This window comes from Streptomyces sp. NPDC048416 (genome assembly GCF_043200435.1).
Lineage (GTDB): Bacteria > Actinomycetota > Actinomycetes > Streptomycetales > Streptomycetaceae > Streptomyces.
The window spans coordinates 87,241-201,998 of the sequence record NZ_JBICXU010000003.1; the positions used below are offsets into that span (position 1 = coordinate 87,241).

Here is a 114,758-nt window from a genome sequence, read left to right on the forward strand (position 1 = left end):
CCCGGGCCCCCCCCCCCCCCCCCCCCCCCCCCCCGGGGGGGGGGGGGCCCCCCCCCCGGGGGGGGGGGGGGGGGGGGGGGCGCGCCCCCCCCCCCCCCCACCCCACCGCCTTCAACTACCTCAGCCGTCCCCCGTCGCCCATCACTCTCGACTACCGCAGCGGTCCCACTCCGCCCCCGCCGCCACTACCCCAGCCGTTCCGGCCCGGTCCCGGCTCGCTCAGGAACCCGCCGCACGTGCCAGCTCCAGCGCATACTGCGGCCACCAGCGTCCCGCGCTGGGTCCGCCACGGCAGGATCCGTCCGATTCGCCCGGGCGCTTGATCCACAGGTAGGCGTCGATCAACGCGTCCCCTGTCGCCGTCGTGGGCGGGGTGCCGAGTGCCCGGCCGGGCGGGTTGCACCAGGAATCGGTGCCGGAGTACGGGCCGTTGCCGTTGCGGCTGGTGTCGACGACGAAGTGCTTGCCGCCGAGCGCGTCGGAGAGCCGGTGGCCGTACTCGGCGCTGGACGCGTTCGTCTGGAACGCGGAGACGTTCAGGGCGAACCCGTCCGCCTTGGCCACCCCGGCCTGGCGCAGCGGCCCTTCAAGGCGCGACTGGTCAGTGATCCAACCGGAGTGCCCGGCGTCCAGGTACACCTTGGTCGCAGGCCCCTGCTTGAACCGCTCCACGGCGTACGCGAGAAGAGTCAGCCGTTCGTCCGAGGGGGCCGACTCGCACCCGCTCACCAGGTGCGCGATCGCATCCGGCTCGACGATCACGACGGCCGGCCGCTCGCCGATGCCCCGCGCGTACGCGTCGACCCACAGCCGGTAGGCGTCCGCGTCGGCCGCGCCGCCCTGCGAGAGGCCACCGCAGTCGCGGTGGGGAATGTTGTACGCGACGAGAACCGGGATCCGTCCAGCGAGCGCGGCGGCGCCGGTGAGGTCGCGCACCGTCAGTTCCACACCATCGGGCCGCGGCCAGTCCGCCTGGGGCCGCAGCGAGATCCGCTCCACCAGCTCGACGTCCGCGGCCCGGCCGGCCCGGCGCCACTCCGCCGCCTGCGTCGCCGCCTGCCCCACCGGGTTCACCCAGAAGGGCCCGGGGTACGGCTCGCCCGGCGTGAGCACCGGCGCGGGCATGGACGTGGGTGTGGGTGTGGGTGCCGGAAGGGACTGCGGCAGCGCACAAGCGAGGGAGAGCGTGGCGGCGAGTGCCGCGAGCCAGTAGCGGACACGGGAGCGTGATCTGCCGGGCATGGGACTCCAAAGATGCCGAACCGAACCCACCCCGGACGACGAACCGACCCCGCCCCATGGGGAGATCTTGGCATCCCGTACGGGCTCGACGCCCCGCATCCGGGGCCGTACGGGGGAACGTCCGCGGGCAGGAGGGGGGCTCGGGCAGCCACGCTCCGTGGCTCGGGCCCCGCACATCGCGGCGCGCCGTCGCATCCGCGCCTCAGGGACCTCGCGCGGTCGATAGCGTGCCGAGTCGGCGGCCAGTCGGCGGCCAGTCGCCGTGGGTCGGCGCGGATCAGCCTGCATCAGCCCGAAAGGCCCCGGCCTGGATCAGTCCGATACGGCCCGGCCCAGATCGGCCCGGAAGGCCCCGGCCTGGATCAGTCCGAAAGGCCCCGGCACGGCTCGGCTCCAAAGGCCCCGGCCCGGATCAGCGACTCAGCGGCCGGCCGCGCGCACGTGGCGCACGTGAAGGTGGCCGTCCTTGGGGTAGGGCGGTATGGGGGGCAGGACGCGGTCGAAGCGGAAGCCGCTCTTCTCCGCGACGCGACACGAGGCGAGGTTGTCCACCTGGTGGAACAGGACGAGGCGGCGCAGCCCCTCAGCCGCGAAGATGTCGAACGCCCAAGTTGAGAGCGCTTCCACGGCACGCGGGGCAACACCACGCCCCCGCGCGTGCGGCATCGTCCAGTAGCCGACCTCACCCGCCTCGCGGCTGGGGTGCTCGTGCCACTTGAGTACGACGTTTCCCAGCAACTCGCCCTCGCCGCCCCCGGGTTGCACCTCACACACCGCGAACCCGAGCCGGATCCCACGCTCCCGGTCCTGCCGCTGGAGCTCGATCCACGACAGGGCGTCTTCGTAGGTCTCGATGGAACGGGTCGTCCACAGGGACATGCCGGGGCCGCGGTACGCCTCGATCACCCCTTCGGCGTCGTCCGGGTGCCACGGCCGCAGCACGAGGCCGCCCGCCATGGAAGTCGCCTCGACCCGCAGCGTCTCCGTCATCGACATCCCCCTTGAAACCGCTGCCGGCTCCACAGCCCGCCGCATCGACCCCAAGAGTACGCAGAGAGTGCGTGAACCCCCTGGGTGCCTACCTGCCCCAACTCGCCTCATTCCAGCGCATATTGGGGTCGCCGGGTCAGTCCTCAAGGAGCCGCGCCACGGCCCGCTCGGTCCACAGTCCCGCCGTTCCGGGGCAGTCGGCCAAGTAGGCGGCAACCGTGTCCCGCGACCATGCGCCCGCCTCCAGCAATCCACGAGCCAGATGCCGCAGGTAGGCCGCCGACGGCGCGGTCCAGGTGACCTCGGCCATGCGCCACGGCGCGGTGAACGTGAGCACGGGCAGGCCGTCGAGCCGCCCCGCACAGATGAGAGTTTCGTACCGGCCCCGGCCCAGGACGGACCTGCCCGTACGCAGAGCCTCGCCGAGGTCGAGGTCCACTCCGGGATCGCGGTACATCTCCTGAGCCACGATGTCAGCGAACTGGCCGGCCGAGACCAGGTGGGCGCGGGCCAGCAAGCGGCCGTCGGCCCCCGGGTCGTAGAACGCCCGGCCGCCGCGCCACACGGGGGACCGGGTCGCGAAATAGAGCGCTCCCAGGAGTTCGACGGGTACGGATGCGGCGGGAAGCCTACGGTCCCGGCACCCCGGGTAACTCCGGGCCGCACCCGGTGGCCGGCCGCCCTCGATGTAGTGGGCCAGCCGGTCGAGATGCATGTTGGACCCGTACGAGGCGTACCAGACCTTCGCATCCGGGGCGCTTGCGCCACCCAGCTCCCTCGCCCCCGCCGATGCGCCCGGCGCGACCGCTCCACCGGCTCCCGTCGGCACCTGTGTCCCGTACGGCACGAACGGACCGTTCGGGCCACTCGCGTCGCCCCTCCCGCCCCCATCGTTCAGGCGGCCCGGCCGGTCGCCGGGCACGTCGTCGCCCACCCTGCCCCCTTCCATGGCGTCCTCCTCCGCGCATTACCCCACCGGTAATCGACCCCTCGGCCGCACCCCGGCAGAGTTACGGACACCGGGACCCGAGCGGCGCACTCCGATCGGGTCCCGGGTCCCTGACCAGGGAGGACGCGTGTCATGAACGTACGGCAACGCGTGCGCCGACACGCACACCCGACACGTGCGCCGACACGCACACCCGACACGCACGCCGACACACACGTACCCAACGCGTGGCCGCACCACCTGCGGCAACGCCTGCCGCACCACACAGCCACACAGTCACACACTCCACGGAGGTAGTCCCCATGTCCGAGAACCGCTACGAGACCGCTGTCGCCCGCTACTTCGACGCCTGGAACGCCGCTACGGCCGAGGAGATCGCCACAGCCGTCGCTGCCGCGTGGAGCGAGGACGGTACCTACACCGACCCGCTCGCCGACGTCCGGGGGCACGACGGCGTCGCCGCTGTGATCGCCGCGGCGCACGCCCAGTTCCCCGGGTTCGAGTTCCGGGCGCTCGGCCCGGTCGACGGGAACCACCACATCGCGCGCTTCGGATGGGAGCTGGTGGCAACCATCGACGGCTCGGCTCCGGTCGCCGGGTTCGACGTGATCACGCTCGCCGAAGACGGCCGCATCCGCTCCGTCGCGGGGTTCCTCGACCGCGTACCGCCTACGGCATGAGCGACTGAAGGTACTTCGCCGTCTCCGGATCGGCCGGCAGGAACGTCTCGATGGCGAGCTCGGAGACGGTGACGTCCATCGGCGTGTTGAACGTGGCGATGGTGGAGATGAAGGACAGGACCGTGCCGGCGTGTTCGATGCGCAGCGGCAGCGCGAACGGGAACGCCTGATGCGCCTGCGTGTCACCGGGTGGTGTCTCCCCGCCGTCCGGCACGGGGTGTGCGGCGACCTCCTCGTACAGTGCGCGCAACGTGTCGCTGCGCAGCAGGGCGATCTGGCGCTGCATCTGCTCAAGGAGGTGGCCGCGCCACTGCGGGAGGTTGCGGATGCGCGGGGCGAGGCCCTCGGGGTGCAGGGTCAGCCGCATCGCGTTCACCGGCGGGGCCAGCAGATGCGGGGCCACGCCTTCGAGGAGCATCGCGATGCCGCGGTTCGCGGCGAGCACCGTGTACGTCGCGTCCACCATCAGTGCGGGGAAGGGCTCGTACGCCTGGAGCAGGCGCTCCATGCCCTCGCGCAGGGAGCTCATCGACGGGTCGTCCAGCGGAGTCTGTGCGTAGTGCGGGGCGTAACCGGCCGCCAGGAGCAGCGCGTTGCGCTCGCGGACCGGCACGTCCAGGTGCTCGGCGAGGCGCAGGATCATCTCCTCGCTCGGGCGGGACCTGCCGGTCTCGATGAAGCTGATGTGGCGCGCCGAGGAGTCGGCGCGCAGCGCGAGCTCCAGCTGGCTGATGCGACGCTGCATGCGCCAGCCGCGCAGCATGGGCCCTACTCCCGTTTCCAGGGCGGCAGTTGTCATACCTCAGACACTAACCCGGCCCTGTGACAGCACCTCCGGCCGCGCCGCCGGGTGCTCGGTGCGCCGGCGCAGGCGCCGGACCACCCAGCCCGCCAGGACGGCGCAGGCCGCGACGCCGTACGCCGTCTTCGCCATGGGGAAGTCCCCGAGCGCCTTGGCCACCACATAGGTGCATGTGCCCGCCGCGGCGACCGTGAGCCATTCCCACCGCCCGTCCAGCGCCACCAGCGCCACCAGAAGCAGCGCGTACCAGGAGTACCCGGGTGTGAGGAGCAGAAAGGCCCAGCCGAGCAGCAACACGGCGCCGGACCACGGGCGTTCGGCCTTCGCGCGTCGCAGGACGTACGCCGTCACCGCGAGCAGTGCCGCGAGCGCGACGGGCAGCGCCCAGCTGTCGGGCAGCACCAGGCGCAGCAGGGCGAACCGGCCCTGCCCGGACGGGTCGTCGTATCCCTCCTCCTCGGTGTATCCGCCGAGGTAGCCGAACACGGAGGAGTGGGAGGCGAGGACGTACGGGAGGTAGGAGAGCGCGATCAGGCCGGCTGTCGACAGGAGCACGGTGACCGGCCGACGTCGCAGCACGGCGGGCAGCACCACGGCGGGCAGCATCTTGACCGCGACGCCCGCGCCGATCAGCATCCCGCCCGCCGCGGCGCGCAGCCGGCCGGCCCCCGGCCCGCGGGCGGCCGACAGCGCGCCGAGCCCCGCCACCGTCAACAGGACGGCCAGAACGTCGATATGGGCGTTGTTGACCGCCTCGGCGGGTACCGCGGGGCACCACGCCCACCAGGCGGCGCCCGCCTCCTGGCCCGGCTTGCCGTCCGCACCCCGCCGCCGCAGGATGCGTACCAGAACGAGCGTGGTGCCCACCGCGAACAGCGCACCGCCGATCTGCAGCGGCTTGAGGCGCACGCCGGAGGGTGAGATCTGTTCTACGAGGAGGTAGTACGCCTCCGCGACCGGCGGGTAAATGGTGTGCACAGAGGGCCTGTTGAGGCGGGTGCAGCCGTCGTCGACCCGGGCCCGCTCCGGGCCCGCGCACTGGGAGGGGGTCGTCGGGAAGAGCCAGGGGTCACGCAGACGGGCCAGCTCGTGGTCGGCCGGCGCGTAGTCGTACGGGGAGATCCCGGCCGCCTGCACCCGTCCGTCCCAGGCGTAACGGTAGGCGTCGGTGCTGGTGCGCGGGGGAGCGAGCAGGCCGGTCGCGGCGACGGCGACCGCGCCCGCGACGATCAGCGCGGCACGATGGCGCGCCGGTACCTTGCGGACCGAATGGGCGGCGAGCGCGAACAGCGCCCAGGACGCCGCGTACCACCAGGAAAGCCCGACCGGGTCGGTACGGAAGCCGTCCCTCTGGATCGTGAGGGCGAGCGCGGTGGTGAGCGCGGCGAGCAGGACGGCGGTGCATACGGTACGTCGATGGGTCACCCCGCGAGCCTCGCAGCTCGGGGCCCTCACGAGGCGCAAGCCACCCCTGCCGTCCGTGAACCGTAAGGTTCACCCGGAGGTGCGGAGCCGGCCTGCGCCGCGCCGGTGCGTTACTGCCAACCGCCGTAGGGAACGGTCAGGAGTTCCAGCCAGTGGCCCGAGGGATCGGGGAAATACACGCCCCGGCCGCCGTCATTGTCATTGATCTCATTGGGGCGCTTGCGATGCGGATCCGCGAAGAAGGGCAGCTTCAGTTCGGTGATCCGCTTGAATGCCGCGTCGAACACTTCCTCGGAGACGAGGAATGCGTAATGCTGTGGCGCGATCTCGATGCCGTCGGGCACGGTCGCGAAGTCGAGAGTGACGCCGTTGCTGGTCGAAACAGGGATGAAAGGACCCCATTCGGTCCCGACCTCAAGGCCGAGCATATCTGCGAGGAATTCGGCGGAAACCCGGTTGTCGCGGGATCCGATGATGGTGTGATTCAACTGCACTGACACGGTGGAATGCCTCCGTCGGGCATGTCGCAGACACCTCCATGCCCCACCCGGACGGTGACCGGCACGCGATGCTGCCATAAGATCCTAACCGCGGTCCGGTGTCCTGTCAGGGGATCGATTCGCGCCATCGCATTCCCCCCGGGAAGGATGGAGCCCCCGCGGCACGCAGCCCATTCGTGCTCCCCTCCCGGCGTGCGTTCGTGAACCGTAAGGTGTCGAAGAGCCTCGAACGGGGGTCGGCCGGGGTGGGATGGATCCATGAAGCCACGACTTCCCGCAGTGCGGCTGCCCGTCTTCAAGGGCAGACTGCACGACGCACGAACGGCGACCTCGATCGGCCGCTGGCTGGGTGTCGCGATCGCGGTGTGCTTCGGCACCGGACTGATCAGTCACTACCTTCAGCACCAGCCCGGATGGCTGCTGGACGTGCTGCCCAGCAGGCCCATCTGGGGGTACCGGCTCAGCCAAGGGCTGCACGTGGCTTCGGGTATCGCCGCGATTCCGCTCCTGCTCGCCAAGTTGTGGACGGTGTACCCGAAACTGTTCGGATGGCCGCCTGTGCGTTCCGTGCGCCACGCCCTGGAGCGCCTTTCGGTCGCCGTTCTCGTCGCAGGCGCGGTCTTCGAACTGTTCACCGGGCTCCTGAACACGGTGCAGTGGTACCTCTGGCCGTTCTCCTTCGTGCCGGTGCACTTCGCCGTGGCGTGGCTGCTCGCCGGCGCGCTGATGCTGCACGTGGCCGTCAAGTACCCCGAGATCAGCAGGCATTGGCGCAGCACATCCCCGGGCACACGGGCGCTCCCGGCGGCCGACGGACCGGACCGGCGCTCCCTGCTGACCGGCGTGGCGGTCGCCGCGGGCGCCGTGACCCTGACCACCGTCGGCCAGGCCTTCACGCCGCTGAAGTTCTTCGACGTCCTCGCGCCGCGCCACCCCGACTACGGGGCCGAGGGGCTTCCGGTCAACCGGAGCGCGGTGGCGGCCGGAACCACCCAAGTCGACGGAGCCGCCTACCGGTTGACGGTCACGGGCCCACGCCCGTACATCCTCACCCTCGCCGAACTGTCCGCGCTCACCCAGCACGAATCCGTCCTGCCCATCGCCTGCGTCGAGGGCTGGAGCAAGACCGCCCACTGGACGGGCGTGCGCATGACCGACCTGCTGCGTCGCGCGGGCGCCCCGCCCAACGCGCGGGTGCGGGTGGTGTCGCTTGAGCGGTACGGGGCCTATCGGGTGATGGAGATGGGCCGCGACTACGCCCACGACCCGTTGACCCTGCTCGCCCTGAAGCTCAACGGCCAGACCCTGACCGCCGACCACGGCTACCCCGCCCGCATCATCGCTCCCAACCGCCCCGGCGTGCTCCAGACCAAGTGGGTCACCCGCCTGGAGGTGATGTGATGCGTGGTGAGGTGATGCGTGGTGCTGTGCTGCGTACCGTGCTTGGCGCGTCCGGACTCGTCCTGATGGCGGCGGGCGGAAAGCTCGTCTGGGACCAGGCCACCCACTGGGACGTGCTGGTCTGGCTCGCCGGAGCCGCCGTCCTGCACGACGGGATCGTCGCGCCGCTGGTCCTCGCGGTGGGACTGCTGACCGGCGGCCTGAAGAACCGCGGCCTGCTGCGCGGCGCCCTGCTGACGGCGGGCTGCCTCACACTGATCGCGCTCCCCGTGCTGCTCCGGCCCCTCCCGACGGCCAACCCTTCGGTGCTGCCCCTTGACTACGTACGGGGCCTGCTGATCTCCCTCGCGGTGCTGCTCGCGCTCACGCTGCTGCTGGGCGCGGTACGTCGAGTCCGGGGGAGGCGGCGCGCCCAGGACGTGGGCGCCGTGGAGCGCTGAGGCGGGGCGGCACCCAGGATGTGGGCGCCGCGGAGCGCTGAGGCGGGGCGGCACCCAGGATGTGGGCGCCGCGGAGCGCCGATGCGGTCGGAGTGGCGCGATGCCGAGGGGGCCGAGGCGAGCCGGATGCGCGGCCCCCGCCCCCTCGCTCAATCCGTGTCGCTCTGTGCCACTCCCATCGGCTCCGCCGCCTCCCACACGCTCTGGAACGCCAGCCGAAGACAGGCCGCGAGCGCCGGATGCTCGATGTACAGGGCGGTCGTGGAACCGGTCCCCGCGACCGGGTCCGGCATGTCGCACAGCACCAATGAGGCGTCCGCGATGACCAGTTTGAGCGGCAGGCGCTGAGTGAAACGGGCTTCCTCGCCGGCCTCCGCGAAGCGGCGCACGTTCTCAAGGACCTCCTCGTCCGCCAGCGCGTCACGCGTGTACACCGCCCGCACCGTGCCCTTGGCACGTCGAAGACGTCGCGTCGCCTTGATTCCCGACGTGTTGGCGGCCGGGGCCACGAACGGGGGCATGCAGAACGTGAGCAGCTCGGAGTCGGCCTGCTCCTGGATGTCCGCGAAACGCTCGGTGATCCGGCGCTGATCGCGCAGCACTTCGATGTAGTCGAGCGGATCGGTGTGGGCGCGGCCGTCCGTCCACAGGGGCAGCAAGAGCGACGTCAGACCCGTGGACACCTTCTCCAGGCGTTCCAGGGACTCTCTTTGACGGTTCATCAGGCGCGTCAGTGCGAGCTCCGGGGCGACCGCGGTGAACGTCGCGACGCGCCCCCGGTGGGCGACGGCCAGCTGGGAGCGCACCAGTCCGTCGAGTACGTCGTAGATGCGCTGCCGCGGCACCTCCGCCTCGCGCGCGACCTGCGCCGCGGTGTAGGAGTCGCGGCGGACGAGGGCGAGATAGACCCGGGCCTCGTACCGCGAGAGGCCCAGCTCGACGAGGTCACCGACCGACCCCTCATCCGGCTCCATGCGCATCCCCGTCCGACTCCATGTACGTCCTCCTCGGCTCGATGCCCGCCACCGTATCCATCAACCGCGGCTCTGAGCAGTCCTGTGATCCGCGGGGAATCCGTGCGCGCACATCCGGGCGGGGCGGACGCTGATCCATCCCCTTTCGAGGACAAGGCTTTGCCTGCGGCTTGCCTCAGCCTGTTGTCGCCCCCGGCAACCGTCGCTACCTTCGTCCCTGCCACCACGTGAGCGGGTGGCAGTTTTCGCGAGACGCACCTGTCATGCACTGATCAAGTAATGCCGCTTCCACTGATCACGCGCATGTACACGTACTGCCGGTCGCACAGCGAACGCACTGCGCGTACCGCCGAACGAGCCGTACACGTCCGCCGACCGCATCACACGCGCGGCCGGCATCCGCAGCACAGCCCACACGCGCAGCGCGTGATCCACCCACACACACCGCAGAACGCGCCGTCGGTCACCGCTCACAGCACAGCCGATCCGCCGGGCACACGTAACGCCGAACGCGCCGGATCCGCCCCGCCGCACGCCCGTGACCCCGTACCTCCGCGTGCCTCGTTCCGGCGAACCGACCCCCCATGGAGGGCAGTTCCTTGTACTTGAAGAGACCCTTCGGCCTCCCCGCGCTCACCGGGCGCGCCGCCACCGCCGCTCTCTCCGCGGCGGCCCTGGTCACCGGCGGACTCATCGCCGTCGCCCCGGCGGTCGCCGCCGCCACCCAGAGCTCCGCAGGCCAGACCGCCAACACCCAGCGGCTGTGTGCCAAGCCCGCCAAGGCCGGCATGATGTCCTGCCTGGCGCTGGCCCGCACCGATGTGCAGCACCACCTCGGCATATCCCCGAACGCCCTGCCCTCCGGCTACGGCCCCTCCGACCTCCAGAGCGCCTACGCCCTGCCGTCGAACGCCGGCGCGGGCACGACCGTGGCGATCGTGGACGCGCAGGACGACCCCAGCGCGGAGTCGGACCTGGCCACCTACCGCTCGCAGTACGGACTGCCCTCCTGCACCACCGCCAACGGCTGCTTCAAGAAGGCCGACCAGAACGGCGGCACCAACTACCCGACTGCCGACTCGGGTTGGGCCGGCGAGATCTCCCTCGACGTCGACATGGTCAGCGCCGTCTGCCCGCAGTGCCACATCCTGCTCGTCGAGGCCAACTCCGCCAGCATGGAAGACCTCGGCGCGTCCGTGAACCGCGCGGTCGCCATGGGCGCCAAGTACGTCTCCAACAGCTACGGCGGCGACGAGGACTCCACCGACCCGAGCTCCGACGCCTCCTACTTCAACCACCCCGGCGTCGCCATCACCGTCTCCTCCGGTGACAGCGGCTACGGCGTCGAGTACCCCGCCGCCTCCCAGTACGTCACCTCGGTCGGCGGCACCTCGCTCAGCCGCGCCAGCAACACCCGCGGCTGGTCCGAGTCGGTCTGGGGCTCCAGCTCCGGCGGCGAGGGCGCGGGCTCGGGCTGCTCGGCGTACGACCCGAAGCCGTCCTGGCAGAAGGACACCGGCTGCGCCAAGCGCACCGTCGCCGACGTCTCCGCGGTCGCCGACCCGGCCACCGGCCTTGCCGTGTACGACAGTTACCAGGCCAGCGGCTGGAACGTGTACGGCGGCACCAGCGCCTCCTCGCCGATCATCGCCGGCGTCTACGCGCTCGCCGGCACTCCCGCCGCGGGCACCGTCCCGGCGTCCTACCCGTACGCCCACACCTCTGCCCTCAATGACGTCACCTCCGGCGCCAACGGCAGTTGCAGCCCGGCCTACCTGTGCAAGGCGGCCGCGGGTTACGACGGCCCGACCGGCCTCGGCACCCCGAACGGCACCGCGGCCTTCACCAACGGCACCAGCACCGGCAACTCCGTCTCGGTGACCAACCCCGGCAACCAGTCGACGCAGGTCAACACCGCGGCCTCGCTCCAGATCCACGCCACGGACTCCGACACCAGCCAGTCGTTGAGCTACAGCGCCACCGGTCTCCCGGCGGGCCTGTCCATCAACGCCTCGACCGGCCTGATCTCCGGCACCCCGACCAGCGCCGGCAGCTACAACGTGACGGTCACGGCCAAGGACTCCACCAACGCCACCGGCTCGACGTCCTTCACCTGGACCGTGACCACCAGCGGCGGCGGTGGCTGCACCGCGGCCCAGCTGCTCGGCAACCCGGGCTTCGAGACGGGAAGCGCGACCCCCTGGTCGGCGACCTCGGGCGTGATCGACAACTCCAGTGGTGAGGCGGCCCACTCCGGCTCCTGGAAGGCCTGGCTCGACGGCTACGGCAGCAGCCACACCGACTCGCTCTCCCAGTCGGTGACCATCCCGGCCGGCTGCCACGCCACCCTCACCTACTACCTGCACATCGACACCAAGGAGACGTCGGCCTCCACCGCCTACGACAAGCTGACGGTGACGGCCGGCTCGACCACCCTGGCCAGTTACTCCAACCTCAACAAGAACACGGGCTTCGCCCAGAAGTCCTTCGACCTCTCCTCGTTCGCGGGTACGACGGTCACCCTCAAGTTCAACGGTGTGGAGGACAGCAGCCTGGCCACGTCGTTCGTCATCGACGACACCGCGGTCAACGTGAGCTGATCCCAACGCGCGAAGGGCGGGGCGGGGCCGGTCCCCACCCCGCCCTTTCGTCCCCTTCGCCCGCATGCGACTTGACGCGTGGGGCTGGAGGCACACGGCAGGACACATACGGCAGGACGCATACGGCAGGACGCATACGGCTGGACGCATCCCCCCCGGGGCGCGTCCAGCCGTATGTGCGACGAAGGCCTCGCTCACACCGTCACATGACCGTGCTGGGGGCCCTCAGTCCTGCCGAAGGGCCACGAAGGCGCGGCCCGCCGCCGTCCAGCGCCCGGCCGGGCGCCAGCCGAGAGGGCGGGCGCAGGCCAGTAGCGCGTTCGTGCCGAGCCGGGCCCAGGGGAAGTCGCCACCGGCCGCGCCGCATGCGTCGGTGACCCGGACCCGCATCCGTTCGTCGATCTCGTACGGGGCCGCCTCGGCCAGCAACAGGCCCCCCGGCGCGACGAGTTGGGCCACCCGGGAGAGCAGCGCCGCTGGGTCGCCGCCGATGCCCACGTTCCCGTCGACGAGCAGCGCGGTGTCCCAGCGGCCCTCGCCCGGCAACTGGTCGAAGACCGAACGGCACAGCGCGCTGCCACCCCAGTCCCGGGTGTGGCGGACCGCTTCGGCGCTCACATCCACCCCGAGCGCGGCGATTCCGTCAGCGGCGAGCGCGGCCACCAGCCGGCCGGGCCCGCAGCCGATGTCCAGGACCGCGCCCCGACAGCGCCGCAGCACGGTACGGTCCGCGACGTCCGGCTCCGCGCACCAGCGTTCGACCTCCAGAGGCAACAGCCAGCCGTCGGGTCTGCGCAGGAACAGCGGACCGCGGCCCGAGCGGAGCGCATCGGTGTAGGGGTCGGCGTGCCAGGCAGCGGCCGGAACGGTGGCCGAGAGCGCTCTCACCATGCGCGCGCCCCGGTCGACGACTGTCCGGTCGACGGCTGTCCGGCTGTCGGCTGTCCGGCCGTTGGCTGCCGCGCCGTCGACTGCCCGGCTACGGGGGGTCGCGCTGCGGGGGGTCGTGCTGCCGGGGGCCGGGCTGCCGAGGGGCCGGTTGTGCGGGGCCCGACGGCCGGGGGCCTGACGGCAGGGGGTCCGACGGTCGGGGGTCCGACCAGGACGGGTTCGCTCGTCGTCGGGGATGTGGGCGACAGGGCCACGGTCGCGACCGGGCCGGCCGTCAGGGACCGGGCGAAACGGCCGTGCGGAGCCTCGGCGGCGACGAGCCGGGCGTCCCGCGCGGTGTCCACGTCCCGCAACCGTGCCAGCTCGTGCACCGTGAGCCCCGCGTCATGCAGCCGCTGCCGCTGGACGCGTCCGGTCTCGGACACCGACATCGGCACGCCGAGCAGCAACGACGGGTCGGGCTCCGTCAGGCCCAGTGCCCAGAAACCGCCATCCTCAGCCGGGCCGAACCACGCGTCGCCCGGCCCGGACCCGGACAGGGCGGGCGCGAGCAACGCGGGGGTGACCTGCGGGGTGTCCATGCCGATGAGCAGCGTGGGGCCCGTGCAGCCGGCGAACGCGGCCGCGATCCGCTCGTCCAGGCCACCTGCACACTGCGCCACCACCTCGATGCCCGGTGGAAGCCACGGGCCCGGCTCGCCGTCGAGCACCAGAACCCTTCTGCGTACGGGAGTGGCGAGGACCGCGTCGAGGGTGTCGGCGAGGGACGCCTCGGCGATCCGGGCCGCCTCCTGCGGGGTGTACGGCGGGGTGAGCCGCGTCTTGACCCGGCCGGCCACGGGCGCCTTGGCCAGGACGAGCAGCGTCGTGCCCGAGGCCTGAGAGCGCTCTGCACGGCTCATCGCACGACCGCCGTGGCAGGCGCTACGACCGATGGTTCGGCCAGGACCTGACGCATGTCATGCACGGCCTGCCAAGTGCCTCGCCAGGTGCCGGTGACCTTCGACTTCCCGGTGCGCGGCCGGTAGTCCACCTCGTACTCGGCCACCTTCCACCCCGCGTCGGCGGCACGCACCACCATCTGGAGGGGGTAGCCGCTGCGCCGGTCGGTGAGAGCGAGTTCGAGCAGTGCCTCGCGGCGCGCGGCCCGCAACGGACCCAGGTCGTGCAGGCGCAACCCGGTGCGTCGCCGCAGCATTCCGGCGAGTGCCAGATTTCCGGCGCGCGCGTGCAGTGGCCAGGCGCCGCGCCCTCGCGGCCTGCGCCGGCCGAGCACCAGGTCGGCGGCGCCGGACGCCACGTCCCGTACGTAGCGGACGAGCTCGGACGGGTCGAGCGAGGCGTCGCAGTCGCAGAAGCAGACGAATTCGGCCTCGGCGGCGAGCAGCCCGGCGTGGCAGGCGGCGCCGAAGCCCCGGCGGGACTCGTGCACCACGGTCGCGCCGAGAGCGCGTGCGATGTCGGGTGAACCGTCCGACGAGCCGTTGTCGACCACGACGGCCCGCCAGCCGTCCGGGATCCTGGCCAGCACCCAAGGCAGCGCCTCGGCTTCGTCGAGACAGGGCAGCACGACGTCCACGGTCACCGCGCGCGGTACGGCGGGGGATGCGGAAGGGGTTTCAGTCACGCACTCACCGTACGAATCCAAACCGGACAAAACGGATTTCGGGTTCTTACGAAACGCGGACATCCCCCACCTGGGGCCCACCTGGCGCAGACGGACGCCCCCGGGCGGTGCGACGCTGGGTGCCATGCACAGCACCGAGAGCCGCATCCTGGTCGTCGACGACGATCCGACCGTCGCCGAGGTCGTCACCGGCTACCTGGAACGCGCCGGCCACGCCGTCGACCTCGCGGCGGACGGCCCCGCCGCCCTGCGGGCGGCCGCACGCCGCCGTCCCGACCTGGTGGTCCTCGACCTGATGCTGCCCGGCATGGACGGCCTTGAGGTGTGCCGCCGCCTGCGCGCCGACGCCCCCGTGCCCGTGATCATGCTGACCGCGCGCGGTGACGAGGACGACCGCATCCTGGGTCTGGAAATAGGCGCCGACGACTATGTGACCAAGCCCTTCAGCCCGCGCGAACTGGTACTCCGTGTCGAATCGGTACTGCGCAGGGCCCGCACCGCCACCACCCGCCCGGGCCCGCGCCTGTCGCGCTCCGGTATCGCACTTGACCCCGCCGCGCGTACCGCGACCAAGGACGGAAGCGAACTCGCTCTGACGCTGCGGGAGTTCGATCTCCTCGCCTACCTGTTGGCCCGTCCCGGCGAGGCGATCACCCGTGAGCGGCTGATGCACGAGGTGTGGGGCTGGGAGTTCGGGGACCTGTCCACCGTCACCGTTCACGTACGCCGCCTGCGCGGGAAAATCGAGACCGACCCGGCGAAGCCCGCGCTCATCCGCACAGTGTGGGGCGTCGGCTACCGCTTCGAAGCCGAACCGGACGCCATCGTCACGGACACCGAGCCGGACACGGCCCTCGGGCGGCCCGAACAGGAGCGGTTCGGACAGGCGGAGCCCGCCGCACCGCCGGGGCGCGTCTCCGGGGCGGGGCTCCTGGCGCCAGCCCCGCGTGAGAGCGCTCCCAGGGCCGACACCGGGAACCCGGCCGGGCAAGGCGGCATCGGGCAACGCGGCACCGGGGAAGGTGTCACAGGGGAAGGTGTCACAGGGCGGCGCGACATCGGCCAAGGCGCCGCCGGGCACCGCGTCACAGGCCAGTGCGACATCGGCCAAGGCGCCGCCGTCGCGCAAGGTGTCACAGGCCGGCGCGGCGCCGGGTCGGAGGACGGTGACGTTGTCACCGTCAGCCGGGAGAGCGTTCTCGCCAAGGGCGCCGACAGTGAATGACGTACTGCTCATCGCCCTGTACGCCTTCCTCGGTGCGGCGCTCGCGGGACTCGGCGGGGCGCTGGCCCTGCGCCTCCTGCGCCACCGCTCGCTCACCGCGTCGGTGACCGTCGTCTCCGCCGTCGCGGTCCTCGCGATGCTGGCCGGCACGCTCGCCGTCGCCTGGGCGATGCTCCTGAACTCCCACGACCTGACGGTGGTGACCGTGGTCGTGGCGATGGCCGCGGTCGCGTCCCTGGCCACCGCGCTTCTGCTCGGCCGCAGAGTCGTCGCGAGCAGCCGACGCCTCGCCTTGGCCACCCGCTCGTTCGGCGACGGCGGCAGTTTCGACGCCCCGGCAGGCCCCGCCACTGCCGAACTCGCCGCGCTGAGCCGGGAGTTGGCGGCGACCAGCGCCAAGCTGACCGAGTCGAGGGAGCGGGAGAGGGCGCTGGAAACCTCGCGGCGTGAACTCGTCGCGTGGATCTCCCACGATCTGCGCACCCCGCTGGCCGGCCTCCGAGCGATGGCCGAAGCGCTGGAAGACGGCATGGCCAAGGACCCGGACCGCTACTTCCGCCAGATCAGAACCGAGGTCGAACGCCTCAACTCCATGGTCGGCGACCTCTTCGAACTCTCCCGGATCCACGCGGGAGCGCTCTCACTGAACCCCGCCCGCATGTCCGTCCACGACCTGATCGGCGACGCCCTGGCCGGCGCAGACCCGTTGGCCCGTGAACACGGCGTACGTCTGGTCGGCAAGCGTGTCGATGCGGTGCCGGTGGAGGTGGACGGCAAGGAGATGACCAGGGTGCTCGCCAACCTCCTGGTCAACGCCATCCGGCACACCCCGGCCGACGGCACCGTCGCGGTGGCCGCCGAGGATCGCGACGGCGCGGTCACGCTCTCCGTCACCGACGGCTGCGGAGGCATCCGCGACGACGACCTGCCCCGAGTCTTCGACACCGGCTGGCGAGGCACCGAAGCGCGCACCCCGCCCGGCGGCGCGGGCCTCGGCCTCGCGATCGTGCGCGGCATCGTGGAAGCCCACTCCGGCCGCGCCGAAGTACGCAACGTTGCCGGAGGCTGCCGCTTCGAACTGACCCTTCCCACGGCGAGCGCCACGAGCTGACCCCAACGCATCAGGCTCTGGCGCGGCCGCCCCGACGACGCTTCCTCCCGACGACGCTTCCTCCCGGCGACGCTTCCTCCCGGTGGGGGCCGCCCGTGCGTGTTGCCGCCGGGGCCATGCCTGCGGCTGCCTGCGGCTGGTGACGGCACAGCAGGCACATGGCGAAGCGGCTGTCGCGGGGTGGCACGGGAGGCCCTGGGTGAGACCGCTCTGTCGGGAGCCCCGGCCCCAGCCGGGGGTTAACCCCACCCCCAGGACGCCGGAGCGCTCCAGTGCACAGACCTCTGTGCACAGACGAGTGTGTACGCATGGCAGAAACCCCCCGCGCCACCGAGATCGCGGAGCTGGCTGCGCTCAAGGCGCTGGCGCAGCCGCGACGCCAGCAGATCCTCCAGCAACTCGCCCTGCGCGGCCCCGCCACCGCCGCCATCCTGGCCCGGAGCCTCGGCCTGAACACCGGCGCCACCAGCTATCACCTTCGTGAACTCGCGCGGTACGGATTCGTCGAAGACGCCGAAGGGGAGAGCCCCCGGCGGGAGCGTTGGTGGCGAGCCGTCCCGGGCGACCGGCGGTTCCCGCCGCGCAGCAGGCAGTCTCCCGAGATGCGGCTCGTCATGGACGAGCTCAACCACCACGCCTATGCGGCCGACGTCGAACTCTTCGAACGCCTTCAACGCAACTCCACCGACGACGACTTCGCATACTCGCGCAGCGAGATCACTCTCACCGAGGCCGAACTCAGCGCGTTCTTCGAGGAGTACATCGCACTCCTCAACCGCTACAAGCGCGCCCCGGACCAAACACCACCGGGCGCCCGCACCGTGCACACGCGACTGATGGCCTTCCCGGCCCCATCGAACCCCGAGGACGCGTCATGATGCTGCGTTACGCCCTGCAGAGCATCCGGCACCGGAAGGCTGGATTTCTGGGCGCCCTCATCGCCCTGATGTGCGCGGCGGCCCTGATCACCGCCTGCGGAACCCTTCTGGAAACCGGCCTGCGAGGCAGGATCGTCACCGAGCGCTACGCCGCCGCGCCACTCATCGTCTCTGCGGACCAGAACGTGCACCAGACCACGGTCGAGAAGAAGAAGGGCAAGACCAAGGTCAAGCACAAGGAGAAACCGATGCCCGAGCGGGCATGGCTGCCCGAGAGCACCCTGAGGACCGTCCGAGCCGTGCCCGGTGTCAAAGCGGCTGTACCCGAACTCACGTTTATGGCCCGGCCGTTGACACGAGGCGACACATCGGGCGCCTCCTACGGGCACAGCTGGGGCTCCGCGGCCCTCACCCCCTTCGAGCTCACCCAGGGGCACGCCCCTGTCGCGGACACCGACCTCGTCATCGACCAAGGGCTCGCGACGCGCGCACACCTCAGGCCCGGCGACCGGTTGAGCGTGCAGTCGACCCAGTCACCGCAGCCCTACACCATCACGGGTATCGCCGTGCCACCCGCCGGCCTGCTTCGACAGCAGACCTCCCTCTTCTTCTCCACCGCCGAGGCGACCCGACTCGCGGCCCGGCCGGGCCAGATCACCACCATCGGGGTCACCCCCACCACCGGTACCAGCGAGGTGCAGTTGGCCGCAGCGATCCGCAAGGCACTGTCCGGCGGCACGGCCCAGTTGGCCACGGGGAATGCCCGTGGCCCCGTCGAGTTCCTGGACGCGGCCGGCGCCAGGACCAAACTGGTTTCCCTGGGTGGCGCCATCGGCGGGATTGCCCTGCTCGTTGCCCTTCTCGTCGTCGCCGGCACCTTCGCCCTGTCCATTCAGCAGCGCCACCGCGAGCTCGCCCTGTTGCGCGCGATCGCCGCCACGCCGCGGCAGATACGTCGGCTGATCGGCCGCGAGGCGCTGCTCGTGGGCGCCGTCGCCGGCCTGCTGGGCTCGCTCGCCGGACTGCCGCTGGGCGCATGGCTGCACGGCAGGTTCGTCGAGATGGGTGCCGCCCCCGCCACGCTCGAACGCGCTGTCAGTGTCTTCCTGATGGCCGCAGCCGTCGCGGCGACTCTCCTCGCGGCCTGGGGGGCAGCCCGTATCTCCGCCCGCCGCATCTCGCGCATCCGGCCCTCCGAAGCCATGGCCGCGGCATCGGTGGAGCGCCATCCGGCCCGGAGCCGGATTTTCGTGGGTCTGGTGGTCCTTGCCGCGGGCGCCCTACTCATCGCGACGCTGAGCACACTGCACACAGAGGCCGCCTCAACCCCCGTCACCTTCCTGGCCGTTGTCGTCCTTTCGGTCGCAGTCGCGCTGCTCGGTCCGATCGTGGTCCGGGCCGCGGCGGCGCTGCTCTCGGGGCCGCTCGGCATCGCGGGGCCCGGTGGTCGGCTCGCGACCGCCAATCTGCGTGGCAACGCGGCGCGTATGGCCGCGGCAGTCACCCCGCTCGCCCTGCTCATCGGTATGACCTGCACCGTTCTCTGCATCCAGCCCACCGTCCGCGATGCCGCCCGCGCCCAGAGCCACGACGGCATGCGTGCCGACTGGGTGCTGTCCGCCCACGGCCCGGGCGTGCCGGCCGAAGCCGCACGCAGAGTCCGGACAACTCCAGGTGTCGCCGCCGTCACCGAGATCGTCCACAGCACGGTGCGCGTCGGCCTCGACCAGTACACAGCCCAGGGCGTCACTCCGACCGGTCTGGCTCGCACGTGGAACCCGGGTGTCACGGGCGGCGCCATCGAACGCTTCAGCGCCGACAATGCGACAGAAGCCCGCTCCGTCGCGGTCAGTCAACTCGCTGCGGATCAGCTGAACCTCCATCCCGGCAGTCGAATCCGCCTCTCTCTGGGTGACGGCACCCCGGTTACGCTCACCGTTGCCGCCATATATGCCCGTGGGCTCGGCTTCGGTGATGTGACCCTCCCGTACGACCTTCTGGCACGCCACATGGACAACCCCCTCGCGTCTGCCGCCGTCGTTGCTCTGGACGCGTCAGCCCCGTCCGTTACGCACAGTGAACTGATCGCTGCAGTCCGGGAGTTCCCCAGTATCTCCGTACTCACCCGTTCGAGTGCCGAGGGGATTCAGGCTGACAAGCAGGAAACCAACGGAGAGGTGAACTACCTGGCGATGGGACTGGTCCTGGCTTTCACGGCGATTGCCGTCGTCAACACGCTGGCGATGTCCGTATCCGGGCGCGTCCACGAGTTCGCGATGCTGCGGCTGAATGGCGCGACCCGCCGACAGGTCCTGAGCATGCTCCGGATCGAGGCCTTGGCTGTCCTGCTGATCGCGGTGGTGCTCGGCTCGGGGACATCGCTCGCCGTCCTCGTCGCGTTCAGCCGCGGAATGACGGGCAGCGCCGCGCCCACCGTCGTGCCGCTCGCCTACGCCACGGTGACAGGGGTCGCCGCGCTGCTGGCATGTGTCGCCACCGCCCTGCCCGGACGCGTTGCGCTCAGGACCCGCCCCGTGGAGGCGGCCGCCTCCCAGCAGTAGCCCGGTCCTAGGGCTCTGCGGTGGCGAACTCCGCCATTCCCTCGTCGAAACCGACCGCCGGCTTCCAGCCCAGCTCGTTCCTCAACCGCGCCGAGTCCGCAGTGATGTGGCGTACGTCGCCGAGCCGGTACTCGCCCGTCACCACCGGCTCGGGGCCGCCGTGCGCTGCCGCCAGCGCATGCGCCATCTCGCCCACGGTGTGGGGCGTGCCGCTACCGGTGTTGTACGGGGTGAGCGTCCCGGGCTGTCGGCTTGAGAGCGCTTCCAGCGCCGCTACGTTCGCCTCCGCCACATCGCGTACGTGCACGAAGTCGCGACGCTGACCGCCGTCCTCGAAGACCCGTGGCGCCTCGCCGCGCGCCAACGCCGAGCGGAAGAACGAAGCGACCCCCGCATACGGCGTGTCCCGGGGCATACCGGGGCCGTACACGTTGTGGTAGCGCAGCGACACCGCTCGCCCTCCGGTCGCCCGGGCCCAGGCGGCGGCCAGGTGCTCCTGCGCCAGCTTGGTCGTGGCATACACATTGCGCGGGTCGACCGGCGCGTCCTCCGCCACCAGACCCGGACTCAACTCCGCTTCGCAGCACGGGCATTGGGGCTCGAAGCGTCCCTCGCTCAGCCACTCGACCGGCCGAGGACCGGGGCGTACGACACCGTGGTCGCCGCACTCGTAACGCCCCTCCCCGTAGACCACCATCGACCCAGCGAGCACCAGTTCCGGTACGCCCACCTCGGCCATCGCGGTCAGGAGCACCGCGGTGCCGAGATCGTTGTGGCTGACGTACTCCGGAGCGTCGCCGAAACCGGTGCCGAGGCCGACCATCGCCGCCTGGTGGCACACCGCGTCCATCCCGCGCAACGCCCCGGCGACGATCTCGGGGTCGCGAACGTCGTCCCGTGGCCGGATCGCCCGGTCCAGGACGAACGGCTCATGGCCGTGCGCGGCGAGCGCTGTGACAATCTGCGAGCCGATGAAGCCCGCGCCTCCCGTGACAAGTACACGCATACGGGAGACGCTACGGATGCGGAGCCTCCGCGTCACTGTTCCACTCCGTCATGTCACCACCCCGTAAGGAGTATTCGGACATGCCCCTTGAGCCGCTGTCACAAAAGGACGTCGAGGACCGGTTGCGCGAGTTGCCGGGCTGGTCACTGTCGGACAACCACGACCGGATCTCCCGCAGCTACCGCCTTGCCGGACACTTCGCCGCGACCGCCATGGTCGTGCACGTCGCCCAGATCCAGGAGGAGCTGAACCACCACAGCGACCTGACCCTCGGCTACAACACGGTCGCCCTGTCGGTGAACACCCACGACGCCGGCGGCGCGCTCACCGAGCTGGACTTCCGACTCGCCCACCGGGTGGAGGAAATCGCCCTCGGCCACGGCGCGGAATGATCGCGCTCTCACGGCGGCTTCCTTCCTGAAACGAGTGGGCAAACTTGCCCGTCGTGCCGTCCGTCGTGCGGTCCGTCGCGCAGCCCGTCGGTTTACGCCGTGCCGTGGCGTGCCTTGCCTTGCATTGCCTTGCTGTGCTGTTCTGCGCCACCTTCGCTTCGTGGGGGCCGACGTTCGGTTCGCCGGTGTGCTGCTGTGTACGCACACGGCGTCTCGCGGCCCGGCCCGGAATCGTTCACCGAACTCGGAACCGGGCTTTTTGCGGAAGCGGCAAAACTAGTCCCGCTTGTGGGAACAGCTGGGTGAGTCTGGCGGCATGAAGCGCTCTCAAGACCAGCAGTACGACGATTCCGAACACGGTGATCACGCCGACGCCGACGCCGACGCCACGACGCAGCGGCAGCACGCGTCACCGTCGCGCTCGGGGCGCACTCCGCAAGCGGTCGGCGACTCACCTGACGCGCACGTCGGCCATGCCGACCACGCTAGCCGCGCCGGCCACGCCGACGAGGCCGGCCACAGGGGTCGTCCCGGGCAGCCTCCCCGGGACACGCCCCCGCCCGCACCCACGCACCCGCACCCGCCCACGCGCCATGACGCGTCGCCGCACGGGCAGGATGGGCACGACCATGGGCACGACCATGGCCATGGCTCCGCCGACTCCGACTGGGATCGCATCGCCCCCTTCCTCGAAGGCGAGGCGGAGGCTCTTCGGCCCATCTATGAACAGGCCGCAGCGCGTGTGGCCGAGTTGCGGCCGGTCGCCGGGATCCGGCGCATCCTGGACATCGGCAGCGGACCCGGTGTGGTGACCTGTTTGCTGGCCGAGATGTTCCCGGCGGCGGAGGTCGTGGCCGTCGACTCGGCACCCGCACTTCTTCAGCGGACCCGCGAGCGCGCGGAACGCCTGGGTCTGGCCGGGCGCGTCCGCGTTGTGCAGGCCGAAATGCCGCGCCAGATCGGCCAGTTGGGCCAGGCGGATCTGATCTGGATGGGTAACTCGCTGCACCACATCGGCGACCAGGGTGCGGCGATGAAAGCGCTCTCAGGGCTGCTACGCCCGGAAGGTGCGCTCCTTCTTGTAGAGGGAGGTCTTCCCAGTCGGCATCTGCCACGCGACTTCGGCATCGGCGTACCGGGGCTTGAAGCACGGATGGAGATCGCCAAGGAGGGGGGCTTCGCGGACATGCGTGCCGGGTTGCCGGACACGAAGGCCGAAGTCGAGGACTGGGCAACGCTGTTCGTCGCCGCGGGGCTTGTCCCGGCAGGTACGCGTTCCTACTTGGCCGATCACCCGGCCCCGCTCGGACCGGCCGTACGTGACCTGGTGATCGCGGGGTTCGCCCGCCACCGGGGGCCGCTGGCGAGCCGGTTGTGTCCGCAGGACCTGGCCACACTCGATCGACTGCTCGACCCGACCGATCCTCAGGGGCTCGCGAACCGTCCCGACGTATTTCTGCTGGCAGCCAAGTCGGTGCACATCGGCCTGGCGAAGTCCTAGCAGGACCTTTCAGGCCCGGATGCGCTGGGAGAGATCGTCGTTGCCGACCACGCGGAACACGCCGCCGCCGAGCGAGGGGCCGACGAGCCCCGCGAGGCGGTCCATCCGGCGCTGTTCGGAAGCGGCGATCCGCTCCATCCATACCGGTATGTCAGTCGGCTCGGCGTCGATCAGCGCGCAGGTCAGGATCTCCTGGGGGTCGTCGAGGTTGAGAGCGCTCAGCACGCGACGCGGGTCGCCGGGAAACGTCTCGTCGGGCAGCCACGCCTTGCGGAAGGCCGCGTAGTCGACGCCGTCATTCAGGCGGCGCAGCGAAGTACCGATCAGCATGGTGAAACCTCCGGTCGTGGATCCCTGTACCCGTAGACGCCTCTCCGGCATCTTGGGCCGACTTGATTCTTACGTTGTAAGTTTCTGCTGCGACTAGACTGCCCTTACGGCGTAAGAATCGTCAAGTGGTGGACCAGGAGGAGTGGATGACGGACCGGCGAGCGCGGCCCAAGGCGGGGCTCAGTCGCGACAAGGTGCTGGACGCGGCGTTGGATTTCGTCGACCGTGAAGGCGTTGCCGCGCTCACCATGCGCAAGCTCGGCGCCGAGCTCGGCGTGGAGGCCATGACGCTCTATCACCATGTGGGAAACAAAGGCGAGTTGCTTGACGGGCTGGTCGGCCGGGTGGTTCGTCGAGCCGGCGCGGGGCTGCCACGCGGCGCGGCGGCCACACGGTCAGTCGGCGTCGGCGCCGCCGACGTCGGTGACTGGACGGAGTGGGCCCGGGCGTTTGCTGTCGCGCTGCGGTCCGAGCTCCTGCGTCACCCAGGCGTGCTGCCGCTCGTGGCCACCCGGCCAGTGAGCTCCGCCGACGATCTGGAACTGCTGGAAGAGTGGCTGTCCGCCCTAGCCGGCGCCGGGCTCGGGCTCGGCCGTGCGATGGACGTCATCAACGCCCTGGCCGCCTTCGTCATCGGCCACACCCTCGCCGAGGCCGGCCGCACCCCGGGCGAACGTACGGACGCCCCCGACCTGGACGACGTGGCGCCGGACCCGGAGCGCTTTCCGTTGCTCGCGGAGGTGACGACCACCCGCGTAGGCCTGGACTTCGCCGAACGCTTCGATCGTACGGTCGACTTCATCCTGGCCGGCTACCGGGACTTGCCGCAGCACTGAACCGTTGCCGACCGATACCAACAGGTGCCGCAGTGCCGCAGTGCCGCAGTGCCGCAGTGCCGCAGTGCCGCAGTGCCGCAGTGCCGCAGTGCCGCAGTGCCGCAGTGCCGCACCGTCGGCCCACACGTGTCTGGGAGCGCTCTCAGCAGACCGGACCTGCCCGGCCGCGCCTGCCAACCGGCCGCCGAGCCCGCGCGCATTCACTCGACCGGTTCCAACTGCCACCACTGGCCGGGGGAGTCGGTGTCCTCCCACTGCTGTACGTTCGCCCCGTCCTCGGCCGAACCGTCGGCGACCTCCAGGAGCAGGCCGCTGATGTAGCTGACCAGGGTGACTCGGCCGGGCGCGTCCACATGTCGCTCCACGAGCCACTCCTGGGCGCCGTAATTGTTCGCCCTCCACTGCTGGACGTTGGCACCGTTCTCCGTGGAGGCGTTCGCGACGTCGAGCCGCTTGCCGCTCTTGACGTTCACCAGGTGGTAGAGCCCGCCGCCGGTGTGCACGGGGGAGATGTGCCACTGCTGCGCCGTGGAACCGCTCTCTTTGCCCTGCTGCACATTGGCTCCGCCGCCCTTGGCGCCCCCGTGGACGTCGAGCAACAGTCCGCTGCCCACGTTGCGTACGAGGTACCGGCCCTCGGGCAAGGAGTCGGGATTCTGCTTGGCGTTCATGGTCGAGAAGAATAGGGCCGCGGCACCCGTGGAGGGGCGGGAGAGCGGTATCGGCCACCGGACCACCCGGCCGCGCATTCGGTCCGCCGGTCCGGTCCGCATGACTGGGCCGCCGGTCCAGGCCACCTCGCAGGATCACCTCCAGTCGGGCACGGTGGCACGGGCGCGGGGCACGGCCTCGGCGGCACGGGCACGGGTGGCACATGAAGGCGCCGCCGCCCGGAGGAACGGGCGGCGGCGTCTCAGGCGAGGGTGTGGCTTCGTCAGTGGTGGCGGCTCTCGCGGGCCAGCGCGGTGACGAAGTGGGCTGCGTCGATGGTGCCGACGCCGGTCGCCATGTCGTAACCCTTCACCGCGGTGTAGCCGGTGACGCCGGCGTAGCTGTTGTTCGTGCCGTCCTTGACGTCCACGAGGCCGGAGCCCGGCTTGTACCCCTCGTGCTTGTAGAGCGAGTACAACGCGTCGTTGATGTTGCCGAGGCGGTGCCCCGCGGCCTGGTCGGCGAGGGCGACGATGCCCGAGAACAGCGGGCTCGCCTCGCTCGTACCGCCGGAGACGTCCCAGCCGACGGCGGTCGGGTCGTAGCTGGAGTACACCCAGGCGCCGCCGTTGACCGCGGCCGCCATCGAGATGTCCGGGGTGCCGCGACGGTTGCCGACGGCGCCGCGCACGCCGTTCTGGTACGAGGGGCGCTGGAAGACGTGGGACTGGCCACCGCCGCCCGAGCCGTTGTCGTTGTAAACGCTCTCAGGGCTGAGCCGGTTGCCCTGGTCGTCGAGGTGCAGCTGGGTGCCGCCGATCGACGTGACCAGTGGGTCCGAGGAGGGCCAGGAGTTGACGCGCTCCTTGTAGTAGCCGGAGCCGTCCGCGGTGTTGTCGGTGGCGCCGCCGTCACCGGAGGAGGCCAGCACGGTGACCCCGTGCGCGGCCGCGTCCTTGAACGCGTACCGCAGCTTCTGGATGCTGGAGAAGTCGCCCCTGTCGAAGCCGGGGAACGTGTTCTCCGTCGCGCCGAAGCTCTGTGTGATGACGTCGCCGACGCCGTGGTCGATGAGGTGCTTCTCGGCGTCCATCATCTCGGGAAGACCGGTGACGCCCTCGGTCTCTGCGACCGCGGTCTCCACCAGGACGATCTTCGCGCCGGGGGCGACCGCGTGGGCCATCTCGACGTCGAGCGTGGACTCACCGGCCCAGCCGGTCATGTCCTTGTTCTTCGGGTCCCACTTGGGAACGTTGCCCCACTTGACCACGTCGACCTTGCTGCTGGGGATGCCGTACTGCTTGCTGTACACATCCAGGTCGTGCTGGATCGTCGGCGAGCCGAAGGAGTCCACGATCACGATCGTGCGGCCCTTGCCGGTGATGCCCGCCTTGTAGAGCGGGTTCAGGTTGTACGCCTGGCGGTACTGGAGCGGGCCGTAGCAGGCGATCTTCCACTTGGCCTGGCACTGCTCGCTGGTGAGCGGGCCGCTGGTCGAGTGGGCGAGCTGGTGCCCGGCGATCGCCGGGACGGGCTTTACCTGCGGGGCGGCAGGTGCGGCGGTGGCGGACCCGGACAGCGGGGTGGCTATCATCGCGGCCGCGGCAAGGGCGGTGGCCCCAACTGACGCTGCTGCGGTACGAGTCCGGGGGCGGGCTATGCGCATGAATGCTCCCTGAGTGGGGGTGAAGCCGCGCGGGGCGGTCTTCGCGATCCCATCGGGAAGGTCATGCGCAGGACAAGAGCATTTATTGCTTGATGCCGAACGCTTTGCCTGAGGGGCACACTTAAATGAACATTCTTGATTGGTAGCTGACCAACCAAGGCCGAAAAGCGACAAAAGGGGTGCCGCCAACCGAGGTTGGCGGCACCCCTCCCGCTAGGGGGCGATCAAGGTGTGTTCGCGGTCAGAACACGTCTGATCAGGCGCCGAGGTTGAACTCGGACGGGTTGGGCCCCAGGCGCTTGCCCTCGTCCAGCGCGGCGAGCGCGGCCAGGTCGTCCGCGTCGAGCTCGAAGCCGAAGACGTCGATGTTCTCCTTGATCCGCGACGGCGTCACGGACTTCGGAATCACCACGTTGCCGATCTGAAGGTGCCAGCGGAGGACCACCTGCGCCGCCGTGCGGCCGTGCTTCTGTGCGATCGCGACCACGGTCGGCACGCCGAGCAGCCCCCGGCCCTGGCCCAGCGGCGACCAGGCTTCGGTCGTGATCGCGTGCTTGGTGTGCAGGGCGCGCGACGTGGCCTGGGCGAGCTGCGGGTGCAGCTCGATCTGGTTGACCGCCGGGACCACCGACGTCTCGTCCAGCAGGCGCTCCAGGTGCTCCGGCTGGAAGTTGGAGACGCCGATCGCCCTGGCCCGGCCGTCCGCGTAGATCTTCTCGAATGCCTTGTACGTGTCCACGTACGCGTCCTTGGCCGGTACCGGCCAGTGGATCAGGTACAGGTCCACGTAGTCGAGGCCGAGCTTGTCGAGCGAGGCGTCGAAGGCCCGCAGGGTCGAGTCGTACCCCTGCTCGGTGTTCCACAGCTTCGTCGTGACGAAGAGCTCTTCGCGGGCGACCCCGGAGGCGGCGACGGCCTTGCCGGTGCCCCGTTCGTTCTCGTAGATCGCGGCGGTGTCGATGCTCCGGTACCCGGACTCAAGCGCTGTCGCGACCGCCTTGGCGGCCTCGTCGTCCGGCACCTGCCAGACACCGAAACCGAGCTGCGGCATCTCGACGCCGTTGTTGAGGGTGATGGAGGGGACCTTGCTCACGAGCGGTCGATCCTTTGCGTCGTCGGTTGGTACTCACATCGTCAACGAAGGGACGCAGTGACGCATTCCCGACAGGCCGGACCGATTGCCCCTGACCTGCGGGGGTGCCTCCGCACCCTTTGTCGAGGAGTTCCCACGCTCGCGGTCGGACACGCGCCGTGGACCCCACCCGAATCCGGTCGGTTCGCACCATTGACCGCGCGCCGACAAGTGACCGCGCGCCGAGAAGGCGCGGCCCTCTGGCGTAGGTGCATGAATGCCCGTGAGCGAGTTGGAGACCCGGTCCATGACGACGTGGGACGACGTCCGTCGTGGCGCCGGGCCCGGCCTGCCGCACCGTTGACCCTGCGTCCGCGATGCGACGGGGTGATCCAGCGCGACGAATCCGCGAGGAATCGCGAGAAAAAGGGGAGGCGGAGCGCTGGGGTGGCGGGCAGGATGGTCGCGCTCTCAGCCCGCTCCGAAAGGACCCCACGACCGTGGCACGTGCGATCACCCTGATCCGTTCCGCCGGCCTTTCCGACGTGGCCGAGTACGCCTACGCCTCGACAGCGCCCCCCCGAGTCGCGCCTGATCTTCCTGGCCGGCGCGTGCCCCTTGAACGAGGACGGTTCCACGGCCGCGGTCGGTGACTACGCCGGCCAGGCGGCGAAGGCCGTCGAGAACATGGAGACCGCTCTCGCTGCCGGCGGCGCCTCGCTGCGGGACGTCATCAGCACCCGGGTGCTCGTCGCATCGAGCCGGCGCGAGGATCTGGTGGCTGCCTGGGAAGTGGTCCGGGATGTGTTCGGTGACCACGACGTGCCCAGCACGCTCATGGGCGTCACCGTGCTCGGGTACACCGACCAGCTCGTGGAGATCGAGGTTATCGCAGCGGTGCTCGATTCCTGACGCCGACCAAGGCGGGGCAAGTCGCCCCGCCCGAGAGCGCTCTCACCCCGCCGCCCCACGAACGCCGCCGCCCACCCCCCCGGGACCGCCGCACCTCGCTGCTGGGCGCGCCCTTACCGGTACAGCGCGTCCACCTCGGACTCGTACGCCTCCTCGATCGCGCGGCGCTTGAGTTTCAGCGACGGAGTGAGGAGACCGTGTTCCTCGGTGAACTGGTGGGCCAGTATGCGGAAGGTGCGGATCGACTCCGCTTGCGAGACCAGGGTGTTGGCGGCCACCACCGCCCGGCGCACCTCGGTCTCCAGGTCGGGGTCGCGCACCAGCTCGGACGGGGTGAGCGGGGGCTTGCCGCGCATGGCGAGCCAGTGGTCCACACCCTCCTGGTCGAGGGTGACGAGCGCCGCGATGTAGGGGCGGTCGTTGCCGACCACGATGCACTGGGCGACCAGGGGATGGGCCCGCACGCGTTCCTCCAGGGCGACCGGCGAGACGCTTTTGCCGCCCGACGTCACCAGGATTTCCTTCTTGCGCCCCGTGATGGTGAGGTAGCCGTCCTCGTCGAGCGCCCCGATGTCGCCGGTGGACAGCCAGCCGTCCCGCAGCACGGCCTCGGTGGCCTTGGGTTCGTTGAGGTAGCCGGAGAACACCTGCCCGCCGTGGATCCACACCTCCCCGTCGTCGGCGATGTGCACCGTGGTTCCTGGGATGGGCTGCCCGACCGTGCCGTACCGGGTCCTTTCGGGGGGATTGGCGGTCGCGGCGGCGGTCGACTCCGTCAGGCCGTAGCCCTCGTACACCGTGACGCCGGCGCCCTCGAAGAACAGGCCGAGCCGGCGGCCCATGCTGGAGCCGCCCGACATCGCGTGCCGGACCCGGCCGCCCATCGCGTCGCGGACCTTGCCGTACACCGTCTTCTCGAAGAACTGGTGCTGCATCCGCAGGGCGGCCGAGGGACCGGCGCCGGTACCGAACGCCTTCTGTTCCACGGCCTCGGCGTACTTGACAGCGATGTCTACGGACTTGTCGAACGGTCCCGTCTTCCCTTCGGCCTCCGCTCTGCGGCGGGCCGCGTTGAACACCTTCTCGAAGATGTAGGGGACGGCGAGGATGAACGTCGGCCGGAACGACTGGAGGTCGGGCAGCAGCGCGGAGGCCGAGAGGGCCGGCTGGTGGCCCAGTTTGACGCGGCCCCGGATGGCCGCGATCTCCACCATCCGGCCGAAAACGTGGGCCAGGGGCAGGAACAGCAGGGTGGATGCCTCGTCGCCCGGCCGGGAGTGGAACACCGGCTCCCAGCGGGAGATCAGCATGTCCGTCTCGAACATGAAGTTGGCGTGGGTGATCACACAGCCCTTGGGGCGGCCCGTGGTCCCCGAGGTGTAGATGACGGTCGCCACCGACTCGGGTGTCACGGCCCTGCGGTGCCGGTCGACCACCTCGTCGTCGATGGACTCACCCGCCCTCAGGAGAGCTGAGAGCGCTCCCGTGTCCAGCTGCCACAGCCGCTTGAGGTGGGGGAGACGGTCGACGACCGAGCCGATCGTCATCGAGTGGTCCTCGTGCTCCACCACGCACGCCGTCGCCTCGGAGTCGTGCAGCATCCAGAAGACCTGCTCGGCCGAGGACGTCGGATAGATGGGCACCGACTGCGCCCCGATGCTCCACAGCGCGAAGTCGAAGAGTGTCCATTCGTACCGGGTGCGCGCCATGATGGCGACCCGGTCGCCGAACCGTACGCCGTCCGCGATCAGCCCTTTGGCGAGCGCGAACACCTCGTCCCTGAAGGCTGCCGAGGTCACGTTCTGCCAGTGGCCCGAATCGTCCTTGCGGCACAGTGCGATGCGGTGGGGATCGTCGAGGGCATGGGCGTAGACGGCGTCCGCAAGGCCGCCGACCTGAGGCGGCGTCGCCATGGGTGGGACCGTGAACTCGCGCAATGACCTGCCTCCCTCCGGGGTGGCCACCCCCGGTGGCGCTCCGCACAGCGCGGTGACCGTACCCCACGCACAGTTCCGGTGACAGGGGCCTTCTGCAAGTCGAGACGTACGACGTCTTCACAGGTCAGCGGCCGAAACAGGCCCACATGGGGACCGCTCGGGCACTCAGCTGACTCAAAGACACGTTCTGCGCAAGGCAATCTCCACGGAATCTGTACGCTCCAATCACCCCCGACGCACTGGTGCACCCCGCTTGGACTGGACCACGCTCCGTCGCCGCAGGCCGAGGCGTCTCCCCCTGCCGGTGCCCCGGCGCGGCCCGTCGCCCGGGACAAGCCACCGGCGGCCCTGACCGGTCGGTGTTCGGCCGGTCCGGTGGCCGCGGTGCAGCCGGTCGCCGCCCGCCAGGATCGCCGACGCCAGGGCGCCGGCCGCCTCCTGCGCCGCCGAGCCCCGCCGGTTGTGCAGCAGCACGAAGTCCACCCCGCCGAGCTCCGGCAGAGCGCTGCGCGCGGAGAGCGGGTCGAGGCCGGGCGGGATCAGGCCCCGGGTGTGGGCCATCACGCCGAGCCCGGCGCGGGCCGCCGCGATCAGGCCACTCAGGCTGCCGCTCGTACAGGCGATGCGCCAGGAACGCCCATGGTCCTCCAGGACTTCCAGCGCTCGGGCCCGGGTGATGCCGGGCGGCGGGAACAGAATGAGCGGAACGGGGCGCTCCGCCTCCAGTCGCAGCCCTGGCGCTCCGATCCAGCACAGCTCGTCCGTCCACACCAGTTCGCCGTGGCTGTCGCCGGGGCGCCGCTTGGCGAGCACCAGATCGAGCCGGCCCGCTTCCAGTCGCCGGTGCAGGGTTCCGGAGAGCTCGACCGTCAGCTCCAGATCGACCTCGGGGTGGTCGCGGCGGAAGGACTGAAGGATCTCCGGCAGCCGTGTCAGGACGAAGTCCTCGGAGGCGCCGAACCGCAGCCGGCCGCGCAGCCGCGTTCCGGCGAAGTAGCCGGCGGCCCGCTCGTGGGCGGCGAGGATGGTCCGGGCGAAGCCGAGCATCGCCTCGCCGTCCTCCGTCAGGCGCACGCTGTGCGTGTCCCGGCTGAACAGCAGCCGCCCCGCCGCGTCCTCCAGGCGGCGCACGTGCTGGCTCACCGTCGACTGCCGCAGGCCGAGTCGCCGCGCGGCCTGCGTGAAGTTGAGCGTCTGGGCGACGGCCAGGAACGTCCGCAGCTGGTTCGCGTCGTACATGACGTCCACGGTAGCCATGACGTTCACGGTGGCCATGACGTTCACGGTGGCCATGACGTTCACGGTGGCCATGACGTTCACGGTGGTCATGACGTTCACGGTGACCATGACCTCCACGGTGACCATGACCTCCATGGCAGCCCGGCCATCGTGAAGCGTGATGACAGTGAGAGTGGCATACGGGATTCCCGATCGCGCAGGACAGGAGGATGATCGGCAGGGCGCAGCCCCGGCCGGGCCCGCACGGCCCACGATCCCCTTCTGCGCGGCACTGGCCCGCCGCGCCGCGCAGAACCCCCCTGTGCGTCCCCTCCGGGTCCGGTCCCACGCCGGGCAGAAGCCCGTGCGCGTCCCGTGCTGGGTCCGGTCCCCGTGCCCGGCCCGGTCGCCGCGCCCCGCACCTGAACACCCGAGCCCGCAAGTGGAGCACATGAGCCGCCACATCCCGAAACTGCCGTCCTGGCTGCCGGTCGACCCATACATTCTGGCGCTGCTCGGCACGGTGGGACTGGCCGCGCTGCTGCCGGCGTCCGGGCCCGCCGCCCCCGTCGCGAGCGGCGCGTCGACCGGAGCCGTCGCGCTCCTCTTCTTTCTTTACGGAGCCCGGCTCTCGACCCGTGAGGCGATGGACGGGCTGCGCCACTGGCGGCTCCATGTCACCGTCCTCGCCTGCACCTTCGTGGCGTTCCCGCTGCTCGGTCTGGCGGCGAAGGGCCTCGTCCCCTTCGTCTTGACGCCGGATCTGTACAACGGTCTGCTCTTCCTCTGCCTGGTGCCCTCGACCATCCAGTCGTCGATCGCGTTCACCTCGATCGCCCGCGGCAACGTGGCCGCCGCGATCTGCGCGGGTTCCTTCTCCAGCATCGCCGGGATCGTGGTCACGCCGCTGCTCGCGGCGCAGCTCCTGGGCGGCGGCGGGGGCGGGTTCTCCGGGGACTCGCTCGTGAAGATCGTCCTGCAACTCCTGGTGCCGTTCCTGACCGGGCAGATCCTGCGGCGCTGGGTCGCGGGGTTCCTCGTCAGGAACAAGAAGGTCCTCGGATACGTCGACCGCGGCTCGATCCTGCTGGTCGTCTACAGCGCGTTCAGCGAGGGCATGGTCCGCGGCATCTGGCACCCGGTGAGCGCCGGCAGGCTCGCCGCGCTGCTCGCCGTCGAGGCCGTACTCCTGGCGGCGATGCTCGCGGTGACCTGGTACGGGTCGAAGCGGCTCGGCTTCGACCGGGGTGACCGGGTCGCGATCCAGTTCGCCGGCTCGAAGAAGAGCCTGGCCGCCGGGCTGCCCATGGCCAGCGTGCTGTTCGGCGCCCAGGCCTCATTGGCGGTGCTGCCCCTGATGCTGTTCCACCAGATGCAGCTGATGGTGTGCGCCGTGATCGCCAAGCGCCGGGCCCGCGATCCACTGCCCGGGCAGAGCGAGGACCCGGCCCGCGAGGAATCCGGCCGCGACCCCGTACGGGCCGGCCGGGGATGACGCACCCGGAGGCCCCGAGGCCCGGAGGCCCCGAGGCCTCGCCGCCGACCTCGGCCGTGGCCGGTCGGGGATGACGCACCCTGAGGCCCCCGCCGTCGACCTCGGCCGCGGATGGCCGGGGATGACACACCCCTGAGGCCCCTGCCGTCGACCTCGGCCGTGGCCTGAACCGGTCCCCGCCGTACGGTGTAGATCATCGGGGCCGGTACGGTGCCGCCATGACCGCACTCGCAGGCGAGCCCGCCACTCTCGACCCCGCGCGCACCGCGCTCGTCCTTGTCGACCTCATGGACCGGATCACGGCGCTGCCCCTCGCGCCGCGGACTGGGGACCAAGTAGTCGCCACGTCACGGGAGTTGGCGGAAACCTTCCGTGCGGCGGGCGCCACCGTGGTGCTCGTGCGGGTCGAACGCCCGGGCGCGGCCGCGCAGCCGCCCGGCAGCGAGCTCGTCGCGGGCCTCGCGGTGGACGGCGATCTGCTCGTCGTGAAGCGCACCGTCGGCGGCTTCCACCAAACGGAGCTGCACGAGCTGCTGAGCGAACGCGCAATCCACACCCTCGTGTTCGGTGGGATCGCCACCAACCTCGGCGTCGAGTCGACGGCCCGCGCCGCCGCCGACCACGGCTACGAGCTGCTGTTCGTCGAGGACGCCATGGCGGCGCTGACCGAGGACGAGCACCGCGCCGCGATCGCCCTCAACTTCCCCCGGCTGGGCAGGGTCGTCACCGCGTCGGCCCTCGGGTTCGGCTGACCGGCATGCCCAAGTTCACGATATCCGCCGCCGGTTCACGCCCCTGCACCCTTGTCGTCTGCCGCGGATGCTGCTGTGGAGATGCCCGCAAAACGCCCGGAACCGACCATGCCCGCCAGTTGGACCGGCTGCGTGCGGCGGCCGCCGCGTCCGGCGGGAACATCGCGGTGCGCACCACCGACTGCCTCGGCCCCTGCGGCCAGGCCAACGTGATCGTGGTCCAGCCGTCGGGCCGGGCACGCCAACGGGGTGCCCGCGCGGCATGGATCGGCTGGGTCCTCGACGACGAGGCCACCGACGACATCCTGCACTGGGCGGGACAGGGCGGCCCCGGGGTCGTGGAACCCCCGGCCACCCTCGCCCTCCAGCTGATCCCGGCCCCTTCCGAGGCGCGCAGGCGGGCGCGCTGAGCTGAGCCGACCCCGTCCGCGCCGCGCGGTACCTCCCCGGGGAGCGGTGCCTCCCCGGGAAAGGGGTGGGCCGGGCGGTGTGCCGGGCGTGGACAAAAAGGCCCGGCCGGCGCAGGGGGCGCTCCCCGCCGGCCGGGCCGCTCGGTCGCAGCGGGTCAGACCTCCGAGCGCAGCGCGATGCGCTCGTCCCCCGCGTACACGTTCATGGAGCTGCCCCGCAGGAACCCCACCAGGGTCAGACCCGACTCCGCGGCCAGGTCGACGGCGAGCGAGGACGGCGCGGAGACCGCTGCCAGGACGGGGATGCCGGCCATGACCGCCTTCTGCGCGAGCTCGAAGGAGGCCCGCCCCGACACCAGCAGGATGCACCGCGACAGCGGCAGCCGGTCGTCCTGGAGAGCGCGTCCCACCAGTTTGTCGACCGCGTTGTGACGGCCCACGTCCTCGCGTATGTCGAGCAGTTCGCCCTCGGGTGAGAACAGCGCCGCCGCGTGCAGGCCCCCGGTCCTGTCGAAGACCCGCTGCCCCGCGCGCAGCCGGTCGGGGAGGCTCGCGAGCAGGTCGGGCTCCACCCGGACCGGGGGAGTGTCGCTGATGGGGAAGCGGGCCTGTGTGCGGACGGCGTCCAGGCTGGCCTTACCGCACAGACCGCACGACGACGTCGTGTACACATGGCGTTCGAGCGTGATGTCGGGCACCGCGACGTCCGGCGCGAGCCGCACGTCGACCACGTTGTACGTGTTGTGCCCGTCGGCGGTCGCGCCCGCGCAGTACACGATCGACTGGAGCTCGGACGCGGCCCCGAGCACCCCCTCGCTGACCAGGAACCCGGCCGCGAGCGCGAAGTCGTCGCCCGGGGTGCGCATCGTGATCGCGAGGGGTTTTCCGTTGAGGCGGATCTCCAGTGGTTCCTCGGCGACCAGGGTGTCGGGCCTGGTCGAGACCACGCCGTCCCGGATGCGGATGACGCGGCGGCGTTCGGTGACCCGTCCCATGTCCTCAGTCCCTCGATCGCTCGGTCGCTCTGGTCAGTCTCGTGTCTGTACGTGCTGGAGGCCGAAGCGCCCCTTGATGCACAGGTTGCCGTGGGTCACCGGGTTGTCGTGCGGCGAGGTGACCTTGACGATCTCATTGTCCTGCACATGGAGGGTGACGTTGCAGCCGACGCCGCAGTAGGCGCACACGGTGGTCGTCTGCGACTGAACCGACTCGTCCCAGGTCCCGGCCGCCCGCATGTCGAACTCGGACCTGAAGGAGAGCGCTCCCGTGGGACAGACCTCGATGCAGTTTGCCGCAGTACACACACGCCGAGTCGGTGAGCGGGCCGTCGTGCTCGGTGGAGATCCGGGCATCGAAGCCGCGCCCCGCCACCGCGATGGCGAACGTGTTCTGCCCCTGCTCCCCGCAGGCGTCGACGCACTTGTAGCAGAGAACGCACTTGTCGTAGTCCCGCACATACAGGTCGTTGTCGATCCTCGGCTGCTCATCGACCCGTGCCGCATCGGCGCCGAACCGGCCGGGCTCGGCCCCGTACCGCGCCAGCCACTCGTCGGCGCGCGGCGTCGTGGACAGGTCGACGGACGAGGCGAGCAGTTCGAGCACCACCTTGCGGCTGTTGCGGGCACGCTCGGTGTCGGTGCGCACCGTCATGCCCGCCTCGACCCTGCGCGAGCCATTCCTGGGGGTCAGGGTGTCGCCCTGGCAGAGGGTGGGAATGTCCTTGCCGGCGCTGCGGCAGACATCGAGGACGGTGTCGCCCTCCGGCGCCCGTACGGACTCGCCGTCGATCGTCAACTGGACGATACGGCGCGGCAGTTGAAGCGGAATCGCGGTCACCGGAAGGCTCCTGTTCGCGTCCTGTCAGTGTCAGTGTCCTGGGGGTGCGGGCCTTGGGGGTACGGGTCCCGGGGGTGCGGATCCCAGGGGTACGGGTCTTGGGGTACGGGTCCCGGGGGCGCGCCGAATACCGGCCGCGGGTTCATTCGAAGGCGCCCAACCGGTCGATGGCGGATTCGACGGCGTTCCAGGCGGTCTGTCCGAGGCCGCAGATCGAGGCGTCCCGCATGGTCCGCCCCACGTCCCGCAGCAGCGCGATGTCGCCCGCGGCGGCCGCGCCCGTGCGGTCCTTGATGCGGTGCAGCGCCTCCTCCTGCAGCACGGTGCCCACCCGGCACGGCACGCACTGGCCGCACGACTCGTCGCGGAAGAACTCCGCGATCCTCAGCAGGACCCGGGGCAGGTCGACGGTGTCGTCCAGGACCAGGACCACGCCGGAACCGAGTGTGGCGCCCGCCAGCCGGGTCCCCTCGACGTGAGCGGGATGTCCAGCTCGTCGGGGCGTACGAAGCCGCCCGCCGCGCCACCGAGCAGGACGGCCCGCATGCGCTCGGGCGGTCCTGAGAGCGCGATCAATTCCCGGAGCGTGGCCCCGAAGGGCAGCTCGTACACGCCAGGCCGTGCCACGTTTCCCGAGACGCAGAACAGCTTGGTGCCGGTGGAGGACGCGGTGCCGGTCCGTGCGTACGCCTCGGCGCCGTGCTCCAGGATCGGCAGCACATTGACCAGTGTCTCCACGTTGTTGACGGTGGTCGGCTTCCCGAAGAGACCGCTCTCGACGGGGAAGGGCGGCTTGGCACGCGGCTCCCCGCGCTGCCCCTCGATCGAGTTGAAGATCGCGGTCTCCTCACCGCAGATGTACGCCCCCGCGCCGCTGCGGATCTCGATGTCGAACGCGTAACCCTGCCCCAGCACGTCGGTCCCGAGCAGCCCCCGTTCGCGGGCCCGGCCGACCGCATGGCTGAGCAACCGGTGCGCACGCGGGTACTCACCGTGCAGATACAGATAGCCGTGGCGCGCGCCGACCGCGTATCCGGCGATGGTCCTGGCCTCGACCAGCGCGTACGGGTCGCCCTCCATCAGGACGCGGTCCTTGAACGTGCCGGGTTCCGATTCGTCGGCGTTGCAGACGAGGTAGTGGACGCGTTCCGGCTGTCGGGCGGTGGCCTCCCATTTGCAATATGTCATGCCGTAGTGGTCGGGCGAAAGCGCTCTCAGCTCGTCCCAGATTTCCTCTTGGTCGGTGAACTTCCAGTCATGGCCAGGAGTTCGGCCATCGCGCAGATGATGTCGATGTCGTCGCGCGCCTCGCCGGGCGGCTTCAGGGCCGCCCGCACCCGCTGCACCCGGCGTTCGCTGTTGGTCGTCGTGCCGTCCGTCTCGGCCCAGGCGGCGGTCGCGGGCAGGACGACGTCCGCCATCTGCGCGGTCTTGGTGAGGAAGATGTCCTGGAAGCCGGGCAGCTTGTTGGGGATGGCGCCCATGTCGCCGCCGCCCTGCGCATTGTTCTGGCCGCGCAGCGGCTGCACGCCCGCTCCCCACCGGCCGAGCTGCCCCGTCAGGAGCGACAGGTTGATGAGCGCCCGGACGTTGTCCGTGCCGTTGTGATGCTCGGTTATCCCCAGCGTCCAGCACAGTTGGGCGCGTTCGGCGCTCGCGTAGGCGTGGGCGAGCGGGATGTCCGTGCCGACGTCGAGCCCGAGCCGGCTCTCGGCCCAGCCGTCGAGGTGCGGCGCGGGTCGACCACGTACATCCTGGCGCCGTTGCGGAGGCCCTTGCAGGCCGCCGGCCTGCAAGGGCCTCGCTGAAGTCGAGACAGCGCCGCGAGATGGTGCGGCCGGGCTCGCCGACGGAGAAGCGGGTGCCTTCCAAGTGGCGTACCACGCCCGGGGATTCGAGCTCGGTGGCCGCGTAGACCACTCATCCGACGGCGTGGGCCGGCGGCAGCATCGCGCTCACGGCGCGTCCCGGGTCGACGCTCTCGATCCGGCGGCCGGTGTACGGCCCGGGCAGGCCGTGGAAGTACCACCGGGGAATGCCGTTCTGGGCGGCGACGACCGCGGTGTTCTCGTGCAGCAGGGGACGCACCAGGGGACCGGCGGCGGCGTAGGAGTGGGCTTTCAGGCCCAGCAGTACGTAGTCGACCGGGCCGACCTCGTGGGGATCGTCGGTGGCGGCGGGGCGGGCGGTGAAGTCGCCGCGCGGGCTGATGACGCGTACCCCGTCACGGCGCATGGCCGCCAGGTGCGGCCCGCGGGCGATGAGGTGGACCTCGGTGCCCGCGCGGTGGAGCGCGGCCCCGACATATGCGCCGATGGCACCGGCGCCGACAACTGCGACTTTCACGGGGCTCTCCGTTCTGTGGAGGGACCGGGTCGAGGGAGGGGCCGTCCGGCGAGCGAGGGCCGCCGAGAGGGCCGGACGTGACGGGCGGGCCGAAGCGAGCGCCGCGTGCGGGGCGGGAATCCACCGCGCGATTGGTCGACAGAATATTGTCTACAGTATTCCTTCTAAGGGGGGCCAAGACGCCCGACGCATTCCCCTGGGGCGAAACGCTGACACAAGGCTCCAAAGGTGCGGCAGTGAATCCTGTTGGGTCCCGCGCCCCTGTACCGATCAGTAGCCGCGAAGACTGGATGGTTCCGGATGTCAGCACTCACAGCTCGTACCGAGGGGATCCGCCATGACCGGCATGCGAGGCTCGCGCGTTGTCGCGGTCGGGCACTATCAGCCCGCCAAGCTGCTCACCAATGACGACCTCGCCGAGTTGGTCGACACCAGCGACGAATGGATCAGCAGCCGGGTCGGTATCCGCACCCGCCATGTCGCGGGCCCCGACGAGCCCGTGGACGAGCTGGCCGCGCACGCCGGTGCGAAGGCCCTGGCCGGCGCGGGGCTCACCCCCGCCGACATCGACCTGGTCCTGGTCGCCACCTCCACGGCGATCGACCGCTCTCCGAACACGGCGGCCCGGGTCGCGGCCCGGCTCGGCATGTCCTCACCCGCCGTGATGGACCTCAATGTCGTGTGCGCCGGGTTCACCCACGCCCTCGCCACCGCCGACAGTCTGGTGCGTACCGGCACGGCGAGGCGCGCCCTGGTCATCGGCGCGGACAAGATGACGGCGGTCACCGACTGGAGCGACCGCAGCACCTGCGTCCTGGTCGGCGACGGCGCCGGCGCCGTCGTGGTCGAGGCGAGCGAAGCGGAACTGATCGGTCCGGTGCTGTGGGGTTCGGTGCCCGAGATGGGGCATGCGGTACGCATCGAGGGCAGCCCGCCGGTGTTCGCGCAGGAGGGCCAGTCCGTCTACCGCTGGGCCACCACCCAGCTGCCGCCCATCGCCCGCCAGGTCTGCGAGCGCGCCGGACTCACCCCCGAGGACCTGGCGGCTGTCGTGCTGCATCAGGCGAACCTGCGCATCATCGAACCTGTCGCGCGCAAGATCGGCGCGGTCAACGCCGTCATCGCCCGCGATGTCGTCGAGTCGGGGAACACCTCGGCGGCGAGCATCCCGATGGCCCTGTCCAAGCTGGTCGAGCGCGGCGAGATCAGCACCGGCGACCCGGTCCTGCTCTTCGGCTTCGGAGGCAACCTCTCCTACGCGGGCCAGGTCGTCCGCTGCCCGTGACGGGCCCGGCCGGCGGCGCGCCGCGGCCGACCCGCCCGCCCGTCAGGCCGGTTGAGGACCCCCCGGCCCCCCCGGACCCCCTGGGCCCTGGCCGGTTGCGGCCCCCGGCCCCCCGGATCCCCTGGGCCTGGCCGGTTGAGGACCCCGGGCCTTCCCGGACCCCCGGGCCCCTCATGTCGTGTCCGGCGTGGTGCGTCCCCCGTCCCGTCTCTCTCAACCCTCCAGCCGTTTGCGCCAGTTCAGCGGTGTGACGGTGATGGCCTGGCCCGGGTCGCCGTCCCACTCCACCGACAGGCCGCACCGCTCAAGCGCGGCCACGGTCTCCCGGCCCACGGACGCGGTGGTCTCCTCCGAGCCGTCGAATCCGCCGTACATCAGGGTCAGCCCGTGGCCCAAGGCGGCCGCGTCGGTCGACTGGGAGTGGAAGTAGACGAAGCCTCGGGCATCCGGTGAGCCCGCTCCGCCTATCTCGGCCTGACCGCACGAGCGGCAACACGTGAAGTTCTCCCGGGCGGTGAGGCCGGCCGACTCCAGGGCGGCGAAGGCGCGGCTGAGCCGTTCCGGATCGGTCTCCTCGCCCTCCTCGTCCCAGGCCGCCTGCTCCGCCACGCGCTCCAGCCACAGGCGGTCCGCCAACTGCCGTGCCTGCTCCGGCGATACGGGCCGGAAGTCACCCGAGACGAGATAGTCCTCGGCCAGCTCCGCAAGCTCCGCCCGCGTCGCGTACCCGCCCAGGATCACCTCGCGAATCCGCGTCTCCAGGAGCGTACGGTCCTCCTCGCTGAGGTCCAGCGGGGGGACGGGGGCAGGGACTTCGAAGTCCAGCCGCTGCCAGTCCGGGCCCGCGTGCCAGCCCGTCGTGGCACGGGCCCAGCCGGTCATGGCCGTTATCACCGGCTCCGCCGCGTCGAGCATGGCCCGGAAGTGCCGGTCTGCCGCGCCGTCCCGGTACTCCAGCGTGTACGGGCCCCCCGCCTCGTGCCACACCTGAATGAACACGTCGGGCAGATCGGGTATCCGCTGGGCCACCAGGAACTTGTCGTCCTCGCCGCCGATGCGGCGGACGAGCCCGGCCAGCGCCTCGGCGGTGACTCGGCTGTGCCGACGCCCGCTCTCCGTATCCACTGTGATCGCTAGCATGTCGTCAACTCTCGCACGGGCCACTGACATTCCTTGTGCGCCTGGGGAGCGCGTACCGCCGAAGAACAGCGCCGGGGACCGCCGGCCCGGTCAGAGCCAGCGCCTGGCCGCCTCCACGCTGTCGCCGCCGCTGGTGTTGAACGCGATCGCGGCTGCGGGCGCGTGCCGGCGGACTAGGTTCACGACCCGTTCGAAGAACGTGAGCAGGGGCTCGGGCTTGCGGATGCCGCCGCCGATCACCACGACGTCCCAGGCCCGCTCCTTCAGCGCGGTGACGACGCTGGTCTCCGCCGTCTCGTCCAGCGCGATCAGCGTCATGGACGCCTCGATGCCGTGCGTTGCGAAGAGGCCCAGTTCGTCGTCGAGGCCTGCGCGCAGGGCGTCCCCGTCCATGCCGGGGACCGTGCGTGGGTCAATTCCGAGTACGAGAGCGGTTGGCATGTCCCGTATGACGGTCGATCGGCGGCGCCGGTTCCGGCCGAGCGGGACCTCTCCACCCGAGCACTGACCGAGCACTGCCCACCACTGTGGGGCGAGTTGCCTCGGGGCTCCCCACCACGCCCTAGGTAAAGGCAATGTAAAGACCGTTGCTAGTGTGTGCGGGACATCGCACCGCAGAAGGATTTCGCATGACAGCGCCCATAACTCCCGCTGAGCCGCAGCCGCAGCCGCAGCCGCAGCCGCAGCCGCAGCCGCAGCCGCAGCCGCAGGCCGAGGCCCAGGGGCAGTCGCCGTGGGCCCCGCCCTCCGGTCACCCGGTTCAGCCCCAGCAAGCCCACCTGGGCATGGAGATGGGGACGGGGATGGGGTCGGGGATGGGGATGCCGCCATGGGCGCCGGTGCCGCCGCAACCCAGCGGCGGCCTCGGTACAGCGGCGATGGTCCTCGGCTCCATCGGCACCTTCGTGGCCTTCCTCCCCTTCCTGTTCTGGATCGCGTGGATCCTCGGCATCCTCGCCGTCATCTTCGGCCTGGTCGGCCTGAGCAACGTGCGCAAGGGGCAGGCCACCAACCGAGGCTCGGCGCTCGGCGGCACCATCCTCGGCGGTGCGTCGATCCTGCTCGCCGTCGTCGGTCTGCTCCTCACCATCACCCTGGTCCGGTCGACGGGGGACGGCGTCGAGGAAGTCGGCAGTCACCCGGCCACATCGCTCCCCGACGAGCCCGAGATGCCCGCGCAGGAGGAACCGCTCGGTACGGAGCTGCTCGACGCGGACGCGGTGAAGTTCGGGGAGAGCCATGCTTATGCGGACGGCGTGACGGTCACCGTCGCCACGCCCAGCGAGTTCGACCTCACGGGGTATGTCCTCGGAGTGCACGCGGGCGACCGGACGTTCCACGTCGACCTCACGATCGTCAACAACTCCACCGATACGCTGAACCTGGACTTCGCCCAGCCGAAAGTGGAGGACGCTTCCGGCAAGCGCGTCGACATGCTGTTCAGCAGCAGGGCCGGGTACAAGCCGTTCCGAGGGCCGCTGGCGCCGGGCGAACGGGCCACCGCCCAGTACTCCTACCCCGTGTCCCCCGACGCTGCCGGGGAGCTCCAGGTGGGCGTCCATCCCGGCCTGTTCTACGACGATGCCAAGTGGCGCGGCCCGGTCGGCTGAGGCGGGCCGGGTGAGGCGGGCCGGCTGAGGCCGGGGCGGGTGGAGCGATGGCGGCCCCCGGCCGGGCCGTATCTCCGTCGCGATCTCCGTCGCGAGTGGCCGACCTCGCGCCCCCGGGTGGCGCGCTTCATCCAGGCCAAGCCCTCGGATCCGTAGGACCGGATCCGGACGGAAATCTCAACGGGGGATTGCGCTCGGTAGACTGTAGACGATAACCAATCTCCAGGACGGGCTCGTGACCCGACGTGGCACCCGACGTGGCGCAGGAGGGGGAACCGATGTTGTCCGCAGGACTGCCGCAGGGAACCGTGCCCAAGCTGGAGCGGCCGGGGCCGCTGCGTGAGCGGGTCTACGAGGCCCTGCTTGAGCTGATCACCACCCGGGCGCTGCGCCCCGGCCAGCACTTGGTGGAGAGCGAACTCGCCGGGCATCTCGGAGTGTCGAGGCAGCCGGTGCGCGAGGCGCTTCAGCGGCTCAACACCGAAGGCTGGGTCGATCTGCGCCCCGCCCAGGGTGCCTTCGTGCACGAGCCGACCGAGGAGGAGGCCGACCAGCTGCTCTCGGTGCGTACGCTCCTGGAGGCCGAAGCGGCACGGCTCGCGGCCGCCAACTCCGGCTCGGCCGGGATCGCCGCCCTGGAGAAACTGTGTGCCCAGGGCGAGCAGGCCGTCGCGGACGACGACGTCGATCTGGCAGTGACGACCAACGCCGCGTTCCACGCCAAGGTCATGGAGCTCGCAGGGAATCGGGTGCTCGCCGAGCTGGCGGCGCAGGTCGACCGACGGGTGCGCTGGTACTACACCCCGGTCGCCCGGCAGCGCGGCAAGCAGTCCTGGATCGAGCACCGGGACCTGATCGCCGCGATCTCGGCGCGGGACGAGCACCGGGCGACGGACGTCATGCGCGCCCACACCGAACACACCCGCACCACCTACCACGAGCGGTCCGACCGGGTCTGACAGGGCGCGCACACGGCACCGCCCCGCGCCCGGGCCGACCCCGCACCGTTGCAGCGCGGCAAAGCCCAGCCCCGCGCCGCCCGGGCCCACCCGCCCCGGCCAGAGCAACCAGGCACCGTCACGCACCCGGGCCGACCCCGCACCGTTGCAGCGCGGCAAAGCCCAGCCCCGCTCCCGGGCCGACCCCGCCCCGGCCAGAGCGACACCACACCCTCACGCGCCCAGGCCCACCCAGCGTCCCGCGGAGCGACAACGCACGCCTCAGCACCCTCACACGCCGGCCGGGGCCGCCGCGCCCTCGTGCGCACAGGGCGCCCAGCGTGCTTCGGCGAGCAGCATCGCGATCAGGACGAGCACCAGGGCGAACAGTTCGGCGAGCGAGGCCAGGTGCGTTCCGAGCGGCACGGTGGCGAGCGCGGCGACCGAGCCGGCCGCGCGGAAGCCGAGCGGCGCGATGCGCAGGGCGGCGCGGAACGCGACGTTGCCCGCGAGGAAGAGCGCCACCCCGCCGGCCAGCGCCACGGCGGGAGCGGTGGGCAGCTCCTGCGGCAGATGCCCGATGGACCGTTTCACCCCGGCCGCGAGCACCGCGACCCCGAGCAGCATCGGCACGAAGCTGTAGTAGTACGCGAGCATCGTCATCCGGAACCGGGCAGGCCCGGACACCGTCCGCAGGGCCCGTTCGGCGGCCTCCTCGTCCCGGATGAAGTAGGTCCACCACAGCGCCGTCGCGAGGGCGAGCGCCAGGGCCACTCCGCTGAACAGCCCCCAGTTCAGGGCGAGATCGCCGGAGCCGACGCCGATGGCGATCACGGACTCGCCGAACGCGACGATGAGGAGCAGTCCGTGGCGTTCCACGAAGTGCGCCGGGTCGAGCGCGCCGACGCGGCCCGTGACCGGGATCCGCTCACCGTCCAGGTCCGAGGTGACGCGACCGGACAGGAGAGGGGTGATCGCCTGGAGGACCAGCGCGGCCAGCCACAGTCCTTCCGCCGCCCGGCCGCCCACCGTGCCGGCCGCCGTCACACACAGCGCGGCGAGCACGTTGGTCAGAGCGAAGGCGAGCACGTACCGCCCGTGCAACAGCGCGTACAGCGCGCTGTGCACCACGGTGACCAGGAGGAAGCCGAGTCCGAACGCGACGCCGTCGGTGGTGAACACCCGCGGGACGGCCAGGGCACATGTGAGGAAGCCACACATGCCGAGGATCAGGGGTATGCGCCGGGCGTTGGTCTCGGGTGGGACCTGATTGGTGAGATAGGCGTACGCCCCGTACATCCAGAACAGGACGGCGAAGATCAGCAGGACCCGGCCCGCCTGGGCGAAGGACAGATCGTGGGTGAGCAGCACGGTGAGCTGTGTGATGGTGAAGACGAAGACGAGGTCGAAGAAGAGCTCAAGGGTGGAGACGCGGCGCCCGACGGCGCTCTCGTGCTCCACCTCCGTGCCGTCAACGGCAGGCATACGTTCCCCCAGCAGGCATGTGGTACGAGTGTGCGGCCGACACCCTAGCCGAGCAGCACGAAGCCGCCCCGGCCCGTCTCGGCTCCGGGGCGACCGCGCACATTCGGGCGTTGCACCCGCCCGGACACATGGGGGGCTACACCACCTCCCGGCTGATGGGCTGGGGGTTGGCCGTGATGTCCCGTACCCGGAGCCGGCCTGGCCGGCGCAGCAGCAGGGCTGCGCAGGCAGCCGCCATGGAGATGCCGCCCGCCGGCCCATGGGCGCCGTCGTAGCCCCAGGCGTCGACGACCATCGAGCCGAGCCCGCCGCCGAACAGGCCGCTCACCAGCTTGCCGCTGTAGACCAGGCCGTAGTTGGAGGCGTGGTAGTTCTCGCCGAAGTAGTCCGGGTCAGTGCCGCGAACATCGGGTAGAAGGCGCCACCGCCGAAGCCGGAGAGGAAGGCGAAGAACAGGAACAGCCCCTCGCTGTGCAGATGGCCGGCCCAGATCACCCCGAACTGCGCCAGCCCCAGAACGACGATCACGAACACCAGGGTGAACTTGCGGCCCCACAGGTCGGACAGCCAGCCCACGACCGCGCGGCCGATGCCGTTGATGACGGCCATGACGCCCATGGAGGACGCGGCGACCAGCGGACCGAAGCCCACCTCTTTCGCGGTCCCGGGCAACTTCCCGGCGTACCAGCTGATGCCGTAACGCAACCACGGGCGCCTTCCCCCAACCCCCGTCTCGTTCCGCCAGCTTCGGGCCACTTGTGTCCCGACCCGGTGTCCCGTGTCCCGTTCTCCCTCGGACCACTTCTGCGCCGACTCCGTGCCCCATTCCCCGTTCTCCCTCGGACCACTTCCGCCCGACCCCCGTGCCCTACCCCTCCCCCCCGTTTTCCTCGGACCACTTCCGCCCCAACCCCGGACCGGCACGGCAAGGTCACCCGATGCCCTGCCGGTCCGCCTCCAGGGCGAAAGTGCGCTCGGCCGCCTCCGGTACCGCGAGTGCCACGGCTTGGGCCAGGAGTTCGCGGTGCCGCAGCAGCGGGCGCCGGCGCGACGGCGGGACGAGCCGCAGAAGATCGTCGAGCCCCGCCATGACGCGTCGCGTGACCTGCGGACTTCCCACGGCGCAGAGCCGGATCTCGGTGAACGCGAGATCGACGAGATCGGCCCAGTCCGGCACGTCCTGCACGAGCCGGACCGTGCCCTTGGCGTCCGGATGTCCCACCGCCCCGAGTGGCCGGTCCGCGAGGACCGTCAGCAGCTGGACGATCCGGTCCAGGCACTGGACGGCGGTGGTCGGGTCGTTGATGGCTGCCGAGAGCGCTCTCAACGCCATGTCGCAGAGCTGTCGAAGCCCGAATCCCAGGTCCTGGTGGAACGTGCGCTCCACGCCCACCGACACGGTGTAGCGCAGCGCGCTCCGCGACAGCGGCTTGCCCGCGACGCTGCCGTGCACGGAAAGGAGCGGCGTTCCGGGCACCACGAAGTCGCCGAGCCGGGGGAGGAGCCGCAGCACCACTCCCTGGCGCCGGGCCGCCCGCACGAGCCGCGCGATGTTCACGTCCCGCAGGACACCGGCCCGCCCGCTGTACCCGACGCGGGCGATCTCAGGACCGAGCGCGAGTCCGTCGAGGTCGCCGCGCGGCATCTTGTCCACGACCCGCAGCGCCTCACGGGTGATCCGGTACACGACGTGCCCCACCCGCATGAGCCGCAGCGTGGAGCTCACGTAGGCGATGAAGAGGAAGAGGCTCAGCGCCACCATGAGCAGCGTCAGGACGCTCTGGAGGAACGGCACGGTCGTCACGAGCCGCGGATTGGTCTCGCTGTCGAACGAGGTGAGAACGAAAAGGGTCAGCGTGAACGTGGCCAGGAAGACGGCGAACGTCAGCTTGGTGATGCGGGACCGCACGAAGATCCGCACCACTCGGGGAGTGAAGTGGCCGCTCGCCATCTGCACCGCGACCAGCGAGATGCTGAACACGACACCGATGAAGGTCATCATCGCCGAGCTGACCGTGTTGATCACGGACTTGGCGTCGTTCACGATCCGGATCAGATGGTCGACGTCGTCGAAGTCCCGGTGGTCCTGGAGCAGCCGGACGATGGTCGCGTCGGCTTCGCTCGTCGCGGTCCACAGGATGAAGATCAGCACCATGGCCGCGGTCGGTGCGAACCAGAAGGTGTCACGCAGATGCTCCCGCAGCGGCGAGAGCGCTCTCGGCCGCCGGTACCCCTTGCCGTTGCTCACGCGGTGAGGCTAGGCCCGGCCCGCACCGGGGAGGACGCCGCGGCGCCGTGTGGTCCCACAGTCGTACACACATTGGTCCTCACGGCGTACGAATGCGGACATCTGGACCCGAAGAATGGGAAGCACGGCACGGCACGACGCCGCATCGTGCCGGCGGGGCCGACCTGCCGACCCCGAAGCCCCTGAAGGAGCCAGAGTCATGCCCGCGAGCACCAGGACCCCGACCCGGCCCCCGACCTCGACCCCGACCCGGTCCCTGATCCGGACCCGGTCCCGGACTCGGACCCTCACCATCGCCGTCGTGTCCAGCGCGGTGGCCCTCGCGTTCGCCGCGGTCGTGGCCGTGCCCGCCGTGACGGACTGGTACCACAACCGCCACGAGGAAGCGGCCTCCTACAGCTCGGGCAAGGAGGCGAAGGCCGACCGGGCCTCCGTACCGCGCTGGCTCCCCGACGATGCGAAGCGCGTCGAATACGCGATGCGGACGACGGGCGGTGACCGCATCCTGAAGGCCGTCCTCCCCGCTGCGTCGCCCCCGGCCTCCTGCGAACCCCGCGAGCCCGACGCCGGCCCGCGCCCGCCCGCCATCACGGCCTCCTGGTTCCCGTCGGACGCCGGACAGCGCGCCGCGGTTCGCTGCGGTCCGTACTACGCGTACATGGAGGGGCACACGCTGTACGCGTGGCAGGCGAACGCGGACTGGATGGCCGAGAACAGGGGCTGACCGCTCGCCTGACCACGCGATATGCGGGTGAACGGGACCTCGAACCCCTGGTAGAGTTCTCTATGTCGCCGCGGGGAACACACCGCGAAGACAACACCTGGTCCGGGTGGCGGAATGGCAGACGCGCTAGCTTGAGGTGCTAGTGCCCTTTATCGGGCGTGGGGGTTCAAGTCCCCCCTCGGACACCAGCGAGAACCCCACTTCATGTGGGGGTTTCTGCGTTTCGGGGCAAACTGCCGGGCCTCAGAGTGCCCGGCCCGGCCTCACTGCGACCGGCTCGGCCCACTGCGGCCGGCCCTGCCGCAGGGTGAGCGTCGCGGGCGTCGCGGCCGGTGCGCATGGTCCGGCCGCGCCTTCGGTGTCGGACGCGTCGGTCGACCTCACCGATTCAGGTCGACCTCACCGATTCAGCAAGGGGCCTCGCCCTGCTGCGAGTTGTGACCGTTCACCAGGCGCCGTTGGATGAGCGCGGCGATGACCGCCTCCGCGTGTGTCCGCGCCGCCAGGGCGGCAAGGCGCTCCGCCGTGCTCTCGTCGGGGTCGGCCCCGAGGGCGTTGTCCCGCAGTTCCGCGTCCCACAGGACGAAGTCGCGTGCCGCTTCGTGGGGGAGGTCCGCCGCGCCGAACCGCCCGCCGAAGCCGCTGCTGACCATCCCGGCTATCGCGGCACCGTAGACGAGGTCCACGTCCGCCTGTCGCGTTCTCCATGGTGTGCCGGCCATCGACGGAAGGCGCCCGTACGCCGCTATTCCGTCCGCCGACCAGTGCAGCGGAGCTTGGGCGCACGCCACACCCATGCGCTGGGACAGATCGGTGAGGGCGTTGGCGCCCGCGTCCGAGACGGGACCGATCTGGAGCCACAGGGCTCCGGGCCGCACGGCGGGAAGCAGATGGTGCAGCATGACCACTTCGAGGACGTTGGGGTGGTCGAACACGGTCAGGACGGTGTCGCACGGGGCGAGCTGCGCGGTCCAGTCGGGCACCGAATCCGCCAGCCCCGCGGCCTTGCGGGCGGAGTAGTGTCCGGGCAACGCCCAGGTGTGGGCCGTGAGCCCGAGGGACGTGAGACCGTGGGCGGCGAAGTGGACCACCGGGGCTGACCCCAGTACCGCGACTACAGGCAGTGCAGACACAACCATCCTCAGAGGTGTCGGGAAGGACTCTTGTACAGGGCCTTCACGCTATGTGCGGGCCTGGTCACCGGGGTACTGCACGCATGCACAGTCCGGGGGCCCGGGGAGATCAAACGTGCACAGTCGGCCCCGCGCCCGAGCCGGCGCGCCCCCCCGGCCCCGGGCCCCAGTGGGCGCGACCCCGTGCCCCCGGCCCGAGTCGGCACGGCCACCTCGTCCCCGACCCAGTCGGCGCGGCCACCCCGCCCCCGGCCCGAGCCGGCACGGCCACCTCGTCCCCGACCCCAGTCGGCGCGGCCACCCCGCCCCCGACCCGAGCCAAAGAGCGCCCCCGCCCCCGCCTACCGCAGCTCAGGCAGCCACGGCTCGCCCGTCGTGGCCGCCAGCGCCAGGACGAGAGCGTGCGCTCCGGCCAGCCCTGTCGACAGGTCGCGCTGAATGAGCGCTTCCGCCTGCCGCAGCCGCTTGCGCACCGTCGCAGCGCTGACCCCGACGGCCTCGGCGGTGTCGTCGATGTGAAGGTTGCGGCCGACCCAGGCCCGCACGGTGCAGGTCAGGTCCGGGGAAGCGGCGCGCAGCGGATGGAGCAGCCCCTGCGCCCAGGTCCGGGCCGGCGCGGACCGCAGGATCGAGGTGAGCGAAGGCTGGTCGGGAGCCGTGTCATTGAGCGGATTCCACGTTCTGATCAGGGACAGAGCCAGATGCACGACCGCACGCACCCGTACGTCCTTGAGGTCGAGGGGTGAGCCGTCGGTCCCCAGCACCTCCGCGACGCGCGTCGCGCGGGCGGCGACGGTGTTGCGGTGCGCGCCAAGGATCCGGGCCGTCTGCGTGTACGGGAAGTCGAGAGCGAGGCGCATCGTGCTGATGAGCTCCTCCCGGACCGCGTACGGCATGTCGAGGAGCGGGGCCAGGACGTGCTCCGCCCAGCGGTGTGCCGCTGCGCCGAGCAGCGGCGCCAAGCAGGACGAGCCGTCGAATATCCCGACCCGTTCGAGACTGTGGTGCGCCGACACCAGCGCGTTGCTCGCCTCACCGTAGGCGTCCGACACATCGGCCATGCCATAGGGGCGACTGCCGCCGAGCGCGCAGGTGCGCAAGGAGGACACGGTGTCCGTCAGGATGTGCCGCACACCGCCGGGCGTGCGCTCTCGGCAGCACAACGGCTCCACGACCACGATGTGGTCGCCGCGGGCCGGGCAGCGCACCAGCAGAGCCTCCCCTTCGATGGCGGGCTCCAGGGTGCGCATCAGGTGGTCCCGGTCCTCGGGCGGCGTCGCGATCACATAGACGCGGACGTACTCGGCGCGCAGCAGACCCGGGCTCAGGCCTTCCATCGCTCGCCGCGCCAGCACGGTCTGGCCGCCCATCAGCATCTGGAAGACGCCCAGCCGGACCCCTCGCGCGCTGTCACCCAGCCGCCGTACGCGCAGTACGTCGTGCGCCAGCGCGAGCAACTTGGCCGTGTGCAGTGCCAGTGCGAGCGTTTCCAGCTCGAAGGGGGCGGCGGAAACCAGGACGAGGAAGGACGCGTTCGCCGCCTGCCCCACCGGCAGTTTGACCACATGCAGGCCGTCGCGGAACTGAGGGCGGCGCGTGGTCCCGTTGCCCCGTACGGCGTCGTGGGCGGCCCGGCGCTCGGCGTCCGGCGCGTCGGGCGGGTACTCGGCGTGAACCTCCCCGGCGGCCTGGCCGAGGAAGAGCACATACGCGGCAAGCGACTTGGACAAGCCCGTCACCAGGCGCGCACAGACATCCGCCCGGGTGAAACCGTCCGGGAGATGGTCGACATATGCGGCGATGCGTTCCATGTGGCGCGTCGCCTGCCGCTGCCACCTGCGCGCGAGGTCGCGGTCGACCCGCCGCCATACCGTCACGTCGGCCCGGGTCGTCAGCAGCGGCAGGCGCAGGCGCAGAGCCGTCTGCCGCACGGCCGGCAGGACGTCCCTTGCCGCGTCCGCATGAACAGCCAGTGCGAGACCGGCCGCTCCGTGCTCTTCCAGGGCGCGCAGCAGCCGGTCGGCACGGGCCGGTGACACGGCCGCCAGTGGCGCCGCCTCGGTGACCACCAGACAGTCGGCGATGTCCTGCGCGTCCTGGGCGGCAAGACACGGTACGAATTGCGCGCCCACGACACCCCGGTCGTGATGGGCGGCGCGATTGGCCTCGTCGGCGAATGCGAGAGCGAGCTCGGGCAGTTCCGCCAGATACCCCAGTGTTGACATGGTGTCCCCCGTCGCGGCTCGCGGTGCGGCGCGCGCGACCTTGATGCGTCCCCGTAATCACTTGGTCATGCCCGAAGTCCGGCTCGCGGTGCCACCCTTTCCTTCCCCCGGGGTGGACGACTGCCCGCGGCCCGACGGGTGGTGCGTCCGGTGCTTCACCCGGTCCTGCCCTCGGCATCCACCGTCACCCTGCACACGGCATAGGTAAGTTTCCAGGAATTTGTTCCGCGATGGCTTGAAATGAGTGCGGTCGCAAGGGGTTTCTCAAGGGGTCTTCCACTGGCGTCGGCACATCTGCACGGACCGGAGGGCGACGCTTGCATACGGACGGGCGTAGGGCGTCGACGGCATCGCGCGACGGGAGAGCGCTCCCAACGTGCCGTCCCCTCCGGCGACATCGGGCGGTTCCCGCGGCGCCGAAGCCGTGAAACCGGCGCTCGCCGGGGTACCCGCCGCGCATGGCGAACTTGCATCTTCCATGGCGGGCGGGCGGCCGGTCGCAGGGCGACGGCGGCAGAGACGAGACGGCGCAGGAGGCCGGTCCTGATCCCGCGGTGGAGCGGGCCGCGCCCGACGCTCCGACGAAACTGCCGAAGGGACTGTGGCGCGCGGTACTCAAAGGCAGCCTGAAGGAGTTCAGGGACGACGAGCTCATCGACCGGGCCGCGGCGCTCACGTACTACGGAGTGCAGTCGCTGTTCCCGGCGCTGCTGGTGCTCGTGTCGTTGCTCGGCATGACCGGGCAGTCGACCACCGACAGGCTCCTGAACAACCTTCAGGGACTCGCGCCCGGCCCGGCCCGCGACATCATCACCAGCGCGGTGAAGCAGTTGCAGGGCAGCGCGGGCGTCGGCTCGCTGGTGGCGGTCTTCGGTCTGGTCCTCGCGGTGTGGTCCGCGTCGAGTTACGTCGCTGCGTTCATGCGGGCGGCGAACGCGGTCTACGACATGCCCGAGGGGCGCCCCCTGTGGAAGATCCTGCCCATCAGGCTGGGGCTGACCGTGGTCCTGATGGCGCTGGCCGTCGTCAGCGCCCTGATCGTGGTCTTCACCGGCGGCCTCGCCCACCAGGCGGGTACCGCTCTCGGCATGGGGAGCGCCGCCCTTACGGTGTGGTCGATAGCCAAGTGGCCCGTGCTCGTCGTGCTGGTCGTCTTCATGATCGCGCTCCTGTACTGGGCGAGCCCGAACGCGAAGGTGAAGGGCTTCACATGGATCACCCCGGGCAGCTTCGTGGCCCTGGTGATCTGGATGCTCGCCTCCGGCGGCCTGGCGTTCTACGTCGCCAACTTCGGCTCGTACAACAAGACATACGGCACGATGGCCGGCGTCATCATCTTCCTGGTGTGGCTCTGGCTCACCAACCTGGCGATCCTGCTGGGGCTCGAGTTCGACGCGGAGGCCGTACGGCAGCGGGCGATCGCGGGCGGCATGCCGCCGGACGAGGAACCGTACACACAGCCGCGGGACACCGAGGCGTGGGACGAGAAGGACCGGCGCCGCGTCCGCGAGCTCTGAGGCCCGCCGCCGGGCAGTAAATCCCGCCGAATCGGCGACGGCGCCGACGGTGCGACGCGGTCCCGACGGAACATCCACGGTCAATCCGCCCTGAATCGCGCCATCGGGGGTACTCGCGCCGGGGAAGGCGGCCGGTGGCGCTGGCGCTCACCGGCCGACAGACACACGAGGACGGGAGGTGGCCGTCGTGACGAGTACACGGCCGCACGACGCCGGGCCCGGCCCGGGCACCCATGCGGGGCAGGAGCCGGTGAGTGAACTGGTCCAGCGGGCGTCACAGCAACTGACGGAGCTGGTGCGCGGTGAACTGACGCTCGCACAGGCCGAGATGAAGGAGAAGGGCAGGCGGTACGGCAAGGGCGGCGGCTTGTTCGGCGGCGCCGGACTGTTCGGCTTCCTCACCCTTCAGGCCCTCGTGGCGGCCGCGATCGCGGCCCTCGCGATACCGCTGCCGGTGTGGGCCGCCGCGCTCGTCGTGGCCGCGGTGCTGGGAGCGATCGGCGCGGTCATGGCCCTGACCGGGAAGAAGCAGGTCGGCCGGGCGGCGCCGCCCGCGCCCGAGCGGACGATCGAGAACGTGAAGGCCGACGTGGCCACGATCAAGGGAAGTGCACACCGATGACCCGACCGCCCCACGACGACCGGACCGCCGCCGGCTCCGATGAGCTGCGCGAACAGGTCGAACGCACCCGTGAGGAGCTTGGGCGGACGGTCGAGGCGCTGGCCGCCAAGGCCGACGTCAAGGGCCGCGCCCGGGACAAGGCCGCCGAGGTCCGTCGGCGTGCGGCGGCCAGGGCCGCAGAGCTCAAGGTGAGGACCGCCGAAGTCGCGCACCAGGTGCAGGACAAGGTGCCCGATCCCGTCAAGGACAAGGCCGCTCGGGCCGCGGGGGTGGCCCGGACCGCGGTGGCGCAGGCCGGGCGGGTGGGGGAGGAGACGGACCTCGAAGCGTCGCCCGACGCGGCGCGGCACACCCTGGCGCGGGCCGGGCGCGCCGCCCGGGACCACCGTGCCTTGCTCCTGGCCGCAGGCGGTGCGACCGTCGTGGTGTGGCTCGCATACCGTCGCACGAAGGGATGAGCCGGTGAAAGTGGCGAAGATCATGTACAAGCCGGTCGGTCTCGGCCTGGGAGTCGCCGGCGGAATGCTCGCCGGAATGGTGTTCAAACAGGTGTGGAAGCGGCTCGCCCACGACGACGACGCTCCCGACGCGACCGACGAGGACCGCACCTGGCGCGAGGTGCTGATCGCCGCCACTCTCCAGGGCGCGATCTACGCCGTGGTCAAGGCCACCGTCGACCGCGCCGGTGCCAGTGCGACCCGACGGCTGACCGGCACGTGGCCCGGCTGAACGCCGGCCGAAGCGCAGAGCAGAAGCGCAGAGCAGAAGCGCGGCGGTGCCGGCCCGTTCGTACTCGGGCCGGCACCGCGCGTGATCGCCGGGTTGTGGTCAGGGTCCCGGGATCAGTAGGCCGTGGTGATCGTCACGCCGCTGAACGCGGTCTTCGCGTACAGGCTGATGTAACGGTATCCGGCGGTCTTGTTGGTGACGGTGATGCTCTCGGTGTTGCCTGCCGCCACCGAGCGCTTGGTGTAGTCCGACTTGGACGCCCAGTCGTCGGGGTTGTAGTAGAGGTCGGCGTTTCCGGTGCCGCCGGTCGTGGTGATGTGCAGGGTCGTCTTCCCGGCCGGCAGGTAGAGGAAGAAGTAGTCCAGGCCGCCCTTGTTGGCCGACAGGCCCGAACGGGAGCAGTTTTGGCCCATGATGCGGGTGTCGGGGTCGGTGCAGGTAGGCAGGGCGCCGGTCACCGCGATGGACTTGGTGGCGGTGTTGGTCAGGCCCTTGGCGTCGGTGACGGTCAGGGTGACCGTGTACGTGCCGGCGGCCTTGTAGGTCTTCGACGGGTTGGTGGCGGTGGACGTGGTGCCGTCGCCGAAGTCCCACGCGCGGGTGGTGATGGTGCCCGCGGTGTCCGTCGACTTGTCGGTCAGGGTCACCGAAAGGCCGGAGACGGCGGCGTCGAAGGCCGCCGTGGGGCCGCCGGTCGTGGCGCCGCAGGCGCCGGCGGCACAGGCGTCGAGCCACGTGTTGAAGTCGGCGTCGTACCGGGTGCCGATGCCGGTGCTGTAGACCGCGTACGCCCCGGCGTAGTCACCGCTGCGGAACTTGGCGAGCATGTTCTGGACGTCCGCCGGGTGCTTCTCGACCATGTAACGGGTGGCCAGGTAGCCCCACGGGTAGGTGCGGGTCAGGTCGGAGTTGGAGTACGCGCTCTGCCACAGGGTGCTCAGCGGGTAGGTGTGCTGAGCGGCGTCGGCGATCGCCTCGGTGTCGGGCAGGTTGCGGTAGCTGTAGGAGACGTACTCCGCGAAGCCCTCGATCCACCAGATGTCCGGGACGGCCTGCCCGGCGTCGAAGTCACCGGCCATGTCGTAGCGGCCGTCGAGGTAGTGCGTGTACTCGTGGTTGAGGTTCCAGATGTCCCCGGGGAAGCCGTCGCCCACACTCTTCACATAGGACAGGAAACGCGCCTGGCTGGTCGGGTCGGAGGGGTTGCCCTCCAGGTACTCGCCACCGTTGTCGGTGCTGTTGCCGAAGATCCAGCCGGAGTACGTCTGGTAGTCCTTCGGGCTGGCGAACGTCACGATCTGGATGTTCGTGTTGTGGTCGTCGGCCACCGGGCCGCTGTCCTTGACGATGCTGTGGAAGTACGCGTCCTGGCCCTTGACGCTGGTGCAGGCCGCGGCGAGTGCGGCATCGGTCAGGGACTGGGCGCGGAAGGTGTGGTCGGCGTCGCAGGTGTAGGTGATGGGCAGCGCGGCGGCGGTGAGCTGGGCGATGAAGTCACACGTGCCGTAGTAGGAACACTGGGCCTTGTCGTACGTGTCCGTCATCGCACCCACCGCGACCCACAGCGGCGCGGTCGTGCCGGTGATGGCGGAGGCGCCGAGCACGGCCTTCGTCAGCGGGCGCACCTTGGCCTGGAGGGCCGGGGTGTCGAGGAAGCGGGCCATCTCGCTGCCGGCGTTGGCGTCGAGGTAGAACCAGGTGTCGTTGAGCTTGGAGAGGTGGTTCAGGGTGAACGAGCTCAGCGTGTCGATGATGCTCGGATCGGCCGTCACCGCCGCGATGTACGCCGGGTTCCAGTGCCCGCGGAACAGCGGCGTGAACACGTCGTTGACGGCGGTGTCCATGCTCCAGTACGCGTCGTAGGAGCTGTTGTAGGCGTTGAGCACCTTCTTGTACGTGTTCAGGTAGCGGGCCTGTTCGTTGGCGCTGTCGGTCAGGACAAGGACCTCGCCCATGATGTCGCCGTTGGCCGCGCTGACGTCCATGAAGTGCGGGGACGCCGTGAAGGTGTCGAGCGCGCCCTCGCTCGCCGTGGCCAGCGTCGCCCCGTAGGGGCCGACGGCGTCGGCGTTGTTGGACTGCACGTAGTACCCGGCGCGCAGGAACAGCACGAGCTGCCACACGTTGGTGGAGTTGTCACCGGGGTAGCTGCGCGCGGTGTTCTCCAGCGCGTTGGCGACGGTGACCATCTGCGACTCCTGGAAGACGCTGTGGGCGTCCGTCCCGGTCAGATTGAACAGTGTGTTGACGCAGTCCGTGGTCGACGCCTGGACGAAGGTGACCAGTGCGGATCCGGTACGGCTGCCGAAGTCTCCCGCGGTGCACGACGCCGCGGCGGCGGTACTCCTCGCCGCCTTCCCCTTGGGCTGGGCCGCCGCGGGCGAGGTCACGGGCCGCTTCGGCGGAAGGTGGGCGGCGTCGATCGGGCTGCGCCGCGCGTCGGAACGGTCGGACAGGGCCGCCGTCGCACCGGTGGGCGTCGGCGCCGTTCTGGCCTTGGCCGTGCCGGCCGCCTTGCCGGACGGGGCGGCGGACGGTGTGCCGGACGGGGTGGCGGCCCCCGCCGAACCGTCGGCGGCGACGGCGTGGCTCGGTTGGGCCAGCATGGCGAGGCCCAGGCAGAACGCGAGGGCAAGTATCAGGAAGCCGGTGAGACTTCGTCCTGGTCTTTCGGGTCGGGTGTTCACGTGCCGCCTCCCAGCGGTGTGAAGGCCGCGCCCGGGGCGCGACGGTGGGGGTACCGCGCGTTCCGGCCGTCCGGCCACCCCGGTTACGGGGCGTGCGCGCCCCCACGGGGAGGGCGCGCGGCCCCTGGCTCGGGGCGTGCCGGAGCGGACCCGGTGACGCGCGGGCCGAACTGAACATGTGGCATGAACGCGGCTTGTTCCTGCGGACTGTAAAATTGCATATGTCACATGTCTTGGGAAGGGACTGCGGGTAAACCGGAGGCAATTCCTGGGGCCGGGTGTGCGCCTGACGGCCCGTCCGGACAGCGCGAAGCCCCGCCGAGGGAGCTCCACGGCGGGGCGGATCGGGCCCGGGTGATCGGCCGCCCGCGCGGTCGAACGTCCCGTCAACTACCTTGTGCAGAGCGCTACTTCGGCGCTTTTCGGTCGGATGTCGGGCGCAGGACCAGGCACACGAAGCCGAAGACGTCCCGGTACCCCCGCAGCCATTCGTCGCGATGGGTGGTGGCCGCGGCCAGCGCCTGGGCACTGTCCCGCTCGTCGGGGTGGTCCAGCGCCCAGGAGGCGAGGGAGCCCGTCCACGCCCATTCGTACGCGTCGAGTTCCCCGCGGGTGCTGATGTGCCCGTACACCGGCGTCCAGCCGTCGCCGACGACACGGTCCACCGTGGTCGGCAGGTCGCTGAGGTCGCCCAGCATGTCGACGGCTTCGGGAGAGGGCTCGTGCGCCCAGAACCCCTCGCCGATCAGGACGCTTCCGCCGGGTGCCAGGTGTTTTCGTGCCGCCGCGAGGGTGGGCAGCAGGCCGCCGAACGCGTGCGTGGCCCCTACGCTGACCACCAGGTCGAAGACGGGCGATGCGGGGAACGTCGCGGCGTCCTGGTGATGGAGGGTGAGACGCTGCCTGACACCGCCTGCCTCCGCGGCCTCGTGTGCGTGGGCCAGTGACGCCTTGCCGATGTCGACGCCTTCGGCCCGCAGTCGTGGGTACGCGGCGAGGGCGCGCAGCAGCCATTCGCCGCCGCCGCATCCCAGGTCCAGTACGCGGGCATCGTCGCGGGGGATGCCGTGGGCCAGCAGGCGACGTACGGAGTCGTCGTCGAGCGGGGCTGCGATCGGGTGGTCGTGGTGGGCGTGCCTGGAGATCTGTTCACGGTTCATCGGGGGAGCCTGGCAGGCCTCGGGGGCCGCTCGCATCCGGTTTCCCCGGCGGCTTGCCGCGAGCCGCAACCCGCTTGTACAGCCGGGCAGTTGACCCGTCGGCGCCGGGCGACGTGCAGTGTCACTGCCCCGTTCCGTGGTCCTGCGGGTCCTGCGGGTCCTGCGGGTGCTGCGGGTCCTGGGGGTGCTGCGGGTGCTGCGGGTCCTGGGGGTCCTGCGGGTCGGGCGGCGACCGCCGGGCCGAGTCGGCCAGTCGGTCGGCGAGCGCCGTGACGAGGCCCCGGAGTTCGTCGGGCCGCTCGATGACGAACGGCCGGTCGAGCGCGGCGAGGACGCCCGGCAGCCAGTCGAGTCGCTCCACCCGCAGCCCCACGCGGAACCACCGCGGCGCCTCCGCGTCCGCGCCGCCCGCCACCGGCTCCAGCGTCGCGACACTCGCGGGCAACCCGGCTCGGATCTGCTCGACCGTCCCGTGGATCCGCAGCGTCACCTCGTGCCGGTGGGGAGCGGTGGCGAGCCCGGTGAGGAGACGCTGCGCCGGGTCGACCCCGGGCGGCGGTTCGAACGCACCGGGCAGCGTCCGCGCGGCGGCGATGCGGTCGAGGCGGAACGTCCGGTCCTCGCCGATCGCGGGATCGCGACCCGTCACGTACCACGTGCCCGAGTGGGCGACGAGCCCATAGGGGTGCACGATGCGTTCACTGCCACGGCCGTCGCCCGCGGTGTACCGGATGGACACCGGCCGGTGGTGGCGCACGGCGTCGGCGACGGTGAGCACGACCGTGGTGTCAGGGACGGACCGCACCCCCGGCGGGTCGGTGAACGCGAGGGTGTCGAGTACCGCGTCGACTCTTCGGCGCAGCCGCTCGGGCAGCACCCGCCGGACCTTGGCGGCCGCCGTCTCACCCGCCGCGCCCGCGCTGGGCGTCAGGCCGGCCCGCCGGCCGGCAACCAGACCGAGCAGCACGGCGAGCGCTTCGTCGTCGTTCAGCATCAGCGGGGGCATGCGGTAACCGGGGGCGAGTCGATACCCGCCGTAGCGGCCGCGCACGGATTCGACGGGCACGTCCAGGTCGATGAGGTGCTGGGCATAGCGCCGCACCGTGCGCTCGTCGACCTCCAGACGTCCGGCGAGCTCGGCGAGGGTCCGGGTGCCGCCGGACTGCAGGAGTTCCAGGAGGGCGAGCACACGGGCGATGGGTCGGGGCATGTACGCAAGTCTCTCGCGAATACCGGGCGGAAGGTGTCCGGTATGGGTTCTAGCGTGTGGTCACCAGCACCACTGACCAGGAGAGAACCCATGGACTTCGTCTCGATCCGCATCATCACGGGCGACGTCGCCCGCCTCGTCGCCTTCTACGAGCGTGCCACCGGAGCGAGTGCGGTCTGGTCGACCGAGGACTTCGCCGAGCTCAGGACCGCCTCGGCCACCCTCGCGGTCGCCGGCACCCGTACCGTCCCGCTGTTCGCACCCGGCGCCGCACAACCCGCCGACAACCGCAGCGTGATCCTCGAATTCCGCGTCGAGGACGTCGACTCGGTCCACCGGGCTCTGGCCGACGTCGTCGAGGACTTCGTCCAGGAACCCACCACGATGCCCTGGGGCAACCGCTCCCTGCTCCTGCGGGACCCCGACGGCAACCTCGTCAACTTCTTCACGCCCGTCACGGCCGCCGCCCTGGACCGGCTCGCCCGCTGACGGCCGCGCGGGCCGATGGCCGGGTACGCCCCCAACGGCCCGCCCCTGCGATCGTGTCCGTGTCCGGGTCCGGGTCTGCGGCCGGGCCCGCCTCCCTCGGCGCGCGGGCTTTCGGGTACGCGGGGCCTTTCGGGTACGCGATTGCTCTCGGGTATGCGATCAGGCGACGGCCACGGCCACGTCATCGCCGCGCCGAGCGAGCGCGTCGGAGGTTCTGGCCGTGATGAAGAGGGACGCCGCGAGCGTCAGGACCAGGGTGGCGCCCACCGCCATGACACCGGCGTCGGAGACGGCGGGCGGGCTGCCGGCCTCGGAGCGGGCGGAGCCGCTGAGGAAGGGGACCACGGCCAGGACGGCGACCCCCAGGGCGACCTCGGCCCAGACGACCACCGGGAAGTGACGCAGCGTCAGATGCAGCAGCGAACCCGCGTCCTCCGCGCGGCGGGCCCGGACGATCCGGGGCATCAGCCAGAACTGGTTGACCCCACCGGCGGTGATCATGCCAAGGACCAGGGCGATCTTGATGAGCAGGAAGAGGCCGTATCCCGTCGTCCACAGCTGCGCGATGCCACCGACGTGCTTCCAGCTCATCCACAGGCCGGAGGTGAGCACCGCGCCCACGCAGACCAGGGCGACGAGGCTGAAGCGGCGCCAGAGGTCGGCCCACAGCGTGCCGGCGTCATCGCTGAGCCGGCGCCGGGTCGAGGCGAGCGCGGCGAGGACGGCGAGCCCGCCGGTCCACACGGTGCCGCTGACGATGTGGACCTGGCCCAGCACGAGGTCCACCACCTTCTCCGCGTCCTTCGGCGCGGTGGCCGGTATCGCGGCGACCAGCGACACGGCGAGAGTCAGGGGGAGGGCGGCGAGGGCGAGGGCGTCGAGGTGTCTTCGAACCCGGGGAAGAAACAGCGCCGCCAAGGCGGCGGCCGCCAGGACCAGGACGAGGTTCTGCACCAGGTAGAGCGTGCCCTGCGCGATCCACGCGCCCTTCGCCGCGGGCGCCCGCAGGAAGTCCCAGAGGGCTCCCGGCGCGAGGGCGTCGCCGAACGGCATGCCCTTGCCGGCCCGGGCGACGCGGGCGGCGAGCTGGGCGTAACCGCTGACGAGCAGGACGACTCCGGCCCAGGCCAGGTACGACGCGGCGCGCCGGCGCAGGACCTCGCGGTCGTCCTGGTTGTCCGCGGCACGGAGCGCGGGCCGGACCGTCGTCGCGTAGGTGACCGTGGCCCCGATGGCCCCGGCCAATCCTGCGAAATAGCCGGATTTCGTGAGGATCCGCCAGGTCGGCGGCATGGTGTAGCCGGCCGAGGCGGCCAGGTGAAGGAAGGTCATGAGAGGTAAGGCTAACCTAAGTAGGGCTGATATGGAGCCCTCGGTTCAGCCGCTGGGTGTTATGCGAAGTTCGCCACGAAGTGCCGTTGCCAAGGGGTTTCGACCGCCCGGCGCGCGTAGCGTTCCCGTACGTAGCCGACTGCGTGCGCGTTCGGCACGCCGTCCAGGACGGCCAGGCAGGCCAGTGCCGTGCCGGTACGGCCGAATCCGCCGCCGCAGGCCACTTCCACGCATTCCCGGCCGGCCCGGGACAGCAGGGTGCGCAGCGCGTCCGCGAAGGCGGCCCGGTCGGTCGGCAGCCAGAAGTCCGGCCAGCGCACCCACTGGTGGTCCCATTCGACCGGCGCCGGCTCTCGGCCGCGCAGATGGAGTGCGAACTCGGGCTTCGGCCCGGGCGGTAGGGGATTCCTGAGGCCCCGCCCACGCACGAGCAGTCCCGACGGCAGCCGCAGCACGCCGTCCGCCGTGGGCTCCCAGGTAGTGCTCATGGGGTGAGCCTAGTCATCGCGAGCGGCCCAACGCCCTTGCTGCGCACGCGTTGACGATGACGGACGCGGCCCCGGGGCGGGAGGGAGGGACTGGGACCCTCGGTGCGGACGCCGTCCCCCCGGGAGGGGGGCTGGGGCCCGCGGTGCCGGCGTGCCCCTCCCGGGCCGGGGGAGAGGCTGGGCCCCGCGGGTGCAGACGTACCCCCACGCCCTGCTGCCCCGCCCCCGCCGGAGCGGGAACGGGGCAGCAGGGTGCATCTGATGGGGCGCGCGTCACGGCACGCGCAAGACGGCGCGCGCGCGACGGCTGGATCAGTCGGTGCCGAACTCCATCGCCGCACGGTCCAGGAGCTCGTCGTCGCCGGAGACCTCGCCGCGTGAGGCGATGACCTCGGCGCCGCCTTCCGGCATGGCGCCGATGAGCCCGGTGGCCGCCGCCTGGGCCGCGCCGATCAGCTCCGGGTGCGCGGTGCCGACGATGCCGAGGCCCGCGTACTGCTCCAGGCGGGCACGCGAGTCGGCGATGTCGAGGTTGCGCATGGTGAGCTGGCCGATCCGGTCCACCGGGCCGAACGCGGAGTCCTCGGTGCGCTCCATGGACAGCTTGTCGGGGTGGTAACTGAAGGCGGGCCCCGTGGTGTTGAGGATCGAGTAGTCCTCACCGCGCCGCAGCCGCAGGGTCACCTCGCCGGTGACGGCGGAGCCGACCCAGCGCTGGAGCGATTCGCGGACCATCAGTGCCTGCGGGTCGAGCCAGCGGCCCTCGTACATCAGCCGGCCGAGCCGCCGGCCCTCGTTGTAGTACTGGGCGAGGGTGTCCTCGTTGTGGATCGCGTTGACGAGCCGCTCGTACGCCGCGTGCAGCAGCGCCATGCCGGGCGCCTCGTAGATGCCGCGGCTCTTCGCCTCGATGATCCGGTTCTCGATCTGGTCCGACATGCCCATGCCGTGGCGGCCGCCGATCGCGTTCGCCTCCATGACCAGGTCGACGGCGGAGGCGAACTCCTTGCCGTTGATCGTCACCGGGCGGCCCTGCTCGAAGCCGATCGTCACGTCCTCGGTGGCGATCTCCACCGACGGGTCCCAGAACCGTACGCCCATGATCGGCTCGACCGTCTCGACACCCGTGTCCAGGTGTTCGAGGGTCTTGGCCTCATGGGTGGCGCCCCAGATGTTGGCGTCGGTGGAGTACGCCTTCTCCGTGCTGTCGCGGTAGGGCAGCTCGTGGGCGAGCAGCCACTCCGACATCTCCTTGCGGCCGCCGAGCTCGGTCACGAAGTCCGCGTCCAGCCAGGGCTTGTAGATCCGCAGGTGCGGGTTGGCGAGCAGGCCGTAGCGGTAGAACCGCTCGATGTCGTTGCCCTTGAAGGTGGAGCCGTCGCCCCAGATCTGGACGTTGTCCTCCAGCATCGCCCGCACCAGCAGGGTGCCGGTGACGGCGCGGCCCAGCGGGGTGGTGTTGAAGTAGGCGCGGCCGCCGGAGCGGATGTGGAACGCGCCGCACGCGAGCGCGGCCAGGCCCTCCTCGACCAGCGCGGCCCGGCAGTCGACCAGGCGCGCGATCTCGGCACCGTAGGCCTTCGCGCGGCCGGGCACCGACGCGATGTCGGGCTCGTCGTACTGGCCGATGTCGGCGGTGTAGGTGCACGGGACGGCGCCCTTGTCGCGCATCCACGCGACCGCGACGGAGGTGTCGAGGCCGCCGGAGAAAGCGATGCCGACGCGCTCGCCGGCGGGCAGGGAGGTGAGAACCTTGGACATAGGAAGAGTATTCATCTTTCCGAATGTTTATGCAAGCCGGGTGCTGAGATTTCCCGCGCGCCGACCCGATCCGTCCGACGGCCCGACCCGATCCGTCCGACCCGATCCGTCCGACTTGACCCGACCCGATCCGCCCGGCCGGATCCGTCGGACCAGACCGGACCAGACCGGACCAGGTCAGAACGAATCAGAACGGGCTGAACCTGGACCGATCGGACGGGGGCAGGCCGAGCCGAGGCCGGGTCGGGCGGGTCGGGTCTGAACGGACCGGATCTGAACAGGCTGAGCCGGGGCCGGGCCGGGCCGGGCCGGGTCGGGTCGGGTCGGGGCCGGGTCGGGCCGTTCATGACCGACAGGCGGCCACCTGACGCAATGCGGAGCGATCCCTTACCGGGGCATGGCCCTTTCTTTCCCTCGCGTTTCTTTCTCGGTGGTCGTCCGCCGGACATTTGCGAGGCCGCTCCCAAATCGCGCCGCCGTCAATTCCCTTGTATTGGAGAAAGGTTGACCCGTTCGGTGGCGAGCGTGCCCTGACCGGTCAGTATGGTCGGCCGCATGCCCCCCATTCGTCCGGCGCTCCCGGTCCTTCCTTATCGCAAGCCCAAACTCGGCCGGGATTATTGGGTGTTGGACGATGTGCTGCCCACCATTGACGAGGTGAGGGCGCGCTGTGTGGCCAAGGACGACTGGGTCCAGGGTTACCCGTACAAGCCCGAGTCCTGGCCGGGGCTGCGCGCCATGCCCGGTCTCACGCCGGCCGAGCTGGCCCGGGTGGAGCGTCTGGTCAAGGCCAGCACCGGGGCCAAGGAACTGTGGCAGGCCACCGCCCCCGGTGGCGCCACCCTGAACCACAACTGCATCCAGGTCGTCGGCGCCGGTGAGAGCGAGCCCCGCCCCCACACCGACTCGCGTGCCCTGTGCCGCTATGCCGCGGTGCTCTACCTCAGCCCGCAGTCGCCCAAGGACTGCGGCACCAGCTTCTTCCGGCAGAGCCTGCCCGGCGGGGTACTCGGCGGCAACATGGTCACCGCGCCCCACAACAACCTCGTGGAAGCGCTCGGCACACGCTTCGTGCCGCCGGATTCCTTCACCGAGGATGTGCGTGTCGCCCACCGCTACAACCGGTTGCTGCTCTACACCGCCAACACCATGCACAGCGCGACCGGCTACTGCGGCAGCACCATCGAGGACAAGCGGATGACCGCGGTCTTCTTCTGGATGGCGTAGGCGACCACAGAAACTCCACAATCCGCGGCGCCCGCTGCCACATGGGGTTCCTGTTCGTTTGCCGTACCGCCGAGTGTCACAGTGACGACATGGGGGCTTTCGCGGCGCCCGGTGTTCTTGATACACCCCTCTCGCCCCCTGTTTCCTCACGCTTGCAGAGGCCCCCACTCATGGCTGAACTCAACCGGCGCCGGTTCATGCAGCTCGCGGGCGGCACGGCCGCCTTCGCCGCGCTGTCGCAGAGCATCGCGCGGGCCGCCGCCATCCCGGCCGCGGGCAGCACCGGCACCATCCAGGACGTCGAACACGTCGTCGTCCTGATGCAGGAGAACCGTTCGTTCGACCACTACTTCGGTTCCCTGAAGGGCGTACGGGGCTTCGGCGACCCGCGGCCCGTCACCCTGCCCAGCGGGAAGTCCGTGTTCCACCAGGTCGGAGCCGGCAAGGAGGTGCTCCCGTTCCGGCCCAAGGCGGACAAGCTCGGCCTCCAGTTCATCCAGGACCTGAACCACGACTGGAACGGCAGCCACAAGGCGTTCAACAGCGGCAAGTACGACCAGTGGATCCCGGCGAAGACGTCCACGACGATGGCGTACCTCACGCGTGAGGACATCCCGTTCCACTACGCGCTCGCCGACTCGTTCACCATCTGCGACGCCTACCACTGCTCGTTCATCGGCTCCACCGACCCCAACCGCTACTACATGTGGACCGGCTACACGGGCAACGACGCCACCGGCGGCGGCCCTGTCCTCGGCAACGACGAGAAGGGGTATGGCTGGACCACATACCCCGAGCGCCTGGAAGAGGCGGGCGTCTCCTGGAAGATCTACCAGGACGTCGGCGACGGCCTGAACGCGGCCGGCGGTTGGGGCTGGATCAACGACGCCTACCGGGGCAACTACGGCGACAACTCGCTCCTCTACTTCAACACCTACCGCAACGCCCAGCCGGGCGACGCCCTCTACGAGAAGGCGCGTACCGGCACCAACGCCAAGAACGGAGACGGCTTCTTCGATCTCCTCAGGGCCGACGTCGAGGCCGGGACCCTGCCCCAGGTGTCCTGGGTGGCCTGCCCCGAAGCCTTCACCGAGCACCCCAACTGGCCCGCTAACTACGGGGCTTGGTACATCTCCCAGGTCCTGGACGCGCTCACCTCCAACCCGGAGGTGTGGGCCAGGACGGCACTGTTCATCACGTACGACGAGAACGACGGCTTCTTCGACCACGTCGTCCCCCCGTTCGTGCCATCGGGTGCCTCCCAGGGTCTCTCCACCGTCGCGACAGGACCGGACTACTTCCCGGGCAACGCCGCCTACGCGGCCGGACCGTACGGGCTCGGCCAGCGAGTGCCGATGCTCGTCGTCTCACCGTGGAGCACCGGCGGCTACACCTGTTCCGAGACCTTCGACCACACCTCGATCATCCGGTTCATGGAGCGCCGTTTCGGTGTGCACGAGCCGAACATCTCGCCCTGGCGACGCGCGATCTGCGGCGACCTGACCTCGGCGTTCGACTTCGGCCGCAGCCAATCCTCGGCTCCGGACCTGCCCTCGACGGACGCCTACCTTCCGCCGGACCACAACAGGCACCCGGACTTCGTTCCCGTCCCACCCGCCACCGGCACCCTGCCCAAGCAGGAGCGGGGCTCGCGCCCCACGCGTCCGCTGCGCTACGCGCCGCTCGTCGACGGCGCTGCGAACGTGAGCACCGGCAAGTTCACTCTCACCTTCGGCGGCGGAGACTCGGCCGGCGCCCAGTTCCTGGTCACCTCCCCGAACCGTACGGACGGCCCGTGGACGTACACCACCGAGGCGGGCAAGACGATCTCCGACACCTGGAACACGGCCTATTCGGGCGGCGCCACCAACCTGAGCGTCTTCGGGCCGAACGGGTTCCTGCGCACCTTCCAGAGCCCCGGCAAGACCGCCGGTCCTGAAGTCACCGCCCGCCACAACGCGGGCACCGGAAACCTCGACCTGACCATGACCAACGCGGGTGGGACCACGGTCCACCTGAAGGTCGCCAACGCGGCGGCCTATGGGGGCGCGACGCATGTGTTCACGGTGGCCGCCGGCGCGACCGTCCGTTTCACCGTGGCTCTGCGCTCCAGCAGGAGCTGGTACGACGTGTCCGTGACGTCCGACCAGGACGCCACCTTCCTGCGCCGCTTCGCCGGGCATGTGGAGACCGGCGCATCCGGAACGAGCGACCCGGCGCTGCTCACCACCTGATCCCGGGCGCGGTCCGCGACACGACCGCGGGGCCCCTGCTCGAAAGCAGGGGCCCCGCGCGGTGCGTCGGCCCGGCGTCGGCCGGACCGGACCGGGTCAGAACTCGTCGGCGCCGCCGAAGCGCTCCCGGTAGGACTCCAGGTCCTCCTCGGTGATCTTCGCGAACAGCACGGGCGGCACCGTGAAAGCGGTACCGGCGGGCACCATGTCCAGGGCCCTCGCCTCCTGCGGAGTCACCCACGTCGCCTGCGCCGCCGAGGACGCGGAAGTGGACGTCGAAGTGGACGCCGAAGTGGACGCCGAAGTGGACGCGGAACCGGACAGCTCGAACGCGGAGCGCATCGCCTTGGCCGACGCCGGGATGAACGGCTCCGACACCACCGCGTACAGGTGGATCAGGTTCATCGCCGTGCGCAGCGTCAGCGCGGCGGCCTCCGGGTCGGTCTTGATCTCCAGCCAGGGGGCCTTCTCCTCCAGGTAGGAGTTGCCGGCCGACCACAGCGCCCGCAGGGAGGCGGCCGCCTTGCGGAACTGGAGCGCCTCCATGTGGCCCTCGTACTCGGCGAGCAGCGCGGCGATCTCCCCGCCCAGCTTCTCCTCCGCCACCCCGGCCGCGGCGCCTCCCGGGACCTCGTCGCCGAAGCGCTTGCGCGAGAACGACAGCACACGGTTCACGAAGTTGCCGAGCGTGTCCGCGAGGTCCTTGTTGACCGTCGCGGTGAAGTGCTCCCAGGTGAACGACGTGTCGTCGGACTCAGGGGCGTTCGCCATCATGAAGTAGCGCCAGTAGTCGGCCGGCAGGATCTCCAGCGCGTCGTGCGTGAAGACGCCGCGGCGCTGCGACGTGGAGAACTTGCCGCCGTAGTAGTTGAGCCAGTTGAAGGCCTTGACGTAGTCGACCATCTTCCACGGCTCGCGGACCCCCAGCTCGGTCGCCGGGAACATCACCGTGTGGAAGGGCACGTTGTCCTTGCCCATGAACTCGGTGTACCGGACGTCCGCCGCGCCCTCGGGCTCGTACCACCACGACTTCCAGTCGCGGTTCGCCGGGTCGAGGTCGGCCCACTCCTTGGTCGCGCCGATGTACTCGATGGGCGCGTCGAACCAGACGTAGAAGACCTTGCCCTCGGCGGCCAGCTCCGGCCACGTGTCGGCCGGGACCGGAACGCCCCACTCCAGGTCCCGGGTGATCGCGCGATCATGCAGACCCTCGGTCAGCCACTTACGGGCGATCGACGACGCCAGCTGCGGCCACTCACCGCCCACCCGGTCGATCCACTCCTCGACCTCGCCCTGGAGCTTGGACTGGAGCAGGAACAGGTGCCGCGTCTCGCGGACCTCGAGCTCGCTGCTGCCGCTGATCGCTGAACGCGCTTCCAGCAGGTCGGTCGGGTCGAGGACACGGGTGCAGTTCTCGCACTGGTCGCCGCGCGCCTTGTCGTAGCCGCAGTGGGGGCACGTGCCGACGATGTAGCGGTCCGGCAGGAAGCGGTCGTCGGCCACCGAGAACACCTGGCGGATCGCCCGCTCCTCGATGAACCCGTTCTCCTTCAGCTTCCGCGCGAAGTGCTGGGTGATCTCGACGTTCTGCTGCGAGGAGCTGCGCCCGAAGTAGTCGAAGGCCAGCTGGAAGCCGTCGTAGATCGCCTTCTGGGTGTCGTGCGCCTGCGCGCAGAACTCGGCGACGGAAAGCCCCGCCTCCTTCGCGGCCAGCTCGGCGGGGGTGCCGTGCTCGTCGGTGGCGCAGATGTACAGGACGTCGTGGCCGCGCTGGCGCAGGTAGCGGGAGTAGACGTCCGCGGGGAGCATCGACCCGACCATGTTGCCCAGGTGCTTGATCCCGTTGATGTACGGCAGCGCGCTGGTGATCAGGTGTCGAGACATCCTCGGATGCTCCTTATGTTCGTACGTGCGGCACCACGGCGAGGCCGCGGCGAACCCAGGTAGGGAGGCCCACCCGGGGGCTCCCTCAGGTGGGGCCCCGCCCGATGGGCTAAGCCATGCTATCGAACCCCCCGGGCCCCACTTGCCGGAGCATTGTGGGCGCGGGCGGCGCCCGGCGGCGGCCGGCGGCGCCCCACCGGGGCGGGTGCGGCGACCGCCGTGGCATGCCGTGCCCCCTCACTCCTTCGCGTGACCCGCGAAGTACGTCGCGATCATGTCCTCCGCGCCGTGCCCGGCGGCCTCGGCCCTGACGAAGCGATCGGCCGAGGCCTGGGTCAAATCGAGCCGTACGTCTGCCTGTTCGGCGGCGTCGAGGATGAGACGGGTGTCCTTGAGCGCGGTCGAGACGGCGAAGCTGGGCGTCAGGTCGCCGGTGAGCAGGGCCGCGGCCTTGGCGTGCAGGTACGGGGTGTCCAGCGGGCCCCCGGAGAGCGCGTCCAGAAAGAGGCGGGGATCCACCTGCAGCGCCTTGGCGAGACCGACGCACTCGGCGACGGCGCCCACCAGGTTGATCACCCAGGTGTTGGCGACCAGCTTCAGGCGCGAGGCGCCACCCGGCTCATGACTCACCCACACGGTCCGCTGCCCGATCGCGTCGAGCACGGGCGCCAGGGCCTCGCGCGCCGCAGGCGGCCCGGAGACGAAGACCGTCAGCTTGCCCTCTTCGGCCGGCCCGCGGGTGCCGAGCACGGGGGAGTCGTAGTACGTGACCTTCAACTCCGTTGCCTGTCGGGCCAGTTCGAGCGTCGCGTCCGGGCCCACGGTGGAGGTCTGGAGCCACAGCTGCCCGGGCCGCACGCCCGGGGAGGCCGCGCGCAGGACGGCCGCGACGGCCGGACCGTCGTTCAGGGCGGTGAGCACGACATCGGCGCCGCGCACCGCCCCGGCGGGGTCCGCGTGCACGGCGGCGCCGTCCTTGACCAGTGCCTCGGCCTTGTCCGGGGTTCTGTTCCACACCCGCACGGACAGCCCGGCCCGCAGCAGACTGCGGGCCATGCCGGACCCCATGATGCCGGTGCCGAGAACGGCGACGGTGGGTGTGTTCGAAGCTGAGGACACGATGAACTCCTTGGTGGGGTGGCGCTCGGTCATGTACCTCCGAGTCTCGTACGAAGGGGGCGGCCGGCGGGTGTACGGCGCAACCGACAACGAGTCCTGCCCGCCACCCCGGGGAGCGGGGAAGGCGGGCAGGGACCCGGAACACGCCGGGCACGCGGAGGCTGAGGGGGCGACACCCCGGGGGTATCCTGGGGAGGCTGAGGGGGCGACACCCCGGGGGTATCCCGGGGAGGCCGAGGGGGGCGACACCCCGGGGACATTCCGGGGAGGCTGAGGGGGCGACACCCCGGGGGCATCCCGGAGAGGTCAGGAGCGAGACCGCGCGAGAGCGCTCTCACGGCCGCCGGGGGCGACCGTTTTGCGCGCCCCCCCCGCGTCGGCCGGGAGCGCTCTCACGCCCCCCGCCCCGCGTCGGCCGGGAGCGCTCTCACGCCCCCCGCCCCGCGTCGGCCGGGAGCGCTCTCACGCCCGTGACGGCTGACTGGCGCAGCGCCGCCATCGCCGGGCGAGAGCGCTCCCGCGGCAGCCGAGGCCGACCGCTCGCGCACCCCCGCGTCGGCCGGGAGCGCTCTCCCGCCCCGCCGCGACGACCCGGTCGAGCGGCCCCCACTGCCGTCGGGAGCGCTCTCACACGCCCCGGGGCACCCGCGAAGGCCGTCCGCGGCCGCGGGTCAGGTTGTAGCCGGCCACGCCCGCGAGCGCGGCGAGGAGGCCGCCCGCTCCCGTCCACAGCCAGCGGTCGGTCCACCAGCCCGACGCCCAGCCGCCGTCCGGCTCGACCGCGGACTTCGCGCCGAGCGGGGTGGAGAGCTTCCCGTCCACGGCGTGGGCGCCGCCGGTGTCGAGGACGGTCGGTTCGACCTCGGCCTTGAACGGCAGACCCCGGTCGGTCTCCGGCAGGGAGGTGGCCGTCAGCCGGATGTAGTAGCTGCCCGGGAGCGGATCGGTGGACCAGGTGTCGGCCCAGGCGACGGTGGGCCGCAGGGTGCAGGACAGCTCGACGGTCACCGCGTCCTGCGCCGCGGACCTGGACTGCATCCCGTACATGCAGGGCTGGCGCCGGCGCAGCCCGTCGTACACGTCGATGCGCCACGTGGAGGCGCCGTGCCGGGACGCCGCATCGGGAAGCGTGACCTTGGCGGTGACGGCGGGGCGCTGCCCGGCGTCGGCGGGGAACAGCCAGTACAGGTAGTCGCCGCTCGAAGCGGACGCCGTGGCCTTCTGGCTCTGCCGCACCGCGACCGCCGTGCGGAACGCGGTACCCGCCTCCGTGGGCGCCGCGTCGCTCTTGGACGCGGTCGGGCCCGGCGAGGGGGAGTCGGCGAGCGCCGCCCCGGCCCCGCCGCCGACGAGCGCGGCACATGCCAGCGCCCCGGCCGTCAACAGCCCTGCCGTACGCATCAGTTGGCCCCTGAGGTGAGATGTGGTGTTCGGCATCAGCTGGTCCGCCAGACCGCGATGCGCCAGCGTGAGATCCAGCCCCACACCAGACCCGCGACGAGACCGGTCAGCGCGAGCGCGCCGAGCAGCCACCAGCCCCGGCCCAGTCCGAAGGAGGCCACGTCGGACGCGTGGTCGGGGCCGTCCACCACGTCGACGGCGAGCTCCACCGGCAGCCCGGGGTCCGTTTTGACGCCGGGAGCCGCAGAGAGGGAGTTCGACACCTGCAGACAAACGGTCTCCGGGGTCGACTTGTCGTCCGAGTCGTCGGCCTCGGCCTTGGGATAGCGCAGCCCCGTGGAGATCAGGTCGGTCCGGCCGTCGCCGGCTTCCGAGCCGCGTACGATCTCGCGGCCGTGCGCGGTCAGCGCCCGCAGCAGGATGCCGTAGTCGGGGTTGGTCGCGCGGTCCATGCCGATGCTGGCGGAGGCGCGCAGCTCCTGGCCGGGCAGCACGTTCACCTTGTACGAGCGGTGCTCGGCGAACTTCTCACGGTCCGTGTAGAGGCCGGGCTTGAGCTCGGGAGCGCTCTCACAGCTCGCGGTGCCGGTCGTGGCGACGGGCACGACGACCGGGTCGGCCGCGCGGTCCACCAACTGCTTGACCTTGCCGGAGAGCTGGTCGGTGTGCTGGACCGAGGTGTAGGTGCCGCCGGTGGCCTCGGCGATGCAGGTGAGCTGTTCGCGCGTCTTGGCGTCCGGGATCAGGCCGAGCGTGTCGATGGTGAGGTGGATGCCCTGGGCGGCGATGTCGCGGGCGACCTCGCACGGGTCGAGCGGCTGGCAGGTGTCCTCGCCGTCGGTGATGAGCACGATCCGGCGGGTGGCGTCACCGCCCTTGAGGTCGTCGGCTGCGCCCTGCAACGCGGGTCCGATGGGCGTCCAGCCGGTGGGCGCGAGGGTGGCGACGGCGGTCTTGGCCTCGGTGCGGTTCAGCGGTCCGACCGGGTAGAGCGCGCGGGTGTCCTTGCAGCCCACCTTGCGGTCCTCGCCCGGGTAGTTGGCGCCGAGGGTCCGTATGCCGAGCTGGACCTCCTGCGGGACCGCGTCGAGCACTTCGTTGAACGCCTGCTTCGCGGCGGCCATCCGCGACTTGCCGTCGATGTCCGCGGTGCGCATCGAACCGGAGACGTCGAGGACCAGGTCGACCTTGGGCGCGGCCTGCGCGGCGGGCTGCCCGTCGGGCCGGGGGGCGGCGAAGGCCTGGGCCGTGCCGACGGCCGGGAGGATGCCGGTGGCGAAAGTGGCGGCCAGCGCGCACACTCCGGCCGCCAGCCGTTTTCTGGAGATCATCGCCGGATCCTATGGAAGATCGATACGGGCCCCAAATCGGGCGCCACGGACCAACTCAAATCGGCCTGCGCACCGCACAGTTGAGCCCCTGCTTCACGGTGTGTGCTGGGGCGGCTGGGCGACCAGGAGCTCACGGTCCGTCAGCGGAGGGGCCGTCAGCCTCGGCAGCGCCGGGCCCCGCAGGACGGTCAGCATGACGCGTGGCGCGACGAGGGCGGTGCGCGGCGCCGACAGGGTCATCACGTCGAAGAGCGCCTTGCTGACGACGGGGTGCCCGGTCGCCGTCAGGAGCAGCCGGTCGACGTACCGGCGCAGCAGTTTGGCGGCGGGGCCGGGCTGGATGCCGGTCGCCCCGGGATAGAGGATGTCCTGCCCGACGGCGAGTTCCCAGGCGAGGGAGACCGGCCTGGCCACCGCGCGCTGGATGCGGCCGGCCAGCCGCGGCGCCGTCATGCCCTGGGCGGCCAGGGCCCCGCGCAGCGCCGCGGCCCCCTGCGCGGCCACGGAAAGCCCGTGCCCGTACACCGGGTTGTACGTGGCGACGGCGTCGCCCAGGACCACGAAGCCCTCAGGCCAGTTCCGTACCTTCTCGAAGTAGTTCCGCCGGTTGACGGTGCTCCGCGTCACCACCACGTCCGTCAGGGGTTCCAGATGGCTGATGAGTTCGCCGACGACCGGGTGGCGTACCGAGCGGGCGAAGGCCTCGAACTCCTCGGCCGCGCCGCTGGGCTGGCCCCCGCGCGTGCCTGAGAGCGTGACCAGCCAGCGTCCGCCCTCGATCGGCACGATGGTCGTGGTGCGGCCGGGGACCGGCACGCGCGCATCCGACTGCACGTTCACCAGCGGGAACCGGTCGGCGCCGGAGGGGGCGCGGAAGATCCGGCTGGCGTAGACCAGGCCCGAGTCGACTTCCTCCTGGCGGGGCTTTTCGACGCCGAGCGCGCCCAGCCAGTGCGGGGCCCGGGAGCCGCGGCCCGACGCGTCCACCACGAAGTCGGCGCTGAGAGCGCTCTCTTGGCCGTCGTGGGTGCGCACGCGCACTCCGGTCACCCTGGCGGCGGTGCCTTCGAGGCCCAGGAGTTCGGTGCGGGTCAGCACGCGGATCCGGGGGTGAGCGGTGACCTGCTCGCGCACCACCCAGTCCAGCAGATCGCGGCTGCAGGCGATGACGAACTGCATTTCGGGCCAGCGGCGCAGCCAGCCCTGGGACTGCATGGAGACGAGCCCGGTGGGCAGAGCGATACGGCGGGCGCCGGCCGCGAGCCAGCGCTCGCCGAGGCCGGGCAGCAGGTCCTCCATGGCGCGGGCCCCGCCCGACCACAGCAGGTGGGCGTGGTGGGCCTGCGGCAGACCCTTGCGCGGGTCAGGCCCCGTGGGAAGCGCGTCGCGTTCGATGACGGTGACGTCGTCGGCGTACTCGCGCAGGGCCGCGGCGGCCAGCATGCCCGCGGTTCCTCCGCCGATGACCACGGCGGAACGGCGGGTGGTGCCTTCGAAGGACGTGGCGCGCTCGCTCAATGGACTTCGCTCTCTGGCATGGCCGCGGGCCCGGGGGCGGCTGCGACGTCGGGTGCCTCACGCAGGACGGCGGAGATCCGCATCAGGTCACGGGGGCCCTCGGCGGCGGGGGAGTCGGCGGTACCGGCCGAGTCTATGATCTTGCCCTCGGGGTCGGCGAGGCGGGCCCGGACCGCGGCCGTCACCATCGCCGCGTCCGCCACCGCCTGGGCCTGCTCCGGATGGCAGCCGGCGTGTGTGGCCGCGGCGTAGGCACGGGCGTGGTCGCGGCGGTCGAAGTAGGGATGCAGGGCCAGCAGCCCGTCGTGGATGTCGGATTCGCGTCGGGTCAGGGACAGTTCGGCCGACGACCACCCCAAGACGCGCCCGGGGCGCGCGTGTCCGGGGGCCACCTTGTTCAACTCGCCCCACAGTGGGCCGAGTTGCCGGTAGCTTGCCCAGGTCTGCCAGGTGTCCGTCAGGCGTTGGCACACCAGCGGGAGGCAGAACCCCACGGCGCTGACCTGCGCGCCGAGGGAGGCGAGGATCGGCGCGAGGTCGGTGCTGAGGCCGTCCCAGTCGTGACCGGCCCAGCGGGCGAACACGGCGGCGAACTTGGCTGCCGCGTAAGCGGTGTTGAACGTGTAGCCCAGCATGATGATCAGGAGCCCGGTGCGCAGCCAGCCGTGCACCTGAAGTGCCCAGCGCCAGCACAGGTAGTTCATCGTGACCCCGGCGACGGTGACACCCGCCAGATAGAGCACGATCATCTCGCGGATGTACGGGGTGGTGGCGTAGTACGTGTCCAGGTCGCGCAGCCGCTCGACCGGGGCGTCCCCGAGCAGGAACAGCACCACGAGCAGGACCATGTGCACGCTGTACCCGGCGATCCAGCGCCGCGAGATGCGCCGGGTCCGTTCGGGCGGCCCGCCGCGCCAGTTGACGATCAGTACGAGGCAGGACGCGCTGAAGCCGCTGAGCAGCGCGTACACCAGCGGGGCGGAGAAGTTGGTGATGCCGGTGAGTCTGTTGACCTCCGCGATGGTCGGCGGCGCCGCGAAGAAGAAGACGAGGCCGGCCATGGCGAGCAGGGCGCACACGGCACGCAGCAGCGGGTCGCGCCAGGCGCGCACCAGGGAGGGCACCTTGAACGCGAGGGCCGCGGCCATCGCGGCCGCCGGAATGTAGTACGAGGGACCCTGCACGCCTCAGCCCTGCGGCCCGCGGTACCCCAGCGAAGCCTCGATGCGACCGGCGAGCATGTCGCGCCGTACGGGCCCGCGCATGCCCGAACCGGTGAGCCAGGGGCGGCACTTGCTGCCGAGCAGCACACCGAAGCTCTCGGCGTCGGTCTCCTCGGCGAGGTGGGAGCGCGTGCGGGCGGCCACCTTGCGCACGGTGTCGTTCACATCGGCGTCGGGGGAGAGCAGCCGGGCGGCGACCGCCGCGCCCTCCACGTGGTGACTTCCGTGGCCCGCGTTCATGTGCCACAACTCGTGCCCCAGGATGACCAGTTGGTGGTCCGGCGCGGTGCGTTCCTCCACGACCACCAGGTCGCGGTCGGCCATGTCGAGCCAGAGTCCGCTCGCGGTGCCGGGCGGGAAGGCCGCCATGCGGAACTCCACGGGGCGGCCGCGGCGCCGGCTCATGCCCTCGCACAGCGCGGCGTACAGAGCGGTCGGCTCCGCCGGGGCGGGGATCGTGATTCCCGCGACCAGCTCGCCGCACAGCCGGCGCATCTCCTTGCCTATGCCCACCGTTCTCCCCGCAAGCCGTTCATCGAGCAGCACTTCATCGAGCAGTACTTCATGGAGCAGCACTTCATCGAGCAAGCCGTCACTGCCCAGCACTCTGCCGAGCCGTGGATGATTGATCCAGTCGACATTGAGCCGGAGTTCGTTGAACTCGGCATCACCGCGAGGCCGGAAATGAATGGGCGGCCGCATCCGGGCAGGTCAAGGGGTGCCGCGGAGCGCGGCGGCCACGTGGTGCGGGTCATCTCAGGACTCCGACTGCTTGACGCTCTCCAGGAGCATGTCCAGCCACTCGGTGACCTTGTCGCGGTGTTTGTCGGTGGGGAGTTGGGCGGCGCGCCAGGCGATGCCGCGCACGCCGTGGTCCTGGAGCAGACGCTCCAGCGCGTCGCCGCCGGGCCCTCCGGCGAGCGCCGCCCCCTCGCGCTCACGGCCCGCGAGTTGTTGCAGGAGCTCCTGCTCGGTACGCAGCAGGGCGCCGCCCAGCGCGTCGGTGTCGTCGGCGGTCAGGAACCCCGCGTGAACACCGAAGAAGCGCTGGATCGCGTCGCAGTGCTCCATCGTGGGCCGACGGTCGCCGTTGATCAGCGCACCCGCCTGCTGACGCGACATGCCCGCGCCGTCGGCGATCTCCTGCTGGGTGTGCGGGCGGCCGTTGGGTTTGCGACGGGTGCTGCGCAGCAGCCCGAACCGCTGCAAAAACCGTGCCTGGAGGTCGGGTTCGCCGGCCGGGCGGCCGTCGAGCAGCATGCCCACCACATCGGCCGGAACGCCCGAAGCCTCGGAGAGCCGGTGGACGTCGAAGACGTCCGCATGATGCATTCCGAGCTTTCCGGCGAGCTCGGCCACACGGGCGACGACGGCCGCGAGGGGGCCCGTGGCCGCCGGTCCCGGAACCAAGAAGCCGTCCGTCACCAGTAGTTCTCCTTGATCATGCGAGTCGGCGGACACAACAGTGGATGCTCCGGAGGCTAGCGGTTCCCGGCAACAACAACCAGAACTTGCCACAGTTGTGGCGCAATCAAGGCTTAGGGGGGCCGGAATGCCACGATGCTTGACATCATTGTGGCGGCGGTATCAGGATCGCCACGCGGTGTGAAGATCGCCCTCCGAGCCCCGGGCGGGCCCGAAGGCCGGTCGCCGCACTCGCGGGCCAGCAAGAGGAGTCGCGTACTCGATGGCGGAAGAATCGGTGGCGAAGGATTCGGTGACCAAGGTTCCGGCAGCGCACGTCCCGGTGGCGGGGTGCCCGTTCACCCTGGTCCAGGAGCGTCCCGGACAGCAGACGGCCGCGGGGGAGCGCGCCGCCGACGACACGTCGACCGTAAGGAACGACACCCCGGAACTCCCGGGCAACCCCGAGCTCAGGGCCTATGTCCACGACTACTTCACGATGACGGACGCCCTGTCCTTCCCGTCCGTGGTGCTCGACGCGGGCTGGGGCGTGGCCCACACCAACCCGGCGTACGACGCGCTCTTCGGCAAGGTCGGACCGCATCCCACCGCGATGCCCGGCCACAACTTCCTGCGCTTCGTGCTGTTCCATCCCGAGGCCGCCAGTGTGCTCGCCGAGCACGAGACGGCCTGGTGTCTGCCGATGCTCGCCCAGTTCGCCGAGGCGTTCGCCGACGATGAGAGCGCTCCCTGGCTCCGCGACATCCGCCGCGACATCGCCGGTGACCCGATCATGGACGCCGCCTTCCGCCTGGGCCTGCCGCACTGGGTCAGAGCGGTCGGTGACGCGGCGGTGCACCACGACGGGGCGGTACGCCAGGTGCGCCATCCCGACCCGGAGCGGGGCCGCACCAGCTGCCGCGTGGTCATCGAATCCCCGCGCACACTGCGGGAGTTCGGGCTGCGGCGGCTGACCCTGGTCCTGCGCGAGAGCGAGCCGGCCGCCGCACGACGCGGCCGCGCCCATCTCAGCGTGGTGCCGGACAAGTCCTAGGGGGTGTCTGGTGGATCAGGGTCGGTCAGGGTGCCGTGCCAGGCGCCGCACCCCCGGCCATGATCCACCAGACACCCCCTAGTCCCGGCCCCTGGTCCCGGCCCCGCCGCACCCGCCTGCGCCGGGCCGCCGCGTCCGCGCCGAAGGGTTTCGGCCAAACCCCGGCGAACTCGTCCCGCGGAAAAGGATGTTGCTAGCGTGGCCGCGGCAGGCGGGGGCGACCGGGGAATCGGGGCGGAACATGCTGGATGTCACATCGACGGCGGCCGTCGCCGCCGTGCTGGGCGCGGTCGGCTCCGGGCTCGCCAACGAAGCCGGCAAAGCGGCCTGGGAGAGCGCGGGCGGGCTGGTCCGGCGCATCGTGGGCCATGAGGTCCGGGCTCCGCGCGGGCGTGACGAACTCGACGGCGTGGCCCAGCAGGTGCACGACGCCGTACGTCAGGATCCCGCCCTGGCCCGCGCGTGGACCGCGTTCGCCCGTAGCGCCCCGCGCCCGGGGCAGGCCGGGCAGCGGCCCGCGCTGCGCGCCTCCACCCGGTTCTTCACCGACCGTGAGCGTGAGCGCAAATCCCTGAGCCGCGAGGCCTCGCGCCCGGCGGACGGCCGCCCGCGCGTGGCCGTCCTGCACGGACCGCAGGGCATCGGCACCAGCGCGCTCGCCCTCCACTGGGGCTGCGCCGAACTGCGCCGCTTCCCCGACGGGCAGGCATACGCCGACCTGCGCGGCGCCGGCCCCGCGGCGGGCGCCGACCCCGCGACCGTACTGCGCCTGCTGCTACGGCAGTTGGGCGTCGCGTCGGGGGACGTCCCGCCCGGCCGCGACGACCGTGAAGCACTGCTGCGGGCGACCGTCGCGGACCGGCGGCTGCTGATCGTCCTCGACCACGCCCGGTCCGCCGCACAGATCCTTCCCGTACTCACCTCGGCGCCCGGCGTCTTCGTCATCGTGACGGCCCGCCATCCGCCGGCCGGCCTCGACGCCGTGGGCATCCCGGTGGGGCCCCTCGCGGACAAGGACGCCAGGCGGCTGCTGGCCGAGGTCGCCAAGGCCGGGAGCGTGACCCTGGACCGGGCCGCCCTGCCCACCGTGCTGGCCCGTTGCGGTGGTTCGCCGTTCGCGCTGCGCGCGGCCGCGGCCCGCCTCACGGCCCGGCACTGGCGCCAGGAGGGCGGCTCGGGCGGTGACGCCGCCCGCACGGCGGTCGCCGACGCGATCCGCGCCCTGGCACCGGACGCGGCGCGCGCCCTGCGGCTGCTCGCCCAGCGCGACTGGCCCGCCATCGACACCCCGCTCACCGCGGCCCTGCTCGGCCTCGACGAGAGCGCCGCCGAACGCATCCTCGACGAGCTGGCCGCCGGCTGTCTCCTGGAGAGCGCGACCAACGGCACGTACGCGATCAGACCGCTGGTCCGGGAGTACGCCGCGACGGAGGGCCTGCGCGAGGACGGTCTCGCGGCGGTGGAAGAAGCCGTTCGAGAAGCGGTCCGCTGGTGCGTCTTTTTCGCCGAAGCGGCGAGCCGGGCAGCGCTGCGTCAGAGCTGGCGTCTGGGGGAGGCGGAGCAGCCCGAGCCGGCCGGGACACGCCACGCCGACGCGGGCCAGGCGCTGACCGCTCTGCACGACGCACTCGGCAATCTCCTCCAGGCCATAGTCGCCGCAGAGGAACTGAACGACATGGACGCCGTCTTCCGACTCAACCAGGCTCTGTGGCCGGTCCAGTTGAAGATGGGCTGCCACGACCAGCTGCTCCCGGCCCTCACCGCGGGCGTACGGATCACCCGGGCCCAGGCCCCCGACTCCCGGGAAGCCGCGCGGATGCAGACCCTGCTCGGCCTCAACCTCACCGAACTTGGCCGGTGGGCCGAGGCTGAGAGCGCTTTCACCGAGGCCGCGCGCATCGAGGAGGCCGCGGGCCATGTCCGGGGCCGTGCCACGGCCGTCGAGTCGCTGGGGCTGCTCCGCCTGCGTGAGTGGCGCTTCTCGGAGGCGTACGACTGCTTCGAGGCGGCGGACCGCATCCTGGACGGCGTCGAGGCCGGCGGCGAGGGCAGCCGGGATCTGCCGCGTGCCCGCGCTCTCCTGGAGCGCCACCGCGGCAGGGCCCTGCGCGGCCTCGGCCAGTGGACGCAGGCGCAGGCCCGCCTGGAGAGCGCTCTCGCCTTCTTCCGGGCCACCCATGAGGCGTACAACACGGCCCGCACGCTCACCGACCTCGCCGAGACCTTCGAGGCGAGCGGCCGGCCGGCGGACGCGCTGCCGCTGATCGACGAGGCAATCGCCGCCCTGACCGGCGAACAGGCCCACTACCCCCTCATCCACCTGAGAGCGCTCCGCGAACGGTGCCGGGACGGGGCGTGACCCGGGCCCGGACCCGGCCACGCCCGCCCCACGCAAGGATGCCCGTCGGCCCCGCGCCATTCCCGGCAGCGTGGCCCAACGGCTCTCACACGAGCTGTTCCCCTTCGAGGTGATCGGTGGACTTCGACAGCTCACTCCAGTCGGCTGTCTCCGCGTCGAAGGCGGAGCGGGCGTCGGCGACGAGGCGGAGTGCGTCGCTGCCGAGGATGAGGTGGGTCGGCGGCTTCTCGGCCTCCACGACGGCGAGCAGCGCGCGCCCGGCCCGGGCAGGATCGCCGAGCTGCCGACCGCGCATGTCGAGGCGGCGTTCGCGGATCGGCCCGAAGTCCGGGTCGTAGTCGGCGATGGTGCTCTCCACGCGGTGCATGGAAGCGGCCGGCCCAGTCGGTGCGGAAGGAGCCGGGCTCGATCGCCGTGACGTGGATGCCGAACGGTGCGACCTCCGAGGCGAGCGTGGCCGCGATGCCCTCGACGGCGAACTTGGAGCCGTGGTAGGCGGCCAGGCCGGGGAATGCGCGCAGACCGCCCATGGAGGTCACGAACAGGATGTGCCCGGCACGGCGCTCACGCATGCGGGGCAGGACGGCTTGGGTGACCGCGACGAGGCCGAAGACGTTGACGTCGAACTGGTGGCGGAAGGTGTCGAGCGGGGTTTCCTCGAAGGTGCCCTCGACGCCGTAGCCGGCGTTGTTGACGAGTACGTCGATGGGCCCCACCGTGTCCTCGACCTCTGCGACGGTCGGCGCGATCGCATCGGTGTCGGTGACGTCCAGCACGCGGGCGTAAGCGCGTCCCGGAACCAACTGCTCGAAGGCGGTGGCCTGTTCAGGGCGGCGGACGGTGCCGACGACGGTGTGGCCGGCTTCGAGTGCGGCGACGGCGAAGGCACGGCCGAGGCCGCTGCTCACGCCGGTGATCAGAAACGTGCGGGTCATGTGTCTCTCCTTGGGAGCGGACGTGCTGGACGGTGGGGTTCCGTCAACGGCTGCTTGTGGGCACCGCGTTCACCGCGTTCGCCTCGGTGACGGCGTTCGCGTCGGTGACCGCGTCCGGATCGGTGACCACGGCCGGGTTGGTGACCGCGCCCGGGTTGGTGATCGTGCCCGGGTTCGTGACCGCGTTCGCCTCGGTGGCCATGTTCGGATTGGTGGCCACGTCCGCCTCGGTGACCGCGTCCGCCTCGCTGGAACGCCCCGGCACCACTGTGCCTTCCACCGGCTTGGACCTGGCCAGCCACAGACCGGTGAACACGGCGGTGGCCAGCGTGACGATGCCGGCAACGATGAAGGCGCTGTTGAGGCCGGTCTCGAAGGAGGCGCCGCCGGACTGCCGGGCGCGGACGACGGCTCCGAGCAGCGCCACACCGAGCACCGCGCCGATTTGCCGGGTGGTGCCGCTGATGCCGGAGGCGAGGCCGCCTTCGTGCGGGCTGACCGCCTGGATGGCGGCGCCCGTCAGTGGGGACAGCGTCAGGGCGAAGCCGATACCGGCGATTGCGAGGCGCCACCACACGTTCCCGTAACCGGTGTCGGCGTGCACCAGGCCCAGTGCCCACAGTCCTCCTCCGGCCAGGGTCAGGCCGACGGTGGCCACCATGCGGAAGCCGTACCGGGCGGCGAGCCGACCCGCGAACGGGCTGACGATCACCATGGTGAGCGAGACCGGGAGGGTCTGAAGCCCGGCGCGCAGGATCGAGCTGCCCTGGACGTACACGAAGAACTGGGAGAAGAAGAACGACGAGCCCATGAGCGCGAACCCCATCACGACCATCGCGGTGTTGGACACGGTGAAGAGCCGCTGCCGGAACAGCCGCAGGGGCAGCATCGGAGCCGGACGACGTGCTTCCACGGCGCCGAACACGGCGAACAGGATCGCCGATGCGGCGAAGCTGGCCAGGATGACCGGTGAGGTCCAGCCTCGGGCGCCACCCTCGATCATCCCGTACGTCAGTGTCCCCACCGCCAGGACGGACAGCACCGTCCCCGGGATGTCGATCGCGGGGGCATCTGGATTGCGGGACTCGTCGAGGTGGCGCAGGCCGGCCAGGAGCAGGATCACCCCGATGGGCAGATTGACCAGGAAGATGGCGGGCCAGCCGAAGGCCTCGGTCAGTACACCGCCGGCCACGGGTCCGGCGGCCAGGCCGATTCCGCTGAATCCGGCCCACAGCCCGATCGCCTTGACGCGTTCCTGAGGAACGGGGTGGGCGGCGACGAGCAGGGCGAGCGAGGCGGGGCTGAGCGCCGATGCCCCGATGCCCTGGAGCACCCGGCCGGCGATCAGCCACCCGAGCGAGGGCGCGAGGGCGCACAGCACCGATGCGGCGGTGAACACCACGGCACCGGCCAGGTACACCCGCTTGCGGCCGAACCGGTCGGCGAACACGCCGCCGGACAGCAGCAGCATGGCCACCAGCAGTACGTACGCGTCGACGATCCACTGGAGTCCGGTCAGTTGCGTGTGCAGCCGGTGCTGCATGTCGGGCAGTGCCGCGCCAACAATCGTGTTGTCGAGCAGCACCATGAATTGGCCCAGGCAGGTCACGGCGAGCAGTACGGCCCGGCTCGGTCGACTGCCTACGGCCGTAGGCGATGCAGCCATGCGGATCTCCATCGGTAGGTGCGTCTCTCGGAGACCGACACTGTCAGCCTTCGAGCGCTCTAAAGCAGCTAATAACTGCGTTAAGGGACTGTACGGAGGTGCGCCCCGTAAACGCAAGTGCTAACTGCGTTAAAGTGGGCGCATGGAAGAACGACAGCGAGCCCGGCGACCCGGTGGGCGTGGCGCCCGCGTCGGTGCGGCGGTGCACCAGGCCGTCACCGACTTGATCAGTGAGCGCGGTTACGGCAAGTTCACCGTCGGCGAGGTCGCGGCCCGCGCGGGTGTGGCCGACAGCAGCATCTACCGGCGGTGGGGCGACCTGGAGACCCTGCTCACCGACGTGGCGCTCTCCCGCCTCAACGCGCAGTCGCCGATGCCCGACACCGGCAGTCTGGCCGGGGACCTGCACACTTACGCGGCCGCGGTGGCCCGCGAGGTCACCGGACCCGACGGCCTCGCGGTGGTGCATCTGGCCGTCACCTTGTCCAGCAACGGGGAGCAGGGCCTGCGGGCGCGTGACGACCTCCGCGTCGAACGCACCCGGCAGTTGCAGTCCATGCTCGACCGCGCCCGCGACCGCGGCGAGCACGCACCCGACGCGCTCGACGTGCTGGACCACGTGATGGCCCCCATGTACATCCGCGTCCTGCTCGGCGTCGGCCCGCTCACCCCGGACTACGTCGACGGTCTGGTCGACCGATTGCTGTCAACTCGATGGCCCTGACGGCCCCGATGGCCCCGATGGTCTGGTCGACGGATCGGGGCAGGGAACCGAGTGTCAGTCACGTCGCGACTCTGACGCGGTGGACGGTCGCGCCCGTGCGGACGGTCAGCCCCTCATCCACGGCGCCCTGAACCGTGCGACCCGACGTCAGCCAGGCGTGCAGCGCCGAGACGGCTGCCGCCGGGTCCAGGCCGTCCAGGCCGCCCGGTTCGCACGTGAGGTGCAGAAGGTGCCCGGTGCGGGTCCGCACCGTGCACTCGCCGGGCCCCGTGATGTAGGCGGCGAGTGAGCTGTGGGGATGGCGCCCCAATGCCTCGGACGTCCACTGCGCGGGCGAACCGAAGCGGGGGTCGTCCGGCTCGCCCTCCCTGAACAGCACGTCGGCCAGGTCGAGTTGGGCGGTGTCGCGCGCGTCCTCATGGATGGCTGTGTGGGCGTGGCCCTCGCCTTCGGACTCGTACCGGGGGTCCGCGTGCCGGGCGGCATGGATCTCGCAGGGGTCGGTCGTCACCCGGGTCAGGACGCTCAACGGGGCGGTGACGGGCGGGCGTTGGTACGGGGGGAGCCGCAGCGGTTCCAGGAGTGCGGGCCGCTCGGGCTCGGGTATGCCGATGAGCCGGTAGAACAGGCTCCGCAGCAGCGCCGCCGATTCGCCCGGCGCGGACGTGGTCAGGCACGCCGGACCAGGAAGGGGGCGGTGTCCGGCCACCAGGGCGTCCAGTTGGGCTGCCAGAGGGGTGTGCGGCTCGAACCGCGGGGCCTGTCGTACGAATGCGGCCACCGGGGACCGGGTGTCGAGTCCGCTCGTGGGAGCCGAACCGAGCAGCACCGGGATGCCGAGGGCTGCCGCGTAGTAGCTCACCGACCCGTGGTCGCCGAGCACCACGTCCGCCGCGAGCAGCGCCTGGCGCCAGTCATGCAGGGGGTCGACGAGTGCGAGGCCGCCGCGCAGAGCCTGGTCTAGCCATGCCCGGATCTGCCCCGGACCGTGCCCGTGCCAGATGTTGGGGTGCAGGACGGCGGCTACCCGGTACTCGTCGCCGGGCAACTCCGCGGTGAGCCGGGGCAACAGGGACGGAAGTACGTCGTCCCCGCCGCCGTCGCCGAACAGTGACTCGGGATTCCAGGTCGAATTGAGCAGGACCAGCCGCTGTCCCCGGCGTACCCCGAGCGCCCTGCGAAAGCGCTCTCGGTACGGCCGCGCGGCCAGCATGCGGTCGTAGCAAGGATCGCCGGCGAGGACGGCCGTGGGAACCGCCTCGGCGCATGCGGCACGCAACCGGTCCAGCTGCTCGGGGTGCGAGAGGACCATGGCGTCCGCGACCGGAACGCCCTTGTGCAGCAGCCACTCGCGGGAAAGGCCGAAGACGGGGGAAGCGGGGGCGGGGGGAGTTGCGAGAGCGCTCTCAGGCGACGGCTCGCGACGCGAGGCCGACTCCGAGACGATCGCGGCATCCGGCATCCGGCATCCGGCATCCGGCATCCGGCATCCGGCATCCGGCATCCGGCATCCGGCATCCGGCATCCGGCATCCGGCATCCGGCGTTGCGAGTGTCTTATTGTAGCCCGCGCCATGGGAGAGGAGTGCCAACTGCCCGGAAATACGGTGGAGTTGGCCGCCCAGGCTGGATGTGATCGCCAGGTCCACCTTCGTTTCCAGCGCCTGCTCCCACGGCAGTACCGGGACCCCCGTCTCGGCGAGCAGGGCCTCGACTCCGCCCTGGAACGCCGAGGAGCCGGTGCAGGTGGCCAGGAGTTGTATGCGCAGGTCGTCGTGGAAGAGGGGCAGCACGTCGAGCAGCCGGGTCGCCGATGTCACGTTGTGCACCACCAGCAGCACGCGTCGGCACCGGCCGCGGGTCGCCCAACGGGCGGCACCCTCCCCGACGGGCACCCGTATGTGCCGGTCGTCCGGCCCCCTCACCGTGCCATCCCCCGCATCACGCCGGCGCCGTCCCCTCGTTGTGGTGGGGTCACGATAGCCAAGGGCCGTAACGGCGTGGGCGGCCGTGGTGGGTGTGGGGGCCGTGGTGGGTGCGGTGGCCTGATGGGGAGGGGGCAGGGCGGTCCCGAGGCGGCGGCGTACGGTCCGCGCCCCGCCCCTCCTCTCTGCGGGCCCCGCCCGCCTTGTCCGTGGGCCCCGGGTGCGACTGCTCCATCCGGTTGTTCTTCCGTCTGTCCCGCAGAGGCGCCCCGCGTGCGGTTTCCGGGCGTCGTGGCGCGCGCAGTCGGACGGTCGCGGCGCGGGCTGCGGGATGATCGGGCGGCGAAACGGGTGGGGCGTGAGGGGCGCGCGTGAAGCTGGGCTGTTGGCCTGCTTAAGAAATCCTCGATGGACTCCGGCGGCCGGGCTCGGCAGATTGGTGATCAGTCAGATCGGACGGGTCCATCAGTCGGTTCGGTCTGCCGTACCGGTACCAATGCCGGTACGGGTACCAATAGCGGTACCGCCCCGCACAACCGCTCAGTACGCCCCAGCACGGCAGTCTTGCCCCGCACGGCAGCCTGCCGACCGCACGGTCGCACGGCCGCTGTACGTCACGTCCCGTACGGCAGTCGTACGACAGCCGCAGGGCCGTCGTACGTCCTGTACGTCGGCCGGGGGCGTCCTGGCAGCACCACGCCCCGGGTCCAGCCACGCTTTCCGTGGCCGGGCCGCCCCTCTCCGTACGCCGGGAGTTCCGCCCATGAAGGCACTTGTCAAGCAGCACGCCGAACCCGGACTGTGGCTCATGGACGTGCCCGAGCCGGAGACCGGGTCGAGCGACGTGCTGATCAAGGTCCTTCGCACCGGCATCTGCGGCACCGATCTGCACATCCGCTCCTGGGACGGCTGGGCGCAGGGCGCCGTCAGGACGCCGCTGATCCTCGGCCACGAGTTCGTCGGCGAGGTCGCCGCGGTCGGTTCGGACGTCCAGGACATCGCGGTGGGCGACCTCGTCAGCGGCGAGGGCCACCTGGTGTGCGGAAAGTGCCGCAACTGTCTGGCAGGGCGCCGTCACCTGTGCCGCTCGACCATCGGCCTCGGCGTCGGACGCAACGGCGCGTTCGCGGAGTATGTCGCGCTGCCCGCCTCCAACGTGTGGGCGCACCGCACCAAGGTGGACCTCGACATCGCCGCGATCTTCGACCCGTTCGGCAACGCCGTGCACACCGCGCTGTCGTTCCCGCTGGTCGGCGAGGATGTGCTGATCACCGGCGCGGGACCGATCGGCATCATGGCGGCCGCCGTCGCCAAGCACGCCGGCGCGCGCAATGTCGTCATCACCGACGTCAGCGAGTCCCGGCTCGACATCGCCCGCAAGGCCGGTGCCACCCTCGCGCTCAACGTCGCCAAGCACGACATCGCCCACGCCCAGGCCCAGCTCGGCCTCAAGGAGGGCTTCGACATCGGGCTTGAGATGTCGGGCCGCCCCGAGGCGATGCGCGACATGGTCGCCAACATGACGCACGGCGGCCGCATCGCCATGCTCGGCCTGCCGGCCCAGGAATTCGCCGTGGACTGGGCGAGGATCGTGACCTCGATGATCACCATCAAGGGCATCTACGGCCGCGAGATGTTCGAGACCTGGTACGCCATGACGGTGCTGCTCGAAGGCGGGCTCGACCTCAGCCCCGTGATCACCGGCAAGTACGGGTACCAGGACTTCGACGCGGCGTTCGACGAGGCCGCCACCGCGCGCAGTGGCAAGATCATCCTCGACTGGACCGTCTGAGCCCCCCCGTGGGCCCAGGCCCCGCCCCGGCCAGGCCCGTCCCCCGGGTGAGGGCCCAGGACCCGCCCAGGCCCCGGCCCCCGGTAGAGGGCTCGGGCCCCCGGGGCTCTGACCCTCCCGCACTGGCTGTACGCCCCCTCCGCACAGGCCTGCCCCCCGTCGGCCCCTCCCGCAGGCGGCGGCCCGTTCCGCCTTCTGCCCGCCCTAGGAGCAAACCCCGTATGTACGCGAACGTCCGCGACGACCTTCAGAAGACGCTCGACGAGATCAAGGAAGCCGGCCTCTTCAAGCCCGAGCGCGTGATCTCCACCCCGCAGAGCTCGTCCGTCACCGTGCCCTCGGGTGACGTGCTCAACTTCTGCGCCAACAACTACCTCGGCCTCGCCGACCACCCCGAGGTCGTCACCGCCGCCAAGGACGCCCTGGATCGCTGGGGCTACGGCATGGCCTCGGTCCGCTTCATCTGCGGTACGCAGGACGTGCACAAGGAGCTGGAGAGCCGCCTGTCGGCCTTCCTCGGCCAGGAGGACACGATCCTCTACTCCTCCTGCTTCGACGCCAACGGCGGCGTCTTCGAGACCCTGCTCGACGCCGAGGACGCGGTCATCTCCGACGCCCTCAACCACGCCTCGATCATCGACGGCATCCGGCTGTCCAAGGCGGCCCGCTTCCGCTACGCCAACCGCGACATGGCCGACCTTGAGGCCAAGCTCAAGGAGGCGTCCGGTGCGCGCCGACGACTGATCGTCACGGACGGCGTGTTCTCCATGGACGGCTACATCGCGCCGCTGAAGGACATCTGCGACCTCGCCGACCGCTACGACGCCATGGTGATGGTCGACGACTCGCACGCCGTCGGCTTCACCGGCCCCGGCGGCGCGGGCACTCCCGCCCTGCACGGCGTCAGCGACCGCGTCGACATCATCACCGGCACCCTCGGCAAGGCGCTCGGCGGCGCCTCGGGCGGCTACGTCGCGGCCCGCGCCGAGATCGTCGCCCTGCTGCGTCAGCGCTCCCGCCCGTACCTGTTCTCGAACTCGCTCGCCCCGGTCATCGCGGCCGCGTCCCTCAAGGTCCTCGACCTCCTGGAGTCGGCCGGCGACCTGCGCGACAAGCTGGCCGCCAACACCAAGCTCTTCCGTACGCGGATGACCGAGGAGGGCTTCGAGATCCTGCCCGGCGAGCACCCCATCGCGCCCGTCATGATCGGTGACGCGGCCGAGGCGGCCCGCATGGCCGAGCTGCTGCTTGAGCGCGGCGTGTACGTGATCGGCTTCTCCTACCCGGTGGTGCCGATGGGTGCGGCCCGCATCCGTGTCCAGCTCTCGGCTGCGCACTCCACCGAGGACATCGAGAAGACCGTGGCGGCGTTCGTCGAGGCCCGCGAGTCGATGAAGAGCTGAAGCCTGGTGCGGCCTTGGTCGGGGCCCGCGCGTCGATGAGGAGCTGAGGCAGAGTGCGGCGTTCGTCGAGGCTCGCGCGTCGATGAGGAGCTGAGGCAGGGGGAGTCGTCGCCCGCCGGGCGGGCGGGCGACAATGGCTGAGTGATCGACCCCCGCCGGCTCCGCATCCTGCGTGCCGCGGCGGACCACCGTACGGTGACCGCCGCGGCCGCAGCGCTGTATCTGACCCCCTCCGCCGTCTCCCAGCAGCTCGCCGCCCTGGAGCAGGAGACGGGGCACACCCTGCTCACGCGCAGCGGCAAGGGCGTACGGCTCACGGCCGCAGGCGAGATCCTGCTGGAGCACGCCAATGCGGTCCTGGCGCAGCTGGAGCGGGCCGAGGCGGAACTCGCGGCCTACGCGGGCGGCGCGGCCGGAGAGGTCACGGTGGCCGCCTTCGCTACGGGCATCGCGGAAGTGCTGGCCCCCGCCATCGCGCGGCTGCGCACGACGCGTCCCGCGATCCGGGTACGGGTGCGCGACGCCGAGGGAGACGAGGCCCTGCCGCTGGTCCTGGACGGCGAGGCGGACCTGGCGCTCGCCGTGGAGTACCGGGGCGCACCGCGCGAGGACGACAGCAGGCTCTCGCGTGTCCCGCTGTACGCCGAGCCGTTCGACGCCGTGCTGCACGCAGCGCACCCCTTGGCCCAGGACCCGCAGGTCCCTCTGTCGGCACTCGCCGACGACGACTGGATCGGACCGTATCCGGGCAACCCCTGCCACGACGTGATGCTGCTCGCGTGTGAACTCGCCGGGTTCCAGCCCAAGTTGGTGCACTCGTCGGACGACTTCCGGGCGGTGGTCGCGCTGGCGGGCGCGGGCGCGGGGGTGGCGCTCGTGCCGCGTTCGGCGCTGCGCGGCATGGAGCAGAGAGACACGGTGGTCCGTCCTGTGGCGGGCCCGGCGGCGACGCGCAGGGTGTTCGCCGCGGTACGCAGGGGAGCGGAGAGCCATCCGCTGTTCCGGCCGGTGCTGGAGGCGCTCGCGCGGGCGGCGGACGGCCTGCCCACCGACTGACCGACGGTGTCCGGGTGGGACGGCCGGGGCGTGCCGGTGAGTCACTACCGTGACTTCGCTCCGGACGGGACTCCCTGGGACATGCCTCAGGCCCAGGCGGGCGCCGTGCCGGTCAGCTGGCAGACCACGAGGTACAGCGGGATCGGCGGGGTGTACGGGGTCGGGCCGTCCGGGAAGTTGATCAGACGGGGCCGTTCGGCGTCCGGGACCACCGCGCCCGGCGCGTAGCGCACCGGCCGTGGCCAGGGCAGATCGTGGTCGGAGCCGGCCGGTACGATCCACCACCACCAGTGGGTGGAAGCGAACACGCACCCCGACCGGGGCAGCCGGGACAGCAGCCGGAAACCGTGCGCGGCAGGCACGCCCACCGCATCCCGCCCGAGCGTCGCGGGCCGGATCGACGGCAGCAGTACCCCACCACCGCGCAGACCCCCGGCGCCGGCCCGCACCTCACCGCCCGGCAGCGCTCCGGCACCCGGCAGCGCTCCGCCACCGGACGTCCCCCCACCACCGGGCAGCCCTCCATCGCCGCATGGTGTTGCGCGTGGTATTCCGCCGCCGAGTCGAGCGGCGGAGCCGCCGGGCCCGGGCACGCCGTGCGCACCCCCACTGCGCACGGGGCCACGGGGCCCGGCGGTTCCGGACCCATCGGGTCGCGGGCCCTGTCGCCCGGACCGAGGTCCCCAGGGAAGAATCTCTCTCAGCACTCAAGGACCGCCTTGCCCGGCCCCGCGTGCGCCAGCTCGGCCCAGACGATCCGGCCGGGCCCGTACGGGGCCTCGTGCGCGCCCCAGGCACTGCTCACCGCGTCCACGAGCAGCAGTCCGCGTCCGCGTTCCTCCTCGTCGCCGGAGTGGCACAGGCGTGGCCCTGCCGATCCGCAGCCGAGGTCCCTGACGGCTATCAGCAACGCCCGCCGCAGGTCGGTGAGTTCGCACAGTATGTGGTCGCCGGCCGTGTGGACGACGGCGTTGGTGACGAGCTCCGAGATCACCAGCGCGGCGGTCTCGTGCAGCTCCTCGTGGTGCCCCCAGCCGGTCAGCATGTCCTTGCTGCGCCGACGTGCGAGGGAGACCGACTCGGTACGGGCCGGCACGTCGAAGGCGTACCGACGCACCGTGGTTCCGGAGCAGGCGCCTGTCAGCTGGGGAATGAGCGCGTTACCAGGAGCCACGACCGGAATCCTCACAGTGGGGAGGCGGTGTCCCGTGCGGCCTCCCCCGAGGCTGCACCCGACGACCGCGTGTGAACTGGTTCACGGACTCACCTTGTACCCAAGCCGGACACTTGGCAAGAGGCACTGTGAAAATTGCAGAGTGCCGTTCTCCTATCTGCAACGACATGGCACACTGCTGACAACAGCGCGTGGGGAGGTCTGAAGTGAGTGAACCCCGGTCCGCCCCGACCGTGGGCCAGGTCGTGCTGGGCAGACGCCTTCAGGACCTGCGCGAGCGGGCCGGCCTCAGGCGCGAGGAGGCGGCCAAGGTGCTCCGGGTGGCCCCGGCCACGATCCGGCGCATGGAGATGGCCGAGGTTTCCCTCAAAATCCCTTATGTCGTCCTGCTGTTGCGGGCGTACGGGATCGCCGAGGAGGAGGCGGAAGGTTTCGTCGCCCTCGCCGAGGAGGCCAACAAGCCGGGCTGGTGGCAGCGTTTCCACGACATCCTGCCGGACTGGTTCAGCATGTACGTCAGCCTGGAGGGCGCGGCCTCACTGATCCGCTCGTACGAGCCGCACTTCGTACCCGGGCTGCTCCAGACCGAGGAATACGCCCGCGCCGTCATGCGCACCGGCGCGCTCGGCGCCACCAGCCATGCCGACATAGACCGGCACGTGGCGCTGCGCATGGCACGCCAGTCGCTGCTCACCCGGGAGGACGCGCCCCGGCTGTGGGTCGTCCTGGACGAGACGGTGCTGCGCCGCCCCGTGGGCACGGCGCAGGTGATGCGGGACCAGATCGACCGCCTCCTGGAAGCCTCGACGCTGCCCAACGTCACCGTGCAGGTGGCCGAGTTCTCCTCGGGGCACCACCCGGGGACGTACGGGCCCTTCGTCCTCTTCCGCTTCGCCGTGCCCGAGCTGCCGGACATGGTCTACAGCGAGTACCTGACCGGCGCCGTCTACCTCGACGCGCGCCCCGAGGTGGCCACCCACCTGGAGGTCATGGACCGCATGGCGGCTCAGGCCGCGACTGCACAACGCACGAAGGAGATCCTCAAAGGTCTCCGCAAGGAGCTGTGAATGGATCACATATACGACGGCGGGCCGGCGGCCGGGCGCATCTACAACGGCATGCCCGCCACCGAACTCGGCGCCGAGGGCTGGCACAAGCCCTGGAGCGGGGGAAACGGGGGCAACTGCTTCGAGGCCATGAAACTGGCTGACGGCCGGGTCGCGGTGCGCCAGTCGGCCGATCCGGAGGGCCCCGCGCTGATCTACACCCCCGGCGAGATCGCCGCCTTCATCCAGGGCGCGAAGTCGGGCAAGGCAGACTTCCTGCTGACCTGATCCACCAGCTCCTGCTGACCTGATCCACCAGCTCCTGCTGACCTGATCCGTCAGCTCCTGCCGCCCGGTCCGCCGGGCCGTCCGAACCGCAACTTCCGTGATCCGCACCCCTGTTCGCTGACCTTCATCCCTATGGAGCGCACATGACCGGGCAAGACCGCACCGCCATCCAGATCGACACCAGCAAGCCCCACCCGGCCCGGGTGTACGACTGGTTCCTCGGCGGCAAGGACAACTACCCGGTCGACGAGGTGCTTGCCGAGCAACTGCTGGCGCTCGACTCGCGCGGCCGGGACATCGCGCGGGTCAACCGTGCCTTCATGCACCGCGCCACGCGCTGGCTCGCCGAACAGGGAGTACGCCAGTTCCTGGACATCGGCACCGGCATACCCACGGAGCCCAACCTCCACCAGATCGCACAGCGCACCGCCCCCGACGCCCGCATCGTGTACGCCGACAACGATCCGATCGTGCTGCGTCACGCGGAGGCCCTGCTGCGCTCCGCCCCCGAAGGCGTCACCGAGTACATCCAGGCCGACGCCCGCGAACCCGAGCGGATCCTCGAACTGGCCCGCGGCACCCTGGACTTCGAGCGTCCGGTCGCGGTCTCGCTGATCGCCCTGACCCACTTCATCGGGGACGACGACGATGTGTACGGCATCGTCGACCGCCTCCTGGACGTCTTCGCGCCGGGCAGCTACCTGGTCCTGTCGCAGATCACCGGCGACTTCGACCCGGAGAGCGCCGCCCGCGCGGTGGAGCTCTACCGGAGCGGCGGCGTCACCCTGCGCCCGCGGACCAGGGCCGAGGTCGCCCGGTTCTTCGAGGGCCGGGACCTGGTCGACCCGGGCGTGGGCCTGGCCGCCTCCTGGCATCCGGAACTCGGTGAGAGCGCTCTCGACGGCGATGCCACCCTTCCCGTCTACGCGGGCGTGGCCCGTAAGGCGTAAAGCGTAAGGCGCAGGAGGCGGACGGGACATCCGGGCGAGGGCGGTCACGAGACGAACTCCTCGTCCCCGTACCGGACCTGGGCCCGGCTCCAGTCGACGCCGAGAGCCTTGGTGAACCGCTTGGCCAGCGGGAGACCGCCGAGCGGCGCCACGAGAACGAGGCGCCCGTCGGAGGTCCCCGAGCCGCCGCCGAGGTCGTGGCGCGCCTCGGGGTCGGCGACCAGCGCGTCGTGGAGCGCGGTCGCCGACACGCCGGGTGCCTGGATCTCGACCGCGTCGGTGCCCGGCGAGGTGCGGGGCAGGCAGCGGAACGTCAGTACCGACTCCTGGTGGTACCGCTTCGCGATGGTTCCGGCGATGTGATGCAGCCCGTCACGGTTGACCCGGCCGACGTCGAAGGCGCGTGAGCGCTCGTAGGTGACCTGCTCCAACTCGCCCGACCAGTAAAGGCCGTTGAGCAACTGCGACGCGCCCGGGCGCGCGCCGTTGGCGTGGATGATCGCGCGGACCTCGTGGTCGAAGCGGGTGAGGCGGGTCTTCAGCCGGACGTCGGCCGGATCGGTGATGATCGCCGTGTTGTCGGTGGCGAAGATCTCCGCGGTGGGGCAGTGACGCGCCGCCACATCCCCGGCGTACGCGCCGCCCCTGCCCGTTGCGCCGGTGTGCGGGCTGCTCGTTCGGGCCGCATCGGCGTGCGCGCTGTTCGTTCGGGCCGCACCGGCATACGGTCCGCCCCTGCCCGCTGCACCGGTGTGCGGGCTGTCCGTTCCCCCCGCCGCACCGGCGTGCGCGCTGCCCGTTCCGGCCGTTCCCAGGACCAGGACGCCGACCGCGACCAGGACGCCGAACCTCTGCTTCATCTCACAACTCCCTGCTGGATCAGCCACGTTGCGGCGCCTCGGGCGCGCCGGTGATCACCGTAGGGTTGCTCGCGCAGGGTTAACCGCGGTAACTCCACGTATGGCGGACAGCGAATGACGGGGTTGTTGCGTGCGGGCGCCCAGGACGCGGTTACGGCACGGGGGAGTCGCGCCGGCGCCGGGTCACTGGCCGCGCCAGATGTTGTCGAAGGCGGCGTCCTCGATGGTGCGCCGCTGCCGTTCGCCGGCCAGTTCCGTCACCGCCTCGTCGACGGCCGCCAATACGGTCACGACCGTGTCCGACGTGAGGCGTGCGAGCTCGTCGGCCGGCGCGTCCTGGATCCGGACCGCTGCCGCGAGAGCGGCCAGGACGGGCTCGCCCGACGCCCAGCGCTCTGCGGCCCGGCGCCGGTCCGGCCCGTCGGCCACCGTCACCCTGCCGCTGCTGAGCGGATGAAAACGCTGCCGCTGCCGGGTGATGCTGCCCTCCGCCTCCAAAGCGGCGAGGTAGGCCGCGCGCAGGCCACGGCCCCGGCGCCACAGCCAGTCCTGCACGGACTCGTACGGTTCCCGCCGTGAGAGCGCCGCCGCCGCTCGTGCCAGCTGGCCGTCCCGCACGTCGCTCGGCGATCCCGGGACGATGCGGTCGTCGTCCAGGGTGAGTGCCTCGGCGGCGGCCAGGTCGAGGAGTTCGGCCCCGGCCAGGGCCAGCGAGAGATCCCCCTGCTCGACGGGACGGTCGGCGGCGGGGACGTCCATGCTGACAATCAGCAGGTCCCGTGCTGTGGTCATGTGGCTTCCCTGGGCGAGTCGAAGACGGCATGGACACCGGACGCATACGGCACGGCACATCCCCACCTTGTGGGGCGGCCGGTCGAATGCGCGGCAGGACGAGCGGCACGAGGCGAGAGCACGCCTTGCGCCGCCCTCGTGGAGCAGCGTGGCGCGGCCGGCGGCCCGGTGGCACCCGGCCCGCGGAGGGAGGGAGCGCTCTCAGGGTGTCGGACCATGAGCGCATCGTAGTGAGACTTGGGGGAGTCCCGCCCTCTTCCCGTGCCCCGTTCAGGGGTGACAGCGCGCGCGTGTGCCTGTGATCAGATGGGGGCATGTCCCGTCGTACCAAGCGTCCAGCACGCCCCGCACGCCCCGCCGCTCCGAAGTCCTGCCCCTGCGGGCTGCCCGCCGCGTACGCCGAGTGCTGCGGGCGCTACCACGCGGGTACGGCCGCCGCTCCCACCGCCGAGGCGCTGATGCGGTCCCGGTTCAGCGCCTTCGCGGTCCAGGACCGTCCGTACCTGCTGCGCACATGGCATCCGGTCACCCGGCCCACGGACCTCGACCTTGACCCCGGCATGCGCTGGACGCGCCTGGAGATCCTGGACACCACCGACGGCAGCGCGTTCCACACCACCGGCACGGTCACCTTCCGGGCGCACTACACCCATGGCGCAGAGAGCGGTTCGCTGCACGAGCAGAGCCGGTTCTCGCGCGTCGACGGCGGCTGGGTCTACGTGGACGCGCTCTTCACCGACTGACGCCGCACGCCGCGGCGCCGCACGGGGCCGCACCCCCGTGTGCCCGCGCTCTACGGGGCCGCGCCCCATATGCCCGCGCCCCACATGACCGCGCCGCTCGCGCCGCTCGCGCCGCTCGTGGCGGTCGTGGTTGTGAGCGCTCTCAGGACGGGGTGGGGGCCGGTGTCTTCTCGCGGATCGCGGGGAGTCCGTTCGCCAGGTCCTCGGCCATCAGGCGTTTGGCGATGGTGTCCGCCGCGGCGCGCAGTTCCGCACTGCGCGGCCTGCCGCGGTCCTTCTCCAACTGCTCGTTCAGCCAGGCCGACCAGGATGCGGTGATGGCCTCGACCTCGCGCTCACCCGCCGGGGTGTGCGAGAAGTAGTTGCCCTCGCGGCTGAGGAACCCCTCGTCGACCATCCGCTGGAACACCGGCACGAGTACCTCCGGCGGCACGTGGCGGCGGGAGGCGATCAGGCCGAGGCCGGCGTGCCCCACCATGCGCGTGTGCTGCTCGACCTGCATGACCGCCCACGCTCCTGCCACGTCGAGCCGGGTGTCGGAGGCGGCGACGATGCGTCGGGCGGTGTTCATGTCCGCCGCGCGCACGATCTGGCCGACCGCGAGTTCCAGCACCTTCGCGGAGTCGCCCGTGGTCGGCCTGGCGAAGCCCTCGCCCATGTCGGTGGACGCGGAGCGCGCTGTGTCGCGCAGCTCGACCTGCTTGAGGAGGAGCGCCACCAGGAAACCCACCGCGGCCACCGGCACCGTCCACAGGAACACGGTGTGCAGACTGTCGGAGTACGCCTGCACGAGGGGAGCCGCCGACGCCGGGGGAAGCTGATGCAGCCCCTCCGGGGACTGCGCGGCCTTGGCGAGCTGCGCCGGATCCGTCCCGCCGGCCCGCGCCGCGGCGGCGACCCCGGCCTGGAGGTTCGTCTTCAGGGTGTTGGCATAGATCGTGCCGAAGACGGCGGTGCCGAACGAGCTGCCGAGCGTACGGAAGAAGGTCACACCGGACGTCGCCGTGCCGAGGTCCGCGTAGTCGACGGTGTTCTGCACGGCGATGGTGAGGACCTGCATGCACAGCCCGATGCCGAGGCCGAGCACGAACATGTAGAGCGATTCCAGCCAGGCACCGACGTCGGGCCCCATCAACGACAGGAGGTACAGACCCACCCCCATGACCAGGGCGCCGACGATGGGGAAGATCCGGTACCGGCCGGTCCTGCTCACCACATTGCCGCTGAAGATCGACGCGATGAGCAGGCCGATGACCATCGGCAGGGTGCGCACCCCGGAGATGGTGGCTGAGTCGCCGTCGACGTACTGGAGGTAGGTGGGCAGGAAGGTCATCGCGCCGAGCATCGCGAACCCCACGATGAAGCTGAGGACCGAGCACACCGTGAAGACGGGGTTGCGGAACAGCCGCATCGGCAGCATCGGTTCGACGGCGCGGGTCTCCGCCCAGCAGAACAGAGAGAGCGCGATCACCCCGCCCACGAACAGGGCGATGATGGTCGGAGAGCCCCAGGCGTACTCGTTGCCGCCCCAACTCGTCGCCAGGATCAGGGCGCTGGATCCCGCGGCGACCAGACCGATGCCGAGGTAGTCGATGACGGGTTTGGCCGCCGAACGGACCGAGGGGATGTTACGGGCCGCCGCGACGACCACGACAACGGCGACGGGGACGTTCACATAGAACGCCCAGCGCCAGCTCAGATGGTCGGTGAACACTCCGCCCAGCAGCGGGCCGATGACGGTGGACACACCGAACACCGCGCCGATCGCGCCCTGGTACTTGCCTCGCTCGCGCAACGGGATCACGTCGGCGATCAACGCCATCGCGGTCACCATCAGGCCGCCGGCGCCGATGCCCTGAAGCGCCCGCCAGGCGATGAGCAGCGACATGTTCGTCGCGAGCCCGCACAGGAAGGAGCCGGTGATGAAGATGACCGCGGAGACCTGGAAGACCACTTTCCGGCCGAACAGATCACCGAACTTGCCGACCAGAGCGGTGGCGACGGTCTCGGCCAGGAGGTAGGACGTCACCACCCACGACATGTGGGCGGCGCCGCCGAGGTCCGAGACGATCGTGGGGAGAGCGGTCCCGACGATCGTCTGGTCGAGCGCGGCCAGCAACATGCCGAGCATGATCGTTCCGAAGACGATGTTGCGCTGCCGGACATCGAGCACGGGCGGTGCTGACACGGGCGGTGCCGGCACGGGCGCTGCATCGCTGGCAGTGGTCACCCCTGCACCCTCACACCGTCCCTGGCGGAGCGCATGCCGTGTCGGCCGTGCGGATGATGTGCGTTCGCCCGGCGCGGGTGGCTCTCAGGCCGGCTCTCAGGCCCCCAGGACGACGCCCGAACCGGTCGCCGCCTCGGACAGCGGCCGCACCGGCGGGCCTGCGCGGTGGAGTCTGGGCAGCGCCGGTACGGAGGCGAGGAAGACCAGGGTGGTGAGCACGAACGGCCAGGTGAAGCAGTGCCCGCCGACCGGTGCGGAGAGCGCTTTCACGGCCGGCCCGAGCACGGTGGCCGCCGCCGCGCCGACCATCGCGAAACCGAGGCTCCAGCGGTCCGCCGCGAGCAGCACCCCGCAGAGCGCCATCGCGACGAGCACCGCGTTGTAGCCCATCGTGCCGTCCACGATCCGGGCGGCGGGGGCGCCGAGCGCCCAGGCGGTCACCAGGCCGACGGCGCTTCCGACGCAAGCCATCGCCCCGGCCGTGCGGCTCGCCGCGAAGATGCCGACGAGGAGGATGAGGCCCACGTACCACTGCGGCATGAGGAAGATCTGCGCGATGTTCGCGAAGAAGGCACGTCCCACGTCGTCGACGGCCAGCGCGACGGTTCCTTCGGCCGCCCGGCTCAGTTCGGCCGTCCCCGTGCCGTGGTGCCACACCCGCTCGAAGCCCGGCGCCGCGATCGTCATCGCGCTCGCCATCAGGCAGAACGGCAGCGTCAGGACGGGCAGCCCCCAGCCGCGCAGCAGGGTCGTGGCCGCCGCAGTGACCACGGTGACGACCGCGCAGCCGCCCGCCGCCAGGACCATCGTGGACGGGTACTGCGGTCCGAGGAACACGGCGAAGCCGACGGCGACGAGACAGGCGTTGAATCCTTCGAGCCCGGCGGACACCCGGCCACGGTCCACCCCGAGCAGGTGCGCGGTGCCCGTGCCGAGCGCCGTGCCGAGCAGTCCGTAGAGGCCGTACTGCCAGCCCGCGACGAACAGCGCGATCGTGAAGATCGCCCCGGTCACGGCGCTCGGCATGAAGTGCACCTGCGCCTGGCCGCGCAGCACGTGCACCGCGAACAGCCCCCGTTGTCCAGTGCGCGGCATTCGCACGCGACCCTCCCCCTAAGACCCAAGAAATCGGCTCGTAACAGCCAAGCGCACTGTAAGGGGCGGCATATGGGGCTCAGCAAGGCCCACATGTAGGCGCAATTATGCACAGAAGTGTCGGGAAGTGGCGCGGCCCGAAAGGTTTGTATACGACGACAGCACCCGGAGAGCGCTCCCGGACGATGGCACGAGCCGCGTCGTGCGAAGCGTGTTCCCTGCCCGGCCCGGCAAGGGACCGCCCAGCACTGCCCGGCCCGGGACCGCCCAGCAGCGCCCGGCCCCGGGCCAGGCGTCAGCCGGCGAGTTCGGTCGGCAGGTCGGGGAGCTTCTTGTCGTAGAGCCAGGCCTGGAGCAGCGGGCGGAGCGCCTGGCCCGCGGTGGCCTCGGCGTGGGCGATGAAGGTGGCGGTGTCACCGGTGCGCCCGCGCCGCGCCGCGTGCCAGCCACGCAGCACCGAGAAGAACCGGTCGTCGCCCAGGGTCAGGCGCAGCGCGTGCAGGGTGCACGCGCCCCGGTTGTAGAGACGGTCGTCGAAGATGCGGCGCGGTCCCGGTTCGGCGAGCCGCAGATTCTGGCCGCGCCGCGCGAGGCCCCGCCATTCGCGGCGGGCGATCTCATCGGCACCGGCCTCGCCGATGTGCTCCGACCACAGCCATTCGGCATACGTCGCGAAGCCCTCGTTGAGCCAGATGTGCCGCCACTCGCGGATGCCCACACTGTTGCCGAACCACTGGTGTGCCAACTCGTGGGCCACCAGCGTCTCCCAGCCACGCCGCCCGTCGATGTGGTTGCGGCCGAACACCGAGCGGGTCTGGTTCTCGACCGGCGCGCCGAGATCCGCGTCGACCACCACCGCCCCGTACGCCTCGAACGGGTAGGGCCCGAACAGCTGCGAGAAGTGCCGCAGCATGTCCGGCTGGCGGCCCAGATCGTGCCGGGCCGCGTCGGCGACCCGGGACGGATAGGCGTTGTGCACCGGGATCGCCCGTCCGCCCGGCGCCCCCGGCGCCAGCACGCTGTCGTGCTGGAAGCGGCCGGTGTAGAGCGCGGCCAGGTAGGTGGCCATCGGGCCGGGGTGGTGGTAGGTCCACACGTCGGTCGAGCCCTCGCTGCGGCACTCGGTGAGCGTCCCGTTCGCGAGCGCCTGCCGATCGCGCGGCACCGTGACGCGGAAGGTGTACGCGGCCTTGTCGTCGGGCCGGTCGTTGCAGGGGAACCAGGACGGGGCCCCGAGCGGCTGAGAGGCGACCAGGGTGCCGTCGTGGCTGTCGCCGGTCCGGTCCCAGCCGATGCTGCCGAACGGTGAGCGAACCGGTCCCGGCCGTCCCCCGTACCGCACCTTGGCGGTGAACAGCTCGCCCGCTGCCACGGGTTGACTGGGCGTCAGGTACAGCTTGCCCTGTCGCTGGCGCACCCGGGCGGCCCGGCCGTCGATGTGCGCCGCGTGCGCGCCGAGCCGGTACAGGTCGAGCTCGACCCGTTCCAGCGGCCGCAGCGCGACCGCCTGAATGATCGCCGTGCCGGCGAGACGGCCGCTGACGGAGTCGTAGGCGATCCGCAGATCGTAGGCGAGCGTGTCGTGCCCGTACGAACCGTGTCCCGGAAAGTAGCGCTCCCGGCGGCCACCGGCCGCCTCGTCCGCCACGGCGAGCGTGCCGAGCGTGGACAGGGCGGCGACCCGGACGAGGGAGCGCCGGCTGTACCGGGTCACGCGGCGCTCCCTTCCCGGGACGAAGTGTTCTGATGCGCCGTCACCATTCCTTCGGGCAGGCCAGGTTGGGCGTGCGACGGCGTGGTCCGCTCGCCCGCGATGGGGTTGCCCGCCCAACGGGTGTCCGGCGGCACGCTCTCGCCGCGCATCACCAGGGAGGCGGCGCCCACCGACGCCCGGGCGCCGATGTGGGTACCGGGCAGCGCGATGCTGTGCGGGCCGAGCGAAGCGCCCTCGGCGAGCCGTACCGTGTCCAGACGCATGATGCGGTCGTGGAAGAGATGGGTCTGGAGCACACAGCCGCGGTTCACGCTCGCACCGTCCCCGAGACTGATCAGGTCGGTCTCCGGCAGCCAGTACGTCTCCAGCCACACCCCGCGCCCGATCCGCGCGCCCAGGCTGCGCAGCCACCAGTTGAGGACCGGGGTCCCGGTGAACGCGCCCGCCATCCACGGCACCGCGAGGGATTCCACGAAGGTGTCGTACAGCTCGTTGCGCCACACGAAGGACGACCACAGCGGATGCTCGCCCGCCTCGAACCGGCCGACCAGGATCCACTTCGCCGCGGTCGCCGTCAGCCCCGCCACCGCGGCCGCGACCACCAGCAGCGCCGTCCCCGCCAGTGCGGCGAGCGGCAGCCCACCCCGGTTGAGAGCGCTCTGCTCCCCGATCAGTACGGCCTCGGAAAGCAGCACCGAGCACATCAACGGCGCCACCCTGCACAGCTCGACGGCGGCCCGGGCGAGCACAAGCCGGCGCGGCGGGTCGAAGGTGCGGCCGGGGTCGCCCGTGGCCGCCACCCTCGGCAACGGCAGAGCCGGCCGCCCCAGCCATGAACTGCCCGGCTCGCTCTGCGCGGGAGCGTCGCACAGCACACCGATCAGCGCACCGTCCGGTACGCGGCGGTCCGGTCCGACGATGCCCGAATTGCCGACGAAGGCCCGCCGCCCGACGCTCGCCCTGCCCAACTTCAGCCAGCCGCCACGGATTTCGAACGGTGCCACCAGGGTGTCGTCCGCGAGGAACGCCCCGTCCTCGACCGTGAGGAGCGAAGGCAGCGGCAGCACCGTCGAGATCTCGGTGCGCCGTCCCACCCGGGCCCCGAGCAGCCGCAGCCACACCGGGGTCGCGAGACTCGCGTACAGCGGGAAGAGGCTGCCACGGGCGCCGCCGACCAGCCGCGTCACCAGCCAGGCGCGCCAGGCGACACCGCCGCACACCGGATGGAAGCCGGGCCGCAGGCCCCGCCCGAGGATCCGTACCAGCGCGGCCAGCGTCAGCATCGAGAACAGAGTGGTGATCAGGGCGATGGGGGGCGCGGACAGAAGCAGCCGCACCGCGACCGCGGAGAGCGTGTCGCAGGACCGCACCAGGAAGTACACCCCGACCAGCGCGGGGGCGATGTAGAGCAGCGACAGCAGGGGCAGCGCGGTGAGGGAGAGCGCGTACGCCGCGGCCCAGCGGCGCGAGCGCCCGGTGCGCGGCGCGGGCCAGCCGGCCCCTGCGACGTGCTCGCCCCCTTCGGCCTGCCGGGCCGGTGAGCCGAGCCAGCGCCGGCCCGGCGGGACGGATCCGTCCAGGCAGGCGCCGGGCTCCAGTTCGGCGTCCGCGCCGAGGACCGCGCCGGGCATCAGGGTGCCGCGGTGGCCGACCCGGGCGCCGTCGCCGATGTGCACCGCGCCGATGTGCAGGGTGGCGCCGTCGAGCCACCAGCCGCTGATGTCGGCCTCGGGTTCCACACTCGCACCCCGGCCGATCGTGGCCATGCCGGTCACCGGCGGCATGGCGTGCAGCGTGACGCCCTTTGCGACCCGGCAGCCCAGTGAACGCGCGTACAGACGCGCCCAGGGCGTGCCCAGCAGAGAGGACACACCGAACGCGGCGACGATGCGCTCGGCCGTCCACAGCCGCAGGTGGACGCCGCCGCCGCGCGGATGGGCGCCCGCCGTCATCCCCCGGGTGAGCAGGCGCGCCGCTGTCGCGCCGATCGCGAAGCGGGCCGGCGCGCTCATGAGAACGACGGTGGCGATGAGCACGAACCACCAGGAGGTGTGCGGCGCCCAGGCGTGCGGGGCGATCCAGCCGAGGACGTTGTCGAGGGTGGCAAGCGCGACCAGGCCACGCAACCCCGCCACCCCGAACAGGGCGGTGGTCACGAGGAGTTGGACCGCTCCGGCGCGGCGCGGCACCGGCTGGACGGCCCGGGTCTCGGCGGCGGGCCCCTCCAGCGATTCGAGGTGCTGGGCCATGTCCCGCAGCAGCGGGCGGCGGTAGAGGTCCGCGACGGACACCCCGGGGTAGTGCTCACGCAGTTCGGAGGCGAGCCGCGCGGCACTCAGGCTGGATCCGCCGAGCGCGAAGAAGTCGCTGTCCGGCTGGGGGCGCACGCCCAGCATCCGCTCCCACGCCCCGGCGAGGCGGCCCGCGGTGGAGCCGTCGACTTCGGCCGCGGTGAGGGGGCCGCGCTGCGAGGGCAGCGGCCAGGGGAGCGCGTCCCGGTCGACCTTGCCCGAGGTGCGGGTCGGCAGATCGGGGACCTCGACGAGCAGGGGCACAAGGGCGGCCGGCAGTCGTTCGGCGAGGAAGCCGCGTGCCTGGTCGGCGCGGAATCCGTTCCGCTCGGACACCACGTAACCGACCAGGATCTGCCCGCCGGCCGGGGTCCCGCGCACTGCGCCGGCCGCGGCGCGCACACCGGGGAGCGCTCTCAGCATGGCGTCGATCTCACCGAGTTCGATGCGCCGCCCGCCCACCTTGACCTGGTCGTCGGACCTGCCGAGGTGGACGAGTCCCGCCGCGTCGGCCCGGACGAGGTCTCCGGTGCGATAGGCGCGAGGGGTGTCCAGGAGGGCAAGCGGCGTGAACCGTTCGGCGTCCTTGGCGCCGTCGAGATAGCGCGCGGTGCCCACCCCGGCGATGACCAGCTCGCCCTCGGCTCCGTAGGGGACCGGGTTCCCGGCCGGGTCGAGGACCGCCAACTGCCAGCCCGCGAGCGGGAGTCCGATCCGGACCGGCTCGCCGGGCAGCATCCGGGCGGCACTCGCCACCACCGTCGTCTCGGTGGGACCGTAGGTGTTCCACATCTCGCGGCCCTTGACGGCGAACCGGTCCCCCAGGGCGCCCGGACAGGCCTCGCCCCCCACGATCAGAAGCCGTACCTCCTCCAGCGCCTCGTCCGGCCAGAGCGCGGCGAGCGTGGGCACCGTGGAGACCACGGTGATGCCGCGTTCGACGAGCCAGGGGCCGAGTTCGTGTCCCGCCCGCACGAGCGAGCGGGGAGCCGGCACCAGGCAGCCGCCGTTCCGCCAGGCCAGCCACATCTCTTCGCACGAGGCGTCGAAGGCGACCGAGAGCCCGGCAAGGACCCGGTCACCGGGCCCCAACGGGTGCTCGGTCAGGAAGAGTTGTGCTTCCGCGTCCACGAACGCGGCGGCCGAGCGGTGGGTGACCGCCACGCCCTTGGGCAGCCCCGTCGAACCGGACGTGAAAATGATCCAGGCATCGTCGTCGGGCCGTGCGGCACGCCAGCGCGCTCCCAGCGGCGCCACGACGCCCGGCAGTATCCGCTCCTCCGCCTCGATGACGGCGCACACCCCGGCCTCGCGGAAGACGGTCGCCGCGCGCTCCTCGGGGTCGTCCGCGTCGACCGGTACGTACGCCGCGCCGCACAACAGGACCGCCAGGATGGCGAGATACAGATCGCAGGTGCCGGACGGCACGCGGACGCCGACCCGATCTCCGGGACCGATGCCGTGACGGGTGAGCCGCACGGCACGTTCGGTGATCCGGTCGCACAGGTCTTGGTAGGTGAGCCGCTCGCCGCCGGCGTCGAGCGCGGGCGAGCCCGGATGGGCGGCCGCCGTCGCGTCCAGTACGTCGAGCAGGGTGCGGGGGTGCGGGGCGGCTGCGCCGCGGAAGACGGCCGGCAGATGCGAAGACATACGGTATGCCTCTGGCGTAGTGCGGGTGGTACGGACATCCTTCGGACATCCGCCCATTCAGACGGGCATATCGAGCGGCGGGTTCGCACCGGCCTTGGTACTTGACGATATTTATCCGTTGTTTTCGAAGTGATTCGGATGATTATGGCGCCGATCGGGGCAAGTTCAGGGCCGGTCGTGGTGGCCCAGGTCCCTTGCGCGTAGCACTAGTTCGGTGGCGAACCGGTGTTCGGGGTCGGTGAGCCGGTCGCCGAAGATGGACTCAAGGGTGCGCATCCGGTAGCGCACGGTCTGCGGGTGCACGGCGAGGAGCCGGCCCATGTGCGCCGCGGTCCCACGCGTCGCGAGCCAGGTCCGTAAGGTCTCGATGAGCCGGTCGCGGCGCCCCGGAGTGAGCGCGTCCAGCGGCGCGAGCTCACGCCGCCCGAGGTGTTCGAGGAGCGCCGGGTCGGAGCGCAGCCAGAGCGTGACGAGGTGGTCCTCGCAGTACAGCGTGCCGGACTCGCCGTCGATGACTCCCGATCCGGCGAGGTCGAGGACCTGGCGGGCCCAGCGCAGGGAGTCGGACGCGTCGGCGATGGGCACCTCAAGACCGACCGCCGCCCGACAGCCGTGGAGCGCGGCGTCCAGCATCCGCCCGCGCGGATCGTCGACGGGGCCCGGCACCAGAAGGTGGGGCAGCGGCTCGCCCGGGTCGATGAGGACATCGTTGTCCATCGCCGCACGCGTGAGACCCGCCCCGGAGCGCAGCGCGATCAGAGTCACCCGCTCGGGCAGGGGCCAGCGGGCCCGGTCGGCGAGCTCCGTGATCGCCGCACGCGGCACCGGGGAACCGGCCAGAATCAGATGCAGCAGCCGTCTTCGCAGGGCGTCGGAGCGCTCGCCGGAGAACGAGGTGACCTCCAGATAGCCCTCCCGTGAGAGCGCTTCCAGCTCCTCGACATACGTGAACAAAGCGTCCGCGAAGCTGAGCATGAGGGCGGGGGAGAGGTTGTAGCGCCGGCCGATCTTCTTGGCCCGCCGCAGCGCCACCCGGGCCCCGAGCCGATAGGCCCCCTGAAGGGTCTCCAGGCTCCGGCCCTCGTACGCCTCGAACCGGCCGAAGCGGCGGCACATCTCGTCGCGGAGCGTGGAGGGTGCGCTGGGGGACGCCACCTGGTCGACGAAAACCGTGAGGTTCTGCTCCACGCCGACCCGGATCGCCTCGCCGTAGGGTCCGTCGAGCAGTCGGGCGTACTCGGGGTAGGCGCGGGTGACCTCCGCGCCGATCTCCTTGAGGAGACCCGGGAGTTCGGGTCGCATGATCGCGGCGAACTCCTGTGGGAGCGGTCCCAAGGGTTCCTGGGTGTCCGATGATTGCGCGGCTGCAGGCATCTCACTCCCCTTGCACTACGGCGCTCCGGTGGGGGGAGGGCCGATGGAGAAAGCGCTCCCACCGACCGACAGGTGCGTACCTTCGCGGACTGCCGAACCTAGAACAACTTTCGCTCCATGGACAACACTTGGGGCAGTGTTCGATTCAGGGTGCAGCGGTTGTCGGCCGATTCCGGTATGGCCCGCCCGGGAGCACGGGCGGGCCACGGGTCGGGCGTGGCGGCGGACGTTACCGGGCCGCCGAGTGCCAGTACTGCGACAGCAGCTTGCCGTCGTCCGGGACGACCGTGCCGGGGGCGTGCAGCCCGGCGAGATAGGTCGAGGCGTCGTTCAGTACGACGCTGTTGCCGCCGGAGGCCGAGGGCAGTCCGGTCTTGAGGTCGACCGCCCAGTCGAGCAGGCCGGCGAGCCCGCAACCGCTCGCACCGGGCACGGCGAACGTGGTGTCGGTCTGGCTCGCACCGGTGAGGCCGAGCCGGTTCATGACACCCGTCGTATGGGGTGTGCCGTTGCCGTCGAAGCGCTCGATGCCGAGCTTGGGCGCGGTGAGGTTCTGGGGCCGAAGAACGATCGGATGAGCGGCGGAGCCGATGTAGCAGGAGCCCCCGAGGAGTGGGTTCTGCAAACGGACGCGGACCGGGATCGCGATGATCGGCTGCCCGGTGGTGGCTCCCGCCGTCAGATTGAAGTCGCTGGGCGCACCGGCCGATTCGACGGTCGCGGTGATCCGGTTGAGGGTGGCGTTGGTGATGCTGTGGCAGATGCCGCTGACGACGGGAATGTCGCTGGGGCACATCAGGCCCAGCAGTCCGCCCGGGATGTCGGCGGAGTCGGCGATCAGCGCTCCGCCGGCGGGCGCGACGAGGGTGGGTGCGCCCGTGGCGTGCTGCACCACGCCGAGTTGCAGGTCGCTGGCGCCGGTGACGACCTCGGTGTTGCCGAGTTTGATGGTGCCGCCTGCCGCATGGGAGGCGATGCACTGCACGATGTCGGCGCGTCCGTCGGCGGCGAGCATGGCGGGGTCGTCCACCGGGCACCGCGTGAACGGGCCCCAGCTGCCCGCGAGTTGAGGCGCGGGGGCGGATCCGGCGGAGGCCGGTCCGACGGCCCCCAGCACCGTGAGGGCGGTGCCGGCGGTGAGCAGTCCCGTGCGCAGGCGGGTGGATGCGGGTCTCATGAAGTCGTCCCCTCTGGACGCCCCGGCTCGCGACGTCCTGTACGGATATGAGTGGATGCGCCAACCAGGCGTGACTGTCGGCGAGTTGGCCGGAACTCAGCGCAGTGGCGGCGGGATGGTCGTGGGCTGTTTGTCGGGGGTGCACAGCTTGGCCGGGTCGTCCGGGATGCCGGACGCGCACGGCGCCCCCTGGTTCTGCTTGACCGTGTTCTCGGGCCCGGACACGGACGCGGTGAACAGCGGGCTGAGGTCTTCACCCACCCCGCAGCCCGTGAACGCCGGGATGGTCACCGAGCCGTCGAGGGGGCCGCCGCGGGAGAGCGAGTAGCCGCGCCAGACGGTGTCCTTGCCCTTCTTGAGCTGCCCGAGCAGCACCATGTGGTCCTTGGTGTCCTTCGCCGGGTCCGGGTCCTGCGAGTAAATCTGCCCGGCAGTACGGCAGTTGGGCCCGACATCGAGCGGGGTGCCGTTGACCTTGACGTCGCTCAGACGCAGCGACAACGGGATCCTGATGTACGTCTCACCGTGCCCCGCGGTGTTGTTGAGGTCCGAGTCGATGGACATGGGCCCGGTCTGCTCCAGGGTCATCGTCGCGGTGGTCGGCATGAACCCGAAGGTCAAGAACGTGGCCGGGGCCGGCGGGGTCTGGGCGCGGCCCCGGTAGTCGAGCCGGCCCTGCGACTGCTGGAGGAGGTGGAGTTCGAAGACGCCGGGCCTCACCTCGATGCGCTTCAGTTGGCTGGGTCCCTGCACGATCTGGGCGCAGTAGACGGGGATGAGCGAGGCCCCGCCCAGTTTGGTGACGTTCGAGTACCCGGTCACATACGCCGCGAGGGCGAGCGGCTGCGTCGTGTCGCCGTGGCATGCGGGCGCGGGCACGGGCGCGGTCGGGGTGCTCCCGGTCGAGGGGGCGGCGACCTTCGGCGCGGCGGGGGAGGGGCGGGGCGTGGTGGTGGCAGCGGGGCCCGTCGCGGAGGCGCCCGGAGTCGGTGCGGGCGAGGACGTCGCCCCGGACACCGGCACCGTGGCCAGCACGCCCGGGCCGCCCGGGGCGCGTGTGCACGTCACCGTCAGGACCTTCGGGTCCGTGGCGCGGCCCTGCGAGGTGACCGGATCGAAGTCGATCGTGAGGGCCGCCGCCGTCACGTTGAGGTCGCCGGGACTGTTCGCGGTGATGGTGGGGACCTCGCCGGCCGCCGTCAGCACCACATCATTCCCGGATGTGAGGGCCACCGAGGGCGCCCTGCCCTGCCACAGGGCCGGGGCCACAGCGCCGTCCTGGGACACCTCGGTCGTCAGCCGGGTGGTCGCCCCGGTCGTGGCCGCATTTTCTTTGGTGAGTTCGGCGACGGCGGACGCGGGAAGCGTCAGCGCCGTGCTGACCTCGACGGGCCGTATCGCGATGCCCACCGCGGCCCGCTCGGGAAACCTCGCCGCGACGCGTACCTTCACCGGCTGGGAGCCGCCCAAAAACGCACAGGTGTAGGCGAGTTCGGCGCTCACCCGCTGGTCTCCGCGTGCCACACCCGCGCCGGGCACGATGGCGGCAAGGACCACGCTCGCCGCCGCGACCGCGCCCCACCCGTGCAGGTGCCGCCGGCGGCCGGCCGGGCCCGGGGTCCTGGTCACGTCGCGTTCAGCTCCACTGGCTCAGCTCCTCGAAACGGTCGGTGGCGTCCCACTGCGTCTGGGGGCCCGCCCGACGGGCCGGGTCACGGCCGGCCGGGCGGGCCCGGGGCGTACGCGGCGTGCTGTGCGGCACTACGAGCCGACGATGGTCGGGTGCGTGCTGGTGCCACTGACCACCGCGTAGTAGTCGCCGTTGAACGAGGGGTGGTCACCCGCGGACACCACACCCGCACAGCCGGCGGTCGGAGCCGACACCGTCAGCTCGGTCGGATCGGCCGCCACCGCCAGGTCGCCGGTGGAGTTGGTGTACGTACCGTGGGCCGTGCCGGTCACGGTGAAGGCGCATGTCGCCACCGACACACGGGCGTTGACGCCCGAGATGTAACCCTGGGAGACACCTGTTCCCGCGTCGAAGTCGGTCACGTTCAGCGTCCAGGGGGTGTTCGCCACCGTGTCCACCGCGCCGAGGAAGCTCGTGCACGGCTCACCGGACCTGCCGAAGTGGGCGGGATCGATACTGCCGACCGCGGCCGGGTTGCCGGTGGCGCTGTGCAGGGCGCCGCCCGCGTCCGCGTACGTGCACGTCATGTCGATGCCGTTGATGGAGAGCACGACATCACTGGAGACGGCGGTGAAACTCTCCGGCGAGTTGGGTCCGACGACCCAGGCGGTGGGCGACGCGGCCAGCGCGGGCGCGGTCGCCAGGGCGAACGCGGCCGTCGCGGCGCCGCATACCAGAGCAAGTTTTCCCAAGGCGTTTCGCACAGCAATTTCCTCCGATTTCACCAGCTACGAGTACGGATTCAGCCACGTACGATCCGTGACGATGCGGACGTTACTTGCGAGAAACATGGGCGCACAATCCTGCCGTTCAAGATTGTGCCGAGCGGGACGCTCCCTTGTGCCGGGGGTGAGCAACCAGCCGGTTTTTCTTGTCGGTTGCTGCGCAATACCGCCATGCGGGACATGCCATTCGTGCGGAAGTCGGCAGCTCTCTCGCCGCGTTCCTCCACCGTGCGAGCGGTGACAGGGTAAACCCCTCAATGAATGACAAGTTCCGAGGGGAAAATGCTGCCGTTGTGACAAGTCGCCGACCGTCGTGCCGGGGCTCGCGGAAACTTCTGGAACCGGTATTGCAGAGCGAGGTTACCCGGCCGTAGCGTCCGGTGTGCGGTCGGCCCGGACGACGCGTCCGGTATCCGGCCGGCCCGGCGCCCATACCCCGGCCGCGCCCCCGAAGGCCGGGACCCGTATGGGCGAGAGTCCCTGCCCACGCCTGTTCTGGGACCGGGACCGGGCTTTCTCCCCAGGGCGGGGGCGGCGCGGCCCGGCTCCCATCGGACGCGCCGCCCCCGATCCGCGCACCGCCGTCGTACTGCTCAATTGCCGCGCAGTCGTCCACCGGGACGACACGGAACTTGTCAACGAGTGACAAAGGGAAAGGGAATGCACCGATGCGGCGGTCCGGGATCTTGTTTCCGCGCTGCCGCGCACCTTACCGTGCGCCCCTCGGTGCTCTCGGTGCCCTGGCGTCACTCCGCGCATGCCTGCTGGAGGTGGGATGGGAATTGAAGTCGTGGTCGAAGATCTGACCAAGTCCTTCGGCAGGCAGAACATCTGGCAGGACGTCACCCTCACCCTGCCCGCAGGAGAAGTCAGCGTCATGCTGGGACCCTCCGGCACCGGAAAGACAGTCTTCCTCAAGTCCCTCATCGGACTGCTCAAACCGGAGCGCGGCCGGGTCCTCATCAATGGCGTCGACATGGTGAACAGCCCCGAGCGGGAGATCTACGAGACGCGGAAACTCTTCGGTCTGATGTTCCAGGACGGTGCGCTCTTCGGCTCGATGTCCCTCTTCGACAACATCGCCTTCCCCCTGCGTGAGCACACCCGCAAGAAGGAGTCCGAGATCCGTCGCATCGTCATGGAACGGGTCGACATGGTCGGGCTGCTCGGTGCCGAGGAGAAGCTGCCCGGTGAGATCTCCGGCGGCATGCGCAAACGGGCGGGCCTGGCCCGCGCCCTGGTGCTCGACCCCCAGATCATCCTCTGCGACGAACCGGACTCGGGACTCGACCCGGTACGCACCGCCTTCATCTCGCAGCTCCTGATCGACCTGAACGCCCAGATCGACGCGACGATGCTCATCGTCACCCACAACCTCGACATCGCGGCGACAGTGCCCGACAACATGGGCATGCTCTTCCGGCGCAACCTCGTCACCTTCGGTCCGCGCGAGGTCCTGTTGACGAGCGAGGAGCCGGTGGTCGCCCAGTTCCTCAGCGGGCGCCGCGAGGGCCCCATCGGCATGTCCGAGGAGAAGGACGCCGCCGCGCTCGCCAAAGAACAGCTCAACTCACCCAACCTTGCTGGACTTTCACCACGCCCCGTCGTGCCGCAACTGGAGCCCTCGCCCGGCCTGCCGCCCCGCCGGGCGGTACTGCGCCGCAAACTGCGGGTGATGGGGATGCTCGACCAACTGCCGCCCGCGGCCCGTCGCGCCATCGAGAACGGCCTGGCCCCGACGCGAGGGGCGACGCCGTGACCATGGAGGCCGAGAGAACCCCGCCGGCGCAGACGCCCCCGCCACCCCGCCCGCCCCGGGGCCCGCTGCCCGGCCTGGGCGCCTTCCGCCAGACCGGACGACTCTTCTCGCTCGCCGCCGCCGTCATCCGAGCCGTCTTCCGCCGGCCCTTCCAACTACGCGAATTCATCGAGCAGTTCTGGTTCATCGCCAGCGTCACCATCCTGCCTGCGGCTCTTGTCTCCATCCCCTTCGGCGCCGTCATCGCGCTCCAGGTCGGCTCGCTCACCCAACAGCTCGGCGCCCAGTCCTTCACCGGTGGCGCCAGCGTCCTCGCCGTCATCCAGCAGGCCAGCCCCCTCATCGTGGCCCTGCTCATCGCGGGGGCCGCAGGCTCCGCCATCTGCGCCGACCTCGGATCCCGCACGATCCGCGAAGAGCTCGACGCCATGGAAGTCATGGGCGTCTCCCCAGTCCAACGGCTCGTCGTACCACGGGTGTTGGCGACCATGTTCGTCGCCCTGCTGCTCAACGGAATGGTCTCCGTCGTCGGCACCCTCGGTGGCTACTTCTTCAACGTCATCCTCCAGGGCGGCACCCCGGGCGCCTACCTCTCCAGCTTCTCCGCCCTGGCCCAGCTGCCCGACCTGTACGTCAGCGAGATCAAGGCGCTGCTCTTCGGCTTCATCGCCGGGATCGTCGCCGCGTACCGAGGCCTCAACCCGCGCGGCGGCCCCAAAGGCGTCGGCGACGCCGTCAACCAGTCCGTCGTCATCACCTTCCTGCTGCTCTTCTTCGTGAACATGGTGCTCACCGGGATCTACCTCCAGATCGTCCCCCCGAAGGGCGGCTGACCGATGGCCCTCCTCAGCCTGCTCGACCGCTCCGGTGACCAACTGGTCTTCTACACCAAGGCGTTGCTGTGGATACCCCGCACTCTGCGGCGCTACCTCAAGGAGGTGCAGCGGCTGCTCGCCGAGGTCGCCTTCGGCAGCGGCGGCCTCGGAGTCATCGGCGGAACCATCGGCGTGATGATCGCCATGACCCTGTTCACCGGCACGGTGGTCGGCCTCCAGGGGTACGCCGCCCTCAACCAGATCGGCACAGCCGCCTTCACGGGTTTCGTCTCCGCCTACTTCAACACGCGCGAAATCGCCCCACTGGTCGCCGGGCTCGCCCTCTCCGCCACCGTCGGCGCGGGCTTCACCGCCCAGCTCGGCGCGATGCGCATCAACGAGGAGATCGACGCCCTCGAAGGCATGGGCATCCGGAGCCTCCCCTACCTCGTCACCACCAGGATCATCGCCGGCGTCGTCGCGATCATCCCGCTGTACGCGATCGGGCTGCTCAGCTCCTACTTCGCGTCCCGGCTGACCACCGTCGTCTTCAAGGGCCAGTCACGCGGCACCTTCGACCACTACTTCAACCTCTTCCTCTCACCCACCGACGTGCTGCTCTCCGTGCTCAAAGTCCTCATCTTCAGCGTCATGGTGATCCTCGCGCACTGCTACTACGGCTTCCGCGCCACGGGTGGGCCGGCCGGAGTCGGCGTGGCGGTGGGCCGCTCGGTCCGCAACGCGATCGTCCTGATCACCGTCACCGACTTCTTCCTCTCGCTGGCCATCTGGGGAGCCACCACCACCGTGAAGGTGGCCGGATGAACGCGCGCACCGTACGCCGCCGATGCGCCGGAGTCGTCTTCCTGCTCGTGCCGGCGCTGCTCGTGTGGCTGTCGATCGCCGTGTACGACAAGGACTTCACCCGGTCCGACACGGTGACCGTGCTGACCGGCAGCGTCGGCAACGAGATGCACCGGGGCGCCGAGGTGAAGCTGCGCGGTGTCGTCGTCGGCGAGGTGCGCGGCATCAGCGCCGACGGCGAAGGAGCCAAACTGACCCTCGCTCTCCAGCCGGGCAGGCTCAGCCACATCCCGTCCGACGTACGGGCACAGATGCTGCCCACCACCCTCTTCGGCGAACGGTTCGTGGCGCTCGTCCCGCCGTCGAACCCCTCCACGAGAGCGCTCTCAGCCGATGCGACCATCCCCCAGGACCGGTCGGGCAACGCCATCGAGCTGGAACAGGTCCTCGACCACGTCCTGCCGATGCTCACTGCCGTCAAACCGGACAAGCTGTCGGCCACACTCTCCGCCGTGGCCCAGGCCCTGCGCGGACGCGGCTCCCAGCTGGGCGACACCGTCGTCACGCTGGACGCCCACCTGAAGAAGTTCAACCCCAGCCTGCCCACCCTCAACGCCGACCTGGTGCAGCTCGTGAAGGTCACCCGGACCTACAGCGACGCCGCCCCCGACATCCTGAGAGCGCTCACGGACGCGACGACCACCACCAACACCCTGGTGGCGCAGCAGAACCAACTCCTCGGTGTCTACGGCCAGACGACCAGGACCGCCCAGGACGTCACGGCCTTCCTCCAGCAGAACAAGGACAACATCATCCGGCTCAGCGACGTGAGCCGTCCGACCCTGGCACTCCTCGCCGAGTACGCCCCGTCCTTCCCCTGCACACTGCGCACGCTGACCGGATTCGTACCCGCGATGGACAAGGCGCTGGGCAAGGGCACGGACCAGCCCGGACTCCACGTCACCGTCAAGGTGGTGCCCTCCCTCGGCAAGTACGCCGCCGGACGTGACACCCCCGCATACACCGCCGACGGCGGACCGCACTGCTATCCCGTGCCCTACCTCGGCGCCCCGCTCCCCGGCGAGAGCGCTCTCGTCAACGCCGCCGCCGTCTCCGGCACCGGTCTCGGCCTGCCGAACTCGCCCCAGGAGAACCACCTGGTGAACGAGCTGCTGGCGCCTGGCCTGAAGGAATCCCCGCAGTCCCTGCCGGACTGGAGCAGTCTGCTCGTCGGCCCCGCCCTGAGAGGGACGGAGGTGACGATCAAATGAAGCGCCGCAGCATCGCGGGCCCCCTCGTCAAGTCCCTGGTCTTCGTCGTGGTGACGGCACTTGCCACCACCGTGCTCGCCCTGTCCATCGCCAACACCGGTGTGGGCGACACCGAGACCTACCGGGCCCGCTTCACCGACACCACCGGACTGATCGAGGGCGACAGCGTCCGCATCGCCGGGGTGAAGGTCGGCCAGGTCGACCGGGTGGAGGTCGTCGACCGGCGGCTCGCCCAGGTCACGTTCTCCGTACGGCGCGGCCGGACCCTGCCCGGCACGACCACCGCCTCGATCAAGTACCTCAACATGGTCGGCCAGCGCTACGTCGAACTGGGCCGGGGCACCGGAGCCGTCGGGGCGACACTTGCGCCCGGCGCGACCATTCCACTGGAACGCACCACCCCGGCCCTCGACCTCACCCAGCTCTTCAACGGCTTCCAGCCCCTGTTCGAAGGGCTCTCGCCCAAGGACGTCAACCAACTGGCCGGCTCCATCGTGCAGGTCCTCCAGGGCGAGGGCGGCACCGTGGACGCGCTCTTGCAGCACATCGGCTCTCTGACCACGACCGTCGCCGCCAAGGACAAGGTGATCGGCGAGGTCATCACCAACCTCAACACC

The 114,758-nt window shown here is 71.0% G+C and carries 91 protein-coding genes, 1 tRNA gene and 7 pseudogenes (1 of these 99 running past the window's edge); 42 read left to right on the plus strand and 57 right to left on the minus strand.

The features are described 5' to 3' along the window. Window positions 1–219 precede the first annotated feature (219 nt). The 3 genes from ACGFW5_RS05175 to ACGFW5_RS05185 all read right to left on the minus strand — a co-directional run bounded on the left by ACGFW5_RS05175 (window position 220) and on the right by ACGFW5_RS05185 (window position 2,947). A complete protein-coding gene (locus ACGFW5_RS05175; RefSeq protein ID WP_393832811.1) occupies window positions 220–1,242 on the minus strand; it encodes a glycoside hydrolase family 6 protein in 1,023 nt (340 codons plus the stop codon). 420 nt (window positions 1,243–1,662) lie between these two features. Continuing rightward, window positions 1,663–2,232 carry a GNAT family N-acetyltransferase gene (locus ACGFW5_RS05180; RefSeq protein ID WP_393832812.1) on the minus strand — a complete coding sequence of 190 codons (570 nt, stop codon included), beginning with the start codon at window positions 2,230–2,232 and terminating at the stop codon, window positions 1,663–1,665. Window positions 2,233–2,368: 136 nt separating this feature from the next. After that, entirely contained in the window at window positions 2,369–2,947 is a 579-nt protein-coding gene (locus ACGFW5_RS05185; protein WP_393833078.1) for a histone deacetylase, read from the minus strand. A gap of 536 nt (window positions 2,948–3,483) precedes the next feature. Between ACGFW5_RS05185 and ACGFW5_RS05190 the strand changes: the two genes are divergently transcribed. Then, window positions 3,484–3,861, plus strand: a complete 378-nt coding sequence (locus ACGFW5_RS05190) for a nuclear transport factor 2 family protein (RefSeq protein WP_393832813.1) — start codon at window positions 3,484–3,486, stop codon at window positions 3,859–3,861. Here ACGFW5_RS05190 and ACGFW5_RS05195 read toward each other — a convergent pair. The 3 genes from ACGFW5_RS05195 to ACGFW5_RS05205 form a co-directional block, all read right to left on the minus strand. Beyond that, window positions 3,851–4,660, minus strand: coding sequence for a helix-turn-helix domain-containing protein (locus ACGFW5_RS05195; RefSeq protein ID WP_393832814.1), 810 nt, complete (start codon window positions 4,658–4,660; stop codon window positions 3,851–3,853). The genes ACGFW5_RS05190 and ACGFW5_RS05195 overlap by 11 nt on opposite strands. 3 nt (window positions 4,661–4,663) lie before the next feature. Next, window positions 4,664–6,088 (minus strand): glycosyltransferase family 87 protein, encoded by a 1,425-nt coding sequence (locus tag ACGFW5_RS05200; RefSeq protein WP_393832815.1) that lies wholly within the window; start codon window positions 6,086–6,088, stop codon window positions 4,664–4,666. Window positions 6,089–6,198: 110 nt separating this feature from the next. Then, entirely contained in the window at window positions 6,199–6,588 is a 390-nt protein-coding gene (locus ACGFW5_RS05205; RefSeq protein WP_393832816.1) for a VOC family protein, read from the minus strand. Between the two features lie 258 nt (window positions 6,589–6,846). On the opposite strand from ACGFW5_RS05205, the gene ACGFW5_RS05210 reads away from it, so the two are divergent. Both ACGFW5_RS05210 and ACGFW5_RS05215 read left to right on the plus strand, forming a co-directional pair. Further along, window positions 6,847–7,989 (plus strand): molybdopterin-dependent oxidoreductase, encoded by a 1,143-nt coding sequence (locus ACGFW5_RS05210; RefSeq protein WP_393832817.1) that lies wholly within the window; start codon window positions 6,847–6,849, stop codon window positions 7,987–7,989. Beyond that, a complete protein-coding gene (locus ACGFW5_RS05215; protein WP_393832818.1) occupies window positions 7,989–8,429 on the plus strand; it encodes a hypothetical protein in 441 nt (146 codons plus the stop codon). Before ACGFW5_RS05210 ends, ACGFW5_RS05215 begins: the two co-directional genes overlap by 1 nt. A 149-nt stretch (window positions 8,430–8,578) precedes the next feature. Here the strand turns inward: ACGFW5_RS05215 and ACGFW5_RS05220 are convergent, their stop codons facing one another. Then, the gene (locus ACGFW5_RS05220) at window positions 8,579–9,403 is read right to left on the minus strand and encodes a TrmB family transcriptional regulator (RefSeq protein WP_393832819.1); all 825 of its coding nucleotides are present in this window, start codon (window positions 9,401–9,403) and stop codon (window positions 8,579–8,581) included. Between the two features lie 599 nt (window positions 9,404–10,002). On the opposite strand from ACGFW5_RS05220, the gene ACGFW5_RS05225 reads away from it, so the two are divergent. Beyond that, the gene (locus ACGFW5_RS05225) at window positions 10,003–12,003 is read left to right on the plus strand and encodes a putative Ig domain-containing protein (RefSeq protein WP_393832820.1); all 2,001 of its coding nucleotides are present in this window, start codon (window positions 10,003–10,005) and stop codon (window positions 12,001–12,003) included. A gap of 225 nt (window positions 12,004–12,228) precedes the next feature. Here the strand turns inward: ACGFW5_RS05225 and ACGFW5_RS05230 are convergent, their stop codons facing one another. From ACGFW5_RS05230 to ACGFW5_RS05240, 3 genes and pseudogenes are all read right to left on the minus strand, one after another. Next, entirely contained in the window at window positions 12,229–12,894 is a 666-nt protein-coding gene (locus ACGFW5_RS05230; protein ID WP_393832821.1) for a class I SAM-dependent methyltransferase, read from the minus strand. 275 nt (window positions 12,895–13,169) lie between these two features. After that, window positions 13,170–13,796 (minus strand): annotated as a pseudogene (locus ACGFW5_RS05235) (DUF2064 domain-containing protein); the annotation flags it as partial. Continuing rightward, window positions 13,793–14,521: a glycosyltransferase family 2 protein gene (locus ACGFW5_RS05240; protein WP_393832822.1), complete on the minus strand. Its 729-nt coding sequence runs from the start codon at window positions 14,519–14,521 to the stop codon at window positions 13,793–13,795. The gene ACGFW5_RS05240 and the pseudogene ACGFW5_RS05235, both read right to left, overlap by 4 nt. 124 nt (window positions 14,522–14,645) lie before the next feature. Here ACGFW5_RS05240 and ACGFW5_RS05245 point away from each other — a divergent pair, with 124 nt between their 5' ends. The 4 genes from ACGFW5_RS05245 (at window position 14,646) to ACGFW5_RS05260 (ending at window position 20,296) form a co-directional block, all read left to right on the plus strand. Continuing rightward, window positions 14,646–15,746, plus strand: coding sequence for a response regulator transcription factor (locus ACGFW5_RS05245; RefSeq protein WP_393832823.1), 1,101 nt, complete (start codon window positions 14,646–14,648; stop codon window positions 15,744–15,746). Next, entirely contained in the window at window positions 15,739–16,857 is a 1,119-nt protein-coding gene (locus ACGFW5_RS05250) for a sensor histidine kinase (protein WP_393832824.1), read from the plus strand. Before ACGFW5_RS05245 ends, ACGFW5_RS05250 begins: the two co-directional genes overlap by 8 nt. A gap of 308 nt (window positions 16,858–17,165) precedes the next feature. Beyond that, window positions 17,166–17,735, plus strand: a complete 570-nt coding sequence (locus ACGFW5_RS05255) for an ArsR/SmtB family transcription factor (RefSeq protein ID WP_393832825.1) — start codon at window positions 17,166–17,168, stop codon at window positions 17,733–17,735. Then, the gene (locus tag ACGFW5_RS05260; protein WP_393832826.1) at window positions 17,732–20,296 is read left to right on the plus strand and encodes an FtsX-like permease family protein; all 2,565 of its coding nucleotides are present in this window, start codon (window positions 17,732–17,734) and stop codon (window positions 20,294–20,296) included. Before ACGFW5_RS05255 ends, ACGFW5_RS05260 begins: the two co-directional genes overlap by 4 nt. Before the next feature lie 7 nt (window positions 20,297–20,303). On the opposite strand, the gene ACGFW5_RS05265 is transcribed toward ACGFW5_RS05260, so the two are convergent. Next, a complete protein-coding gene (locus ACGFW5_RS05265) occupies window positions 20,304–21,302 on the minus strand; it encodes an NAD-dependent epimerase/dehydratase family protein (RefSeq protein WP_393832827.1) in 999 nt (332 codons plus the stop codon). 80 nt (window positions 21,303–21,382) lie between these two features. Between ACGFW5_RS05265 and ACGFW5_RS05270 the strand changes: the two genes are divergently transcribed. Together ACGFW5_RS05270 and ACGFW5_RS05275 are read left to right on the plus strand one after the other, a co-directional pair. Beyond that, entirely contained in the window at window positions 21,383–21,694 is a 312-nt protein-coding gene (locus tag ACGFW5_RS05270) for a 4a-hydroxytetrahydrobiopterin dehydratase (protein WP_393832828.1), read from the plus strand. A gap of 316 nt (window positions 21,695–22,010) precedes the next feature. Continuing rightward, a complete protein-coding gene (locus ACGFW5_RS05275) occupies window positions 22,011–23,195 on the plus strand; it encodes a class I SAM-dependent methyltransferase (protein WP_393832829.1) in 1,185 nt (394 codons plus the stop codon). A 9-nt stretch (window positions 23,196–23,204) separates the two neighbouring features. On the opposite strand, the gene ACGFW5_RS05280 is transcribed toward ACGFW5_RS05275, so the two are convergent. After that, a complete protein-coding gene (locus ACGFW5_RS05280) occupies window positions 23,205–23,525 on the minus strand; it encodes a hypothetical protein (protein WP_393832830.1) in 321 nt (106 codons plus the stop codon). Window positions 23,526–23,650: 125 nt separating this feature from the next. Here ACGFW5_RS05280 and ACGFW5_RS05285 point away from each other — a divergent pair, with 125 nt between their 5' ends. Continuing rightward, complete coding sequence (locus ACGFW5_RS05285; RefSeq protein WP_393832831.1) at window positions 23,651–24,361, plus strand: TetR/AcrR family transcriptional regulator C-terminal domain-containing protein; 711 nt, start codon at window positions 23,651–23,653, stop codon at window positions 24,359–24,361. A 200-nt stretch (window positions 24,362–24,561) separates the two neighbouring features. Here ACGFW5_RS05285 and ACGFW5_RS05290 read toward each other — a convergent pair whose 3' ends face one another. The 3 genes from ACGFW5_RS05290 to ACGFW5_RS05300 form a co-directional block, all read right to left on the minus strand. Next, on the minus strand, window positions 24,562–25,032 hold the full coding sequence (locus ACGFW5_RS05290) for an RICIN domain-containing protein (RefSeq protein WP_393832832.1): 471 nt from the start codon (window positions 25,030–25,032) through the stop codon (window positions 24,562–24,564). A 263-nt stretch (window positions 25,033–25,295) separates the two neighbouring features. Continuing rightward, window positions 25,296–26,678 (minus strand): S8 family serine peptidase, encoded by a 1,383-nt coding sequence (locus ACGFW5_RS05295; RefSeq protein WP_393832833.1) that lies wholly within the window; start codon window positions 26,676–26,678, stop codon window positions 25,296–25,298. Between the two features lie 256 nt (window positions 26,679–26,934). Further along, window positions 26,935–27,771 carry an aldo/keto reductase gene (locus ACGFW5_RS05300; RefSeq protein WP_393832834.1) on the minus strand — a complete coding sequence of 279 codons (837 nt, stop codon included), beginning with the start codon at window positions 27,769–27,771 and terminating at the stop codon, window positions 26,935–26,937. Window positions 27,772–28,250: 479 nt separating this feature from the next. Here ACGFW5_RS05300 and ACGFW5_RS05305 point away from each other — a divergent pair. Beyond that, window positions 28,251–28,662 (plus strand): annotated as a pseudogene (locus ACGFW5_RS05305) (RidA family protein). A 113-nt stretch (window positions 28,663–28,775) separates the two neighbouring features. On the opposite strand, the gene ACGFW5_RS05310 reads toward ACGFW5_RS05305, so the two are convergent. Continuing rightward, entirely contained in the window at window positions 28,776–30,575 is a 1,800-nt protein-coding gene (locus tag ACGFW5_RS05310; protein ID WP_393832835.1) for an AMP-dependent synthetase/ligase, read from the minus strand. A 249-nt stretch (window positions 30,576–30,824) separates the two neighbouring features. After that, on the minus strand, window positions 30,825–31,838 hold the full coding sequence (locus ACGFW5_RS05315; RefSeq protein WP_393833079.1) for a LysR substrate-binding domain-containing protein: 1,014 nt from the start codon (window positions 31,836–31,838) through the stop codon (window positions 30,825–30,827). A 430-nt stretch (window positions 31,839–32,268) separates the two neighbouring features. Here ACGFW5_RS05315 and ACGFW5_RS05320 point away from each other — a divergent pair, with 430 nt between their 5' ends. The 3 genes from ACGFW5_RS05320 (at window position 32,269) to ACGFW5_RS05330 (ending at window position 34,474) form a co-directional block, all read left to right on the plus strand. Then, on the plus strand, window positions 32,269–33,312 hold the full coding sequence (locus ACGFW5_RS05320) for a bile acid:sodium symporter family protein (RefSeq protein WP_393832836.1): 1,044 nt from the start codon (window positions 32,269–32,271) through the stop codon (window positions 33,310–33,312). A gap of 218 nt (window positions 33,313–33,530) precedes the next feature. Further along, window positions 33,531–34,064: an isochorismatase family protein gene (locus ACGFW5_RS05325; RefSeq protein ID WP_393832837.1), complete on the plus strand. Its 534-nt coding sequence runs from the start codon at window positions 33,531–33,533 to the stop codon at window positions 34,062–34,064. A 5-nt stretch (window positions 34,065–34,069) separates the two neighbouring features. After that, window positions 34,070–34,474, plus strand: a complete 405-nt coding sequence (locus tag ACGFW5_RS05330; protein ID WP_393832838.1) for a (2Fe-2S) ferredoxin domain-containing protein — start codon at window positions 34,070–34,072, stop codon at window positions 34,472–34,474. Window positions 34,475–34,629: 155 nt separating this feature from the next. Here ACGFW5_RS05330 and fdhD read toward each other — a convergent pair whose 3' ends face one another. The 4 genes and pseudogenes from fdhD to ACGFW5_RS05350 all read right to left on the minus strand — a co-directional run. Continuing rightward, a complete protein-coding gene (gene fdhD, locus ACGFW5_RS05335) occupies window positions 34,630–35,469 on the minus strand; it encodes a formate dehydrogenase accessory sulfurtransferase FdhD (RefSeq protein WP_393832839.1) in 840 nt (279 codons plus the stop codon). Between the two features lie 33 nt (window positions 35,470–35,502). Then, window positions 35,503–36,310: pseudogene (locus ACGFW5_RS05340) on the minus strand (4Fe-4S binding protein). A gap of 142 nt (window positions 36,311–36,452) precedes the next feature. Continuing rightward, window positions 36,453–38,093 (minus strand): annotated as a pseudogene (locus ACGFW5_RS05345) (molybdopterin-dependent oxidoreductase); the annotation flags it as partial. Then, a pseudogene (locus tag ACGFW5_RS05350) lies at window positions 38,059–38,656 on the minus strand (2-dehydropantoate 2-reductase); the annotation flags it as partial. The pseudogenes ACGFW5_RS05345 and ACGFW5_RS05350, both read right to left, overlap by 35 nt. 346 nt (window positions 38,657–39,002) lie before the next feature. On the opposite strand from ACGFW5_RS05350, the gene ACGFW5_RS05355 reads away from it, so the two are divergent. After that, window positions 39,003–39,941, plus strand: a complete 939-nt coding sequence (locus tag ACGFW5_RS05355; RefSeq protein ID WP_393833080.1) for a beta-ketoacyl-ACP synthase III — start codon at window positions 39,003–39,005, stop codon at window positions 39,939–39,941. A gap of 213 nt (window positions 39,942–40,154) precedes the next feature. Here the strand turns inward: ACGFW5_RS05355 and ACGFW5_RS05360 are convergent, their stop codons facing one another. Both ACGFW5_RS05360 and ACGFW5_RS05365 read right to left on the minus strand, forming a co-directional pair. Further along, on the minus strand, window positions 40,155–41,081 hold the full coding sequence (locus tag ACGFW5_RS05360) for a DUF6891 domain-containing protein (RefSeq protein ID WP_393832840.1): 927 nt from the start codon (window positions 41,079–41,081) through the stop codon (window positions 40,155–40,157). Window positions 41,082–41,171: 90 nt separating this feature from the next. Then, window positions 41,172–41,522: a hypothetical protein gene (locus tag ACGFW5_RS05365; RefSeq protein ID WP_393832841.1), complete on the minus strand. Its 351-nt coding sequence runs from the start codon at window positions 41,520–41,522 to the stop codon at window positions 41,172–41,174. 188 nt (window positions 41,523–41,710) lie between these two features. On the opposite strand from ACGFW5_RS05365, the gene ACGFW5_RS05370 reads away from it, so the two are divergent. Then, window positions 41,711–42,691 (plus strand): DUF4190 domain-containing protein, encoded by a 981-nt coding sequence (locus tag ACGFW5_RS05370; RefSeq protein WP_393832842.1) that lies wholly within the window; start codon window positions 41,711–41,713, stop codon window positions 42,689–42,691. A gap of 278 nt (window positions 42,692–42,969) precedes the next feature. Continuing rightward, on the plus strand, window positions 42,970–43,650 hold the full coding sequence (locus tag ACGFW5_RS05375) for a GntR family transcriptional regulator (RefSeq protein WP_393832843.1): 681 nt from the start codon (window positions 42,970–42,972) through the stop codon (window positions 43,648–43,650). A gap of 270 nt (window positions 43,651–43,920) precedes the next feature. On the opposite strand, the gene ACGFW5_RS05380 is transcribed toward ACGFW5_RS05375, so the two are convergent. From ACGFW5_RS05380 to ACGFW5_RS05390, 3 genes and pseudogenes are all read right to left on the minus strand, one after another. After that, a complete protein-coding gene (locus ACGFW5_RS05380) occupies window positions 43,921–45,114 on the minus strand; it encodes a low temperature requirement protein A (protein ID WP_393832844.1) in 1,194 nt (397 codons plus the stop codon). Between the two features lie 136 nt (window positions 45,115–45,250). Beyond that, window positions 45,251–45,774, minus strand: a pseudogene (locus tag ACGFW5_RS05385) (MFS transporter); the annotation flags it as partial. A 271-nt stretch (window positions 45,775–46,045) separates the two neighbouring features. Then, window positions 46,046–47,362: a DUF2254 domain-containing protein gene (locus ACGFW5_RS05390; protein ID WP_393832845.1), complete on the minus strand. Its 1,317-nt coding sequence runs from the start codon at window positions 47,360–47,362 to the stop codon at window positions 46,046–46,048. 199 nt (window positions 47,363–47,561) lie between these two features. Here ACGFW5_RS05390 and ACGFW5_RS05395 point away from each other — a divergent pair, with 199 nt between their 5' ends. Next, window positions 47,562–48,086, plus strand: a complete 525-nt coding sequence (locus tag ACGFW5_RS05395; protein WP_393832846.1) for a hypothetical protein — start codon at window positions 47,562–47,564, stop codon at window positions 48,084–48,086. A 100-nt stretch (window positions 48,087–48,186) separates the two neighbouring features. Further along, window positions 48,187–48,274 (plus strand) — tRNA-Leu (locus tag ACGFW5_RS05400). Window positions 48,275–48,493: 219 nt separating this feature from the next. On the opposite strand, the gene ACGFW5_RS05405 is transcribed toward ACGFW5_RS05400, so the two are convergent. Together ACGFW5_RS05405 and ACGFW5_RS05410 are read right to left on the minus strand one after the other, a co-directional pair. Next, complete coding sequence (locus ACGFW5_RS05405) at window positions 48,494–49,219, minus strand: hypothetical protein (protein ID WP_393832847.1); 726 nt, start codon at window positions 49,217–49,219, stop codon at window positions 48,494–48,496. Between the two features lie 341 nt (window positions 49,220–49,560). After that, a complete protein-coding gene (locus ACGFW5_RS05410; RefSeq protein WP_393832848.1) occupies window positions 49,561–51,444 on the minus strand; it encodes a helix-turn-helix domain-containing protein in 1,884 nt (627 codons plus the stop codon). Window positions 51,445–51,902: 458 nt separating this feature from the next. Here ACGFW5_RS05410 and ACGFW5_RS05415 point away from each other — a divergent pair, with 458 nt between their 5' ends. From ACGFW5_RS05415 to ACGFW5_RS05430, 4 genes are all read left to right on the plus strand, one after another. Continuing rightward, a complete protein-coding gene (locus tag ACGFW5_RS05415) occupies window positions 51,903–52,961 on the plus strand; it encodes a YihY/virulence factor BrkB family protein (RefSeq protein ID WP_393832849.1) in 1,059 nt (352 codons plus the stop codon). Between the two features lie 250 nt (window positions 52,962–53,211). Next, entirely contained in the window at window positions 53,212–53,583 is a 372-nt protein-coding gene (locus ACGFW5_RS05420; protein WP_393833081.1) for a phage holin family protein, read from the plus strand. Beyond that, window positions 53,580–54,041: a DUF3618 domain-containing protein gene (locus ACGFW5_RS05425; protein ID WP_393832850.1), complete on the plus strand. Its 462-nt coding sequence runs from the start codon at window positions 53,580–53,582 to the stop codon at window positions 54,039–54,041. Before ACGFW5_RS05420 ends, ACGFW5_RS05425 begins: the two co-directional genes overlap by 4 nt. A gap of 4 nt (window positions 54,042–54,045) precedes the next feature. Next, entirely contained in the window at window positions 54,046–54,312 is a 267-nt protein-coding gene (locus ACGFW5_RS05430) for a DUF4235 domain-containing protein (RefSeq protein ID WP_393832851.1), read from the plus strand. Window positions 54,313–54,425: 113 nt separating this feature from the next. On the opposite strand, the gene ACGFW5_RS05435 is transcribed toward ACGFW5_RS05430, so the two are convergent. The 3 genes from ACGFW5_RS05435 to ACGFW5_RS05445 form a co-directional block, all read right to left on the minus strand. Further along, a complete protein-coding gene (locus ACGFW5_RS05435) occupies window positions 54,426–56,999 on the minus strand; it encodes a collagenase (protein WP_393832852.1) in 2,574 nt (857 codons plus the stop codon). Window positions 57,000–57,406: 407 nt separating this feature from the next. Continuing rightward, entirely contained in the window at window positions 57,407–58,159 is a 753-nt protein-coding gene (locus ACGFW5_RS05440) for an SAM-dependent methyltransferase (protein WP_393832853.1), read from the minus strand. 121 nt (window positions 58,160–58,280) lie between these two features. Beyond that, window positions 58,281–59,369 (minus strand): helix-turn-helix transcriptional regulator, encoded by a 1,089-nt coding sequence (locus ACGFW5_RS05445; RefSeq protein WP_393832854.1) that lies wholly within the window; start codon window positions 59,367–59,369, stop codon window positions 58,281–58,283. Between the two features lie 90 nt (window positions 59,370–59,459). Here ACGFW5_RS05445 and ACGFW5_RS05450 point away from each other — a divergent pair, with 90 nt between their 5' ends. After that, window positions 59,460–59,858, plus strand: coding sequence for a VOC family protein (locus tag ACGFW5_RS05450; protein ID WP_393832855.1), 399 nt, complete (start codon window positions 59,460–59,462; stop codon window positions 59,856–59,858). A 159-nt stretch (window positions 59,859–60,017) separates the two neighbouring features. Here the strand turns inward: ACGFW5_RS05450 and ACGFW5_RS05455 are convergent, their stop codons facing one another. The 3 genes from ACGFW5_RS05455 to argG all read right to left on the minus strand — a co-directional run bounded on the left by ACGFW5_RS05455 (window position 60,018) and on the right by argG (window position 63,439). After that, the gene (locus tag ACGFW5_RS05455; protein WP_393832856.1) at window positions 60,018–61,190 is read right to left on the minus strand and encodes a copper resistance D family protein; all 1,173 of its coding nucleotides are present in this window, start codon (window positions 61,188–61,190) and stop codon (window positions 60,018–60,020) included. 59 nt (window positions 61,191–61,249) lie between these two features. After that, window positions 61,250–61,678 carry a protein-tyrosine phosphatase family protein gene (locus tag ACGFW5_RS05460; protein ID WP_393832857.1) on the minus strand — a complete coding sequence of 143 codons (429 nt, stop codon included), beginning with the start codon at window positions 61,676–61,678 and terminating at the stop codon, window positions 61,250–61,252. 312 nt (window positions 61,679–61,990) lie between these two features. Continuing rightward, a complete protein-coding gene (argG, locus tag ACGFW5_RS05465) occupies window positions 61,991–63,439 on the minus strand; it encodes an argininosuccinate synthase (RefSeq protein WP_393832858.1) in 1,449 nt (482 codons plus the stop codon). Between the two features lie 555 nt (window positions 63,440–63,994). Between argG and ACGFW5_RS05470 the strand changes: the two genes are divergently transcribed. Next, complete coding sequence (locus tag ACGFW5_RS05470) at window positions 63,995–64,666, plus strand: DUF6445 family protein (RefSeq protein ID WP_393832859.1); 672 nt, start codon at window positions 63,995–63,997, stop codon at window positions 64,664–64,666. A 170-nt stretch (window positions 64,667–64,836) separates the two neighbouring features. Further along, entirely contained in the window at window positions 64,837–66,900 is a 2,064-nt protein-coding gene (locus tag ACGFW5_RS05475) for a phosphocholine-specific phospholipase C (RefSeq protein ID WP_393832860.1), read from the plus strand. Window positions 66,901–66,996: 96 nt separating this feature from the next. Here ACGFW5_RS05475 and metG read toward each other — a convergent pair whose 3' ends face one another. The 8 genes from metG to ACGFW5_RS05515 all read right to left on the minus strand — a co-directional run bounded on the left by metG (window position 66,997) and on the right by ACGFW5_RS05515 (window position 76,801). Beyond that, window positions 66,997–68,784, minus strand: coding sequence for a methionine--tRNA ligase (gene metG / locus ACGFW5_RS05480; protein WP_393832861.1), 1,788 nt, complete (start codon window positions 68,782–68,784; stop codon window positions 66,997–66,999). A gap of 237 nt (window positions 68,785–69,021) precedes the next feature. Beyond that, entirely contained in the window at window positions 69,022–69,903 is an 882-nt protein-coding gene (locus ACGFW5_RS05485) for an NAD(P)-dependent oxidoreductase (RefSeq protein WP_393832862.1), read from the minus strand. A gap of 627 nt (window positions 69,904–70,530) precedes the next feature. Next, a complete protein-coding gene (locus ACGFW5_RS05490; RefSeq protein WP_393832863.1) occupies window positions 70,531–71,304 on the minus strand; it encodes a hypothetical protein in 774 nt (257 codons plus the stop codon). Window positions 71,305–71,339: 35 nt separating this feature from the next. After that, complete coding sequence (locus ACGFW5_RS05495) at window positions 71,340–72,635, minus strand: VWA domain-containing protein (protein WP_393832864.1); 1,296 nt, start codon at window positions 72,633–72,635, stop codon at window positions 71,340–71,342. A 93-nt stretch (window positions 72,636–72,728) separates the two neighbouring features. Further along, on the minus strand, window positions 72,729–74,153 hold the full coding sequence (locus ACGFW5_RS05500) for an FAD-dependent oxidoreductase (RefSeq protein WP_393832865.1): 1,425 nt from the start codon (window positions 74,151–74,153) through the stop codon (window positions 72,729–72,731). Then, on the minus strand, window positions 74,150–75,337 hold the full coding sequence (locus ACGFW5_RS05505) for an MAB_1171c family putative transporter (protein WP_393832866.1): 1,188 nt from the start codon (window positions 75,335–75,337) through the stop codon (window positions 74,150–74,152). The genes ACGFW5_RS05500 and ACGFW5_RS05505 overlap by 4 nt, the downstream gene beginning before the upstream one ends. A gap of 3 nt (window positions 75,338–75,340) precedes the next feature. Then, the gene (locus ACGFW5_RS05510; RefSeq protein WP_393833082.1) at window positions 75,341–75,871 is read right to left on the minus strand and encodes a toxin-antitoxin system, toxin component; all 531 of its coding nucleotides are present in this window, start codon (window positions 75,869–75,871) and stop codon (window positions 75,341–75,343) included. A 261-nt stretch (window positions 75,872–76,132) separates the two neighbouring features. Beyond that, entirely contained in the window at window positions 76,133–76,801 is a 669-nt protein-coding gene (locus ACGFW5_RS05515) for a helix-turn-helix domain-containing protein (RefSeq protein ID WP_393832867.1), read from the minus strand. A 262-nt stretch (window positions 76,802–77,063) separates the two neighbouring features. Here ACGFW5_RS05515 and ACGFW5_RS05520 point away from each other — a divergent pair, with 262 nt between their 5' ends. Both ACGFW5_RS05520 and ACGFW5_RS05525 read left to right on the plus strand, forming a co-directional pair. Next, entirely contained in the window at window positions 77,064–77,834 is a 771-nt protein-coding gene (locus ACGFW5_RS05520; RefSeq protein WP_393832868.1) for a hypothetical protein, read from the plus strand. A 241-nt stretch (window positions 77,835–78,075) separates the two neighbouring features. After that, the gene (locus ACGFW5_RS05525; RefSeq protein ID WP_393832869.1) at window positions 78,076–80,193 is read left to right on the plus strand and encodes a tetratricopeptide repeat protein; all 2,118 of its coding nucleotides are present in this window, start codon (window positions 78,076–78,078) and stop codon (window positions 80,191–80,193) included. An 85-nt stretch (window positions 80,194–80,278) separates the two neighbouring features. On the opposite strand, the pseudogene ACGFW5_RS05530 reads toward ACGFW5_RS05525, so the two are convergent. Both ACGFW5_RS05530 and ACGFW5_RS05535 read right to left on the minus strand, forming a co-directional pair. Then, a pseudogene (locus ACGFW5_RS05530) lies at window positions 80,279–81,128 on the minus strand (oxidoreductase). 43 nt (window positions 81,129–81,171) lie between these two features. Beyond that, window positions 81,172–82,794 (minus strand): MFS transporter, encoded by a 1,623-nt coding sequence (locus ACGFW5_RS05535; RefSeq protein WP_393832870.1) that lies wholly within the window; start codon window positions 82,792–82,794, stop codon window positions 81,172–81,174. A gap of 142 nt (window positions 82,795–82,936) precedes the next feature. Here ACGFW5_RS05535 and ACGFW5_RS05540 point away from each other — a divergent pair, with 142 nt between their 5' ends. Then, window positions 82,937–83,518 carry a TetR/AcrR family transcriptional regulator gene (locus ACGFW5_RS05540; protein WP_393832871.1) on the plus strand — a complete coding sequence of 194 codons (582 nt, stop codon included), beginning with the start codon at window positions 82,937–82,939 and terminating at the stop codon, window positions 83,516–83,518. Window positions 83,519–83,576: 58 nt separating this feature from the next. Here the strand turns inward: ACGFW5_RS05540 and ACGFW5_RS05545 are convergent, their stop codons facing one another. Then, window positions 83,577–85,442, minus strand: a complete 1,866-nt coding sequence (locus ACGFW5_RS05545; RefSeq protein WP_393832872.1) for a hypothetical protein — start codon at window positions 85,440–85,442, stop codon at window positions 83,577–83,579. A 763-nt stretch (window positions 85,443–86,205) separates the two neighbouring features. On the opposite strand from ACGFW5_RS05545, the gene tdh reads away from it, so the two are divergent. The 3 genes from tdh to ACGFW5_RS05560 all read left to right on the plus strand — a co-directional run bounded on the left by tdh (window position 86,206) and on the right by ACGFW5_RS05560 (window position 89,693). Further along, window positions 86,206–87,234: an L-threonine 3-dehydrogenase gene (tdh, locus tag ACGFW5_RS05550; RefSeq protein ID WP_393832873.1), complete on the plus strand. Its 1,029-nt coding sequence runs from the start codon at window positions 86,206–86,208 to the stop codon at window positions 87,232–87,234. A 221-nt stretch (window positions 87,235–87,455) separates the two neighbouring features. Beyond that, complete coding sequence (locus tag ACGFW5_RS05555) at window positions 87,456–88,637, plus strand: glycine C-acetyltransferase (RefSeq protein WP_393832874.1); 1,182 nt, start codon at window positions 87,456–87,458, stop codon at window positions 88,635–88,637. A 141-nt stretch (window positions 88,638–88,778) separates the two neighbouring features. Continuing rightward, window positions 88,779–89,693, plus strand: a complete 915-nt coding sequence (locus tag ACGFW5_RS05560; protein ID WP_393832875.1) for a LysR family transcriptional regulator — start codon at window positions 88,779–88,781, stop codon at window positions 89,691–89,693. An 86-nt stretch (window positions 89,694–89,779) separates the two neighbouring features. Here the strand turns inward: ACGFW5_RS05560 and ACGFW5_RS05565 are convergent, their stop codons facing one another. Both ACGFW5_RS05565 and ACGFW5_RS05570 read right to left on the minus strand, forming a co-directional pair. Then, a complete protein-coding gene (locus tag ACGFW5_RS05565; protein WP_393833083.1) occupies window positions 89,780–90,121 on the minus strand; it encodes a hypothetical protein in 342 nt (113 codons plus the stop codon). 272 nt (window positions 90,122–90,393) lie between these two features. Continuing rightward, the gene (locus tag ACGFW5_RS05570; RefSeq protein WP_393832876.1) at window positions 90,394–90,867 is read right to left on the minus strand and encodes an ATP-binding protein; all 474 of its coding nucleotides are present in this window, start codon (window positions 90,865–90,867) and stop codon (window positions 90,394–90,396) included. Between the two features lie 206 nt (window positions 90,868–91,073). Between ACGFW5_RS05570 and ACGFW5_RS05575 the strand changes: the two genes are divergently transcribed. The 3 genes from ACGFW5_RS05575 to ACGFW5_RS05585 all read left to right on the plus strand — a co-directional run bounded on the left by ACGFW5_RS05575 (window position 91,074) and on the right by ACGFW5_RS05585 (window position 93,151). Next, window positions 91,074–91,934: a helix-turn-helix domain-containing protein gene (locus tag ACGFW5_RS05575; protein WP_393832877.1), complete on the plus strand. Its 861-nt coding sequence runs from the start codon at window positions 91,074–91,076 to the stop codon at window positions 91,932–91,934. Continuing rightward, window positions 91,935–92,201: a DUF397 domain-containing protein gene (locus ACGFW5_RS05580; protein WP_393832878.1), complete on the plus strand. Its 267-nt coding sequence runs from the start codon at window positions 91,935–91,937 to the stop codon at window positions 92,199–92,201. 143 nt (window positions 92,202–92,344) lie between these two features. After that, the gene (locus ACGFW5_RS05585; RefSeq protein ID WP_393832879.1) at window positions 92,345–93,151 is read left to right on the plus strand and encodes an SAM-dependent methyltransferase; all 807 of its coding nucleotides are present in this window, start codon (window positions 92,345–92,347) and stop codon (window positions 93,149–93,151) included. 44 nt (window positions 93,152–93,195) lie between these two features. Here the strand turns inward: ACGFW5_RS05585 and ACGFW5_RS05590 are convergent, their stop codons facing one another. After that, entirely contained in the window at window positions 93,196–94,011 is an 816-nt protein-coding gene (locus tag ACGFW5_RS05590) for a hypothetical protein (protein ID WP_393832880.1), read from the minus strand. A gap of 183 nt (window positions 94,012–94,194) precedes the next feature. Then, the gene (locus tag ACGFW5_RS05595; protein ID WP_393832881.1) at window positions 94,195–94,803 is read right to left on the minus strand and encodes a GPP34 family phosphoprotein; all 609 of its coding nucleotides are present in this window, start codon (window positions 94,801–94,803) and stop codon (window positions 94,195–94,197) included. 314 nt (window positions 94,804–95,117) lie between these two features. On the opposite strand from ACGFW5_RS05595, the gene ACGFW5_RS05600 reads away from it, so the two are divergent. Further along, on the plus strand, window positions 95,118–95,546 hold the full coding sequence (locus ACGFW5_RS05600) for a YchJ family protein (protein ID WP_393832882.1): 429 nt from the start codon (window positions 95,118–95,120) through the stop codon (window positions 95,544–95,546). A 142-nt stretch (window positions 95,547–95,688) separates the two neighbouring features. Here the strand turns inward: ACGFW5_RS05600 and ACGFW5_RS05605 are convergent, their stop codons facing one another. The 8 genes from ACGFW5_RS05605 to ACGFW5_RS05640 all read right to left on the minus strand — a co-directional run bounded on the left by ACGFW5_RS05605 (window position 95,689) and on the right by ACGFW5_RS05640 (window position 109,471). Further along, window positions 95,689–97,776 carry an MDR family MFS transporter gene (locus ACGFW5_RS05605; RefSeq protein WP_393832883.1) on the minus strand — a complete coding sequence of 696 codons (2,088 nt, stop codon included), beginning with the start codon at window positions 97,774–97,776 and terminating at the stop codon, window positions 95,689–95,691. Window positions 97,777–97,872: 96 nt separating this feature from the next. Then, the gene (locus ACGFW5_RS05610) at window positions 97,873–98,871 is read right to left on the minus strand and encodes an urea transporter (protein ID WP_393832884.1); all 999 of its coding nucleotides are present in this window, start codon (window positions 98,869–98,871) and stop codon (window positions 97,873–97,875) included. 295 nt (window positions 98,872–99,166) lie between these two features. After that, complete coding sequence (locus ACGFW5_RS05615) at window positions 99,167–100,585, minus strand: M1 family metallopeptidase (RefSeq protein ID WP_393832885.1); 1,419 nt, start codon at window positions 100,583–100,585, stop codon at window positions 99,167–99,169. Next, on the minus strand, window positions 100,582–104,526 hold the full coding sequence (locus tag ACGFW5_RS05620; protein WP_393832886.1) for a Pls/PosA family non-ribosomal peptide synthetase: 3,945 nt from the start codon (window positions 104,524–104,526) through the stop codon (window positions 100,582–100,584). The genes ACGFW5_RS05615 and ACGFW5_RS05620 overlap by 4 nt, the downstream gene beginning before the upstream one ends. 165 nt (window positions 104,527–104,691) lie before the next feature. Further along, window positions 104,692–105,900 carry a helix-turn-helix domain-containing protein gene (locus ACGFW5_RS05625; RefSeq protein WP_393832887.1) on the minus strand — a complete coding sequence of 403 codons (1,209 nt, stop codon included), beginning with the start codon at window positions 105,898–105,900 and terminating at the stop codon, window positions 104,692–104,694. Window positions 105,901–106,129: 229 nt separating this feature from the next. Further along, the gene (locus tag ACGFW5_RS05630; RefSeq protein WP_393832888.1) at window positions 106,130–107,077 is read right to left on the minus strand and encodes a hypothetical protein; all 948 of its coding nucleotides are present in this window, start codon (window positions 107,075–107,077) and stop codon (window positions 106,130–106,132) included. 96 nt (window positions 107,078–107,173) lie between these two features. Then, window positions 107,174–108,706 carry a DUF6801 domain-containing protein gene (locus tag ACGFW5_RS05635; RefSeq protein WP_393832889.1) on the minus strand — a complete coding sequence of 511 codons (1,533 nt, stop codon included), beginning with the start codon at window positions 108,704–108,706 and terminating at the stop codon, window positions 107,174–107,176. 132 nt (window positions 108,707–108,838) lie between these two features. Beyond that, window positions 108,839–109,471: a hypothetical protein gene (locus ACGFW5_RS05640; protein ID WP_393832890.1), complete on the minus strand. Its 633-nt coding sequence runs from the start codon at window positions 109,469–109,471 to the stop codon at window positions 108,839–108,841. Between the two features lie 796 nt (window positions 109,472–110,267). On the opposite strand from ACGFW5_RS05640, the gene ACGFW5_RS05645 reads away from it, so the two are divergent. The 5 genes in view from ACGFW5_RS05645 to ACGFW5_RS05665 are tightly spaced (at most 3 nt apart) and all read left to right on the plus strand, a layout consistent with a single transcriptional unit that may run on beyond the window. Further along, window positions 110,268–111,251, plus strand: a complete 984-nt coding sequence (locus ACGFW5_RS05645) for an ABC transporter ATP-binding protein (RefSeq protein WP_393832891.1) — start codon at window positions 110,268–110,270, stop codon at window positions 111,249–111,251. A 2-nt stretch (window positions 111,252–111,253) separates the two neighbouring features. Further along, on the plus strand, window positions 111,254–112,084 hold the full coding sequence (locus ACGFW5_RS05650; protein WP_393832892.1) for an MlaE family ABC transporter permease: 831 nt from the start codon (window positions 111,254–111,256) through the stop codon (window positions 112,082–112,084). Between the two features lie 3 nt (window positions 112,085–112,087). Next, the gene (locus ACGFW5_RS05655) at window positions 112,088–112,891 is read left to right on the plus strand and encodes an MlaE family ABC transporter permease (protein ID WP_393832893.1); all 804 of its coding nucleotides are present in this window, start codon (window positions 112,088–112,090) and stop codon (window positions 112,889–112,891) included. Beyond that, window positions 112,888–114,141: an MCE family protein gene (locus ACGFW5_RS05660; RefSeq protein WP_393832894.1), complete on the plus strand. Its 1,254-nt coding sequence runs from the start codon at window positions 112,888–112,890 to the stop codon at window positions 114,139–114,141. The genes ACGFW5_RS05655 and ACGFW5_RS05660 overlap by 4 nt, the downstream gene beginning before the upstream one ends. Next, window positions 114,138–114,758: the 5' portion of an MCE family protein gene (locus tag ACGFW5_RS05665; RefSeq protein WP_393832895.1), read on the plus strand. 411 nt of this gene lie beyond the right edge of the window; 621 of the gene's 1,032 nt are visible here — the first part of the coding sequence; its start codon is at window positions 114,138–114,140; its stop codon lies off the right edge, out of view. The genes ACGFW5_RS05660 and ACGFW5_RS05665 overlap by 4 nt, the downstream gene beginning before the upstream one ends.

What these genes read in the sequence shown, in the direction of transcription:
- ACGFW5_RS05175 (WP_393832811.1), bottom strand. Translation starts at nt 1,242, where the DNA reads ATGCCCGGCAGATCACGCTCCCGTGTCCGCTACTGGCTCGCGGCACTC.
- ACGFW5_RS05180 (WP_393832812.1), bottom strand. Translation starts at nt 2,232, where the DNA reads ATGACGGAGACGCTGCGGGTCGAGGCGACTTCCATGGCGGGCGGCCTC.
- ACGFW5_RS05185 (WP_393833078.1), bottom strand. Translation starts at nt 2,947, where the DNA reads ATGCATCTCGACCGGCTGGCCCACTACATCGAGGGCGGCCGGCCACCG.
- ACGFW5_RS05190 (WP_393832813.1), top strand. Translation starts at nt 3,484, where the DNA reads ATGTCCGAGAACCGCTACGAGACCGCTGTCGCCCGCTACTTCGACGCC.
- ACGFW5_RS05195 (WP_393832814.1), bottom strand. Translation starts at nt 4,660, where the DNA reads ATGACAACTGCCGCCCTGGAAACGGGAGTAGGGCCCATGCTGCGCGGC.
- ACGFW5_RS05210 (WP_393832817.1), top strand. Translation starts at nt 6,847, where the DNA reads ATGAAGCCACGACTTCCCGCAGTGCGGCTGCCCGTCTTCAAGGGCAGA.
- ACGFW5_RS05215 (WP_393832818.1), top strand. Translation starts at nt 7,989, where the DNA reads ATGCGTGGTGAGGTGATGCGTGGTGCTGTGCTGCGTACCGTGCTTGGC.
- ACGFW5_RS05220 (WP_393832819.1), bottom strand. Translation starts at nt 9,403, where the DNA reads ATGGAGCCGGATGAGGGGTCGGTCGGTGACCTCGTCGAGCTGGGCCTC.
- ACGFW5_RS05230 (WP_393832821.1), bottom strand. Translation starts at nt 12,894, where the DNA reads ATGGTGAGAGCGCTCTCGGCCACCGTTCCGGCCGCTGCCTGGCACGCC.
- ACGFW5_RS05245 (WP_393832823.1), top strand. Translation starts at nt 14,646, where the DNA reads ATGCACAGCACCGAGAGCCGCATCCTGGTCGTCGACGACGATCCGACC.
- ACGFW5_RS05255 (WP_393832825.1), top strand. Translation starts at nt 17,166, where the DNA reads ATGGCAGAAACCCCCCGCGCCACCGAGATCGCGGAGCTGGCTGCGCTC.
- ACGFW5_RS05260 (WP_393832826.1), top strand. Translation starts at nt 17,732, where the DNA reads ATGATGCTGCGTTACGCCCTGCAGAGCATCCGGCACCGGAAGGCTGGA.
- ACGFW5_RS05265 (WP_393832827.1), bottom strand. Translation starts at nt 21,302, where the DNA reads ATGCGTGTACTTGTCACGGGAGGCGCGGGCTTCATCGGCTCGCAGATT.
- ACGFW5_RS05270 (WP_393832828.1), top strand. Translation starts at nt 21,383, where the DNA reads ATGCCCCTTGAGCCGCTGTCACAAAAGGACGTCGAGGACCGGTTGCGC.
- ACGFW5_RS05275 (WP_393832829.1), top strand. Translation starts at nt 22,011, where the DNA reads ATGAAGCGCTCTCAAGACCAGCAGTACGACGATTCCGAACACGGTGAT.
- ACGFW5_RS05280 (WP_393832830.1), bottom strand. Translation starts at nt 23,525, where the DNA reads ATGCTGATCGGTACTTCGCTGCGCCGCCTGAATGACGGCGTCGACTAC.
- ACGFW5_RS05290 (WP_393832832.1), bottom strand. Translation starts at nt 25,032, where the DNA reads ATGAACGCCAAGCAGAATCCCGACTCCTTGCCCGAGGGCCGGTACCTC.
- ACGFW5_RS05295 (WP_393832833.1), bottom strand. Translation starts at nt 26,678, where the DNA reads ATGCGCATAGCCCGCCCCCGGACTCGTACCGCAGCAGCGTCAGTTGGG.
- ACGFW5_RS05310 (WP_393832835.1), bottom strand. Translation starts at nt 30,575, where the DNA reads ATGGCGACGCCGCCTCAGGTCGGCGGCCTTGCGGACGCCGTCTACGCC.
- ACGFW5_RS05315 (WP_393833079.1), bottom strand. Translation starts at nt 31,838, where the DNA reads ATGTACGACGCGAACCAGCTGCGGACGTTCCTGGCCGTCGCCCAGACG.
- ACGFW5_RS05320 (WP_393832836.1), top strand. Translation starts at nt 32,269, where the DNA reads ATGAGCCGCCACATCCCGAAACTGCCGTCCTGGCTGCCGGTCGACCCA.
- ACGFW5_RS05325 (WP_393832837.1), top strand. Translation starts at nt 33,531, where the DNA reads ATGACCGCACTCGCAGGCGAGCCCGCCACTCTCGACCCCGCGCGCACC.
- ACGFW5_RS05330 (WP_393832838.1), top strand. Translation starts at nt 34,070, where the DNA reads ATGCCCAAGTTCACGATATCCGCCGCCGGTTCACGCCCCTGCACCCTT.
- fdhD (WP_393832839.1), bottom strand. Translation starts at nt 35,469, where the DNA reads ATGGGACGGGTCACCGAACGCCGCCGCGTCATCCGCATCCGGGACGGC.
- ACGFW5_RS05355 (WP_393833080.1), top strand. Translation starts at nt 39,003, where the DNA reads ATGCGAGGCTCGCGCGTTGTCGCGGTCGGGCACTATCAGCCCGCCAAG.
- ACGFW5_RS05360 (WP_393832840.1), bottom strand. Translation starts at nt 41,081, where the DNA reads ATGCTAGCGATCACAGTGGATACGGAGAGCGGGCGTCGGCACAGCCGA.
- ACGFW5_RS05365 (WP_393832841.1), bottom strand. Translation starts at nt 41,522, where the DNA reads ATGCCAACCGCTCTCGTACTCGGAATTGACCCACGCACGGTCCCCGGC.
- ACGFW5_RS05370 (WP_393832842.1), top strand. Translation starts at nt 41,711, where the DNA reads ATGACAGCGCCCATAACTCCCGCTGAGCCGCAGCCGCAGCCGCAGCCG.
- ACGFW5_RS05375 (WP_393832843.1), top strand. Translation starts at nt 42,970, where the DNA reads ATGTTGTCCGCAGGACTGCCGCAGGGAACCGTGCCCAAGCTGGAGCGG.
- ACGFW5_RS05380 (WP_393832844.1), bottom strand. Translation starts at nt 45,114, where the DNA reads ATGCCTGCCGTTGACGGCACGGAGGTGGAGCACGAGAGCGCCGTCGGG.
- ACGFW5_RS05395 (WP_393832846.1), top strand. Translation starts at nt 47,562, where the DNA reads ATGCCCGCGAGCACCAGGACCCCGACCCGGCCCCCGACCTCGACCCCG.
- ACGFW5_RS05410 (WP_393832848.1), bottom strand. Translation starts at nt 51,444, where the DNA reads ATGTCAACACTGGGGTATCTGGCGGAACTGCCCGAGCTCGCTCTCGCA.
- ACGFW5_RS05415 (WP_393832849.1), top strand. Translation starts at nt 51,903, where the DNA reads ATGGCGAACTTGCATCTTCCATGGCGGGCGGGCGGCCGGTCGCAGGGC.
- ACGFW5_RS05425 (WP_393832850.1), top strand. Translation starts at nt 53,580, where the DNA reads ATGACCCGACCGCCCCACGACGACCGGACCGCCGCCGGCTCCGATGAG.
- ACGFW5_RS05440 (WP_393832853.1), bottom strand. Translation starts at nt 58,159, where the DNA reads ATGAACCGTGAACAGATCTCCAGGCACGCCCACCACGACCACCCGATC.
- ACGFW5_RS05445 (WP_393832854.1), bottom strand. Translation starts at nt 59,369, where the DNA reads ATGCCCCGACCCATCGCCCGTGTGCTCGCCCTCCTGGAACTCCTGCAG.
- ACGFW5_RS05450 (WP_393832855.1), top strand. Translation starts at nt 59,460, where the DNA reads ATGGACTTCGTCTCGATCCGCATCATCACGGGCGACGTCGCCCGCCTC.
- ACGFW5_RS05455 (WP_393832856.1), bottom strand. Translation starts at nt 61,190, where the DNA reads ATGACCTTCCTTCACCTGGCCGCCTCGGCCGGCTACACCATGCCGCCG.
- ACGFW5_RS05460 (WP_393832857.1), bottom strand. Translation starts at nt 61,678, where the DNA reads ATGAGCACTACCTGGGAGCCCACGGCGGACGGCGTGCTGCGGCTGCCG.
- argG (WP_393832858.1), bottom strand. Translation starts at nt 63,439, where the DNA reads ATGTCCAAGGTTCTCACCTCCCTGCCCGCCGGCGAGCGCGTCGGCATC.
- ACGFW5_RS05470 (WP_393832859.1), top strand. Translation starts at nt 63,995, where the DNA reads ATGCCCCCCATTCGTCCGGCGCTCCCGGTCCTTCCTTATCGCAAGCCC.
- ACGFW5_RS05475 (WP_393832860.1), top strand. Translation starts at nt 64,837, where the DNA reads ATGGCTGAACTCAACCGGCGCCGGTTCATGCAGCTCGCGGGCGGCACG.
- metG (WP_393832861.1), bottom strand. Translation starts at nt 68,784, where the DNA reads ATGTCTCGACACCTGATCACCAGCGCGCTGCCGTACATCAACGGGATC.
- ACGFW5_RS05490 (WP_393832863.1), bottom strand. Translation starts at nt 71,304, where the DNA reads ATGCGTACGGCAGGGCTGTTGACGGCCGGGGCGCTGGCATGTGCCGCG.
- ACGFW5_RS05495 (WP_393832864.1), bottom strand. Translation starts at nt 72,635, where the DNA reads ATGATCTCCAGAAAACGGCTGGCGGCCGGAGTGTGCGCGCTGGCCGCC.
- ACGFW5_RS05510 (WP_393833082.1), bottom strand. Translation starts at nt 75,871, where the DNA reads ATGCGCCGGCTGTGCGGCGAGCTGGTCGCGGGAATCACGATCCCCGCC.
- ACGFW5_RS05520 (WP_393832868.1), top strand. Translation starts at nt 77,064, where the DNA reads ATGGCGGAAGAATCGGTGGCGAAGGATTCGGTGACCAAGGTTCCGGCA.
- ACGFW5_RS05525 (WP_393832869.1), top strand. Translation starts at nt 78,076, where the DNA reads ATGCTGGATGTCACATCGACGGCGGCCGTCGCCGCCGTGCTGGGCGCG.
- ACGFW5_RS05535 (WP_393832870.1), bottom strand. Translation starts at nt 82,794, where the DNA reads ATGGCTGCATCGCCTACGGCCGTAGGCAGTCGACCGAGCCGGGCCGTA.
- ACGFW5_RS05540 (WP_393832871.1), top strand. Translation starts at nt 82,937, where the DNA reads ATGGAAGAACGACAGCGAGCCCGGCGACCCGGTGGGCGTGGCGCCCGC.
- tdh (WP_393832873.1), top strand. Translation starts at nt 86,206, where the DNA reads ATGAAGGCACTTGTCAAGCAGCACGCCGAACCCGGACTGTGGCTCATG.
- ACGFW5_RS05555 (WP_393832874.1), top strand. Translation starts at nt 87,456, where the DNA reads ATGTACGCGAACGTCCGCGACGACCTTCAGAAGACGCTCGACGAGATC.
- ACGFW5_RS05580 (WP_393832878.1), top strand. Translation starts at nt 91,935, where the DNA reads ATGGATCACATATACGACGGCGGGCCGGCGGCCGGGCGCATCTACAAC.
- ACGFW5_RS05585 (WP_393832879.1), top strand. Translation starts at nt 92,345, where the DNA reads ATGACCGGGCAAGACCGCACCGCCATCCAGATCGACACCAGCAAGCCC.
- ACGFW5_RS05590 (WP_393832880.1), bottom strand. Translation starts at nt 94,011, where the DNA reads ATGAAGCAGAGGTTCGGCGTCCTGGTCGCGGTCGGCGTCCTGGTCCTG.
- ACGFW5_RS05595 (WP_393832881.1), bottom strand. Translation starts at nt 94,803, where the DNA reads ATGACCACAGCACGGGACCTGCTGATTGTCAGCATGGACGTCCCCGCC.
- ACGFW5_RS05600 (WP_393832882.1), top strand. Translation starts at nt 95,118, where the DNA reads ATGTCCCGTCGTACCAAGCGTCCAGCACGCCCCGCACGCCCCGCCGCT.
- ACGFW5_RS05610 (WP_393832884.1), bottom strand. Translation starts at nt 98,871, where the DNA reads ATGCCGCGCACTGGACAACGGGGGCTGTTCGCGGTGCACGTGCTGCGC.
- ACGFW5_RS05620 (WP_393832886.1), bottom strand. Translation starts at nt 104,526, where the DNA reads ATGTCTTCGCATCTGCCGGCCGTCTTCCGCGGCGCAGCCGCCCCGCAC.
- ACGFW5_RS05625 (WP_393832887.1), bottom strand. Translation starts at nt 105,900, where the DNA reads ATGCCTGCAGCCGCGCAATCATCGGACACCCAGGAACCCTTGGGACCG.
- ACGFW5_RS05630 (WP_393832888.1), bottom strand. Translation starts at nt 107,077, where the DNA reads ATGAGACCCGCATCCACCCGCCTGCGCACGGGACTGCTCACCGCCGGC.
- ACGFW5_RS05645 (WP_393832891.1), top strand. Translation starts at nt 110,268, where the DNA reads ATGGGAATTGAAGTCGTGGTCGAAGATCTGACCAAGTCCTTCGGCAGG.
- ACGFW5_RS05650 (WP_393832892.1), top strand. Translation starts at nt 111,254, where the DNA reads ATGGAGGCCGAGAGAACCCCGCCGGCGCAGACGCCCCCGCCACCCCGC.
- ACGFW5_RS05655 (WP_393832893.1), top strand. Translation starts at nt 112,088, where the DNA reads ATGGCCCTCCTCAGCCTGCTCGACCGCTCCGGTGACCAACTGGTCTTC.
- ACGFW5_RS05660 (WP_393832894.1), top strand. Translation starts at nt 112,888, where the DNA reads ATGAACGCGCGCACCGTACGCCGCCGATGCGCCGGAGTCGTCTTCCTG.